General features: G+C 69.8%; 82 protein-coding genes, 1 tRNA gene and 1 pseudogene. 49 read left to right on the forward strand and 35 right to left on the reverse strand.

Features of this window, described 5'->3' with window-relative positions; genetic code table 11:
- The first annotated feature begins 268 nt into the window (after positions 1 to 268).
- Positions 269 to 499, forward strand: coding sequence for an Ada metal-binding domain-containing protein (locus tag DXK32_RS11210; RefSeq protein ID WP_114858579.1), 231 nt, complete (start codon positions 269 to 271; stop codon positions 497 to 499).
- On the opposite strand, the gene DXK32_RS11215 is transcribed toward DXK32_RS11210, so the two are convergent.
- Positions 492 to 1,541: a YeiH family protein gene (locus DXK32_RS11215; RefSeq protein WP_114858580.1), complete on the reverse strand. Its 1,050-nt coding sequence runs from the start codon at positions 1,539 to 1,541 to the stop codon at positions 492 to 494. The genes DXK32_RS11210 and DXK32_RS11215 overlap by 8 nt on opposite strands.
- A gap of 113 nt (positions 1,542 to 1,654) precedes the next feature.
- On the opposite strand from DXK32_RS11215, the gene DXK32_RS11220 reads away from it, so the two are divergent.
- Positions 1,655 to 2,536, forward strand: a complete 882-nt coding sequence (locus DXK32_RS11220) for a LysR substrate-binding domain-containing protein (protein WP_114858581.1) — start codon at positions 1,655 to 1,657, stop codon at positions 2,534 to 2,536.
- A 15-nt stretch (positions 2,537 to 2,551) separates the two neighbouring features.
- On the opposite strand, the gene DXK32_RS11225 is transcribed toward DXK32_RS11220, so the two are convergent.
- Positions 2,552 to 3,514: a replication initiator protein A gene (locus tag DXK32_RS11225; protein ID WP_114858582.1), complete on the reverse strand. Its 963-nt coding sequence runs from the start codon at positions 3,512 to 3,514 to the stop codon at positions 2,552 to 2,554.
- A gap of 1,037 nt (positions 3,515 to 4,551) precedes the next feature.
- Here DXK32_RS11225 and DXK32_RS11235 point away from each other — a divergent pair.
- The 9 genes from DXK32_RS11235 (at position 4,552) to DXK32_RS11280 (ending at position 15,699) form a co-directional block, all read left to right on the forward strand.
- On the forward strand, positions 4,552 to 5,406 hold the full coding sequence (locus tag DXK32_RS11235; protein ID WP_114858584.1) for a hypothetical protein: 855 nt from the start codon (positions 4,552 to 4,554) through the stop codon (positions 5,404 to 5,406).
- A gap of 900 nt (positions 5,407 to 6,306) precedes the next feature.
- Positions 6,307 to 8,949 carry a PAS domain S-box protein gene (locus DXK32_RS11245; protein ID WP_114858586.1) on the forward strand — a complete coding sequence of 881 codons (2,643 nt, stop codon included), beginning with the start codon at positions 6,307 to 6,309 and terminating at the stop codon, positions 8,947 to 8,949.
- Between the two features lie 102 nt (positions 8,950 to 9,051).
- Positions 9,052 to 9,630: a hypothetical protein gene (locus DXK32_RS11250; RefSeq protein WP_114858587.1), complete on the forward strand. Its 579-nt coding sequence runs from the start codon at positions 9,052 to 9,054 to the stop codon at positions 9,628 to 9,630.
- Between the two features lie 281 nt (positions 9,631 to 9,911).
- A complete protein-coding gene (locus tag DXK32_RS11255) occupies positions 9,912 to 11,405 on the forward strand; it encodes an ATPase domain-containing protein (RefSeq protein ID WP_114858588.1) in 1,494 nt (497 codons plus the stop codon).
- Between the two features lie 9 nt (positions 11,406 to 11,414).
- Positions 11,415 to 13,082, forward strand: a complete 1,668-nt coding sequence (locus DXK32_RS11260; protein WP_114858589.1) for a response regulator — start codon at positions 11,415 to 11,417, stop codon at positions 13,080 to 13,082.
- A 157-nt stretch (positions 13,083 to 13,239) separates the two neighbouring features.
- Positions 13,240 to 13,674: a DUF2946 domain-containing protein gene (locus DXK32_RS11265; protein ID WP_247877096.1), complete on the forward strand. Its 435-nt coding sequence runs from the start codon at positions 13,240 to 13,242 to the stop codon at positions 13,672 to 13,674.
- 39 nt (positions 13,675 to 13,713) lie between these two features.
- Complete coding sequence (locus DXK32_RS11270) at positions 13,714 to 14,220, forward strand: copper chaperone PCu(A)C (RefSeq protein WP_205215693.1); 507 nt, start codon at positions 13,714 to 13,716, stop codon at positions 14,218 to 14,220.
- Positions 14,221 to 14,415: 195 nt separating this feature from the next.
- A complete protein-coding gene (locus tag DXK32_RS11275) occupies positions 14,416 to 15,333 on the forward strand; it encodes a DMT family transporter (RefSeq protein ID WP_114858592.1) in 918 nt (305 codons plus the stop codon).
- Positions 15,334 to 15,501: 168 nt separating this feature from the next.
- A complete protein-coding gene (locus tag DXK32_RS11280) occupies positions 15,502 to 15,699 on the forward strand; it encodes a hypothetical protein (RefSeq protein ID WP_114858593.1) in 198 nt (65 codons plus the stop codon).
- Between the two features lie 64 nt (positions 15,700 to 15,763).
- Here DXK32_RS11280 and amaB read toward each other — a convergent pair whose 3' ends face one another.
- The gene (gene amaB, locus DXK32_RS33625; RefSeq protein WP_114858647.1) at positions 15,764 to 17,266 is read right to left on the reverse strand and encodes an L-piperidine-6-carboxylate dehydrogenase; all 1,503 of its coding nucleotides are present in this window, start codon (positions 17,264 to 17,266) and stop codon (positions 15,764 to 15,766) included.
- A gap of 54 nt (positions 17,267 to 17,320) precedes the next feature.
- A pseudogene (locus DXK32_RS33630) lies at positions 17,321 to 18,973 on the reverse strand (thiamine pyrophosphate-binding protein); the annotation flags it as partial.
- A 109-nt stretch (positions 18,974 to 19,082) separates the two neighbouring features.
- On the opposite strand from DXK32_RS33630, the gene gcvA reads away from it, so the two are divergent.
- The 3 genes from gcvA to DXK32_RS11305 all read left to right on the forward strand — a co-directional run bounded on the left by gcvA (position 19,083) and on the right by DXK32_RS11305 (position 22,151).
- Complete coding sequence (gene gcvA / locus DXK32_RS11295) at positions 19,083 to 19,991, forward strand: transcriptional regulator GcvA (RefSeq protein WP_114858594.1); 909 nt, start codon at positions 19,083 to 19,085, stop codon at positions 19,989 to 19,991.
- Between the two features lie 165 nt (positions 19,992 to 20,156).
- Positions 20,157 to 20,804: a DUF47 domain-containing protein gene (locus DXK32_RS11300; protein ID WP_114858595.1), complete on the forward strand. Its 648-nt coding sequence runs from the start codon at positions 20,157 to 20,159 to the stop codon at positions 20,802 to 20,804.
- A 126-nt stretch (positions 20,805 to 20,930) separates the two neighbouring features.
- On the forward strand, positions 20,931 to 22,151 hold the full coding sequence (locus DXK32_RS11305) for a S41 family peptidase (RefSeq protein WP_114858596.1): 1,221 nt from the start codon (positions 20,931 to 20,933) through the stop codon (positions 22,149 to 22,151).
- A 4-nt stretch (positions 22,152 to 22,155) separates the two neighbouring features.
- On the opposite strand, the gene DXK32_RS11310 is transcribed toward DXK32_RS11305, so the two are convergent.
- From DXK32_RS11310 to DXK32_RS11325, 4 genes are all read right to left on the reverse strand, one after another.
- The gene (locus tag DXK32_RS11310; RefSeq protein ID WP_014199667.1) at positions 22,156 to 22,329 is read right to left on the reverse strand and encodes a DUF1328 domain-containing protein; all 174 of its coding nucleotides are present in this window, start codon (positions 22,327 to 22,329) and stop codon (positions 22,156 to 22,158) included.
- Between the two features lie 147 nt (positions 22,330 to 22,476).
- Positions 22,477 to 22,791, reverse strand: a complete 315-nt coding sequence (locus DXK32_RS11315) for a hypothetical protein (RefSeq protein ID WP_114858597.1) — start codon at positions 22,789 to 22,791, stop codon at positions 22,477 to 22,479.
- A 101-nt stretch (positions 22,792 to 22,892) separates the two neighbouring features.
- A complete protein-coding gene (locus DXK32_RS11320) occupies positions 22,893 to 23,318 on the reverse strand; it encodes a PAS domain-containing protein (RefSeq protein ID WP_114858598.1) in 426 nt (141 codons plus the stop codon).
- Positions 23,319 to 23,346: 28 nt separating this feature from the next.
- Complete coding sequence (locus DXK32_RS11325) at positions 23,347 to 24,273, reverse strand: PDR/VanB family oxidoreductase (protein ID WP_114858599.1); 927 nt, start codon at positions 24,271 to 24,273, stop codon at positions 23,347 to 23,349.
- A gap of 510 nt (positions 24,274 to 24,783) precedes the next feature.
- Here DXK32_RS11325 and DXK32_RS11330 point away from each other — a divergent pair.
- Complete coding sequence (locus DXK32_RS11330; protein WP_114858600.1) at positions 24,784 to 26,538, forward strand: thiamine pyrophosphate-dependent enzyme; 1,755 nt, start codon at positions 24,784 to 24,786, stop codon at positions 26,536 to 26,538.
- 30 nt (positions 26,539 to 26,568) lie between these two features.
- Here the strand turns inward: DXK32_RS11330 and DXK32_RS11335 are convergent, their stop codons facing one another.
- Positions 26,569 to 27,696, reverse strand: a complete 1,128-nt coding sequence (locus tag DXK32_RS11335; RefSeq protein WP_114858601.1) for a saccharopine dehydrogenase family protein — start codon at positions 27,694 to 27,696, stop codon at positions 26,569 to 26,571.
- A 131-nt stretch (positions 27,697 to 27,827) separates the two neighbouring features.
- On the opposite strand from DXK32_RS11335, the gene DXK32_RS11340 reads away from it, so the two are divergent.
- Together DXK32_RS11340 and DXK32_RS11345 are read left to right on the forward strand one after the other, a co-directional pair.
- Positions 27,828 to 28,256, forward strand: coding sequence for an Lrp/AsnC family transcriptional regulator (locus DXK32_RS11340; RefSeq protein ID WP_114858602.1), 429 nt, complete (start codon positions 27,828 to 27,830; stop codon positions 28,254 to 28,256).
- Positions 28,257 to 28,423: 167 nt separating this feature from the next.
- Positions 28,424 to 28,807, forward strand: a complete 384-nt coding sequence (locus tag DXK32_RS11345) for a bleomycin resistance protein (RefSeq protein ID WP_114858603.1) — start codon at positions 28,424 to 28,426, stop codon at positions 28,805 to 28,807.
- A gap of 118 nt (positions 28,808 to 28,925) precedes the next feature.
- On the opposite strand, the gene DXK32_RS11350 is transcribed toward DXK32_RS11345, so the two are convergent.
- Together DXK32_RS11350 and DXK32_RS11355 are read right to left on the reverse strand one after the other, a co-directional pair.
- Positions 28,926 to 31,133 carry a xanthine dehydrogenase family protein molybdopterin-binding subunit gene (locus tag DXK32_RS11350; RefSeq protein WP_114858604.1) on the reverse strand — a complete coding sequence of 736 codons (2,208 nt, stop codon included), beginning with the start codon at positions 31,131 to 31,133 and terminating at the stop codon, positions 28,926 to 28,928.
- A gap of 3 nt (positions 31,134 to 31,136) precedes the next feature.
- Positions 31,137 to 31,595: a (2Fe-2S)-binding protein gene (locus DXK32_RS11355; RefSeq protein WP_114858605.1), complete on the reverse strand. Its 459-nt coding sequence runs from the start codon at positions 31,593 to 31,595 to the stop codon at positions 31,137 to 31,139.
- 278 nt (positions 31,596 to 31,873) lie between these two features.
- On the opposite strand from DXK32_RS11355, the gene DXK32_RS11360 reads away from it, so the two are divergent.
- From DXK32_RS11360 to DXK32_RS11380, 5 genes are all read left to right on the forward strand, one after another.
- On the forward strand, positions 31,874 to 32,767 hold the full coding sequence (locus DXK32_RS11360) for a LysR family transcriptional regulator (RefSeq protein WP_114858606.1): 894 nt from the start codon (positions 31,874 to 31,876) through the stop codon (positions 32,765 to 32,767).
- A gap of 127 nt (positions 32,768 to 32,894) precedes the next feature.
- Entirely contained in the window at positions 32,895 to 35,279 is a 2,385-nt protein-coding gene (locus DXK32_RS11365) for a bifunctional diguanylate cyclase/phosphodiesterase (protein WP_114858607.1), read from the forward strand.
- Between the two features lie 78 nt (positions 35,280 to 35,357).
- On the forward strand, positions 35,358 to 36,749 hold the full coding sequence (locus tag DXK32_RS11370) for an ABC transporter substrate-binding protein (RefSeq protein ID WP_114858608.1): 1,392 nt from the start codon (positions 35,358 to 35,360) through the stop codon (positions 36,747 to 36,749).
- Positions 36,746 to 39,172 carry an ATP-binding protein gene (locus tag DXK32_RS11375; RefSeq protein WP_114858609.1) on the forward strand — a complete coding sequence of 809 codons (2,427 nt, stop codon included), beginning with the start codon at positions 36,746 to 36,748 and terminating at the stop codon, positions 39,170 to 39,172. The genes DXK32_RS11370 and DXK32_RS11375 overlap by 4 nt, the downstream gene beginning before the upstream one ends.
- A gap of 10 nt (positions 39,173 to 39,182) precedes the next feature.
- Entirely contained in the window at positions 39,183 to 40,526 is a 1,344-nt protein-coding gene (locus DXK32_RS11380) for a sigma-54-dependent transcriptional regulator (protein WP_114858610.1), read from the forward strand.
- Positions 40,527 to 40,538: 12 nt separating this feature from the next.
- Here DXK32_RS11380 and DXK32_RS11385 read toward each other — a convergent pair whose 3' ends face one another.
- Complete coding sequence (locus DXK32_RS11385; protein ID WP_114858611.1) at positions 40,539 to 42,170, reverse strand: bifunctional aspartate transaminase/aspartate 4-decarboxylase; 1,632 nt, start codon at positions 42,168 to 42,170, stop codon at positions 40,539 to 40,541.
- A 39-nt stretch (positions 42,171 to 42,209) separates the two neighbouring features.
- Positions 42,210 to 43,898, reverse strand: coding sequence for an aspartate-alanine antiporter (aspT, locus tag DXK32_RS11390; protein ID WP_114858612.1), 1,689 nt, complete (start codon positions 43,896 to 43,898; stop codon positions 42,210 to 42,212).
- 528 nt (positions 43,899 to 44,426) lie between these two features.
- Between aspT and DXK32_RS11395 the strand changes: the two genes are divergently transcribed.
- The 5 genes from DXK32_RS11395 (at position 44,427) to DXK32_RS11415 (ending at position 49,963) form a co-directional block, all read left to right on the forward strand.
- Entirely contained in the window at positions 44,427 to 45,773 is a 1,347-nt protein-coding gene (locus tag DXK32_RS11395) for an ABC transporter substrate-binding protein (protein WP_114858613.1), read from the forward strand.
- Positions 45,774 to 45,848: 75 nt separating this feature from the next.
- Entirely contained in the window at positions 45,849 to 47,561 is a 1,713-nt protein-coding gene (locus tag DXK32_RS11400; protein ID WP_114858614.1) for an ABC transporter permease, read from the forward strand.
- 14 nt (positions 47,562 to 47,575) lie between these two features.
- Positions 47,576 to 48,706: an ABC transporter ATP-binding protein gene (locus tag DXK32_RS11405; RefSeq protein WP_247877097.1), complete on the forward strand. Its 1,131-nt coding sequence runs from the start codon at positions 47,576 to 47,578 to the stop codon at positions 48,704 to 48,706.
- Between the two features lie 13 nt (positions 48,707 to 48,719).
- Positions 48,720 to 49,415, forward strand: a complete 696-nt coding sequence (gene gph, locus DXK32_RS11410; RefSeq protein ID WP_114858616.1) for a phosphoglycolate phosphatase — start codon at positions 48,720 to 48,722, stop codon at positions 49,413 to 49,415.
- Positions 49,409 to 49,963: a histidine phosphatase family protein gene (locus DXK32_RS11415; protein ID WP_114858617.1), complete on the forward strand. Its 555-nt coding sequence runs from the start codon at positions 49,409 to 49,411 to the stop codon at positions 49,961 to 49,963. The genes gph and DXK32_RS11415 overlap by 7 nt, the downstream gene beginning before the upstream one ends.
- Here the strand turns inward: DXK32_RS11415 and DXK32_RS32095 are convergent.
- Both DXK32_RS32095 and DXK32_RS11420 read right to left on the reverse strand, forming a co-directional pair.
- On the reverse strand, positions 49,947 to 50,111 hold the full coding sequence (locus tag DXK32_RS32095; RefSeq protein ID WP_014199676.1) for a hypothetical protein: 165 nt from the start codon (positions 50,109 to 50,111) through the stop codon (positions 49,947 to 49,949). The two genes, DXK32_RS11415 and DXK32_RS32095, sit on opposite strands and share 17 nt — an antisense overlap.
- A gap of 196 nt (positions 50,112 to 50,307) precedes the next feature.
- Positions 50,308 to 50,383: transfer RNA gene (locus DXK32_RS11420), tRNA-Phe, on the reverse strand.
- A 340-nt stretch (positions 50,384 to 50,723) separates the two neighbouring features.
- Between DXK32_RS11420 and adhE the strand changes: the two genes are divergently transcribed.
- From adhE to DXK32_RS11435, 3 genes are all read left to right on the forward strand, one after another.
- Entirely contained in the window at positions 50,724 to 53,384 is a 2,661-nt protein-coding gene (adhE, locus tag DXK32_RS11425) for a bifunctional acetaldehyde-CoA/alcohol dehydrogenase (RefSeq protein WP_114858618.1), read from the forward strand.
- 294 nt (positions 53,385 to 53,678) lie between these two features.
- The gene (locus tag DXK32_RS11430; RefSeq protein ID WP_205215694.1) at positions 53,679 to 55,352 is read left to right on the forward strand and encodes an AraC family transcriptional regulator; all 1,674 of its coding nucleotides are present in this window, start codon (positions 53,679 to 53,681) and stop codon (positions 55,350 to 55,352) included.
- 240 nt (positions 55,353 to 55,592) lie between these two features.
- Positions 55,593 to 56,417 carry a hypothetical protein gene (locus tag DXK32_RS11435; RefSeq protein WP_162801141.1) on the forward strand — a complete coding sequence of 275 codons (825 nt, stop codon included), beginning with the start codon at positions 55,593 to 55,595 and terminating at the stop codon, positions 56,415 to 56,417.
- 72 nt (positions 56,418 to 56,489) lie between these two features.
- On the opposite strand, the gene DXK32_RS11440 is transcribed toward DXK32_RS11435, so the two are convergent.
- From DXK32_RS11440 to DXK32_RS32100, 11 genes are all read right to left on the reverse strand, one after another.
- Entirely contained in the window at positions 56,490 to 60,023 is a 3,534-nt protein-coding gene (locus DXK32_RS11440; protein ID WP_162801142.1) for a hypothetical protein, read from the reverse strand.
- Positions 60,024 to 60,160: 137 nt separating this feature from the next.
- The gene (locus DXK32_RS11445; protein WP_247877098.1) at positions 60,161 to 60,577 is read right to left on the reverse strand and encodes a hypothetical protein; all 417 of its coding nucleotides are present in this window, start codon (positions 60,575 to 60,577) and stop codon (positions 60,161 to 60,163) included.
- Between the two features lie 305 nt (positions 60,578 to 60,882).
- On the reverse strand, positions 60,883 to 61,977 hold the full coding sequence (locus tag DXK32_RS11450; RefSeq protein WP_162801143.1) for a hypothetical protein: 1,095 nt from the start codon (positions 61,975 to 61,977) through the stop codon (positions 60,883 to 60,885).
- A 22-nt stretch (positions 61,978 to 61,999) separates the two neighbouring features.
- Positions 62,000 to 62,350, reverse strand: a complete 351-nt coding sequence (locus DXK32_RS11455) for a hypothetical protein (protein ID WP_014200165.1) — start codon at positions 62,348 to 62,350, stop codon at positions 62,000 to 62,002.
- Positions 62,351 to 62,411: 61 nt separating this feature from the next.
- Complete coding sequence (locus DXK32_RS11460) at positions 62,412 to 62,939, reverse strand: RebB family R body protein (RefSeq protein WP_114858622.1); 528 nt, start codon at positions 62,937 to 62,939, stop codon at positions 62,412 to 62,414.
- Complete coding sequence (locus DXK32_RS11465; protein WP_114858623.1) at positions 62,936 to 63,169, reverse strand: RebB family R body protein; 234 nt, start codon at positions 63,167 to 63,169, stop codon at positions 62,936 to 62,938. The genes DXK32_RS11460 and DXK32_RS11465 overlap by 4 nt, the downstream gene beginning before the upstream one ends.
- Before the next feature lie 125 nt (positions 63,170 to 63,294).
- A complete protein-coding gene (locus DXK32_RS11470; protein ID WP_014200162.1) occupies positions 63,295 to 63,567 on the reverse strand; it encodes a RebB family R body protein in 273 nt (90 codons plus the stop codon).
- A 95-nt stretch (positions 63,568 to 63,662) separates the two neighbouring features.
- Positions 63,663 to 63,929, reverse strand: coding sequence for a RebB family R body protein (locus DXK32_RS11475; protein WP_014200161.1), 267 nt, complete (start codon positions 63,927 to 63,929; stop codon positions 63,663 to 63,665).
- Positions 63,930 to 64,020: 91 nt separating this feature from the next.
- Positions 64,021 to 64,290 (reverse strand): RebB family R body protein, encoded by a 270-nt coding sequence (locus DXK32_RS11480; protein ID WP_014200160.1) that lies wholly within the window; start codon positions 64,288 to 64,290, stop codon positions 64,021 to 64,023.
- A gap of 100 nt (positions 64,291 to 64,390) precedes the next feature.
- Positions 64,391 to 64,681, reverse strand: coding sequence for a RebB family R body protein (locus DXK32_RS11485; RefSeq protein WP_014200159.1), 291 nt, complete (start codon positions 64,679 to 64,681; stop codon positions 64,391 to 64,393).
- 407 nt (positions 64,682 to 65,088) lie between these two features.
- The gene (locus tag DXK32_RS32100; RefSeq protein WP_162801140.1) at positions 65,089 to 65,280 is read right to left on the reverse strand and encodes a hypothetical protein; all 192 of its coding nucleotides are present in this window, start codon (positions 65,278 to 65,280) and stop codon (positions 65,089 to 65,091) included.
- On the opposite strand from DXK32_RS32100, the gene DXK32_RS11490 reads away from it, so the two are divergent.
- Together DXK32_RS11490 and DXK32_RS11495 are read left to right on the forward strand one after the other, a co-directional pair.
- Complete coding sequence (locus tag DXK32_RS11490) at positions 65,279 to 65,818, forward strand: YitT family protein (RefSeq protein WP_246654170.1); 540 nt, start codon at positions 65,279 to 65,281, stop codon at positions 65,816 to 65,818. The two genes, DXK32_RS32100 and DXK32_RS11490, sit on opposite strands and share 2 nt — an antisense overlap.
- Positions 65,819 to 66,020: 202 nt before the next feature.
- Positions 66,021 to 67,241, forward strand: a complete 1,221-nt coding sequence (locus tag DXK32_RS11495; protein WP_114858625.1) for an arabinose transporter — start codon at positions 66,021 to 66,023, stop codon at positions 67,239 to 67,241.
- Between the two features lie 5 nt (positions 67,242 to 67,246).
- Here the strand turns inward: DXK32_RS11495 and DXK32_RS11500 are convergent, their stop codons facing one another.
- The 3 genes from DXK32_RS11500 to DXK32_RS11510 form a co-directional block, all read right to left on the reverse strand.
- On the reverse strand, positions 67,247 to 68,197 hold the full coding sequence (locus DXK32_RS11500) for a flagellar motor protein MotB (protein WP_114858626.1): 951 nt from the start codon (positions 68,195 to 68,197) through the stop codon (positions 67,247 to 67,249).
- A gap of 9 nt (positions 68,198 to 68,206) precedes the next feature.
- A complete protein-coding gene (motA, locus tag DXK32_RS11505; RefSeq protein ID WP_114858627.1) occupies positions 68,207 to 69,094 on the reverse strand; it encodes a flagellar motor stator protein MotA in 888 nt (295 codons plus the stop codon).
- 70 nt (positions 69,095 to 69,164) lie between these two features.
- Positions 69,165 to 71,591 carry a hypothetical protein gene (locus DXK32_RS11510; RefSeq protein ID WP_247877099.1) on the reverse strand — a complete coding sequence of 809 codons (2,427 nt, stop codon included), beginning with the start codon at positions 71,589 to 71,591 and terminating at the stop codon, positions 69,165 to 69,167.
- Between the two features lie 143 nt (positions 71,592 to 71,734).
- Here DXK32_RS11510 and flgF point away from each other — a divergent pair, with 143 nt between their 5' ends.
- The 10 genes from flgF (at position 71,735) to DXK32_RS11560 (ending at position 79,911) form a co-directional block, all read left to right on the forward strand.
- Positions 71,735 to 72,463 (forward strand): flagellar basal-body rod protein FlgF, encoded by a 729-nt coding sequence (flgF, locus tag DXK32_RS11515; protein WP_114858628.1) that lies wholly within the window; start codon positions 71,735 to 71,737, stop codon positions 72,461 to 72,463.
- 18 nt (positions 72,464 to 72,481) lie between these two features.
- Positions 72,482 to 73,267 (forward strand): flagellar basal-body rod protein FlgG, encoded by a 786-nt coding sequence (gene flgG, locus DXK32_RS11520; RefSeq protein WP_014200150.1) that lies wholly within the window; start codon positions 72,482 to 72,484, stop codon positions 73,265 to 73,267.
- A gap of 5 nt (positions 73,268 to 73,272) precedes the next feature.
- Positions 73,273 to 73,992 carry a flagellar basal body P-ring formation chaperone FlgA gene (gene flgA / locus DXK32_RS11525; RefSeq protein ID WP_247877101.1) on the forward strand — a complete coding sequence of 240 codons (720 nt, stop codon included), beginning with the start codon at positions 73,273 to 73,275 and terminating at the stop codon, positions 73,990 to 73,992.
- Positions 73,993 to 74,121: 129 nt separating this feature from the next.
- Positions 74,122 to 74,868: a flagellar basal body L-ring protein FlgH gene (gene flgH, locus DXK32_RS11530; protein WP_114858630.1), complete on the forward strand. Its 747-nt coding sequence runs from the start codon at positions 74,122 to 74,124 to the stop codon at positions 74,866 to 74,868.
- A 17-nt stretch (positions 74,869 to 74,885) separates the two neighbouring features.
- On the forward strand, positions 74,886 to 75,380 hold the full coding sequence (locus DXK32_RS11535) for a flagellar basal body-associated FliL family protein (RefSeq protein ID WP_114858631.1): 495 nt from the start codon (positions 74,886 to 74,888) through the stop codon (positions 75,378 to 75,380).
- 387 nt (positions 75,381 to 75,767) lie between these two features.
- Positions 75,768 to 75,944: a periplasmic nitrate reductase, NapE protein gene (locus tag DXK32_RS11540; RefSeq protein WP_114858632.1), complete on the forward strand. Its 177-nt coding sequence runs from the start codon at positions 75,768 to 75,770 to the stop codon at positions 75,942 to 75,944.
- A gap of 7 nt (positions 75,945 to 75,951) precedes the next feature.
- Positions 75,952 to 76,245 (forward strand): chaperone NapD, encoded by a 294-nt coding sequence (locus DXK32_RS11545; protein ID WP_114858633.1) that lies wholly within the window; start codon positions 75,952 to 75,954, stop codon positions 76,243 to 76,245.
- Positions 76,246 to 76,289: 44 nt separating this feature from the next.
- Positions 76,290 to 78,800 carry a nitrate reductase catalytic subunit NapA gene (gene napA / locus DXK32_RS11550; protein ID WP_114858634.1) on the forward strand — a complete coding sequence of 837 codons (2,511 nt, stop codon included), beginning with the start codon at positions 76,290 to 76,292 and terminating at the stop codon, positions 78,798 to 78,800.
- Between the two features lie 11 nt (positions 78,801 to 78,811).
- On the forward strand, positions 78,812 to 79,294 hold the full coding sequence (locus DXK32_RS11555; protein ID WP_114858635.1) for a nitrate reductase cytochrome c-type subunit: 483 nt from the start codon (positions 78,812 to 78,814) through the stop codon (positions 79,292 to 79,294).
- Positions 79,291 to 79,911 carry a NapC/NirT family cytochrome c gene (locus DXK32_RS11560; protein ID WP_114858636.1) on the forward strand — a complete coding sequence of 207 codons (621 nt, stop codon included), beginning with the start codon at positions 79,291 to 79,293 and terminating at the stop codon, positions 79,909 to 79,911. Before DXK32_RS11555 ends, DXK32_RS11560 begins: the two co-directional genes overlap by 4 nt.
- A 74-nt stretch (positions 79,912 to 79,985) precedes the next feature.
- Here the strand turns inward: DXK32_RS11560 and DXK32_RS11565 are convergent, their stop codons facing one another.
- Genes DXK32_RS11565 through DXK32_RS11590 form a run of 6 tightly spaced genes read right to left on the reverse strand, consistent with a single transcriptional unit; the run spans position 79,986 to position 84,952 of the window.
- Positions 79,986 to 80,636, reverse strand: a complete 651-nt coding sequence (locus tag DXK32_RS11565) for a flagellar hook assembly protein FlgD (RefSeq protein ID WP_040138280.1) — start codon at positions 80,634 to 80,636, stop codon at positions 79,986 to 79,988.
- A 15-nt stretch (positions 80,637 to 80,651) separates the two neighbouring features.
- On the reverse strand, positions 80,652 to 81,959 hold the full coding sequence (locus DXK32_RS11570; RefSeq protein WP_114858637.1) for a flagellar hook-length control protein FliK: 1,308 nt from the start codon (positions 81,957 to 81,959) through the stop codon (positions 80,652 to 80,654).
- A gap of 47 nt (positions 81,960 to 82,006) precedes the next feature.
- A complete protein-coding gene (locus tag DXK32_RS32105; protein ID WP_162801144.1) occupies positions 82,007 to 82,729 on the reverse strand; it encodes a MotE family protein in 723 nt (240 codons plus the stop codon).
- 3 nt (positions 82,730 to 82,732) lie between these two features.
- Positions 82,733 to 83,377 (reverse strand): DUF6468 domain-containing protein, encoded by a 645-nt coding sequence (locus DXK32_RS11580; protein WP_114858638.1) that lies wholly within the window; start codon positions 83,375 to 83,377, stop codon positions 82,733 to 82,735.
- Entirely contained in the window at positions 83,358 to 84,485 is a 1,128-nt protein-coding gene (gene fliM, locus DXK32_RS11585) for a flagellar motor switch protein FliM (protein WP_114858639.1), read from the reverse strand. The genes DXK32_RS11580 and fliM overlap by 20 nt, the downstream gene beginning before the upstream one ends.
- A gap of 17 nt (positions 84,486 to 84,502) precedes the next feature.
- A complete protein-coding gene (locus DXK32_RS11590; RefSeq protein WP_247877102.1) occupies positions 84,503 to 84,952 on the reverse strand; it encodes a flagellar basal body-associated FliL family protein in 450 nt (149 codons plus the stop codon).
- 238 nt (positions 84,953 to 85,190) lie between these two features.
- On the opposite strand from DXK32_RS11590, the gene fliF reads away from it, so the two are divergent.
- From fliF to DXK32_RS11625, 7 genes are read left to right on the forward strand one after another with little or no spacing between them, the layout of a single operon-like run.
- Entirely contained in the window at positions 85,191 to 86,888 is a 1,698-nt protein-coding gene (fliF, locus tag DXK32_RS11595) for a flagellar basal-body MS-ring/collar protein FliF (protein ID WP_114858641.1), read from the forward strand.
- On the forward strand, positions 86,888 to 87,619 hold the full coding sequence (locus DXK32_RS11600) for a FliH/SctL family protein (protein ID WP_114858642.1): 732 nt from the start codon (positions 86,888 to 86,890) through the stop codon (positions 87,617 to 87,619). Before fliF ends, DXK32_RS11600 begins: the two co-directional genes overlap by 1 nt.
- On the forward strand, positions 87,607 to 87,948 hold the full coding sequence (gene fliN / locus DXK32_RS11605; RefSeq protein WP_114858643.1) for a flagellar motor switch protein FliN: 342 nt from the start codon (positions 87,607 to 87,609) through the stop codon (positions 87,946 to 87,948). The genes DXK32_RS11600 and fliN overlap by 13 nt, the downstream gene beginning before the upstream one ends.
- Positions 87,949 to 87,980: 32 nt before the next feature.
- Complete coding sequence (gene fliP / locus DXK32_RS11610; protein WP_114858644.1) at positions 87,981 to 88,763, forward strand: flagellar type III secretion system pore protein FliP; 783 nt, start codon at positions 87,981 to 87,983, stop codon at positions 88,761 to 88,763.
- A 4-nt stretch (positions 88,764 to 88,767) separates the two neighbouring features.
- A complete protein-coding gene (locus DXK32_RS11615; protein WP_247877103.1) occupies positions 88,768 to 89,091 on the forward strand; it encodes a hypothetical protein in 324 nt (107 codons plus the stop codon).
- 15 nt (positions 89,092 to 89,106) lie between these two features.
- Positions 89,107 to 90,129 carry a flagellar motor switch protein FliG gene (locus tag DXK32_RS11620; protein ID WP_348981591.1) on the forward strand — a complete coding sequence of 341 codons (1,023 nt, stop codon included), beginning with the start codon at positions 89,107 to 89,109 and terminating at the stop codon, positions 90,127 to 90,129.
- Positions 90,130 to 90,157: 28 nt separating this feature from the next.
- Positions 90,158 to 90,787 carry a hypothetical protein gene (locus DXK32_RS11625; protein ID WP_247877104.1) on the forward strand — a complete coding sequence of 210 codons (630 nt, stop codon included), beginning with the start codon at positions 90,158 to 90,160 and terminating at the stop codon, positions 90,785 to 90,787.
- Positions 90,788 to 90,843: the final 56 nt, after the last annotated feature.

A 90,843-nucleotide genomic window follows, 5' to 3' on the forward strand; every position in this document is an offset into this window, starting at 1 on the left:
GTTCGGCGCGCCGGGCGCCCTGTTCAACCAGAACCTCGGCACCGTCTCCAACCTCGCCGCCGGCATCGGCAACAAGGCGCAGCAGCAGGTCACCGGCATCCAGAAGTAAGGCTCCCCCGCTTCGCATCCCTCCCTCCCCGAACCTCGCGGCCGGCAGACCTCTGCCGGCCGTCTTTTTTGCCGGTCGTCTTTTTGCGCGGCGCAGGAAACGGGTGGCCCCGCTTCGCGGCATCGGCGACGATCCCGGCGGCAGGACCGGGAGGGCATCATGGACGAGGAGGCGATGTGGAGCGCGGTGGCGCACCGGGACCGCGACGGTGACGGGCGCTTCGTCTACGCGGTGCGCACCACCGGCGTCTATTGCCGGCCGTCCTGTCCGTCGCGACGGGCCAAGCGGGAAAACGTCGCGTTCCACCCCGATGCCACGGCGGCGGAGGCGGCGGGCTTCCGCCCCTGCAAGCGCTGCCGCCCCGACGCGCCGCCATCCACGCTTACATGATTCCCAGCAGCCGGATCAGCCCCAGCCCGATGGCGCCGAGCGCCGCCAGCGACAGCACCACCGCCGCGGTGACGCGCAGACCCGCCCGCGACAGCATCCGCACGTCCACCCCGAGCCCCAGGGCGGCCATCGACAACACCGTCAGGACGCCCGCCGCGGTCTGGCTGGCCGCCAGGGCGGCGTCCGGGATCAGCCCCGCCGCCCGCAGCCCGGCCAGCGCCAGGAAACCAAGGATGAACCAGGGCACCAGCCGGCGCAGCGGGAGGCGGGTCTTGGCGCTCCCTTCCCGGGCAGCGTCTTCCGGCTTCGCCATCAAGGCCAGCGCCACCACCACCGGCCCCAGCATCAGCACGCGCAGCAGCTTCACCAGCGTCCCGACCTGGACGCTCAGCGCGCCGACCGGGGCCGTCGCCGCCAGGATCTGCGGCACCGCGTAAACGGTCAGCCCGGCGAACACGCCGTACTGCATGGGGCTGAGGCCGAGCAACGGCACCAGCAGCGGCAGGCCGAGCACCACCAGAACACCCAGCACCGCCGTGAAGGCGATGGCCGCGGCCACGTCGTCGCCGTGCGCTCCGATCACCGGCGCCGTCGCCGCGATGGCCGAGTTGCCGCAGATCGAGTTGCCGCAGGCGACCAGCACCGCCATGCGCGGCGGCAATCCCAACAGGCGCCCAATGCCGTAGCTGACCGCCAGGGCCAGCGCGACCACCCCGGCGATGCCCGCCACCAGCCCCGGCCCGGCGGCCAGGATCGTCTGCGGATCGATGGAAGCGCCCAGCAGCAGCACCGCGACCTCAAGCAGCGTCTTGGCGCTGAAGTCCGTTCCCGCCTTCCAGCGCCGCCCCGGCGCCCAGACGCTGCGCAGGGCCACCCCGATCAGGATCGCCAGGACCAGCGCCTCCAGCCAGGCCTGCCCGAAGACCCGCAGTTCGAGGCTTTGCAAGGCCAGCGCCGCGCCGCTCACGCCGGAGCAGAGCAGAATTCCCGGCAACAGGGTGCGCAGGGTCTGGCGGGGCGATGAAAATGCAGGGGTCGGCATGGTGTCCTCGAATTCCGATGCCGGGAAGCTGCCCCCTCTGGATCGTTCGTTCCAACGGATTATAGTGGATGAATCGTTCGGCTAAATCGAACGATTGCAACGGCGGGAACCGCATGACCCTCGAACAGCTCCGCATCTTCGTGGCGGTCGCGACGCAGCAGCATGTCACGCGGGCCGCCGCTTCCCTGAATCTGACGCAGTCCGCGGTCAGCGCCGCCGTCTCCAGCCTGGAGGCGCGTCACGCCGTCCGCCTGTTCGACCGGGTCGGCCGCCGCATCGAACTGACCGAGGCCGGGAGCCTGTTCCTCGGCGAGGCCGTCGCGGTGCTCGCCCGCGCCGAGGCGGCGGAGCGGATGCTGGCCGACCTGTCGGCGCTGAAGCGCGGCCGCATCGCCATCCACGCCAGCCAGACCATCACCGGCTATTGGCTGCCCGAACGGCTCGTCGCCTTTCACCAGCGCTATCCGGACGTCGACGTCGCGGTGAAGGCCGCCAACACCGCCCGGGTCGCCAAGGCCGTGCTGGACGGCGCCGCCGATCTCGGGCTGGTGGAAGGGGAGGTGGCGGACCCGCTGCTCGACCAGGATCTTCTGCCCGGCGACCGCCTGCTGCTGCTGGTCGGGGACGGCCACCCCTGGCGCGGGCGGAGCGACCTGCCATTGGAGGAGCTGAACCGCTCCCCCTGGGTCCTGCGCGAGGCCGGGTCGGGCACCCGCTCCGAGTTCGAGGAGGCGCTGCGCGGGCGGGGCAGGGCGCCGGAGGAGTTGCCGGTGGCGTTGGAGCTGCCCTCGAACGAGGCGGTGCTGTCGGCGGTGATGGCCGGGGCGGGAGCCACCGCCCTGTCGGACTTGGTGGCGCGCGGCGCGCTGGCAGCCGGGCATCTGCACCGCGTTCCCTTCCCGCTGCCCGAGCGCCCCTTCCGCCTGCTGCGCCACCGCGAGCGCGGGTTGAGCCACGCCGCCCGGACCTTCCGCGACGGGCTGCTGGCGGAGTAGGGCAGGGGAGGGGGGTCAGACCACCTCGTCGAACTCGACCCTGGGAATGTCGATCCAGCTCTCCGGCTCGCCGGCGTCCTTGCGCCAGAAGATCACCGGCAGGTCGGCGTTCAGCACGCGGGCGATCGAGGCGCCGCGCGCCGTCATCAGCTCCTTGTATTCCGCGGCCTCGACGATGCGCACGCCGTAGCCGGGGATGCGGTCGGCCTGGAGCACGGGGCCGAGCGCGTTCTTGAACTTGCGCAGGTCGTTGTCGGAACCGACCCGCTTGCGCAGCGGCTCCAGGGCCATCCAGAAGGCCGTGCCGTGCCCCAGATGGGCGCGGGCGATCTCGTAGAGCCGCTTCTCGATGGGCTTCAGCGCGAAGTAGTCTTCCGAATAGGTCAGCAGGTTGTTGCCCAGCGCCGCCCGCACCACCCAGTTCGACAGGACCAGGGTCAGGCCGCGCACCTGCCGCTCACCGTCCTTCTTGCCGCGGCGGTACAGCAGCTTGTAGTCGGAGATCCAGGAGAAGGCGCCGCTCTCGCCCTCGCCGCCGGCCTCCAGGTTGGTCTTGATCTGGGTGCCCTGAAGCCGCTCCAGCGCTCCTTCGATCTTGTCGTAGGCGCTGCCCCCGGCGGTCTTGCCGACGATGCGCTGGAGATCGCTGGTGGTGAAGTGAAGCTTCCCCACCTCCGGCCCCATCTTGCCCTCGGCCATCTTCTCGCGCAGCAGCGAGACGGCGTAGATCAGCACCGACTTGTCCCAGATCGTCGCGACGCCGACGTCGCGCGGGGCGCGCACCTCGATCTTCACCTTGCCGTCGTCGTAGGTGGGAAGGCTTTCCACCTTGTCCTTCGACAGGCCGAACAGCGAATAGGCCATCAGGGCCCGGTCGTTGTTCACGTCGCCGCGCAGCGGCGAATCCAGCCGCAGCGCCAGCTGGACCGGACGGTCCAGCAGTTCGGCGTTTTCCTTGTCGGTGTTGTGGTCGTCCATGCACCCAGTCTCCCCGGCCGCGCCGCTGGCGGTTACGGTATTGATTCCCGATACGCCCCGCATGTTCCACAGCGCAGGCGCCAACGTCGCCATTCTGCCGAAAGATTCCTCACCGGCTGGAAACGACGCTGTGACCGTGCGGACGAATGTCGCCGTTCTGCCAGTTCCCCCGGACGCCGTGCCCCGCTGGGGCTCCTCCCTGCCGAAAGCGTCCGCGTTCTGACGGTCCGGACTCCCGACAAGCCACAAAAGGGCTCTGAAAGGCTTGGATTCCCTGACTCTTTCCGGACTCCCCCGGGTCCGGAGGCCGCTGTGGGGGGAGCACATTGGCAGAACGGCGACACTCGGTTGCGCGAGTCGGAGTCCGATTCTCGGCCGATTCCCGGAGTCACCGATGGGCCACAGACCAGATTATTCGGCAGAACGGCGACATCCGGCGGACTCCGACGCTCCGGTGTGGCGCGCCGTGCGCTGGAATCTTTCGGCAGAACGGCGACGTTTTCCGTCCGGTTTCTCGGCAGAACGGCGACACCCGGACGTCGCCCGCCACCGCTCCATAAGGCTCAAAGCCTTGATTCCACTGACTCCACACCCCGGCATCGGCGCAACCGGAGCGATTCCGACGCACGCATTTGAATCGTGGACAGCCTGTCGGGGCCACGACAACATCTTGCGTAACGGGCTCACCACAGCCCGAACCGATAGCTTTTGGGCCAGGATTTTCGGACCGGATTGCCGGACCGGGATTTTCAGGCTGGCGGCTTCGAACCGCCGCGACACGCCGAAGGGGGCGACGATGAGGTAAGGGAGGACACGACCTCCGGAAACACAAAGGGCACAGGTTTGGCGACCTGTGCCCTCGTGCACACCGAAGTGTCGAAAACCGATGGAAGACCGGGAGAACCGGACCCCGCATCAGCGGTTTGGCGACTTCATGATGCCAGGGCAGGTCCGGAAAACCAAGTGGAATCGCGGATTCCACTGACGCTCCCGCTTTGTCTTCCGCCGGGATCGAAGCGCTGGATCATGGGAAGACAATGACCCCGTACACGACCTTGTACCGGCGATGGATCGCTGCGCCCGGCGTCGGAGCCGCGGAAATCGCGGTGCTCTCCGGCCTTTACGCGCGTGCGGACGCCGCCGGCGTCTGCGCCGGTCTGGTCCAGGACGAGCTGGCCGCCGAACTCGGCAAGAGCCGTCCCTGGCTGTCCGCCGTGTTGACCAAGCTGCAGGCACCGGACCTGTCCCTGGTGGAAGCCCGCCGCGAACGCGGTTTCCGCGGGATGGTCTATGCCCTGGTGGGCGCGCAGGACACCGACTCTTCCGGTCGGCCAGCCGACACCACCCGTCAGCCGGCTGACGGACTCCTAAGGACTGAGAATCCCCTGAATCCTGATTCTCAAAACTCCTCCTCCTTCCGGGCGGGGGGATCGGTTGGATCATCGGGAAGCCGGGTCCAGCCCGCCAAAGACGCCCTTGCCGAGGACTGGCAGCCGGATGCCGCCGATCTGGCCTGGGCCGTGGAGGCCCGTCCGGAGGTCGATCCAGCCACCGTGACCCGCAAGTTCGTGTCCTGGTGCCGCAAGGCCAACGCCCGCAACGGCTACAGCCCGTCCGACCCGTCCGGCGCCTGGCGGAAATGGGTGGCGCGCGAACTGGTCGCCCCCGCCGCGGCACCGGACGGCGAAAAGCCCGAAGGCACCGTCGTCCCCTTTGAAACCAAGTCCCGCCGCCCCTCCAACCGGAGCGACCAGAATGACCGTCACAGCCCTGATCGCCAGCTCTCCGAGCTTTCCCGCCAGCGCCGCCCCGCCGACGCCGGACATGGCGTGGCTGCCCGCAACGCCGGGGTCCTCTCTGCCCTGCGCGATCGCCTCGCTCGCCCGGCTTGAGCGCGCCGACCTGCGCTTCGAGATCGCGGACCGCGCGCCGGAGGAGATTGGCGCGCTGGCCGAACGGGTCGAGGCCGCCCTTGAAACCGCTTGCCCGGCCATCGGCGTGGAGAATGTGCTGACCGGCATCGAGAAGCTGGCGGCCCGCTTCGGCCTGGAGCTTCCGGACGCCGACATGCTGGAGGCCGACATTCTCGAAATGGCCGGCTGGCCCGCCGAGGACTGGATCGCCGGTTTCCGCGGCGTCTGGTCCTCCTTCCGCTCCGGCTACCGGCGTTTTCCCACGGTGGGCGACTTCCGCGCCGCCGCCGGTCAGGCTTCGGTCTCTGGCGGGACGGCGTCCCTGCGCCGGCTGGCCATGGCCCTGCGCCAGGAGCAGCAGATCCGCGCCCGTGAAATCGCCCATCGCCGCCGCCAGAAGGAGAAGGAGGCGGAAACCGCCCGCCGCCAGCAGGCCGCCGTCCTGGCGGCCCCTCCGGCGACACCGCCGCGTCCGGCAGAGGTTGTTTCCGCTCCGGTCACCGCCACGCCGGACGATCCGCCGGTGGACTTGGCTTCCGTGCAACCTTTGTCACAGACGACATCGGTGCTCCTGAAAAGCTTCACAAGGGATCGCTTGGCCAATTTTGCCCATACCAGGGTATGCGAAGGACAGGGATACGCATTTTTCAGTAAGAAGCCGTGTAAGAAAAGTTCATCCAGAGAACCAGTGCGCTCCATGACTGTTCAGCGGTCCGAGGCAACGGAACGAAGGCTTGGCAGAGCCTTCATTACTCCAACAGGATAACGCCTATATAATCAGGCTCATCCCATCGTTTCAAATTCCGGTGGCGAAGCACGAAAGGGGGGAGCAAGATACGATAATCCGTTCGTGCCTCGAACTTTTCGGATTGTCCATCCATGCCGCTGAAGACGGTGTCCCGTCAGCAACCGATGACTCTGCGCGGGTACCTGCTGAGGCTCGTCCTTGTGACGCTGGTGCCGATGCTCCTGCTCGGCGGCATGCTCATCGGCTGGCTGGTGCAGCAGCAGCGGCAGGCCGTGGACGACAACATGGCCGACACGGCGGAGGCGCTGGCCCTGGTCGTGGACCGGGAGTTGGAGGCGACCATCGAGGCGCTGCGGGCGCTGTCGCGGACGGACGCCCTGGCGGCCGACGATACCGCCGGCTTCTATGAACGGGCGACGCTGGCGCTGACCCAGCACCCGTCCTGGACCAACATCGCTCTGATCGACCCGTCGGGGCGGCAGTTCGTCAACACCGCTGTCCGGCTCGGTGTCCCGCTGCCGGACGTGCCCCAGCGCGACGCGCTGCGCCGGGTGACCGCGACAGGCCAGCCGGCGGTGTCCAATCTGGTGACCGCGACGGCGGCCGAGCGGCCGACGATCGCCGTGATGGTGCCAGTGCTGCGCGACGGCGGCCTCCGCTACGTCCTGTCGGCGGTGGTCGATCCGCAGACCTGGAGCACCCTGCTGGAGGGCTTCGAGACGCGGTCCGGCCTGATCGCCGTGATCATCGACGGCGAGAACCGCATCGCCGCCCGCTCGCGCGAGCATGCGGAGTATCTGGGACGGGCGGTGCCCGACTGGTTCCTGGCGGTGCGCGGCACGGCGGAGACCGGCAACTACCGCGGCGCCACGCTGGACGGGGTTGAGATCATCGGCGCCTTCCACCGCACGCAGCGCGCCGACTGGATCCTCGCGGCCGCGACGCCGACGGAGGCCGTGCTCAACCCGCTGAACCGCACGGTGGTGCTGGCGTTGGGGCTCGGACTGGTCCTGCTGGCGGTGTCTCTGGCGTCGGCGGGGATCTTCGCGCGGCGGCTCGCCCATCCCGTCCGCGAACTGGCGGCCCATGGCGGCAGCCTGATGGAGGGGCGCGCCATCCGCTACGACGGCGGCGTGCCGGTGCGCGAGATCGACGAGCTGCACCGCGTCCTGGCCGAGGCCAGCGCCGCGCTGGTCGGCGCCAGCGAATCGGTGACCCATGCGGAGGCCCGTTACCGCGCCATCGTCGACACGGCGGTCGACGCCATCGTGGTCATCGACCGGGCCGGTGTCCTGCACAGCTTCAACCGCGCCGCCGAACGCATTTTCGGCTACGCCGCGGAGGAGGTGATGGGCCGCAACGTCAGCATGCTGATGCCCGACCCCGACCGCAGCGCCCATGATGGCTATCTGGAGCGCTATCACCGCACCGGGGAACGCCGGATCATCGGCATCGGGCGCGAGGTGACGGGCCAGCGCAAGGACGGGTCGGTGTTCCCGCTGGAGTTGTCGGTCGCCGAATGGAAGGCCGACGGCGACGTGCGCTTCACCGGAATCGTGCGTGACATCACCGCCCGCAAGACGGCGGAGGAGGCGCTGCTCGCCGCCAAGGAGGCGGCGGAGCGGGCGATGGAGCGCGCCCTGACCGCGGCGGACGAGGCCCGGCGGGAGAAGACCCGCGCCGAGAAGGCGGAGCGGGCGAAGACCCAGTTCCTAGCGGCGGCCAGCCACGACCTGCGCCAGCCCGTGCAGTCGCTCTACTTCTTCGCGCAGGTGCTGGGCGACAAGCTGCACGGCCATCCCGGCCACGAGCTGGTGACCAGCATGGGCCATTCGCTGGACGCGCTGAAGCTCCTGCTGGACGGGCTGCTGGACGTGTCGCGGCTCGACGCCGGGGCGGTCGAGCCCAGCGTCACAGAATGCGCGGTCGGACCGCTGTTCGACCGGCTGGCCACGGAATACGGACCGCAGGCGGACGGGCAGGGGCTGCGGCTGCGGGTCGTGCCGACCTCGCTGTGGGCACGTACCGATCCGATGCTGCTGGAGCGCATCCTGCGCAACCTGATCGAGAACGCTCTGCGCTACACCGAGCGGGGCGGCGTCGTGGTCGGTTGCCGGCGCGGCAACGGCGTGCTGCGCATCGAGGTGGCCGACAGCGGCATCGGCGTGCCGGACGAGTTGCAGCAGGCCGTCTTCGAGGAGTTCTTCCAGATCGGCAACCCCGAGCGCGACCGCGCCAAGGGGCTGGGGCTCGGGCTCGCCATCGTCAAGCGGCTGGCCGGGCTGCTCGGCCACACGATCGCCTTGCGCTCGCGGCCCGGGCGGGGCAGCGTCTTCTCGGTGGAGCTTCCCGCCGTGCGCGCCCGCGCGGTTCTGCGCCGCAACGCGCCCGACCGCGCCAACGACGACGGGCAGGGGCTGGTGGTGGTCATCGACGACGAGGCCATCGTGCTGCTCAGCCTGCGCACCCTGCTGGAGCAGTGGGGCTACGAGGTGGTGGCCGCCGTGTCGGCGGAGGAGGCGGTGGACGTCCTGCACGGGCTGGGTCGGCTGCCGGACCTCATCATCGCCGACTACCGCCTGCGCGAGGGACGGACGGGAGTGGAGGCGATCCGCGACATCCACGGTGTTTGCGGCGTGCGCATCCCCGCCGTGGTGCTGACCGGCGACACCGCGCCCGAACGCATCACCGAAATCCGCGGCGCCGGATTCCGCCTCGTTCACAAACCGATCACCCCGCACATCCTGCGCGAACTGCTCAAGCCCGCGGCTTGATCCGGGACGGTTGATCGACCGAAGGCCGGTTTTTGACCCTGGCCGCCCACCGGCCGGGTCTTTAGTTTTTCCGCCTCCTTGGGGGACGACGGGAGACGGGACATGAACTGGAGCAAGGGCCTGTGGCGCGGCTGGCTGGCCGCCGCCCTGCTGTGGGGCGTGGCGGTCGCCGCCTTCGCCGCCGCCGATCTGCACGGACGCCACCCGTTCGCCGGTCTCTACGCCTATTCGGATGCGCGGGACGCCTTCCTGCCCCAGCGTTACGCCGCCGACGAGGCGGTGGTGGAGGACGGGGTGAGGCGGGGCGTCGTGGCGCGGACGGACTTCCCCGACGGCACCAGCCTCGCCGCCCCGCCGGACCTCGGCGACGAGCGCGTGCGGCAGATCGCCGAGCGTTTCTGGGCGGAGCGCTGGGCGCGCCGCGCGGAGGTTCTGTGGCCCTGGGGCCTGCGCGCCGTCGTGCCGCCGCTTCTGCTTCTTCTGTCCGGCGCCTTCGCGCTGTGGATTGCCCGGGGGTTCCGCCCCACGGCGGCTCCGGAAGAGGCGGTCGTGGAGACGGCCGCCGTGGGGGACTCGCCGAAGGCGGCCTTCAACACCCGGTCCGCCGGCGGGCTGCCGCCCTTCATCCGCTCGCTTGGTCCCGACCCCAGGCGGCGCCGCGTGCTGGGGGCGGGCCGCTGAAGGCGGCGCAAGACATGTTTGTGCGTTGTTCCCGCGACCATCACCCAACATCGCGGTAACCCTCTGTGATGCGCAAGCATCACGGACGGTCGAGATCCCGAAGGCGCAAAGGAACAGGAGCCCCGGCATTGGGTTGATGGTGGCGGAGCCGCGTGCATGACGCGCGAATGTTCTCCGAGGCTGCGCGTTTGTCCCGTCCGTCCAGGCGTTCGGGCTGTTCACCATCACGGCGGCGTGTGGCGCAAGGCGCTGCCAACGGGCCGGACCAAGAGGAGACCTGGGTGTCGAAGCCGACCAAGACGGACAAGATCCTGACCGGAATTCCAGAATTCGACATGGTCCTGAGGGGGGGCCTGCCGCGCGCGCGGCTTCATCTTCTGGAAGGTGCGCCGGGAACCGGCAAGACGACCATCGCGCTTCAATTCCTGCTGAAGGGCCTGCGCGACGGCAAGCGCGGCCTGTACGTGACACTGTCGGAAACCGAGACGGAGCTGCGCGCCTCGGCCAAGAGCCACGGCTGGTCGCTCGACGGCATCGGCATCTTCGAACTCGTTCCGCTGGAGGCGCAGCTCGACCGTCAGCAGAGCGTGCTCTACCCGTCCGAGGTGGAGCTGGGCGAAACCATGCGCCTGATCACCGAGCGGATCGAGGCCGAAAAGCCGGACCTCGTGGTGATCGATTCCCTGTCCGAGCTTCGCCTGCTCGCCCAGGACCAGCTCCGCTACCGGCGGCAGATCCTGGCGCTGAAGCAGTTCCTGCAGGGGCGCCAGTGCACCACGCTGGCGCTGGACGACCTGACCAGCCAGACCGGCTCCATGGAACTGCACAGCCTGATGCACGGGGTGGTCAGCCTGGAGCAGATCGAGCGCTCCTACGGCGCGGCGCGACGGCGCCTGCGAATCGCCAAGATGCGCGGCTCCGAGTACCAGAGCGGCTGGCACGATTTCGCCATCACGCCGGGCAACGTGCTGATCTTCCCGAGCCTGATCGCCGACGAACACAAGACGCAGTTCGAGCCGACCGCGGTGTCGAGCGACCTGAACGGTCTCGACGAGCTGATGGGCGGCGGTTTGACGCGCGGCACGACGACGATGCTCGTCGGCCCATCGGGCGTCGGCAAGTCGTCCATCGCCCTGCAATATGTCGCGGCGGCGGTGCGCCGCGGCGAGCACGCCGCCTATTTCTCCTTCGACGAGTCCTTTGAAACCTTGGCGCTGCGCAGCACCGCGCTCGGCATCGACATCGAGGAGGCGGTGCACAAGGGCGAGTTGGGCTGGGAACGCGCGAACCCGTCGCGCCTGTCGCCCGGCCAGTTCGTCTGGCAGGTCCGCCGTCAGGTGGAGGACCACAAGGCGCGCGTCGTGGTGATCGACAGCCTCAATTCGTATCTCAGCACCATGCCGGAGGAAAAGGCGCTCATCCTGCAGATGCATGAGCTGCTGACCTATCTGAACAACCAGGGCGTCGTGACCATCCTCATCCTCGCCCAGCAGGGGATCGTCGGCGACATCCAGAACCCTGTGGACCTGTCCTTCATGAGCGACACGGTGGTTCTGCTGCGCTTCTTCGAGGCGGTGGGACAGGTGCGCAAGGCGATCTCGGTGGTCAAGAAGCGCACCGGCGTCCATGAACTGGCGATCCGCGAGTTCCGTCTGTTCCCCGACGGCATGCAGGTCGGCCCGCAGCTTCTGGAGTTCCAGGGCGTGCTGACCGGCGTGCCCAGCTATGATGGGGTGGCGGACCCGTTGTTGCGCGGACAGAGCGAGACGGGTTGACGGCAGCGCATGGACGCCCCGATCCTCGTGCTCGCCCCGCATGGCCGGGACGCGGAGGTCATCCGCCTCGTGCTGGACGAGATCGGCATGACCACGCGGCTCTGCGCCGATCTGCCCGCCCTGTGCGATGGCCTGACGAGGGATGTCACGGCCCTGATCCTCTCCGAAGGCGCGTTGCCGAGGGCCGGGATGGAGCCCTTGGTCGCCCAACTGGACGCCCAGCCGCCCTGGTCGGACTTGCCCGTTCTGGTGCTGACCGCGCGCGGCAACCGGTCGGCCAGCAAGGCGCGTTGGGCGCAGTTCCAGCGACTCGGCAACGTCACGCTGCTGGACCCGCCCTTGTACGCCGAAGCGCTGCAAAGTGCCGTGCAGTCCGCGGCGCGAACACGTCTGCGCCAATATCGCATGCGGACGCTTCTGGCCGACATCGAGCGGGCCAACGACCAATTGGAAAGTCGGGTGGCGGAACGCACCCGGTCCCTGCAATCCGAAATGCAGGAGCGCCGGAAGGCCGAGGAGGCGTTGCAGCAGGCCCAGAAGATGGAGGCCGTCGGCCAGCTCACCGGCGGGATCGCCCATGACTTCAACAACCTGTTGCAGGTCATGCTCGGCAACCTGCATCTGCTGCGGGGCGCGCTGTCCACCGACGAACCGCTGCTGCGGCACGTCGCCATGGCCATCACGGCGGGCGACCGCGCGGCGGCGCTCACCCGGCATCTTCTGGCCTTCGCCCGGCGCCAGCCGCTGACGCCGCGCAGCCTGGACCTGAACGCTCTGGCCACCGCCATGAGCGGCCTGATCCAGCAATCCGTCGGCGAGTCGATCCGGGTGGAGACGATCCTGGCCGACGGGCTTTGGCGAACCTGGGCCGACGCCAACCAGGTCGAAAGCGCCCTGCTCAACCTCGCCATCAACGCGCGCGACGCCATGCCGGACGGTGGGCTCCTGCGTGTCGCGACGAGCAACACCGTGCTGGACGAGACCGTCTCGGACGCGCAGGGGGACATCCTTCCCGGCCGCTACGTCCTGCTCCGCATCACCGACACCGGAAGCGGTATGCCGCCGGACGTGCTGGAGCGGGCGTTCGAACCCTTCTTCACGACGAAGCCGATCGGCCAGGGCACCGGCCTCGGGCTGAGCCAGCTCTACGGCTTCGCCCGTCAATCGGGCGGGCACGCGGCCATCCGGTCGCAGCCCGGCCAGGGTACCACCGTCAGCCTGTATCTGCCCCAGCATGACGGGGTGGACGGCGCCGACACGTCGCCCACCGCTGCGGAGATGGAGCCGCAAAACCCGTCCCGCAACGATGAAACCATCCTGGTGGTGGAGGACGAGGCCCTCGTCCTCATGCTGTGGGTCGAGGCTCTGGAAGGGCAGGGATACCATGTCCTGCAGGCCGCCGAACCCGAGGCGGCGATCCAAATCCTGAAGTCCGACGCGACGATCGACCTGATGGTCAGCGACGTCGGGCTGCCCGGAATGACCGGCCGCGATCTGGCGACCCTTGCGCGGCGGCTCCGTCCGGGGCTGAAGGTGCTGTTCGTGACCGGCTATGCGCATTACGCCGCCCTCGAAGCGGACAGCCTGGGGGCGGGCACGCGGATGCTCAGCAAGCCGGTCGGCGTGGACACCTTGCAGAACACGGTCCGCATCCTGCTGGACGAGGATTCGGCCTGACATTGCGGTTCTGAGTGAGCGGCGGCAACTCGACAAGCTCCACGCACATCGCCTACAACCGGTCATCCGTCCTGTGGGTGGAATGGGAACCGGTTTGAACGGAGCAACGTCAGCACGGCCATCGGCCTCCTCTCGCCGTTGTGTGGCGGGGGGCAGGGTGAGCGGGCATCGCGAGGAAGGCGCCGCTGCGCCTGCGGTGGTTGCGACCCGCTGGCGGTCCAGATTGGCCGCGGTGATGGCCGCCGTCCTTCTGCTGATCCTGGTGCCGGTGCCGGGGCAGGCGGTCGCCATGCTGTCCGCCGGTCTGGCGCAGTCCTTCTGGGCGGCGTCGATGTGCGGACCGGACGGGGCGTCGGACCGGATGCCCGGCGCCCCCGATCAGCCCAAGCACGATCTGGAGCATTGCCTGGGCTGCCAGCTCGGCTGCGCGCCGCCGGCGATGCTGACCCCGGCGGACGTCGCCGTTCCGCCGCCGCGCCTGTCCGGGGCGCTGGGCGCGTTCCCGCTCCGCACCCGCAAGCTCCGCCGCCGCAGCGTGTTCCGCCCGAACGCCCGTGCCCCGCCAATGACGCGTCCTGTCCCGACCAACTGACCATTCGAGTCACCATTCTCCTTGCAGGACACCGTCATTATGAAGAAGCACGCTCTGGCGCTCGCCGCGCTGATCGCCCTGACCGCCGGCACCGCGCTGGCCCATGGTTTCAAGGCCGGGCCGGTCGACATCGAACACCCCTGGGCGCGCGCCACGGCGCCCTCGGCCCCGAACGGCTCGGCCTACATGGTGCTGAGCACCCACGGTCCGGACAGCGACCGCCTGCTGTCGGCCAGCACGCCCGTCGCCGACAAGGCGGAACTGCACACCCACCTGATGGACAACGGCGTCATGAAGATGCGCCAGGTCGACGCCATCGAGGTGGCGCCCGGCTCGCCGACCGCGCTGCAGCCCGGCGGCCTGCACGTCATGCTGTTCGGCCTGAAGCAGCCGCTTGCTCCGGGCAAGGCGTTCCCGCTGACCCTGACCTTCGAGAAGGCCGGGCCGGTCACCGTCCAGGTGGACGTGCAGAGCGCCGGCTCCGCCGCCCCGTCCCACGGCGGTGCCAGCGGGCCGCAGGCCGGCGGCACGCAGCACAAGCATTGATGGCGTTGCGCCGTGCCGGCCTGTTGTCCAGGGCTGGCGCGGCGCAACCGAGGGGCGGTGCTGGTGGTGGTCGGTACTGATATACCAGCATCGCATTTGACCGTCCGGCCCCTTGGGCGCAGGGTGTGGCGCGCCGGTCCGGCAGAAGGCCGGCGCGCCACAGGAAGGAACCGCCCCGCCCATGAGCCCCGCCCGATGACCGCCACCGAAAAGGCTCTGGCCGCCAGCTCCTCCGGGCGGGCGGGCATCGCCTGGATGCTGCTCACCACGCTTCTGTTCGTGACGCAGGACGCGACCCTGCGCGTCCTCGTGCAGACCTATCCCTTCGCGGAGGTCGCCTGGGCGCGCTTCGCGGTGCATCTGGCCATCGCCTTCGTCGTGGTGGCGGTGAACTCCCCCAGCCACCTGATCGCCAAGCGTCCTGGGATGCAGATCCTCCGCTCCACGCTTCTGGCCGTTCTGACGCTGCTGGCGGCGGTGTCGTACAAGATCCTGCCCTTCGTCGACGTGGCGGCCATCGCCAACGTGGCGCCGGTCCTGGTCGCCGTCCTGTCGGTCCCGCTCCTGAAGGAGAAGGTCGGCTGGCGGCGCTCGCTGGGGGTGCTCGGCGGCTTCATCGGGGCGATGATCATCATCGGCCCGGCCAGCCTCGTCTTCCAGTGGGCGATCCTGCTGCCGCTGGCCGCCGCGCTGTGCAACGCGCTCTACCAGATCGTCACGCGGCTGCTGCGCGGCGGCGATTCCACGCTGACGACCTTCTTCTACACCAGCATGGCCGGGACGGTGCTCTGCGGGCTGCTGCTGCCCTTCGGCTGGACGACGCCGGACCTGACGGGCGCGGCGCTGATGATCATGCTCGGCGCGCTGGGGGCATGCAGCCATTACTGCCTGATCCGCGCCTACTCGGTGGCGGACGCGGCGACGGTGGCGCCCTTCGGCTACACGACGCTGATCTGGGCGGTGCTCTACGGCTTGCTGGTCTTCGGTGAGCCGCCCAGCGTCTCGACCCTCGCCGGTGGTCTGGTGATTGTCGCCGCCGGCATCTACATCTTCCACCGCGAGCAGGTGCGGGCGCGCGAGGCCGCAGCGAAGGAGGCGGTGAAGGGGGGCTGAGCGGTCCCTTTTTTCCGCTAAGTTCCTTATGCCGGAGGCACGTACACAGGACGTTCAGGTACCCGAAATATCACGGGCCGTACGCGTCGAACTGTAACATGCTCCGCGTACCGTACGCCGGTCGGTGAGGGCCGGCGTTTTTTCAACCCACAAGCAACGAGAACAGCAATGAACGGACTGCCCAAGCAGACGTGGCGCTGCCGCGTTGCCGAACTGTTGAGCGATCCCGTGGTCCAGGCCGTGTTGCGCCGGGACCGCCTGACCCACGAGCAGGTTCTGGCACAGCTCACCCCCATTGCCGAGCACCTGCGCCGCAACACCTCCCCCGAACGACCCGCAAGACGGCTTCCGCGCGAAGCCTACTGACCTTTCCAAAGAGAAAAGGCCGCCCGGTGGAACGGGCGGCCTTCTTCTTCTCGTCCAGGCAGGATCAGCCGGCGATCTCGAACTTGATCCCCTGGGCCAGCGGCAGGGAGCGGGAGTAGTTCACCGTGGCCGTCTGGCGGCGCATGTAGGCCTTCCAGGCGTCGGACCCGGACTCGCGCCCGCCGCCCGTCTCCTTCTCGCCGCCGAAGGCGCCGCCGATTTCGGCACCCGACGGGCCGATGTTGACGTTGGCGATGCCGCAGTCGCTGCCCGCCGCCGACAGGAAGCTCTCGGCCTCGCGGATGTCGGTGGTGAAGATGCAGGAGGACAGGCCCTGCGGCACCGCGTTCTGCAGCGCGATGGCCTCCTCCAGCGTCTCGTAGGTCAGGACGTAGAGGATCGGGGCGAAGGTCTCGTGGCGGACGATGTCGGTCTGGCCCGGCATCTCGACGATGGCCGGCTGCACGTACCAGGCGTCGGGGTACTGATCGGCGAGCGCGCGGCCGCCGCCGCTCACGGTGCCGCCGTCGGCCTTGGCCTGCTCCAGCGCGCGCTGCATGCCGTCGAAGGCGCCCTTGTCGTTCAGCGGACCGACCAGCACGCCGGACTCCAGCGGGTTGCCGATGGGAACGGAGGCGTAGGCGGCCTTCAGGCGCGGCAGCAGCGTGTCGCGCACGTCCTTGTGGACGATCAGGCGGCGCAGCGTGGTGCAGCGCTGGCCGCAGGTGCCCACCGCCGAGAAGACGATGGCGCGCACCGCCATGTCGAGGTCGGCCGACGGCGCCACGATCATCGCGTTGTTGCCGCCCAGTTCCAGGATCGGGCGGGCGAAGCGCTCCGCCACCTTCAGCGCGACCTCGCGGCCCATGCGGGTCGAGCCGGTGGCCGACACGATGGGGACCAGCGGGCTGGCGACCAGCGCCTCGCCGACCTCGCGGCCGCCGTTGACGACCTGCAGCAGGTCGGCCGGGGCGTCGCCGAAGCGGGCCACCGCGCGCTCGAAGATGCGCTGGCAGGCGAGTGCGGTCAGCGGCGTCTTCTCCGACGGCTTCCAAATCACCGGGTCGCCGCAGACCAGCGCCAGGGCGGCGTTCCAGGCCCAGACCGCGACCGGGAAGTTGAAGGCGGAGATCACCGCGCAGGGGCCCATCGGGTGCCAGGTCTCGCGCATCGCGTGGCCCGGGCGCTCCGACGCGATGGTCAGGCCGTAGAGCTGGCGGGACAGGCCGACCGCGAAGTCGCAGATGTCGATCATCTCCTGGACCTCGCCCAGGCCCTCCTGGACGATCTTGCCCATCTCCAGCGTGACGAGACGGCCGAGATCCTCCTTGGCGTCGCGCAGCTCCTCGCCCAGCAGGCGGACCAGCTCGCCGCGGCGCGGCGCCGGGACCGAGCGCCACGCCTCGAAGGCGCGCTGGGCGCGGGCGGCCACCTCCGGGATCTCCGACGCCGGGGTGACCGGTGCCACCCCCAGAGCGGCGCCGTCGATGGGCGAGCGGACGGACAGGCCGGCCCCGTCGGCGGGAAGCTCAAGGCCGAGGCGGGAGAGAAGGTCGCGGTGCTGCATGGAAAAGGTCCTCGGTGTAAGGCAACCGGTGGAGGGGTGGCGCTGGCGCCCGGCGGCGCGGATGTCGGACAGGCTGCGGTTCGGCGTCAGGGCCTCGGGGTCGAGCTTGACGTGCAGGATGGCCGGCCGGCCGGCGGCGCGGGCGCGCTCGAAGGCCGGGGCGAACTCCTCCGTCCGCTCCACCGTCTCGCCATGGCCGCCATAGGCGCGGGCAAGGGCGGCGAAGTCCGGGTTGGTCAGGGCGGTGCCGGACACGCGGCCCGGATAATCGCGCTCCTGGTGCATGCGGATGGTGCCGTACATGCCGTTGTCGATGACCAGCACGATAAGGTTGGCGCCCTCCTGCACGGCGGTGCCGAACTCCAGCCCGGTCATCTGGAAGCAGCCGTCGCCGGCGAAGCAGACCACGTCCCGCTCCGGGTGGAGCAGCTTGGCGGCGACGGCGGCGGGCAGGCCGTAGCCCATCGAGCCGCAGACCGGCGCCGCCTGCGTGGCGAAGCGGCGGAAGCGCCAGAAGCGGTGGATCCAGGTGGCGTAGTTGCCGGCGCCGTTGGTCAGGATGGCGTCGTCGGGCAGGGTGTCGCGCAGCCAGGACATGACGGCGCCCATCTGGACGTCGCCGGGGATGGTGGCCGGCGGCTCGCTCCAGGCGGTGTAGGCGGCGTGCGCGGCCTCGGCCCGACCGGCCCAGGCGGGGGAAGACGGCGTCTCCAGCCCGGCCACGGCGTCGAGGAAGCCCTCCGGCGTGGCGTTGATGGCGAGGTCGGGGTTGTAGACGCGGCCCAGCTCCTCCGCCCCCGGATGGACGTGGATCAGCGTCTTGCCGGTCTCCGGGATGCCGAGCAGCCCGTAGCTCTGCGACGGCACCTCCGAGAAGCGGCCGCCGAGCAGCAGGATCACGTCGGCGTCCTTCACCAGGGCGACCAGCTTCGGGTTGATGCCGAGCCCGATGTCGCCCGCGTAGTTCGGATGCGCGTGGTCGAACAGCATCTGGCGGCGGAAGGTGACGGCCACCGGCAGCGCGAAGGTCTCGGCGAAGACGTGCAGCGAGGCCACCGCGTCCTCGGTCCAGCGGGAGCCGCCGGCGATGACCAGCGGGCGCTTCGCCCCGGCGAGCAGCCGCCCGACCTCGGTGACCTGGGCGGGGGTCGGGGCGCTGTCCACCGGCCGGGCCGGGCGGGCGTGGGCGACGTCCGCCGTCTCGACCAGCATGTCTTCCGGAAGCACCAGAACGACCGGGCCGGGGCGGCCGGCGAGCGCGGTGTGGAAGGCGCGGCTGACCATCTCCGGCACGCGGTCGGCGCTGTCGATCTCGGCGACCCACTTGGCCATGCCGCCGAACATGAGCGTGTAGTCGACCTCCTGGAAGGCGTCGCGCCCGCGCATGCCGCGCTCGATCTGGCCGATGAACAGGATCATCGGCGTGGAGTCCTGCTGCGCCACATGGACGCCCGGCGCGGCGTTGGTGGCGCCGGGGCCGCGGGTGACGAAGCAGATGCCCGGCCGGCCGGTCAGCTTGCCCTCGGCTTCCGCCATCATGGCCGCACCGCTCTCGTGGCGGGCGTTGATCGTGCGGATCGGGGAATCGTGCAGCGCGTCCAGCACGGCGAGGTAGCTTTCGCCCGGCACGCAGAACACACGCTCGACGCCCTGCGCCTCCAGCGCATCGACGATCAACTGGCCTCCGGTCTTGCCATTGGTCTGCATGGCGCGCTCGTTCCTCGGCTGGGCGTTCAAATCCTCCTCAATCTGGCGGGAGGCCCCGCCCCGCGCAACCGACTTTCTTTCCCCAGGTCATGAGCTATAGTCATGACCCATGGGTCTGCAACGCCGCCTTCTCCCGTCCATGAGCGCGCTCTCCGCCTTCGAGGCGGCGGCGCGCACCGGCAGCTTCACCGCCGCGGCGCAGGAGCTGGCGCTGACCCAGGGCGCCGTCAGCCGCCAGATCAAGGCGCTGGAGGACCAGCTCGGCGTTCCGCTGTTCGTGCGCCGCGACCAGCGCGTGACCCTGACCCCGGCCGGCGAATCCTACGCGGCGGAGGTGCGCGAGGCGCTGCACCGGGTGGGCGCGGCGACGCTCAGGGTCATGACCGCGCCGCAGGGCGGCGTGCTGAAGCTGGCCGTTCTGCCGACCTTCGGCACGCGCTGGCTGGTGCCGCGCCTGCCGGCCTTCCAGGCGGCGCACCCGCAGGTCATCATCCATTTCATGACGAAGATGGAGCCCTTCGACTTCCGGTCGGAGGATCTGGACGCCGCCATCCATTTCGGTGCCGCCGACTGGCCCGGCGCCGTCTGCGAGCGGCTGATGGAGGAGGAGGTCCTGCCGCTCTGCGCCCCGTCCTTCCTGGCCGCCCACCCGATCCGCGCGGCGGCGGACCTCGTGGCGCTGCCCCTGCTGCACACCACCAGCCGCCCGGAGGCGTGGCGGGACTGGTTCGCCGCCCAGGGCATCGAGCGGCACGAAGGCGCGGGCATGTTCTTCGAGCAGTTCTCCACCACCGCCCAGGCGGCGATCACCGGGCTGGGGGTGGCGCTGCTGCCGACCCTGCTGGTCCAGGCCGAGATGCGGGACGGGTCGCTGGTCCCGGCGTTCGACCGGCCCTACCGCAACCCGGACCGCGCCTATCATCTCGTCCACCCGCCGTCCCGGGCGCATCACCCCCCGCTGGTGGCGTTCCGGGAGTGGTTGCTTGGGCAGTCCGTGAGCGACGCGCGAAGGGCTTGAGAACACGGCGAAAACTCCCCCTCGCAAGGCAGGGGCGGGGGAATGGGCCGGGACGGGGCGGATTCGTCAGGGCAGACAGGCCCGGCCCGTATGACGTTTTTGCTGCAATTTCATGGCGCCCGGCGTTAAGAGGAAACGGCAGAACCGACCGAGAGAACCGTTTCCATGCTGCTGCTGCGCGCCATCCGCTCCATGATGCCCAAGGAAGAGCGGGTCATTGAGCAATTCATCGAGCAGGCCCGCCACATCGTCGACGCCGCGGCCGCTCTGGAAGCCGTCATGCAGGCCGGTCCGGAGGAGCGCGCCGACCGCACCGCGACGCTGAAGCGGATCGAGAAGGACGCCGACCGCGTCGCCAAGGACGCCGGGCGCGGGCTGCACCGCGCCTTCATCACCCCCTTCGACCGGTCGGAGATCCAGGCGCTGATCAACGCGCTGGACGACTGCATCGACCTGATGGACGAGGTACCGGGCCTCGCCGCGCTCTACGGCATCGAGACCTTCGACGACCGGATGATGCGCATGGCGGCGATCGGCCGCAAGCAGGCCGCCCTGCTGTCCGAGGTCATGCCGCTGCTGACCAAGATCTCCGTCCACGCCGACCGCATCCTGCACATCTGCGGCCAGATCTCCGACCTGGAGGACGAGGCCGACGGGATCCTGCGCGACGCCATGAAGTCGCTGATCGCCGAGCGTCCGGAGATGATCGACTTCCTGGGCCGCCGCGAGGTCTACGAACTGCTGGAAGCCGTCACCGACCGCTGCGACGACGTGGGCGATCTCATCGAAGGGATCACCCTGGATCAGGCGTGAGGGGGATCAGGCGTGAGGACGGACCGTGCGGGCGTGTGGACACGCCCCGGTTATGGTTAACGGTACATAAACCAATTCACGGCTAATTTCGAAGCATCGCCGCTCCGATCCCGAGAGATTGCCGCCGTGAAGCTGCGCCTCGTCACCGCCGCCGCCCTTTGCGCCTTCCTCGCGATTCCGGGGGGCATGACCACCGGACGGAGCGCGCAGGCCGCAGGCGACTCCACCCCCTACGGCCACAGCACGGAGGCGGAGGAGGTCGACCGCTTCGTCCGGGCGCTGCGCACCATCCGGGGCCAGTATGTCGAACCGCTGACCGACCACGAGCTGGTCGACATCGCCATCAAGGCCATGGCCGGGCGGGACCGCTACTCCGCCTATCTGGACGACGGTGAATACCGGCAGTTGCAGGCGTCGAACGACGGCGCCTTCGCCGGGCTGGGCATCCGCTACGAGGCCCACGGCACCCGTGTCCGCATCGCCGAGACCGTTCCCGAATCCCCCGCCGAGGCCGCCGGGCTGCGCTCCGGCGACGTCATCCTGGCGGTGGACCAGCAGCCGGTGGGCGGGGCGGAGCTGGCGACCGTCAAGCAGATGCTGAGCGGGCCGGAAGGGGCGGCGGTGTCGCTGACCGTTCTGCGCGCCGGGACGCCCGACCCCTTCGAGGTCAGCGTCGTCCGCGGCAAGCTGCGCATCCCCTCGGTCCGGCTGGCCGCCGTCGGGACGGTGGGGTACATCCGCATCGCCCGCTTCGACCGCCAGACCGCCACCGGGGTCAGCACCGCCATCCGCTCGCTACGCGACCGCATCGGACCGGACATCGGCGGCTTCATCATCGACCTGCGCGACAATCCCGGCGGGCTGGTGCAGGCGAGCGTCCGCGTCGCCGACGCCTTCCTCGACAAGGGAACGATCCTGACCGCCCGCGGCCCCGGGCGCGGGGCGGACAAGACCTACATCGCCACGCCGGGCGACGAGACGGACGGTTTGCCGCTGGTGGTGCTGGTCAACGCGAAGTCGGCCTCGGCCGCGGAGATCCTGACCGGGGCGCTGAAGGACCACCGGCGCGCCACGGTGATCGGCACGACGACCTTCGGCAAGGGGATCATCCAGAGCGTCATCCCCTTCGACAGCGGGGCGCTGAAGCTGACCACGGCGCGTTACTACACGCCGTCGGGCCAGTCGATCCACCAGATCGGCATCCAGCCCGACGAGACCATCGCGGAACCGGCCGCGGCGGAGGGGCAATCCGCCCCGCCGTCCAACGGCATCCCCAACGCGGCCAACGATCAGACCTTTGCCCGCGCACTGTCCATTCTCCGTCCCCAATCAGCGGGGCTCCGCTGACGGATCAGAAGATCACTTCGCCGGCCAGCAGGGCGAGGACCAGGAAGACCAGGAAGATGATCAGCGCGATCCCGAAGAGGATCTTCGCGACTCCCGCGGTGGCCGACGACACGTTGGTGAAGCCGAGCGCGCCGGCGACCAGAGACACCACGAAAAAGATCAACGCCCATTTCAGCATGGACCGCTCCTGCGCGTTCTGAAACTCAGCCGGCGTGACCGGCAGGGTAAGAACCTCGCCGACCGCCGCGGGTTCCAGAACAGGCCGGTCCGCCCCTCCCTATTCGTCAGGTGCCGGAATTCCGCAGGATGGCCGTGCCGTTGCGGGTTACCACCCGGTCCCGGAACGGTTTGGCAGGGATTGGCGCGTCATGCCCTGGTCCATGCCGGACTCGTTGGGCGACCGCGTACGGCTTTGCGGCTCGCTCACACCGGAGCCGCTGTAGGGGCCGGGGCTGGAACTGGTCGCGTTCGGGTTGACGTTGGGCTCGTCCACGCCCTGGCTGCCGGACGTGCCGCCGCCCGTCAGGCCGCTGCCGGGGCCGCCGCTGTTCATCCCACTGCTGCCCGTTCCGCCGCCATCCATGCCCGAACAGGCAGCCAGAAGCATCGCGGCCGACGCCGCGATCATCAGATTGCGCATGACGCACTCCCTACGCTGATGTCTTGAAGGTACAGCCCTTCTCAACGGGCGTCCGTCCGGGAGGGTTCCGATTTTTGGAGGTCCGGGCGGCAACGGGCGTTTCAGCGGCCGGCGGCCTGGCGGCGCAAGGCCTTCAATTCGTCGAACCGGGCGGTGACGTCGCGCATGACCGCCGCCATGCCCAGCATGGTTCCGTCGGCGTCCTTCAGCGGCACGATGGTGAACTCGACCGAGATGCGGGTTCCGTCCTTGCGCGTCGCCGGCACGGACAGCAGGTCGCCGCTGCCGTAGCGGCTCTCCCCCGTCTTCATCACCTGATCGTAGCCGTCCCAATGGCGTTGGCGCTGGCGGTCCGGAATGATGATGTCCAGCGACTGGCCGAGCGCCTCGTCGGCGGTGAAGCCGAACACGCGCTCCGCCCCCGCGTTCCAGAAGCGGATGATGCCCGCGCGGTCGGCATAGGCGATGGCCTCGGCCGGGCTGTTCAGCAGCGCCAGCCCCAGCCGTTGCAGGTCGTTCTCGGTCATGGGTTCCCCTCTCGTCCCTGTGTTGCGGTCAAACGTCCAGAACCAGGCGTGCGCTGCGGGCGCGCGACACGCAGATCATCATCGTCTTGCCGGCGGCGCGTTCGGCGTCGGACAGGACGCTGTCGCGATGGTCGGGCTCCCCCTCCAGCACCGCCGTCTCGCAAGTGCCGCAGATGCCCTGCTCGCACGAGGAGTCGACGGAAACGCCCGCGGCGTCGAGCGCGTTCAGCACGCTCACCCCCTCGGTCACCGCGACGGTCACGCCGGAGCGGGCGCAGACCACCTCGAAGCGATCGTCGGGCGTCGCGTCGCGCCCCGCATCCGCGCGTGGCGTGAACCATTCGAATCGCACGTCCTGCGACGGCCGCGCGGCGCTCGCCACCCCGTCCATCAAGCGCTGAGGGCCGCAGCAGTAGACGAGGGTGTCGTCGGACGTCGCCGCCATCAGGTCGGCCACCGCCAGCCGCCGGCCTTCGTCCGCGGCGTGAACCACCACCGCGCCGTTCCCCAGCGCGCGAAGCTCGGCCAGGAACGGCGCCTCGACCGCGCTGCGCACGCAGTAATGCAGGACCCAGTCGGCTCCCCGGCGCGACGCCGCGCGGATCATCGGCAGCAACGGCGTGATGCCGATGCCCCCGGCGATGAACAGGGTGCGCGGGGCGGCGTCGAAGCGGAAGTTGTTGCGGGGCGGAGCGACGGTGACGGTGGTGCCGAGCCGCAAGTCCCCATGGATGAAGCGCGATCCCCGCCCGCCGGGATGATTCAGGACGGCGATCCGGTAGGCGGAGCGGTCCGCCGGGTCGCCGCACAAGGAGTAGGAGCGCACCGCCCCGTCCGGCAGATGCACGTCGATGTGCGCGCCCGGCTCGTAGGGCGGCAGGTCCTCGCCGTCCAGGTCGCGAAGCTCCACCAGCAACACTTGCGGTGTGACGCGCTCCGTATGATGGACACGCAAGGACCGTGGCGCACTCTCCCTTAGACCGGTTGTCGTCATTCTCTCGTCCGCCCGGGTGGTTATCCGTTCCTGCATCCCGGCCTGCGTCCGGACGGCCGAGCTGTGCGGCGCGTCGCTGGCATGCCAGATACATTGTGATCACTCTAAAACCTCAACTTAACTTTAGGTCAAGGGTTAAGAACGTCCGTCACAGGGCAATCGCATGTTATCTCCATAGCCCTCTCCCCTCCGGGGAGAGGGTGGCTCGGAGGGCCTCTCGCGCTGGCTGAAGGCCAGCGCTGACGGCGGCAGGCGGATGCCACGGGCATCCGCTGAGAGCCGGTGAGGGGGATGCGCTTTTGCCGGACGTTCCGTTGCGCGCAACCCCCTCACCCTAACCCTCTCCCCGGAGGGGAGAAGGAATTTCAAGTGCGATCACCCTGTCCCTGTCTCGGGGAACCGTCCCGGCTCCGCTCGGTTGCCGATGGATTGAGCGACTTCATCACGACCGTTTGCGACGGAGACTCCCGCATGGCGAGCACGGCTTCCGACATCCTGGTGGATGTTCTGGTGGATTGGGGTGTGGACACGATCTTCGGCATGCCCGGCGACGGCATCAACGGCATCGTCGAGGCGTTGCGCCGCCGCCAGGACGAGATCCGCTTCATCCAGGTTCGTCACGAGGAGGCGGCGGCCTTCGCCGCCTGCGGCTACGCCAAGTTCACCGGGCGGCTGGGCGTGTGCATCGCCACCTCCGGCCCCGGCGGGCTGCATCTGCTGAACGGCCTCTACGACGCCAAGCTCGACCACCAGCCGGTGCTGGCGATCACCGGGCTGCAATACCACGACCTCGTCGGCACCTACACCCAGCAGGACGTGGAGCTGGACAAGGTGTTCCAGGACGTCGCGCTCTACAACCAGCGCATCATGGGGGCGGCGCATGTCCGCAACATCGCCAATCTGGCCTGCCGCACCGCGCTCGCCCACCGCGGCGTGTCGCACATCACCATCCCCGTGGATTTGCAGGAGCAGGGCATCGGCGCCGACATGCGGGCGCCGCGCAACGTGAAGGGCCACAACACCGCCCTGTTCGCCCCCCAGCTTCCCGTTCCGTCGGAGGCGCAGACCCGCCGCGCCGTGGAGATTCTCGACGCCGGCAAGCGCGTCGTCATCCTGGCCGGCCAGGGCGCGCTGAAGGCGACCGACCAGCTCGAACGGCTGGCCGACAAGCTGGGGGCGGTGATCGTCAAGGCGCTGCTGGGCAAGGCCGCGGTGCCGGACGACAGCCCCTTCACGACGGGGCAGGTCGGTCTGCTCGGCACCGCCCCCTCGCAGGAGGCGCTGGAGACCTGCGACACGCTGCTGATCGCCGGTTCGACCTTCCCCTACATCGAGTATTACCCGAAGCCGGGGCAGGCCCGCGCCATCCAGATCGACATCGACGCGGCGCGCATCGGCCTGCGCTATCCGGTGGAGGCCGGGCTGGTCGGCGATTGCGGGCTGGCGTTGGACATCCTGACCGAGCGGGTGCGGCGGCACGAGGACCGCTCCTTCCTGAAGACGGCGCAGGCGGGCAAGGCGGAGTGGATGACGCTGATGGAGGAGCGCGGCACCCGCCCCGACCTGCCGATGAAGCCGCAGGTCGTCGCGTGGGAGCTGGGCAAGCGCCTGTCCGACACGGCCATCGTCGCTTGCGACAGCGGCACCATCGCCACCTGGTGGGCGCGGCAGATTCCGGCGCGGCGCGGCCAGATGCACTCCCTATCCGGCAACCTCGCCACCATGGCGCCGGGGCTTCCCTACGCCATCGCCGCGCAGCTCGCCCATCCCGGACGGCAGGTGGTGGCCTATGTCGGGGACGGCGGCTTTTCCATGCTGATGGCCGACTTCGCCACGGCGGTGAAGTACAAGCTGCCGATCAAGGTCATCATCAACAACAACAACTCGCTCGGCCAGATCAAGTGGGAGCAGATCGCCATGCTCGGCAATCCCGAGTATGTCTGCGACCTCCAGCCCATCGACTTCGCCAAGGTGGCCGAGGCGTGCGGCGGCCGGGGCTTCACCATCACCGACCCGAAGGATTGCGGCGCCACGCTGGACGCCGCCCTCGCCCACCCCGGACCGGTGGTGGTCGACTGCCTCGTCGACACCAACGAGCCGCCGATGCCGCCGAAGGTCCAGGCCAAGCAGGCGCTGCACTTCACCGAGGCGCTGGCCCGCGGCACCCCCGACGCCCTGAAGATCGCCGCCACCGTCTTCAAGGGCCGCGCCCGCGAGGTGATCTGAGGCGCGGCCCGGTGGGGGTGAGGCGCCCGCTCAGGCGGCGCGCCCCACGCCCTGCTGCGAGCCCTGCTGGGGCGCCGCGTCGGTCATCGCGTAGTTGCGCCCGAAGCGGTTGGCGATGAAGTCGGCGTAGCGCACCTCCTCCTGCTTCACGAAGCCCCGCTGCGGCAGCGTGCCGTCGGCCAGCAGGTCGAGCACGGCGCACATGCCCGACGCGGTGGTGATCTGGATGCCGTTGTAGAAGGTGCCGCCGATCTCCCGCCCGTAGATCTTGTTGGCGTAGGTCTCCTGGAGCAGCCGCCCCCGCTTCGTCCCGGTCACCGTCACGAAGATCAGCACCACGTCCTGCAGCGTCGCCGGGATCGAGTGTTCCAGGATGTCCTTCAGCAGTTCCCGCCGGCTGCCCAGCCGCAGGTCGTGCAGCAGCGCCTTCATCAGGTCGCGGTGCCCCGGATAGCGGACGGAGCGGTAGTTGAGCGTCCGCACCTTCCCCGCCAGCGTCTCGCACAGCGTGCCCAGGCCGCCCGAGGTGTTGAACGCCTCGTACAGCACGCCGTCGAGGGAGAACTCCTCGCGCTCCTCCAGCGGCGGCACGGAGACGAGGCGGCCTTCGACGATGGCCTCGCAAGGCTCCAGATACTCGTTGATGACGCCCTCGGTGCTCCAGGTCAGGTTGTAGTTCAGGGCGTTGGAGGGGTATTTGGGCAGGGCGCCGACGCGCATCCGCACCGTGTCCAGCGCGTCGAAGCGCGAGGCCACGTCGTTGGCGACGATGGAGATGAAGCCCGGCGCCAGCCCGCATTGCGGGATGAAGGCCGAATGCGCGCCATCCGCCAGCTCCTTGACGCGCCGCGTGCTCGCCACGTCCTCGGTCAGGTCGAGGTAATGGGTGCCGGCGTCCCGCGCCGCCTCCGCCACGCCGACCGTCAGGTGATAAGGCAGCGCGCTCAGCACCGCGAACTTGCCGCGCATCGCCTCGGCGAGGCCGGTGGGGTCGGCGGCGTCCACCACGCGCGTCTCCATGCGCGGGTGGGCGGGCAGCCGCTCCAGCGCGTCGGCCGACCGGTCGGCGACGGTCACCCGGTAATCGCCCGTGGCCTTCAGGAAGTCGCCGATGGTCTCGCCGATCTTGCCGCCGCCCATCAGAAGAATGTCGCGCATCGTCCCGTACTCCCTGCTTTCTGGTTTGCGTCGTTATGACGCAATCTTGACCGGACGGCCTGTCGATGTGCAGGGTGCAGGGTGCCGAAACGCTAAACAATGGTCAGCACAATGACAGAGAGACCGGCGATATGATGGATGAGCTGGATCAGCATCTTCTCGACGCGCTTCAGGACAACGCGCGGGAGCCCACCGCCGCGCTGGCCCGCCGCCTGCGCGTGTCGCGCAGCACGGTGCAGAGCCGCATCCAGCGGCTGGAGGAGCGCGGGGTGATCGCCGGCTACACGGTGCGGCTGTCGGACGAGACGGCGCGCCGGATGATCCGCGCCCACGTCTCCCTCAACCTGTCGCCCAAGCTGACCGCCGCCGTGGTTCAGGCGTTGAAGCGGATTCCGGAGGTGCGGGCGCTCCACGCCATCAGCGGCGCCCACGACCTGATCGCCGTGGTGCGGACCGGAAGCATGGAGGAGATGGACGCGCTGATCGACCGCATCGGCGCCATCGACGGCATCGAGCGGACGACCTCGTCGATCATCATGGCGACGAAGTTCGAGCGGTGAAAAAAGGGCTGTTTGCATTCGTGGTTGGAGAGCAAAAGGACGCGAACACACCGCAAGGCGCGTTCGTCCGGTTCCGAGCCCCGTCGAGGTCGGACCCCTTAGGCTTGTGCTTCCCCGTGCCTCTCCTGCATCGTGGGCTACGGTTGGAGACTGGAGATGAGAGCACGATGGCTGTTCAGTTCGAGCGGGTAACGCCGATTTTGCCGGTCCGGGACGTGCGCGCCGCGCTCGCCCATTACCGGCGTCTTGGCTTCGAGGCGTCCGCCTACGATGATACGGTCGAGGAACCGATTTACGGCTTTCTTGCCTGGGGCGACGTGACCCTTCACGTGGCGCGGGTTCCCGACCTGGAACCGGCACGCTCAACGGCGGCCTGCTATCTCTACGTCAACGACGCTGACGCGTTGTATGCGGCGTGGCAGGCCGCCAAAGTCGATGGTCGTCTGACCGCACCTGCCGACACGCCCTATGGCCTGCGCGAGTTTGCCCACATCGATCCGGACGGCAATCTGCTGCGGATCGGCGCGCCCACAACTCCGAACCCCAGGTAAGGTCGCAGCCGGGGCGCTGCGTCGCTGAGGGTCAGACCAACCGCGACATGCGGATGGCCGAAAAAAGAAAGCCCCTCTCCCTGGACGGGAAGAGGGGCTTTTTCCAACGTGACGACGCTTACACCATGCCCGAGCGTGTGAAGGGCAGGTGGTGCAGGCGCTTGCCGGTGGCGGCGAAGACCGCGTTGGCGACCGCCGGGGCGGCGGTCGGCACGCCGGGCTCGCCGACGCCGGTCGGACGGGCGGCGGAGGGGAGGATGTGCACCTCGACCGGCGGCATCTCCGAATTGCGGAGCGGCTGGTAGGTGTCGAAGTTGCTCTGGTCCACCAGCCCGCCGGTCAGCGTGATCTCGTCGCGCAGTGCGTGACCGATGGCCCAGCCGGTGCCGCCGGAGATCTGCGCCTCGACGATGTTGGGGTTCACCACCTGCCCGCAATCCACCGCGCAGACCACGCGGTCGATGGTGATACGACCCTTGTCGTCCACCGAGACTTCGGCGACGTGGGCGACGAAGCTGCTGAAGCTCTCATGCACGGCGATGCCGCGGCCCTTGCCCTTGGGCAGCGGCTGGCCCCCCCAGCCGGCCTTCTCGGCTGCCAGCTTCAGCACGCCCAGCAGGCGCGGGTGGTCCTTCAGCATCTCCAGCCGGAAGGCCACCGGGTCCTTGCCCGCCGCCGCCGCCAGCTCGTCGATCATCACCTCCTTGGCGTAAGCGGTGTGGGTGTGGCCGACCGAGCGCCACCACAGGGTGGTGACCGGGGACGCCGGCGACTGCAGATCGACGTACAGGTTCGGCACGGCGTAGGCCATGTCCGAGGAGCCTTCGACCGAGGTCGCGTCCACGCCGTTCTTGACCATCACGGCTTCGAACGGGGTGCCGGACATGAAGCTCTGCCCGACGATCTTCTGCCGCCACGCCACCAGTGTGCCGGAAGCGTCGAGGCCGGCCTTCACCTTGTGCAGGAACAGCGGGCGGTAGCGGCCGCCGTGGATGTCGTCCTCGCGCGTCCACACCAGATGGACCGGCGCCTTGCCGCCATAGGCCTTGGCGATGGACACCGCCTCGGCGATGTAGTCGGCGTCGGTCGTGGCGCGGCGGCCGAAGCTGCCGCCCGCCCAGACGGTGTTGATGACCACCTGCTCCGGCTTGCAGCCGAGCATGGCGGCGACGACCTTCTGCTCGACCCCCTGGAACTGCGAGCCGGCCCAGATGGTGCAGCCGCCGTCGGGCGTCAGCTCGACGGTCGCGTTCAGCGGCTCCATCGGGGCGTGGGCGAGGTAGGGGAAGACGAACTCCGCCTCCACCACCTTGGCGGCGCCGGCTAGCGCCTTCTCCGCCTCGCCGGTGTTGGTGGCCACGTTGCCCGGCTGGTCGGCCAGCTTGCGGTAGTCGGCGATCATCTCGTCGGTGCCGCGCATCTCCGCCTTGGCGTCGTCCCACTCCACCGTCAGCGCCTCGCGGCCCTTCATGGCGGCCCAGGTGTTCTTGGCGACGACGGCGACGCCCCTCGGCACGGTCAGCACCTCCAGCACGCCCGGCACCCGCTTCGCTGCGGCGGCGTCCACCGATTTCACCGTGCCGCCGAAGCGGGGGGAGCGGGCCATCACCGCGGTCACCTGGCCGGGGCGGCGGATGTCCATGGCGAAGATCGCCGTGCCGTCGGTCTTGGACACATGGTCCAGTCGGTGCAGCGACGGGTTGCCGATCAGCGTGTAGTCCTTGGCGTCCTTCAGCGCGACGTTCTGCGGGACGGGCAGCTTCGCCGCGTCCTCCGCCAACTCGCCGAAGCGGGCGCTGCGGTTCGAGGCGGCGTGGCGGACGACGCCCTTCTCCACCGTGACGGACGAGGCCGGGACCGACCAGCGCGCCGCGGCGGTGGCGACCAGCATGGCACGGGCGGCGGCGCCGGCCATGCGCAGCTCGTCCCAGCTGTTGGCGACGGCGGTGGAGCCGCCGGTGCCCTGGATACCGAAGAAGTGGTTGGCGTAGAGCGCGCCATCCGCCGGAGCGAAGGCGCCGCGCATCTGCGCCCAGTCGGCGTCAAGCTCCTCCGCGACGATGGTGGTCAGGCCGGTCATGATGCCCTGGCCCTTGTCCAGATGCTTGACCAGCACGGTGACCGTGTCGTCGGCGGCGATGCGGATGAAGGCTTGCGGGCGCGGGTCCGCCGGGCCGACGACCTTGGGGGCGGCGGCCTCGCTGGCGAACCCCGTCCGGGGCAGCATGGCGCCGAGAACCAGCGCGCCGCCGGCCCCCTTGAGGAAGCCGCGGCGCGACGGTGCTGCGACATCCGCCGCCGCCTGCTTGATGAGCTGATTCAGCATGGCTCAGGCCCCCATCGCCTTGGCGGCGTCCTTGATGGCCGCGCGGATGCGCGGGTAGGTGGCGCAGCGGCAGACGTTGCCGTCCATGGCCGCGTCGATGTCGTCGTCGGTGGGGTTGCGGTTGTCGGTCAGCAGCGCCACGGCGCTCATGATCTGGCCGGACTGGCAGTAGCCGCACTGCACCACGTCCAGCTTCTGCCAGGCGGCCTGGACGGCCTCGGCGGCTTTGCCGGACACGCCCTCGATCGTGGTGATCTTGGTGCCGGCGGCGGATTCCGCCGGGGTCTGGCAGGCGCGGACCGGCGTGCCGTCCATATGGACGGTGCAGGCGCCGCACTGGGCGATGCCGCAGCCGAACTTGGTGCCGGTCAGGTTCAGTTCGTCCCGCAGGACCCACAGAAGCGGCATGTCGCCGGGCACGTCGACGTCCCGGTCCTGCCCGTTGATGTTCAAACGAATCATCGGATGATCCCTGTCTCTCGACTCTGCCTGTCGGGTATTATGGTGCGGGCCTTCGGCGGGCATTCCTTTGCGTGAATCCCGGCTGCGGAAAGACCTTGTGCAGTATGGTCGCGTCCGGCGGGTGCGGCGAACAGCCCAGCGTGGGAGTCGGGCTTCTACGGAAGCGCCGGCCCTATCCGTTCGTTCGGCCCGCAAACGTGACCACGATCATCCTAACCGCTTCGCTGCGAGCCGAATAGCCGGTACAATCCGCTTGGGCTTATGAACGTGGTGCATGAATGAACCGGAACGACCTCGGCGATCTGGCGGCCTTCGCCGTCGTGGCGGAGGAGGGGAGCTTCACGCGGGCGGCGGCCCGGCTGGGCATGTCCCAATCCGCGCTCAGCCACGCCATGAAGGCGTTGGAGGATCGGCTGGGCCTGCGGCTGCTCGCCCGCACGACCCGCAGCGTGTCCACGACGGAAGCCGGGCAGCGGCTGCTCCGCACGCTGCGGCCGGCGCTGGACGACATCGCCGCCGGGCTGGCCGCGGTTGGGGAACTGCGCGCGAAGCCCGCCGGCACGCTGCGCATCACCACCGGCAAGCACGCCGCCGTCCGGGTGCTGTGGCCCGTGCTGTCGCGCTTCCTCGCCGACTACCCGGAGGTGCAGGTGGAACTGTCCATCGACAGCAGCCTGACCGACATCGTCGCCAGCCGCTTCGACGCCGGGGTCCGGCTGGGTGAGCAGCTCGAGAAGGACATGATCGCGGTGCGCATCGGCCCCGACATCCGGGCGGCCATCGTCGGGGCGCCCTCCTACTTCGCGCGGCGTCCGGTGCCCTGCGCCCCGCAGGATCTGGCCGGGCACGACTGCATCAACTACCGCTTCACCACCTCCGGCGCCGTCTATGTCTGGGAGTTCGAGGAGGACGGCCATCCGGTGAACGTCCGGGTGTCGGGATCGCTGGTGTCCAACGACATGGACGTCATCATGGCCGCCGTCCTGGACGGGCGGGGGTTGGCCTACATCTTCGAGGACGAGGTGGCGGAGCACGTCGCCGCCGGGCGGCTGGTCCGCGTGCTGGACGACTGGTGCACCCCGTTTCCCGGCTATTACCTCTACTACCCGAGCCGCCGGCAGATCCCCCCGGCGCTGACCGCCCTGGTCGACGCGCTGCGCTACCGACTGTAGCGTCCGTGCAACTTACGCATGCTTATTCCGCGCTCCGGACGGATCCGAAAAAGAATTATTAACGTACCAAAAGATTAAGGTAATCGGATCAAGCGGCGTCGAGCCGCCGGAACGGGATGAACGCCGGATGATGCGTGTGTATGCCTGCATAACCCAGCAGCACGATCTGTGGCTCGTGCTGCTGGCGGGGGCGGTCTGTGGATTCGGTGCCTGGGTGTCCCTGAACCTTGCCCGCCGCGCCGCGGCGGCGGTGGGACGGGCGCGCTGGGGGTGGCTGGCCGGTGCTGCGACGGCGACCGGCGGCGGCGTGTGGGCAACCCACTTCATCGCCATGCTGGCCTTCCAGACAAGCCTGCCCACGGGCTACGACGTCGGGCTGACGGTCCTGTCGAGCCTGCTCGCCATCGGCGGCGCCGCGCTGGGCATCCGCCACGCCATCGGCGGCGGGCGGCTGGCCGCCCCGCTGGGCGGCGCCATCGCCGGGGCGGCGGCGACCGCCATGCATTTCACCGGCATGGCGGCGCTCCAGGTGCCGGCCAACCTGCATTACGACCCGGCCTATGTCGCGGTGGCGCTGGGGCTGGGCGTCCTGCTCGCCGGGGCGGGCTTCACCGCCGCCCTGCGCATCGGATCGCTGAAGGGGCTGGCGGCGGGGGCGGCCCTGCTGGCGCTGGGCATCTGCGGGCTGCATTTCACCGGGATGGCCGGCGTCACGCTGATCCCCGACCCGCTGCACGACATGTCCGACCAGATCATGGAACCGGGCCTGCTGGCGGTCGCCATCGCGGTCACGGCCACGGTGGTGATGGCTCTGGGCCTCGCCGGGGCCATCATGGACCAGCGGCTCGCCGCCAGGACGGCGCACGAGGCGGCCCGGCTGCGCGCCAGCGAGGAGCGGTTCCGCCAGCTCGCCGACGCCACGACGGAAGGCATCGTGATCCACCGCGACGGCGTGGTCCTCGACGTCAACCGCGCCATGGCGGAGCTGCTGGGCAAGCCGCAGGTCGATTTCATCGGTCAGTCCATGCTGCGCTTCGTGGTGCAGAACCGCCGCTCCGACATCGAGCGCAAGCTGACCCATCCGACCTCCGAGCGGGTGGAGCTGGACCTGCTGCACGCCGACGGCACGCTGGTGATGGTCGAGGCGCACGGGCAGGACATCACGCACGAGGGCCGGCCGGCCCGCGTCGTCGCCGTCCGCGACATCCGCGAGCGCAAGCGGGCGGAGGAGCGCATCCGCCACATGGCGCACCACGACCTGCTGACCGGCCTGCCCAACCGCTCCCTGTTCCTCGACCGGCTGAACGGCGCGCTGACCAGCGCCGGGCGGGCGCGCACCGGGGTGGCGGTGCTCTATCTGGACCTCGACCGCTTCAAGGCGGTGAACGACCTGCTGGGCCACCCGGCGGGGGACCGGCTGCTGCAGGAGATGGCGCGCCGGATGCTGGAGGCGGTGCCCAGCCACGACACGGTGGCGCGGCTGAGCGGCGACGAGTTCGCCGTGCTGCACCGCATCGCCCAGCCGGGCGAGGCCCTGGCCCTGGCCGACCGGCTGGTCAAGACGCTGGGCCTGCCCGCTGAGCTGGACGGCCAGCGCATGGTGGTCGGGGCAAGCGTCGGCATCGCCCTGTTCCCGCAGGACGGCACCGGGGCGGAAGCGCTGCTCCAGCACGCCGACACCGCCCTTTACCGTGCCAAATCGGAGGGGCGGAACACCTTCCGCTTCTTCGAGGCGGAAATGGACGAGCGTCTGCAGGCCCGCCGCGGCCTGGAGCGCGACCTCCGGCAGGCGCTGGCCGACGGCGCGCTCAGCGTCCATTACCAGCCGCTGGAGGATTGCCGGACCCACCGCGTCCTGGGGTTCGAGGCGCTGGTGCGCTGGAAGCACCCGGAGCGCGGCATGATCCCGCCGTCGGAGTTCGTGCCGCTGGCCGAGGAGAGCGGGCTGGTCATGCAGCTTGGCGAGTTCGTTCTGCGCACCGCCTGCCGGGACGCCCGGAGCTGGCCCGATCCGGTCAAGGTGGCGGTGAACCTGTCGCCGGTCCAGTTCCGCCATTCCGACCTGCCGGCCACCATCCTCGGCATCCTGGAGGAGGAGGGGATGGCGCCGCACCGGCTGGAGATCGAGGTGACCGAGGGGGTGATGATCGACGACACCGAGCGCGCCCTGGCCGCGCTGACCGCGCTGAAGACCGCCGGGGTGCGCATCGCGCTCGACGATTTCGGCACCGGCTATTCCAGTCTCAGCTATCTCCAGAAATTCACCTTCGACAAGTTGAAGATCGACCGTTCCTTCGTCCAGCTGATGGCGGAGAACCGCGAATCCCTGTCGATCATCCGCACCATCCTGGCGCTCGCCAAGAGCCTGGACATCGCCGTCACCGCGGAGGGGGTGGAGACGGAGGAGCAGCGGACGCTGCTGAAGAACGAGTCCTGCAACCAACTCCAGGGCTATCTGATCGGGCGTCCGGTCCCGGCCTCCGAACTGGCGCGCTTCTACGAGCCGGCGTGAGGCCGGTCCCGCGGCCGGGGCGGGTGTGACGGAACCGTTGGACAAACGGACGAAGGCCGCCGCACAGTGTCCCCCGTCATGACCGGATTGCGTGCCTTCGCCGGGCGTCTCCTCGCCGCTCTTCTCCTGCTCCCGTTCCTGCCGCCGGACAGCGCGGCGGGGCGGGAGGCCCGCAGCGCCGTCACGGTGCTGACCTCCTTCCCATCGGGCTTCTACGAGCCGGTGCGCGAGGCCTTCGAGGCGGCGCATCCCGACTGGCGCCTGCGCATCGTCAACACCAAGACCACCGCCGCGATCAGCCAGCTTCAGGAGCGGTCGGACGATGGCGTGGACGTCTTCTGGGCATCCGCCCCCGACGCCTTCGAGGTTCTGAAGGCGGCCAGGCGCCTGCAACCGCTCGCCCCGCGTCTGACAGGGGCGCCGCCGACGGTCGGGAACCAGCCGATCAACGATCCGGACGGCGCCTATCTCGGCTTCGCGCTGTCGGGCTACGGGCTGCTGTGGAACCAGCGCTATCTGGACCGCCACGGCCTGCCGGCTCCGAAGCGGTGGGAGGACCTGCGCCGCCCCGTCTACGCCCGGCATCTCGGCATCACCGCGCCGTCGCGGTCGGGCACCATGCATCTGATGGTCGAGACCGTTCTGCAGATGCAGGGGTGGGAACGCGGCTGGGCGACGTGGCTGGAGATCGCCGGCAACCTCGCCACCGTGACGGCGCGCAGCTACGGCGTGGTCGACGGCGTCGCCAAGGGGCGCTTCGGCGTCGGGCTGAGCATCGACTTCCTCGGGCAGTCCGCCGGGTCGGGGGAGGAGGACCTGCGCTTCGCCTATCCCGCCGACAGCCTGTTTCTTCCCGCCAGCGTGGCGCTGCTGCGCGGCGCGCCGAACCCCGAGGGGGCGGGGGCCTTCATCGACTTCCTGCTGTCGCCGACCGGTCAGGCGCTGCTGGTGCGCCCGGACATCCAGCGCCTGCCGGTGCGGCCCGACGCCTACGCGGCGGCCCCCGCCGGCTATCCCGATCCCTACCGGACGGAGACCGGCGACGACCGGTTCCTGTTCGACCGCGCCCTGTCCGGCGCCCGCTACGAGCTGGTGAACCTGCTGTTCGACGAGCTGGTGACCTTCCGGGTCAAGACGCTGAACCGGGTCTGGCAGCTGATCCACGAGGGGGAGGCGCGTCTCTCCACCCTCTACGGCGCCGCCGCCCACGAGCCGGTCGCGGCCGATCTGCTGCGCGCTGCGCGGGCGGCCGCCACCGCCGTCCCGGTCTCCGCGGCGGAGGCCGCCGACCCCGCCTTCTCCATGGCGCTGCGCCGTCCGGCGCGCGGGCTTCCCGTGTCCAGCCGGCAGGCGGAGCTGGAAGCCGCGTGGCGGAGCTTCTCCCAAGAACGGCTGGATGAGGCGCTGGCCCTGGCGGAGCGCGCGCTGATCATCCTGCGCGTGGCCAGCGGCGAAGGGGTCTGGCCATGAGCGCGGAGGCTGTCGCCGGGCGCGATCCTGGTCCCGTGCGGTTCGGCATCCGGGCGCGGCTGCTGCTGGCCTTCGTCGCGGTGGCGGCGCTGTCGGTGGTCGCCTGCGGGCTGGGCTGGCTGTCCTACGACCGGCTGGGCGGCACGCTGGACGAGTTCGCCGAGAGCCATCTGCCCGCCCTGGGCCTCGCCGCGCGCCTGGCGGAGGAGGGCGGCAGCATCATCGCCACCGCGCCGATCCTCGCCAACGCCCAGACGGAGCCGGAGCTGGGGGCGATCCGTGACGCGCTGGGCCGCCGGCTCGCCGCGCTGCGCGCGCTGGCGGCGGAGGGGGAGCGCGGCGTCCCCGGGCTGCGCCCGCTGGTGGACGCCCTCGGCCACAACCTGACCGACCTCGACGCCACCGTGCGGCACCGGCTGGCCCTGGCCCGCCGCAACCAGGAGGGCATCGAGCGGCTGCGCTGGCTGCACGCCGACTTCCTCGACGAGATCGAGCCGCTGGTCACCGACGCCCGCTTCAACATCCAGAGCGCGCTTGACCTCGTCGAGGCCGGCACCCGCTCCGCCGAGGCGGTCCGCACCCTGCGCGCGGAAAGCCGGCGCAGCGAGGCGGTGCTGCAGATCGGCGCGAACGGCAACCTCGCGGTCGGGCTGATCGCCCGGGCCGCGACGCTGGCCACCACCGAGGCGCTGGACGACAACGCGGGCTTCCTGGAGGAGACGGCCGACCGGCTGCAGCGCGACCTGGCGACCCTGGACGACTGGGCGGACGGCGTGTCGCTGGCGCAGCTGGTCGCCCGCCTGCTGGAGCTGGCCCGCGGCGACGGCAGCGTCCCGGAGCTGCGCCGCGCGGAGCTGGCCGCGGCCGACCGGGGGCAGGGCCTGCTGGCCGAGAACCGGACGCTGGTGGCCCGGCTGAACGGCCTGATCGCCCAGCAGGTGCAGTCGGTGGAAACCACCTCGCGCGCCGCCGCGGCGCGGTCGGCCCAGGCCATCGCCGAGGGGCGGTCGGCCCTGCTGGCGAGCGCGCTGGTCAGCCTGCTGGTGGCGGTGCTCGTGGCCTGGCTGTACGTCAACCGCAGCATCATCTCCCGCCTGACGCGGCTGGGCAGCGCGGCGCACGAGATCGCCGCCGGCAACCTCCAGGCCGACATCCCGTTGGGCGGCAACGACGAGCTGTCGCAGATGGCCGCGGCGCTTCTGGTCTTCCGCGACACCGCCATCGCGGTGGAGGAGGCCAACGCCCAGGCCATCATCGACAACGCCCAGGCCGGGCTGGCGACCACCGACGCCGACGGGGTGATCGAATTCGTCAACCCGCTGGCCGCCGCCCTGATCGCCGCGCCGGAGGGCTCGGTGGAGGGCGGGGCGGACGGGCGTCTGGCCGACCGGCTGGAGCCCGCCGGCGCGCGACGCGTGGAGGATTTCTTCTGTGCGGCCCGCGCGGCGCCGGACGATGCGGCGCCGTCGCTGTCCATCCTGACCGCCGGGCGGCGGCCGAACGGCCGCCCGGTGCCGGTCCAGGTCGGTATCCGCCCCTTCCGGCGGCGCCAGCAGCAGCGCTTCATCGTCACCCTGACCGACATGACGGAACGGGTGGAGGCGCAGCAGCTCCTGGAGCGCACGGTGGCGGAGCGCACCGCCGACCTGCGCACCACCAACGCGCGGCTGGAGCGGTCCATCGCCGAGCACCAGCGCGCCGAGCGCGAGTTGCGCGACACCCAGGCGGAGCTGGTGCAGGCCGGCAAGCTGGCGGCGCTGGGCCAGCTCGCCGCCGGGGTGGGGCACGAGCTGAACCAGCCGCTGTCGGCCATCCGCTCCTACGCCCACAACGGGCGCAAGCTGATCGCGCTCGGCCGGGTCGCGGAGGCGGAGGGCAACCTCGGCAAGATCGCCGACCTGACCGCCCGCATGGCCAACATCACCAACCATCTGAAGCGCTTCGCCCGCCGTCCCGACACCCGGCTGGGGGCGGTGGAACTGGCGCCGGTGGTGCAGGGCGCGCTCTCCCTGTTCGGCGACCGGCTGCGCGAGGAGGCGGTGGAGCTGGTGGTGGAACTGCCGGAGGACGGCGTGCCGCTGTGCGTCCGCGCCGAGGAGGTGCGGCTGGAGCAGGTGCTGGTCAACCTGCTGAGCAACGCGCTGGACGCCGTGGCCGGCGCGCCCCGGCGCCGGGTCGCCATCGCCGCGGAGGCGGCGGGCGACACCATTCGCATCACGGTGCGCGACAGCGGCCCCGGCATCCCCGACGCGGTGGCCGGGCAGGTCTTCGACCCCTTCTTCACGACCAAGCCGGTGGGCGCCGGGCTGGGCCTCGGCCTCTCGATCTCCTACAACATCGTGCGGGACTTCGGCGGTGCCCTGTCGGTGGCCGAGAGCGGCCCCGGCGGAACCGCCTTCCTGCTGACCCTGACCCGTGCCTGAGCGACACCGCATGACCGTTCTCCTGATCGACGACGACCACGAGGTGCTGGACGCCAGCCGCCAGACGCTGGAGCTGGAAGGCTTCGCGGTGGAGGCGACGACCCGGCCCGAGGACGCCCTGGACCGGCTCGGCCCGTCCTGGCCGGGCGTGGTGGTGACCGACGTGCGCATGCCCGGGATGGACGGCTTCGCCCTGCTGGAGCGGGTGCGCGCCGCCGACCCGGAGGTGCCGGTGGTGCTGGTGACCGGGCACGGCGACATCGCCATGGCGATGCGCGCGGTGCGCGGCGGCGCCTACGACTTCATCGAGAAGCCGGCCGAGCCCGGCCATCTGGTGGAGGTGGTGCGCCGCGCGCTGGAGCACCGGCGGCTGGTGCTGGAGAATCGCAGCCTGCGGGCGCAGCTCGCCGGTGGCGGCTCGCTGGAGGCGCGCATCATCGGCCGCTCCACCGCCATCGAGCGGCTGCGCGCCGCCGTGGCCGGGCTGGCCGACGCGGAGGTGGACGTCCTGCTGTTCGGCGAGACCGGAACCGGCAAGGAGCTGATCGCCCGCAGCCTGCACGACGCCGGGCGGCGGCGCGCCGGCAACTTCGTCGCCCTGAACTGCGGCGCGCTGCCCGACACCATCATCGAGAGCGAGCTGTTCGGCCACGAGCCCGGCGCCTTCACCGGCGCGCAGGGCCGGCGCATCGGCAAGCTGGAGCACGCCGACGCTGGCACGCTGTTCCTCGACGAGATCGAGAGCATGCCGATGCATCTCCAGGTCAAGCTGCTGCGCGTGCTTCAGGAGCGGGTGATCGAGCGGGTCGGCGGCAACCGGCCGATCCCGCTCGACCTGCGCGTGGTCGCCGCGACCAAGGTCGATCTGCTGCGGCTGGCCGGGGAGGGCAAGTTCCGCGAGGATCTCTACTACCGCCTGAACGTGGTCACCGTCCCGCTCCCGCCCCTGCGCGAGCGGCGCGAGGACGTGCCGCTGCTGCTGCGCCATTTCCTCGACGCGGCGGCGGCCCGCTCCCGCCGCCCGGCGCCGCCGGTGGACGCGGCGGCGCTGGCCCGTCTGGCCGCCCATGGTTGGCCGGGCAATGTGCGCGAGCTGCGCAACGTCGCCGAGCGCATGGCCCTGGGCCTGGGCGACGGTCTGGCGGGCGGACCGGTGAGCGGGGCAGGGGGCGGCGGGATCGAACCCCTGGCCGAGCAGATGGACCGCATCGAAAAGCGGCTGGTCGAGGACGCGCTGGCCCGCTGCGGCGGGCGGGTCGGCGAGACGGCGGACAAGCTGGGCATCACCCGCAAGACCCTGTACCTGAAGATGCGCCACCACGGCCTTCAGCGCGGCGACTTCACCGAGGAATGAGAGCGGAGAGCGTCAGTTGGGCTTTGTCCCGCCGTCCGGCGCGTTCCCGCCCTGCCGCTGCCTCGTGAACTCCTCGTGGGACTGGTCGGCCATTCCGCGCAGCGAGCGCCCGATCGCCGCGTATTCGTACTCGTTCAGATTGGCCAGCGAGACGCGGGCGGCCGGTTGCAGGGTGCCGAAGCCCTTGCCGGGCAGCAGGACGATGCCGGTCTCCGCGGCGATGCGGAACAGCAGATCGTTCGGAACGAAGTTCGCCTTCACCCAGGCCGCGTAGTCCGGGCCGTAGAGCTTCAGCGCGATGTCCTCCAGGTCGAGGAGCGTGTAGTAGTCCACCGCGTTCGGGTCGGACAGCGTCGGCAGGCCCAGCTCGCGGTACAGGGCGGCCTCGCGCCGGCGGATGACCTTCTTCAGCTCGGCCTTGTAGCCGTCCTGCTCGTCCATCAGGGCGAACAGGGAGAACAGCACCATCTGCACCTGCTGCGGCGTGGACAGCCCGGCGGTGTGGTTCAGCGCCACGGTGCGGCTGTCGGCGACCAGCCGGTCGATGAACCGCAGGCCGCGCACGTCCGGGACCAGCGAGCCGTAGCGGCGGTCCAGCGCTGCCTTGCGCTCCTCCGGCAGGCCGGCGATCCGCTGATCGCAGACATTCTGCTTATGGGTGGCGATGACGCCCAGCCGCCACCCCGTCGCCCCGAAATACTTCGAGAAGGAATAGACCAGCATGGTGTTCCCGGGGCAGACGGCGAACAGCGACCGGAAATCGTCGGCGAAGGTGCCGTAGACATCGTCCGTCAGGATGATCAGGTCCTTCCGCTCGGTCTTCACGATGGCGGCGATGCGGTCGAGGCTGCGGTCGTCCATCTTGACCGAGGGCGGGTTGCTGGGGTTGACGCAGAAGAACACCTTGACCGCCGGGTCCTTCAGCTTGTCCAGCTCGGCGTCCGGATACTGCCAATGGCTGGCCGGGTCGGCGTTGATGGCGACCTCCGTCAACCCGTACTCGTCGAGTTCCGGGATCTCGATGTAGGGGGTGAAGACCGGCAGGCCGATGGCGACCTTGTCGCCCCGCTCGACCAGCCCGTTCTGCTTCATCGTGTTGAAGATGTAGGTCATCGCCGCGGTGCCGCCCTCGACCGCGAACAGATCGACGCTGCCGGGCGGCAGGAAGCCGCCGACCATCTCCTTCACCAGATAGTGCCGGACCACGTCCTCGCTGATCGCCAGCATGCGCGGCGGCACCGGGTAGTTCGCCCCCAGCACCCCCTCCACCATCTCGTGCAGGAAGCCGGAGCCCGACAGGCCGAGCTGGTCGCGCACGTAGCTCAGCGCGCGGCCGAGAAACACCACCCCCTCCTGGTCGCGGTGTTCCGAGACGTAGCGTTCGAACCGGCCCTCGATGCCCTCGATCCGCGGCAGGCCGCCGACGCCGTTCGGCATGAAGGAGAAGGACAGCTCGGCCTCGGCCACGGCGAACAGGCCCAGCCGGAAGAAGGCCCGGCGCGGCAGGGTCGCCAGGAAGTTCGGGTTGCCGCGCCCCGCGTTCAGCATCAGCCGGTTCTCGCGGCCGGAGGCGAGCTTGATCAATTCGTCCTTCAGCTCGAAGGGACTGAGCTTGGCGTATCGGCTGTAATCGATCGAGTCCATCAGGGGAACTCCTCGTCTGGATTACACGAAGGGTCTGGATTACACGAAGGCCACCACCAGCGGCCCCAGCAGGGTGAGGAAGACGTTCGCCAGCGCGTAGGTGATGGCGAAGGGAACGGTCGGGATCGAGTTGCCCGCCTTGTCGAGCACTTCGCCGAAGGCGGGGTTGGCGCTCCGCGACCCGGCGAGAGCGCCGGCGAAGATGGCCGTGTTGTCGTAGCGCAGCAGATAGCGGCCGACGAACAGGGTGATGATCATCGGCACCAGCGTCACGACCACGCCGACCAGGAAGATGCTCAGCCCGCTCTCGATCACGGTGCTGACCGCCTGCCGGCCCGATTGCAGGCCGACCACGGCGACGAAGCCGGCCAGCCCCAGGTCGCGCAGCAGCGTGGAGGCCGGTGTCGGCATGTTGCCGATGGCGAGGTTGCGGGTGCGGTACCAGCCGAACAGAAGACCGGCCAGCAGGGCGCCGCCGCCGCTGCCCAGCGTCAGCGGAATGTCGCCGATGCGGATGACGGCCAGACCGACGAGCAGGCCCAGCGCCAAGCCCAGCCCGTGGTAGATGAAGTCGGTCTTGTCGCTGGCGATGACCTCCGTCCCCACCGACGCGGCGACGCGCTGCACGTCCTCGGCGGTGCCGTAGAGCGTGACGACGTCGCCCGCCTCGATCACCGTATCGGGGGCGATCGGCAATGGCCGGTCGCTCCGCTTGAGGCCGGTCACATAGACGCCGTGGTACAGGTTGGCCGAGGACAGCTTGCGGATCTCGGCGACGGTGCGGTGCACGAAGGCGGGGTTGGTGATGGCGACGTCGCGCACCAGCATGATGAGGTCCATGCCCTGCGAGGACTGAAGCTCCGGGCCGAGCGTGTCGGCGAGGCCGACCACTCCGGACCGCCGTCCGACCAGCAGCACGACGTCCCCGGCCTCCAGCCGCAGGTCCGGCTGCAATCCGATCAGCGCGTTGTTGCGCTTCACCCGCTCGACGCTGACCGGACCGTCGGCGGAGTCCGCCTCGATCTGCGCCACCGTCCGCCCGGCCGCCCGCTCGATCCGGTACAGACGCCCGACCAGGGGCGGCATGGCGTATTCCTCGCCGCGCGCCAGAAAATGGGCCCCGGCCAGCATCGCGCTTTCCGCCTTGATGGCGTCGTCGCGGATGCCGCGCTTCATGATCCAGGGCAGAAGGTTGACGCAGACCAGGATGGCGCCGAACGATCCGAAGATGTAGGTGACGGCGTAGCCGACCGCGACGTTGCCCTGGAGGCGCTGCACCTCCTCCGCCGGCAGCCCGAGCTTGCCGATGGCCGAGCTGGCCGTGCCGATGATCGCCGACTGGGTCAGCCCGCCGGACGCGATGCCCGCCGCAAGACCTTTGTCGAGGCCGAGCAGGCGCGCCATGATCACGACGGTGGCCAGACCGCTGACCGCCAGGACCACCGCCAGGATGATTTCGCGGATCGACTGCCGGCCGAGCGATTGAAAGAACTTTGGCCCGCTTTCAAAGCCGACCGCGTAAATGAACAGAGCGAAGAGAACGGCTTTGACGCCGTTGTCGACCGACACGCCGATCTGGCTGATCACCACGGCGACCAGCAATGATCCGGCGACGCCGCCAAGCTGAAATTTGCCGAATTGAAATTTACCGATCCAGTAGCCGCCGGCCAGGGAGAGAAATAACGCGATTTCCGGGGATTGGTTGACGATCGAATGGAGCCATGACATGGCGATTCCTTCAAAAGTTCATTTTGCGCGCGCATCGTTGATCGGAAAGTCCGTCAAGTGAAATAGCAATCGTGATCGGCGGTCAAGGTGCGCAAATCTGCTCTATAAACGATAATATTTTTGGGAATACGGTTGTGTTTTAATGTATGAACGAGTTCTATTGTTTTTTATCAGCGGTTTGCCGGATGAGTGCCATTGGTTTTTGTTTTAAATATTCTGTCTCATCACCGATGCGCCGCATAATCCCATTCAAGGAGAGGTTGGATACTTTGAAAGGCGGTAACGCTTTTGGCCGCGCCGTCGCCTTCTTCGTTGCCCGGCTTGCCGCTGTGCGGGGCTGATCTCCGCGCCAAGGTGACGATGCCCCGGGACCGGTCCATCCTGTTCCCGCCGTTACCCATCGCACGCACCCGATGTTACCGGCTTTACCCATCCTCCCGGCGCGAGCCCAGTGAATTCGCCTGCGAACGGTCTGGCACGCGGATTGCTGAAAGATCACGCAGAAAAACACTGGGAGGAACCATACCTATGTCTCGCACGCTGCACGGCGTCGCGGCCGCCCTGGCCGTCCTGCTCGCTTCCAGCACCGCCGCCTTCGCCCAGGACCCGTCGGGCAAGCTGGTCGTCGTCACCTCCTTCCCGAAGGACCTGACCAGCGCCTTCCAGCAGGCCTTCCAGAAGGCCTATCCGAAGGTCACGCTGGAGGTCCTGAACCGCAACACCAACGCGGGCGTGAAGTATCTCCAGGAGACGGCGTCGAACAACGGCACCGACCTGTTCTGGGCCTCCGCCCCCGACGCCTTCGAGGTTCTGAAGGGCGCCAACCTGCTGCAGGCCTACAAGCCGAAGGTCGAGGGCATTCCGGAGAAGGTCGGCGCCTACCCGATCAACGATCCGGAGGGCATGTACGCCGGCTTCGCCGCCTCGGGCTACGGCATCATGTGGAACAGCCGCTACATGAAGGCCAACGAGCTGCCGGCCCCCAAGGAGTGGTCGGACCTCGCCAAGCCGGTCTATTACGACCACGTCGCCATCTCCGCCCCGTCGCGCTCGGGCACCACGCACCTGACCATCGAAACCATCCTCCAGGGCGAGGGCTGGGAGAAGGGCTGGCGGACCAACAAGGAGATCGCCGGCAACTACCGCACCATCACCGAGCGCAGCTTCGGTGTGCCGGACGGCGTGAACTCCGGCAGCTTCGGCATCGGCATCGTGATCGACTTCTTCGCGCTGTCGTCCCAGGCCTCGGGTTTCCCGGTGGAGTTCGTCTATCCGACGGTCACCACCATCGTGCCGGCCAACATCGGCATCGTGAAGAACGCCCCCAACAAGGCCGCCGCCGAGACCTTCGTCGACTTCATCCTGTCGCCGCAGGGCCAGGAGGTGCTGCTGCAGCCGGCCATCCGCCGCCTGCCGGTCAACCCGGCCACCTACGCCAAAGCCCCGGCCGACTACCCGAACCCGTTCAAGGACACCTCGCTGGGCTCGCAGGTGAACTTCGACGTCGAGGTGTCGCAGGCCCGCTACAACGTGGTGGACGCGCTGTTCGACCAGCTCATCACCTTCCAGCTCGACGGGCTGAAGGCGGCGACCCGCGCCATCCATCAGGCCGACGCCGCGCTGGCCAAGAAGCCCAACGACAAGGCCAAGGCGCTGCTGGCCGAGGCGCGCGACCTCGTCGCCGCCATGCCGGTGACCGCCCAGGAGGCCGCCGACCCGCAGCTCGCCGGCGCCTTCACGGTGGAGCGCAAGAGCGCCACCGACGCCGTGCCGGAGCGTCAGGCCCAGGTCGAGCAGAAGTGGGCCGCCTTCGCCAAGGACAACTACGCCGCCGCCCGCAAGAAGGCCGAAGAGGCCCTGGCGCTGGCCCGCTGACCCGAGCGTGACGGGAGGGGCGCCCCGCGCGGGCGTTCCTCCCCGCCTTCTCCCCCGATACCATTGGGCTGAACCATGACGTCTCTTGCGCTCACGCGCGAAAGCATCGCGCGCGTGCGGCCGGGGCCGGCGGTGGCGGCTGTGCTGATCGCGCTGTTCCTGCTGCTGTTCCTCGTCGTGCCGGTCGTCCAGGTCATCTTCGTCGCCTTCCAGGACAAGACGACCGGGGCCTTCACCCTGATCAACTTCGCTGACTTCTTCCAGAACGACCTGTTCATGCGGTCGTTCTGGAACTCCTTCTACGTCTCCGCCATGTCGGTGGTGGTGGCGAGCGCGCTGGCCCTGCCGCTGGCCTACCTGACGACGCGGTTCGAGTTCCGCGGCGCGGTGCTGATCCAGAGCCTGGGCATCATCCCGCTGATCATGCCGCCCTTCATCGGCGCCGTGGCGATGCAGCTCCTGTTCGGGCGCAACGGCACGGTCAACCTGCTGCTGCGCGACCATTTCGGCATCTCCATCCCGTTCATGGAGGGGCTGAACGGCGTCATCTTCGTGCAGAGCATCCACTATTTCCCGTTCATCCTCATCAACCTGTCGGCCAGCCTGAAGAACATCGACCGGGCGATGGAGGAATCGGCGCAGAACCTGGGCTGCCACGGCTTCCGGCTGTTCCGCCGCATCGTCTTCCCGCTGGCCATGCCGGGCTACGTCGCCGGCGCGTCGCTGGTCTTCATCAAGGTGTTCGACGACCTCGGCACGCCGCTGCTGCTCAACGTCAACGACATGCTGGCGCCGCAGGCCTACCTGCGCATCTCCTCCATCGGCATCGCCGACCCGATGGGCTACGTGATCTCGGTGGTGCTGATCGTCTGCTCGCTGCTGGCCCTGTGGGTGTCGGCGCTGGCGATGAAGGGCAAGGACTACGCGACCGTCCAGCGCGGCGGCGGCGGTCTGGCGCGGCGGCGCATGAAGCCGCTGGAGCTGGTGGCGGCCTACGCGGTCGTGCTGCTGATCCTGGTGCTGGTGCTGGCGCCGCACATCGGCCTGACCCTGCTGTCCTTCGCGACGATCTGGTCCTTCAGCCCGTTCCCCGACGCCTTCACGATGAAGCATTACGGGACGGTCTTCCTGGAGAGCGGCCAGTACATCACCAACACGCTGCTCTACGCCTCGCTGGCCGCACTGCTCGATGTGGTGATCGGCACGGCCATCGCCTATCTGGTGCTGCGCAGCAAGCTGCCGGGCCGGCAATGGCTGGACTACATCGCCATGGCGGCGCTGGCCGTGCCGGGCGTGGTGCTGGGCATCGGCTATCTGCGCAGCTTCTACGACGTGCCCATGCCCTTCACCGGGCAGCCGCTGTCCGGCTTCTGGCTGATCCTGGTCTTCGCGCTGGCGATCCGCCGCCTGCCCTACGCGCTGCGCGCCTGCACCGCGGCCCTGCAGCAGGTCAGCAACTCGCTGGAGGAGGCGGCCGAGAATCTGGGCGCCACCAAGCTGCGCACCATCAGCCGCGTGGTCGTGCCGCTGATGTCCGGCGGCATCCTGGCCGGCTTCGTCACCAGCTTCGCCACCGCGGCGGTCGAGCTGTCGGCGACCATCATGCTGGTCCATTCGCAGAGCGACGCGCCGCTGGCCTACGGCCTCTACGTCTACATGCAGTCGGCGGCCGGGCGCGGTCCCGGGGCGGCGCTGGGCGTCTTCGCCGTCGTCATCGTCGGGCTGGGCACCTACCTGTCGCACGTCATCATCGAGCGGGGCCGGCGCGAGCGCGGCCAGGACCATTGAGGGGAACCGCCACCATGAACCATCAATTCTCCCCCACCTCCCTGGCCGCCGGGATGGAGAGCGTCGGCGTCCGCATCGACGGCGTGGACCTGTCCTACGGCAGCCACCGCGTGCTGAAGGACATCCATCTCGACATCAAGCCGGGCGAGTTCTTCGCCTTCCTCGGCCCGTCGGGCTGCGGCAAGACCACGCTGCTGCGGCTGATCGCCGGCTTCAACACGGCGCAGCGCGGGGCAGTGACGATCGGCGGGCGCGACATCTCGGGCCTGCCGGCGCACAAGCGCGACGTCGGCATGGTGTTCCAGAGCTACGCGCTGTGGCCGCACATGACGGTGCGCCGCAACGTCGCCTTCGGGCTGGAGGAGCGGCGCGTGCCGCGCGCGGAGATCGAGCGGCGGGTGGACGCGGCGCTCGACCTCGTCGGGCTGAAGCATCTGGCCGACCGCCGGCCGTCGCAACTGTCCGGCGGCCAGCAGCAGCGCGTCGCGCTCGCCCGCACCATCGTGATCGAGCCGAAGGTGCTTCTGCTGGACGAGCCGTTGTCGAACCTGGACGCCAAGCTGCGCGTGCAGATGCGCCAGGAGCTGCTGAGCCTCCAGCGCAAGCTGGGGCTGACCACCATCTTCGTCACCCACGACCAGGAGGAGGCCAACACCATCTGCGACCGCATCGCGGTGATGGAGGACGGCATCGTCCAGCAGGTCGGCACTCCGCAGGAGCTGTACGACCACCCGGCCAACCTGTTCGTCGCCGGCTTCCTCGGCACCGCCAACGTCCTGGAGGGGCAGGTGCGCGCCGTGGACGGCGGGACGGCCTTCGTCACGGGCGGCGGCGTGGCGATCCCGCTGCCGCGCGGCGTGGAGCCGGGAGCCGAGGGCAAGCTGATGTTCCGGCCGCAGAACCTGTTCATCCACCAGGAGGATGGGCGCCAGGATGGCGGGGCGCCGCGCGCCGGCCATGTCCGGCTGGTGGGCGTGGTGCGGCACCGCGAGTTCCTGGGCGCCTCGATCCGCTACGCGGTGGACATCGGGGGGCAGCAGGTGCAGGTTGACGCCCCGCACCAGGCCGGCGACGCGCTGCTGCCGACCGACACCCCGATCACCCTCGACCTCGCGGCCGACAAGGCCCGCTTCCTGCGCCGATAGGAGTCGCATTCCGGTGACCAGCCTTCCCAACCGCAAGTCCTTGCGTGCCGTCGCCTTCGACCTCGACGGCACGCTGGTGGACAGCGCCGCCGACCTGATGCACGCCTCCAACGCCCTGCTCGCCGAGCTGGGCCGCCCGCCGGTCGATCTGCCGGCGGTGCGCTCCTTCATCGGCGACGGGGTGGCCAAGCTGGTGGAGCGGGTCCTGACCGCCACCGGCGGCCTGCCCGGAGCGGAGGAGACGGCGGCCCACACCCGCCGCTTCCTGGCCATCTACGAGGCCGACCCCAGCGCCCACAGCGCGCTCTATCCCGGCGTGGCGGAGACGCTGACGGCGCTGGCGGCGGCCGGGCTGACACTGGGGGTGTGCACCAACAAGCCGATGGCGGCGACGCGGCGGCTGCTCGCCGACCTCGGCATCGCCGACCGCTTCGCGGCGGTGGTCGGCGGCGACAGCTTCCCCACCCGCAAGCCCTCGCCGGAACCGGTGCTCGGCCTGCTCGCCCTGATGGATGTCCGGCCGGAGGAGACCGTTTTCGTCGGCGACAACGAGCATGACGTGGCCGCCGCCCGCGCCGCCGGGGTGGCGCGGGTGCTGGTGCTGCGCTACGGCTACGCGCGGGTGCCGCTCGACAGCCTTCCCCACGACGGCATCCTGGAGCGCTTCGGCGACCTGACGGGGGCGCTGTCCGCGACCTCCCCATGCTGAACCGTCTCGTCTTCTGCCGGCATGGCGAGACGGAGAGCAACGTCGGCGGCTGGCTGGCCGGGTCGCGCGACGTGTCGTTGACCGAGCGCGGGTGGGCGCAGGCCCACGCCGCCGCCGCGGCGCTGGCCGCCCAGGGGGCTCCGGTCGTCGCCATTCACTCCAGCCCGCAGCGGCGCGCGATGGAGACCGCCGGCGTCATCGGCGCGGCGCTGGGTCTTCCGGTGACCGTCGTTCCCGGTCTGGAGGAGCGGCGCTGGGGCGATCTGGAAGGCGGCGCCGTGCCGGGGGATCTCCTGCGCGAGGAGGTGCCGGGTGGTGAAAGCCTCACCGCTTTCCAGGCCCGCGTCGCCGCGGCCTTGAACGGCTTGCCGGTTCCGGCGGACGGGCGGCCGCCGCTGGTGGTGGCGCACGCCGGCACGTGGCACGCCCTGTGCCGCTGGCTGGGCCTCGCCCCGGACACGCTCTGGCCGCCCAACGCGATGCCTGTCACGCTGGAGCGCGCCGGATTTTTTGAACGCGTCGGAGTGCCGGTCAGCGGATCTCGATGAGGTCCGTCAGCTCGCGCACGACCAGCTCCAGACTGTCGGCCACCGCCTCGCAGGACACCCGTTCCTCCGGGGTGGTGAAGTCGGCGGAGCGCAGCGTGGCGATCTGCTCCTTCAACCGGCCGATGTAGGCGATCAGCTTTTCTTCCATGCCCGGACCCCGTGGCGCGAGAGGCTTCCCGCTACGATAACAGGCGAGCGGGGGCTTTGGCGCCCGGATTCTCCGCCGAAGGGCGGATTTACGGTTGCAGCAACGATGCGGAGAAAGAAAGGTGAACGAGGCGCGGCGGAGCGACGGACGGCTCCCGGCGCTGTGCATCGCTCAGGCTTTTGGAAAGTAGGAAAAATGGTGCCCAGGGACGGAGTCGAACCGCCGACACGGGGATTTTCAGTCCCCTGCTCTACCAACTGAGCTACCTGGGCGCCGCTGCGTGCGGGGGCGTCTTATAGGAAGAACCGGAGCGCTTGTCCAGCGCAATTCGTCACCCGTTCGGAAGAGATTTTTCCAGACCGGTCGGGCGGGTTGGGGGTGGCTCTACCCCGAAAGTGGTCATACCAGTTTTGACATGAGTCATGGTCCGTCACTCGCGGTCGGGGGATAGTCTTCTTGCCGCGCGGACGAGAGAGAAGCGCCGCCCGGCCATGACCGATTTTCCGTGCGTGCCCCGGATGCTGTTCCAGAAGGGCTTCAGCCCGCCCGCATCCGGTTTCCTTGTCCGGCCCGAAAGGGCCGGCGGCGCGCCAACCGCAGAGGCGACACGATATGCCCGTCACCACGCTTGCAGACCTCAACGACCTCGTCCTCCGCGTCCGGGAGGCGCAGAAAGTCTACGCCGGCTTCCCGCAGGAAACCGTGGACCGCATCTTCCGCAGCGCCGCCCTGGCCGCCGCCAACGCGCGCATCCCGCTGGCCAAGCTGGCGGTCGCCGAGACGCGCATGGGCGTGATGGAGGACAAGGTCGTCAAGAACCACTTCGCCTCCGAGTACATCTACAACAAGTACAAGGACGAGAAGACCTGCGGCATCCTGGAGGAGGATCCGGAATACGGCATCATGACGATCGCCGAGCCGGTGGGGCTGATCTGCGCCATCGTGCCGACGACCAACCCGACCTCGACCGCCATCTTCAAGGCGCTGATCAGCCTGAAGACGCGCAACGGCATCGTCTTCTCGCCGCACCCCCGCGCCCGCAAGGCGACCTGCGAGGCCGCGCGGATCGTTCTCCAGGCCGCGGTGGAGGCCGGCGCGCCGCCGGACATCATCGGCTGGATCGACGAGCCCTCGGTGGAGCTGTCGAACGCGGTGATGCACCACCCCGACATCGCCCTGATCCTGGCGACCGGCGGGCCGGGCATGGTCAAGGCCGCCTATTCCTCCGGCAAGCCGGCCATCGGCGTCGGCGCCGGCAACACCCCGGCGGTGATCGACGAGTTCGCCGACATCAAGCGGGCCGTCGCCTCCATCCTGATGTCCAAGACCTTCGACAACGGCGTGGTCTGCGCGTCGGAGCAGTCGGCCATCGTCGTGGAGTCCGTCTATGACGCGGTGCGCGACCGCTTCGCCCATCATGGCGGCCACATCCTGTCGGCGGCGGACGCCGACGCGGTGCGCAAGGTGCTGCTGAAGAACGGCGCGCTGAACGCCGACATCGTCGGCCAGTCGGCCGGCGCCATCGCCGCCATGGCCGGGGTGAGCGTTCCCAATCACACCAAGGTGCTGATCGCCGAGGTCGAGGCGGTGACCGAGGACGAGCCCTTCGCCCACGAGAAGCTGTCGCCGACCCTGGCGCTTTACCGCGCCCGCGACTTCATGGACGCCTGCGAGAAGGCGGCGGCGCTGGTCGCGCTCGGCGGCATCGGCCACACCTCCGCCCTCTACACCGACCAGGACCAGCAGCCGGAGCGCATCCGCCATTTCGGGCAGGCGATGAAGACGGCGCGCATCCTGATCAACACGCCGTCCTCGCAGGGCGGCATCGGCGACCTCTACAATTTCCGGCTGGCGCCATCGCTGACGCTTGGCTGCGGTTCCTGGGGCGGCAACTCGATCTCCGAGAATGTCGGGCCGCAGCACCTCATCAACCGCAAGACCGTGGCGAAGAGGGCCGAGAACATGCTGTGGCACAAGCTGCCGAAATCCATCTACTTCCGCCGCGGCTGCCTGCCCTTCGCGCTGGAGGAGCTGCGCGGGAAGAAGCGCTGCCTGATCGTCACCGACCGCTTCCTGTTCGAGAACGGCCACGTCGACGAGACCGTGCGCATCCTCAAGGGGCTGGGTCTCGCGGTGGAGACCTTCTTCGAGGTCGCCGCCGACCCCACCCTGGCGGTGGTGCGGCGCGGGCTGGCGCTCGCCAACGCCTTCCAGCCGGACGTCATCCTGGCTCTGGGCGGCGGCTCGCCGATGGACGCGGCCAAGATCATGTGGGTGATGTACGAGGCGCCGGACGTCGCCTTCGAGGATCTGGCCCTGCGCTTCATGGACATCCGCAAGCGCATCTACACCTTCCCCAAGCTGGGGGTGAAGGCGCAGTTCGTCGCCGTCCCCACCACCTCGGGCACCGGGTCGGAGGTCACGCCCTTCGCCGTGGTGACCGACGAGCGCACCGGGATCAAGTACCCCATCGCGGACTATGAACTGACGCCCAACATGGCGATCATCGACGCCAATCTGGTGATGGACATGCCGAAGGGCCTGACCGCCGCCGGGGGCATCGACGCGGTGACCCACGCGCTGGAGGCCTACGTCTCCGTCCTGGCGAACGAGTACACCGACGGGCAGGCGCTGCAGGCGCTGAAGCTGCTGAAGGAGCATCTGCCCTCCGCCTACGCCAACGGCGCCAAGGACCCCAAGGCGCGCGAGCAGGTGCACAGCGCCGCCACGCTGGCCGGCATCGCCTTCGCCAACGCCTTCCTCGGCGTCTGCCATTCGATGGCGCACAAGCTGGGGGCTGAGTTCCACCTGCCGCACGGCGTCGCCAACGCCCTGCTGATCGCCAACGTCATCCGCTACAACGCCGCCGACATCCCGACCAAGCAGACCGCCTTCAGCCAGTACGACCGGCCCAAGGGCGTCGCCCGCTACGCCGAGATCGCCCGGCATCTGGGTTTGGGCGGCAGCCGCGACCATGAGCGGGTGGAAAAGCTGGTCGCCTGGGTGGAGGAACTGAAGCGCACGCTGGACATCCCGGCCTCGATCCAGGCCGCCGGGGTGCCGGAGGTGGAGTTCCTGGCCCGGCTGGACGCCATCGCCGAGGCCGCCTTCGACGACCAGTGCACCGGCGCCAACCCGCGCTTCCCGCTGGTCGCGGAGATCCGGCGGCTCCTGCTCGACAGCTATTACGGCCGCGCCTATGCCGAGGACGCGGAGCGGGCGCCAGAGACCGGGGCGGAGCGCAAGCCGGTGGCGCTGGTCCGTTCACGCTGATCCTTGCACGCTGATCCGGGCCTGACAGGGCCGCCCGGCGCCGGGACACCGGATACCGGGCGGCCCATTCTTTTGTCCGGAAAAAAAGCCGGTCTGCCGAAGACTTCACGCCCTGACGCCATGAAACGTCGATTGGCTGTGAACCCATTGTCCGAAACGGCGGCAGGTGATTCCGGTCATGATTCGATCCTATCAATCCGATTACCGTCATCGCGGTCCCGCGATGCATGCATTCGTCTTCAAAGTCCGGCGCTCGCGGATGATGCGGCACGGCTTTACCAAGGAGGCGGTGCGATGAGCTTGCCGGTCTGTGGCACGCTGGACGAGATCCTGCACCCGGCCTCGGCCGATTTCCGCAGCCTGCCGGATCTGATCGGCGGGCTGATGGGCCGGCTGGCCGACCGCGCGCCGCTGCGCGGCGGCGCGCTGTGGCTTCAGGACATGGGCACTCTGGTGCTCGCCCAGGACCGGGCGGATGGCCGCCTCTGCTGGACGGCGGACGGCGACCCCAACGACGCCGCGGCCGACCCGGAGGCCGTGGTGGTGCCCATCACCTACGCCGACGCGCCGGTCGGCGAAATGCGGCTGGTCCTCGACCGCGCACCGGACGGCGCCGCGCCCGAGGCGCCCATGCTGCGGGACGTCGCCCGCCAATGCGGCTATCTGGCCAAGCGCTACGAAGTGCGGCGCTGGGCGGAGCGGCGGTTCGGGCGGCCCCTGATGATGGTCGGCATGAGCCCGGCGCTGCGCGAGCTGGACGCCTTTCTGGAACAGGCCGCCCACAGCGCGCTGCCCGTCCTGCTGACCGGCGAGTTCGGAACGGAGAAGGCCCAGCTCGCCGCGGCGATCCACGGCTGCGGACCGCGGCGCGACGGTCCCTTCATCCAGGTCAACGGCGCGGACCCGGTGGGGGTGCCCGCCGACTGGTTCGCGCGGGCCGCCGGCGGCACGCTGTTCCTCAGCGGCGTGGATGAGATGACGCCGGCCCTTCAGGGGCAGATCGTTCAGCACATGCCGTCCCAGCTCGGCCAATGGCTCGACGCGCCGGACGGTTGGATGATGTCCGGCAACGGGGCGGGCAATGGGATGGCCAGTGGGATGGGGAACCCGCGGGTCATTGCCTCGACCACCACCGACCTGCGCCGGCTGGCCGATGAGGGGCGTTTCTCCCGTCCGCTGCTCGCCGAGCTGGACTTCCTGTGCGCCACCGTGCCGCCGCTGCGCGACCGCCCGGCGGACATCGAGCCGCTGGTCGTCGCCGCCCTGGAGCGTCATGGCGGGCGCGCCGACGAGACACGGACCGACGAGCTGATCGCCCTGTGCAAGGCCCATTCCTGGCCGGAGAACCTGTTCGAGCTGGAGCGGGTGATCGCCCGGCTGGCGGTGATGACCGGGGGCCGACCGATCCGCCACGGCGACGTGCGCCGCCATGCCCCCTGGATGGTCGGCGGCGCCGCGCCGGCGGACGCGGAGTCCGGCATTCATCCCGTGGGCCATCCCGTGGGCCACCCGGTGGATCACCCGAACGGCCATCCGGAGGCCGCGTCCGTTGCTCCGTCGGCGGCATCGGATGCCGATCACTGGGTGCGCTGCGCACTGACCCGCGACCAGGACGCCCTGGCCCTGCTGCACGGCGGCCTGCGCAAGGCGCTGGTGTTCCTGGGGGAGCGCTTCGCCGACCCGATCACGCTGGACGAGCTGTCGCGGCAGGCCCATGTCAGCCCGTCCCACCTCAGCTACCTGTTCCGGACGGAGCTTCGGACCTCCTTCAAGGGTCTGCTCGGCCGCATCCGCATCCACAAGGCGCGCGAGCTGCTGGCCGCCGAGCGGCGGCTGCCGATCACCGAGGTGGCGATGAGCGTCGGCTACGGCGACCTCAGCCATTTCGAGAAGAGCTTCCGCCGCCTCGTCGGGGAAAGCCCGCGCGAGTACCGGCGCAACCTGACCGGAGCCGCCGCTCACCGGTGAACCGCACCACCGGAGGGGCGGCCTTCACGTCCCTCGCCGGTGAAACGTCCGATGCGTACGGGAATGCTCATCGCCGCGCGCCCGCGCCGGAGACCCGGCGCTTTTTGATCCGGCCATGCCGGTTTCAGGCTTCGCAAGGGCGCTGCCAGCTCCATCGATGCGTCAGCGCCCATCGATCGTGGCATGCCCGTGCCTTCTCCCGGTCGGCCTCGGCGCCGGCCTCACACGATGGGTGCGATCATGGAAATGTACAGCGTTGGATTCATTGCCGTCACCAGCCAAAAACTGTCATTGCAGGCCAGCAACAAGGACCTCGATGAATATTTTAAAAACATCCCAGAGAAGGACCCGGAAACAGTACACTTCATGAAATACTGCATGAGGACGCTCGGCTATCAAGCCTGCGGGGTGTACCGCTTCTTTCGCTACATGAAGACAGGACCCTTGGACAACAGCGTGATGCAGGCTTTGGCGTCCATTTACGCCGGCCATTTCGCGATCTTTGCCGAAAAGATCAAGGGCGCGGACATCAACCGCACGGTCGCCGGCTTCAACCCGGCGTCGCTCAGCGCCAGCATGTTCAGCACGACGGCCCTCAAGCAGGGCGGCTCGGTTGAGGGGGAATGGTACGACGACAAGGAAATGTTCGAAGACCCGTCCCGGCGCGTCATCTCCATACCGGTTTCGGAGTCTGTCTACAGAATTTTCCGCGATGAGATCGACGCTCTGAAGAACAAAAGCTCGAAGATCCTGTCGTCCCGGAACCTGAAAGGGGGGCCGCTTTACGGATGGTACGGCCTCGACGAGGCGAAGGGAAAATTCAACTGCGTAACCGCGGGAATCGCCGTCGTTCTGCGGATACTGAGCGACAACAGGCTGGAGAATTCCCGCGAGCATGGGATCGACGATCTGTCCAAGGCGGCGAAGAGGATGAACGCCTTCGTGAAACCGCTGGTCGAAGACGGAAAGGGGACGCTGACGCCGGTGCTGAACGCCATGCAGATCGGGCTTTTCCTGTGCGACAATCCGGGTTCGCTTTTTCGGTCGGCCACTTCGGCGCTGTGAACACCGCCAATGCCGGCGCTGCGCCCGGAAGGAGGAACCTTCCGGGCGCAGCGCTTCGTCATGCTGCCATGTTCAGGCGGCCATATTGACGATCTTGACTTCGCCGGTCCCGCGGCTGAACACCGCGAAACGGGCTGGACCGCTGGACAGGCCGGGGTCGAGCGCGAGAATGTTGGCCCACCGGTCGCCGAGAAGGGTCCACAGGGCGTCGGGCTGCGATCCGTACAGGGGCCGCCCGGCCAGCCACGCCGGGTCCAGGCCGATCCTGAAGGAGGGATCGGACAGCACGGTTTCCACCCGCTGGCGCAGCCTTTCCTGGAACCGTTCCAGCGAATCCGCTGTCACGTCCTTGGCGGAGACCGGGAAGGCATCGAGCAGGGCCTGGTCCGCCGCCGCGAAGTCGTTCCGGGGCAGCGGCGTGCCGCGCAGCGCCTGCAGCACCGTTTCGATGCGGTCCAGCGGCGTGTCCGGGTCCTGCAGGGCATCGCCGATCGGCTTCAGGCAGCGCAGAACCGACACCGCGTCCCGTCCGTCGGGATGGCTGGCGAGATGCTCGTGGATCGCCGCGTTGGACGCGGTCAGGATCTCGTCCAGATGCAGGCGCCCCACCGCGGCCGCGGTCATGGCCGCGACCCGCGAGTCGATGGCGTCGCGGATCGCCTCGGCGTCGCTCCGGTCCAGCGCCGGCCGGACGGCGTCCCACATCCCCCGGTCCATGATCGGCTCCAGACTGTCGTCCAGCGTCATGACCATCCGGCCCTCGCCGGCGCACAGCGGGGCGAACACCTCCAGCATCTGGGCCGAGAAGGGGAAATCCAGAACCACGGTCCGCGCCGTCCACCCGGACGCCTCCAGGGGCGCGACGACGCTGGCGGCCAGGGCCTCCGCCGTCCAGGTGCCGGGGGACAGCAGCGGCTCGCCGTCGGCGTTCCGTCCGCCGCTGCCCTGGTTCACGACGAGCAGATCCAAAGTCCGTCGCGTTTCCGTGCCGGTCGGAGAAGGGCCGAGCCGCCGCGCCGCGTCGACGGGATTGTCGTTCAGGACGATCCGGAAAGCGTCGTCGGGGTAGTAGCTGCGCGGGTACTCGGCGGCGGACCCTTGCGCCAGCTCCGCGCTGCTCAGCATCAGATGGCGGCACCGGCCCTGGCGCAGCGCCGTCACCGACGGGTCGGCGCCCTCCGGCGCTCCGCTGCGCAGACCGAGGGCGGTCAGGGCGTTCAGCGTGGCGGCCAGCCGGCTGCGCACGGCGCCGTCGTCGGTCTGCGCGAGGCTCTCGCGGACCGAGCGGATCGTCTCGGACAGGGCGGTGACGGGCAGTCCCCGGATCAGCGAGGGCGGCGGCCCGCCCGGCGCGGCGCCGGTCACGGTGAGCGTGGCCGCGACCGGGGCATAGCGGAACGGGCCGAGATCCGCCTCGTCACGCCAGACGACGGCCAGTTGCCCACCGTCGCGCACCAGCGTGACGGTGCTGCGGTGGGTGGCCAGCCAGTCCTCGATCTGCGAGGCGGCGGCGGTGAGGACATCGTCCGGCCGGCGCCCGGGCTCGCCGTCCTGGAGCAGGATGGCGACGGGGGCCGCGGCGTGCTCCTGCCCCGGCGAGTTCCCCTCCAAATGCAGCGCCGCGGCCCAGGGACCTTCGATCACCGGCTGGATGCCCGGACCGTTCAGCGCCGCCGCCAGCGAGGGCAGGGTGGTGAGGTGGGTCAGCAGCGCCCCGGAGTCCTCGAAGCCATGGCGCAGAAAGGCCGTGCGCTTCTCCAGATGGCTTTCCATGGCCGCCGACACCCAAAGTCCGAATCCGACAGCGCTTGCGATGGCCGCGTCGCCATCGCTCCAGCCGCCTTTGTCCTTGGCCGTCTTGATGGCCGCGCGGACGGTCGCGGGCAGGGCGCCCAGATCCGCGTAACCGGGAAGCTTGGCGGCGAACCAGCCGTCGAAGGCCGTCGCCAGCGCCTTGTCCGTGGCGAGCCCGTAGCCCTGGCAGAGCTGCTCCAGGATCACGACGAGCAACCGCTGCGCCGCGGTGTCGCCAAGCCCGTCGATGGCCTTCAGGGACAGCGGCGCGACGCCTTCCCGGATGCGGGCGCGGATCGCCGCGATGCCGTCCGCCGTGGCCCGATCCTGATTGGCCAGCAGCCCGTGCAGCCGGGAGATCAGCGCCGGAGCCGCGTTCCGTGGCGGGGGGGCGGAGCGGCACAGGGCATCGACCGACCGCAGGGCCGAGGTGATCCGGTAGGCGATTCCCGGGCGCGGCAGGCCGTCTTCGAGCTGCAGGTCGCCGGTGAAGCGCCGCCATTGCTGCTGGGCGGCCAGGGTGCCGTGGCGCGGGAAGGTCACGTCGACCAGCGTGGCGGCGCAGCCGTTGCGCCCGTCATCCGCCGCTTCCCGGCTTCCACCGCCCGACGCGCCGCTTCCGGCGCCGTCCGCCGCAAAGCCGTCCCTCGCCGTGCCGTCCGTCGCCGTGCCGTCCGCGGGCGCCGCGCCGGCCAGCCGGTGAAGCATCCCGTACAGTTCCAGCTTGAGCGTGAACAGAGCCATGACCAGGAGGTTGTGCAGACGCTGGAACAGCGCGAACCAGGCCGGCGCCGGCAGGGCGGGGTTGACGAGAATCCGGACCACCCACCCGCGGGCGCCCGCGCTCCCGTCCTCCAGGACGATGAAACGGCTGTTTCCGGACGGATCGGTCTCGGCCGCCCGCTGCGCCAGCGCCCGCATGCGGTTGCGCAGCCAGCCCGCCAGTTGCGGATAGCCGCCGTTGACGAGGCGCGTCAGCGCGCGGTCGGCGTCGGCCAGACGGTCCGCGGGAAGCGGCCCGTCGGACGCGACCTTGAAGCGGATGGCGAGCCGGAGGCGGCAGGCGGCCTCGGCGCTGTAGGACAGATGGACTCCGCCGGCGGCCTGCGCCGCGTCGTCCAGCCCGTCGATGATCCGGTCGAGACCCGCCATGATGGCTTCCACGGCGTCCCAGCTCTGCGCCGCCGCCATGTCCTGGTCGAGACCGCGAAGCTGGCGCCGTTCCTCCAGGAAGGGGGCGGTGCCGCCCGCCTCCGCCGGTCCGGCAAACGCCTCGATCAGCGGCAGCAGCATGTTGCGGACGCCGCGCAGCCGGCGCGAGATGGCGTCGGATCCGATGGGCTGGCCGGCCTTCGCCTCGCCGACGACGCCCGACGCCTGTTTCAGCAGGCGCCGGGCGCCGCTCAGCCGGTCGTCGGGAAGGGGAAAGCGCTCGCCCTCATAGACCGCCCCGGGCGGCACGCCCAGCAGGGCCGGCGTTCCTTCGCCCGCCACGAACAGCCGCTCCATGGCGGCGGTCTGGATTGCGGCGGTCTCGATGGCGGCCCGCGCGCCGGGTGTTCCGATTCCGACGGAGGCCCCGCGCACCATCCGCAGCCAGTCGGTCTGCGACGGCTGGAGCGGGTGGACGGCCACCGCGGTCCAGCCGCGCAGGGCGTCGCGCTGCGAGGACGGCACCACCGGCATGCCCAGCGCCAGCGCCGCGGCCGCCGCCACCGCGTCCATGCTCGCCTCCACCGGAGAGGAGGGCGGAGGGGACGGCGGGGTTTCGGGCGCGACAACGATCACTTTCCGGCGCGTGCGGGACGGCATGCGGAATGTCCTTCAGCTCGGTTGGGGGTCCGGATTTGTGTCCAGGGTCGGAAACGGGCGCAAACGCCCCCGACCTGCGCGCACCCGAAAACCGCGCGACGTCGTGGTCACTCCGGGGCGGCAGGTCGATGGCGGTGTCAGAGGGCCGGGTCGCCCTTGCTGTTCATCGCCCGGGCGATCTGCGCGCTTGCCGCGGCCATGGCCTGCTGCGCCGCCTCGTTGGCCGCGGTGACGGCCTTCTGCTGCTGCTCGCTGGCCTGCTGCATCGCCTGACCGCCGGCGCCGGCCCCACTGGCGGCCTGGAGCGCCTGCGACATCGCCTCGTTCGCCTGGGACATCGCGCTCTGCTCGTCGGTGTTGCCGCCGGGATGCGCGGTCAGGCCGGGGATGGCCTCCACCGCGTGGCCGGCGAGCTGGATGGCCTGTTCGACGGCGGCCAGCGCCTGCTCGGCGGCGGCGTTCACGCTCTTCACCGCGTGGTCGAGCAGCGCGCTGGCGATTTCGGCGGGCGTCTTGGTGCCCGCCTCGAACGGCGCCGTGTCGGGTGCCGCCACCGGTTCCGGCGCCGGTGACGGAGCATTCACCGCGGGCGCCGCAGGCGGCGTCGGAGCCGGCGTGTCCGGCGTTGCCGGAGCGGGCGCCGCGTCAGGTTTCGGGCTGCTGGGAGGCTGGGAAACGCCCATCCTTCGATCTCCTTCGTCCGGTTCGGTTTTGCGGCGTGCCCGCCGCCGGTGCCGCCGCCGCGCTCGGCGTGGATGGCGCAGCGGATGGCGCAGTGGGCGGCGCATTGGGCGGCGCAGAAGGCGGTGCACAGGGCGGTGCAGAAGGGGCCGCCCCGGTCACCGCCCGTTGCGGCGGTTCAGGCGGCGGCGGTGGTGACGGCGGTGGCGGTGGCGGTGGTGGTGACGGTGGCGGGGGGATCGGGGCGAAAGCAGCGCAGCGAGATCACCCCCCCGGACCCCATCTGGATTTCTGCCTGGTTGCCCTTGCCGAAGATGGGGAACAGGCAGGACGCGCCGTCCTGGCCCATGATGCCGCGCTGCGGCGGCGTCGCCGACAGCAGGGCCTGCGCCCCGGCCAGATAGGCGGCCACCAGCACGCGCACCGCGTCGCCGGTCTCGTCCCGGAAGGCGGTGTCGCGGACGATCTGCAGCGCCCCGTCCGACAGGCGGGCGAAGCCGATCGGCCGGCCGCGCTTCTGCCAGTCGGAGACGGCCCGCGCCACCTCCGCCGGGGCGGCCAGCGGGGCGACCTGCGGGCATTCCAGGAAGCCGAAAAGCTGCGGCAGGATGGTGTCCAGCGCGCTGCCGGCCCGTTTCTTCCGGTCGTCGGGCGTCGCGGTCAGCGAGCCCAGCCGGTTCACGTAGATCAGATAGAACTGATAATAGTCGGCGAACTCCTGCACGGTGCGCGCCTGGTCCACCGCGAAGGCGGCCGCCTCCTTCTGAAGCTCGGGATTCGCCGTCCCCTGGCTTTCCTTGCGGTAGAGCAGTTCCTGCACCGCCAACTGCTCGTCGAAGCCCATGAACTGGAAGACCGGAGCCCCGGAGACTCCCAGGCCCGAGAGGAAGGACGCGCTGGCGGCGAAATCGTCCTGGGTCAGAAGATTGTGGTCGGCGAGGATGCGCTTGACCTGGGCCGACACGGTGGCGCTGGAGTCGCCGGATTCGGCATCGGCCAGCGTGCGCAGGCTGTCCACCCCCAGCGTCATCAGCTTCACCGGGCTGACCATCAGCTTCAGATTGGGCAGCAGGGCCAGCCGCGTCGCGTGAAGACCCTGCTGGACCTGCTCCACGAGCGTGCTCTCGTCCGGGAAACCGTAGCGCGGACCGGCGTTGCTGATGGCCCAGTCGAGCCACTCCGACCCGCCATCGATGAAGGCGAGCGCAAGCCGCCCCAGGTCGGTGAGCCCGGCGCGGTTCTGGATCATCTTGTTGGCGACAGAGACGGTCATGGTGGGGACACCTGCGTAAGGGTCAGCTCGACGGGAAGCTATTCAGGACCGTGGAGGCCGCGGTACCGATGCTGGTGAAGTCGTTGGCGGCGCTCGTCATCATTCCCTGGGCCTGGGTCAGGGCGGTGACGTATTTCGGGTCGCCCGTCGCCAGAAGCTGCGCCATCGCCACGCCGATCGCCGTGGTGGCGATGGTCGAGACGTTGCGCAGCGTGTCCGTCGCGTCCTGCACGGCCATCGCCGTGGACTGGGCGACCGCCTGATAGGCCTTTCCCGCACCGCTGGTGGTGACGACCTGCTGGCTCATGGTCGCCGTCTGCGTCTGGTTTATGACGTCAATGATCTGGGCATTGACCTTCGTGGGCTCCGACATGAAGGCTCCTCGCTCGTTGTGGCCTGGGAGACCGGCCGCTGGGAAATGGGCGCGGGATCAATCACGATCCGCCGGTGACGGTGCTGTTTCCGGTTCCGCCTGTGACGGTTCCGTTCCCGGCTCCGCCCGTGACGGTGCTGTTTCCGGTGCCGCCGGTGACCGTGCTGTTCCCGGTTCCGCCGGCGACCGTGCTGTTTCCGGTTCCGCCAGCGACGGTGCCGTTCCCGGTGCCTCCGGTGACCGTGGAGGGCAGCGTGGTGAGCGAGGTCGTCAGCAGCGGGGTCAGCGGCTGCAGGGGGGACGCGTTGCCGCCGGAGGTGGACGAGCCCGAGGGAGAGGGCGGCGGCGGTGGCGTGGTGGGGAAGGGCACGGACAGCATCTTGGCGCAGGCGGCGGTGACCGCGGCGGAATTGACCATGCCGGCGTTCTGCTGGCGGTGCACGGCGTTGTGCATCGCCATGCCGAGCGTCTCGACCATCACGGCGTCGAGCATGGCGAACGACTGCGCGGGGGACTGTCCCGTCAGAAGCGTGACGATGTCCGACGTCGCGTCGATCACCTGGGTGTTCACGGTGCCTTCGTCGCTCATGATTTTGCGGTTCCCTTGGTGATGATCAGCGTGAGGACCTGGGCGAGCGCGGCCTCGGTGATGACCTGGGCGCGCTGCTGGTTGGCGACGGCGTTCTGCATGGCCAGGCCGAGGCTGTCGGCCATGGCGACGTAGGTCATGTCCATCGCCAGGGATGGGGTCAGGCCAAGCGGTATCGCCGTGTTCGCCGCGACCGATCCGTCAAGGCTGGCGGAGCTTCCGTCCGGCATTCACGCACTCCTGCCTTCAGGCTCCTGCCACTGGCTTCTGCGGACACGGGCTTATGCGCGACCGGGCGCCTCAACCTGCGGCGGAGGCCGCCCCCGGTGTCCCGGGGGCGGCCCGCCGGCTCTCCTTAGGAGAGGCCCAGGATCTGGGTGGTGACGACGCCGGTCGAGGCCGTGTCGACGGAGTACAGGGTCGACAGGCCCTGCGTGGTCGCCGCCTGCATCACCACGTAGGACTGCTGCTGGTTGTTCGTGGCGTTGTGGGCCGCGTTCGACAGCGCCTGGCTGGTGGCGACGAACAGGTTGCCCATCGCGACGGCCGGGGCGTCGCCCAGGACCTTGGTGTTGACCTGGGAGACCGAGTCCGTGATCTGGTTGTTCAGGGCGGTCGGGAAAGCCATCGTGTTTGCTCCTTACATCAGATGTTGCGTTGGTTCGAGGCCAAAGCGCCGGCGTCGGGCGGCGGACGGCGGCGGATGCCGCGTCCGCCGTCCGATCAGCCGAGGAGCTTCGACGTGGCGGCGCCGGTGGTCGCGGTGTCGATGGAGTAGAGCATCGCGACGCCCGTCGTCGTGGCGGCCTGCGCCGTGACGTACATCTGCTGCTGCGCCAGGGTCGCGTTGTGGGCCGCGTTGGCCAGCGCCTGGGCGGTGGCCTGGTACAGGTTGCCCATGGCGATCGCCGGCGAGCTGCCAACGACCTGGACGTTGCTCTGGGCTACGGAATCGGTGATCTGGCTGTTGACTGCCGTCGGGAAAGCCATCTGACGTTATTCCTTGGCGAATGGTTCGGGATGGATGGCCGGCGGCCTGTTCCGGAGGCCCGCAGGCGCCCGGACCTGGCCGGTCGGCTCATCAGCTCCCCAGGATCGACTTGGTGGCGACGCCGGTGGAGGCGGTGTCGATCGAGTAGAGCGTCGCAACGCCCATGGTCGTGGCGGCCTGCATGGTCACGTAGGACTGCTGCTGGTTGTTGGTGGCGTTGTGCGCCGCGTTGGCCAGCGCCTGGGCCGTGGCCTGGAACAGGTTGCCCATGGCGATCGCCGGGGCGTCGCCCAGGACCTTGGTGTTGGCCTGCGTGACGGAATCGGTGATCTGGTCGTTCACGGCGGTCGGGAAAGCCATTTGTTGGTCCTCTTCGGTTGTCTGCCGCCCGCCCGCGATCCCTCATGGAAGGCGGGGTGGAGCAGGTGGTTTGAAACGTCGACGGCGGCGTGGGGCCGGCTTACGAGCCGAGGCCCTTGACGCCGGTGCTGAGGATGCTCTTCGTCGCCACGCCGGTGGAGGCGGTGTCGATCGAGTAGAGCGTGGCCACGCCCTGGGTGGTGGCGGCCTGAGCGGTCACGTAGGACTGCTGCTGGGCGTTGGTGGCGTTGTGGGCCGCGTTGGCCAGCGCCTGAGCCGTGGCCTGGAACAGGTTGCCCATGGCGATCGCCGGCGCGTCGCCCAGGACCTTGGTGTTGGCCTGGGTGACGGAATCGGTGATCTGGTCGTTCACGGCGGTCGGAAATGCCATTGTCTTTCCTCACTGGTGGGGCCGGTTTCAAAGGCGGCCGCTGGTGGCGTCGATCATTCGCGCAGCCCCATGCGACCATGGGATGCGTGAACAGCGGACGGTGCGACTGTAGCGATGTGGGATGCCGTCCGATTGGTCTATTCGGCGAAAGAATCCGCTGGACCGCGCGAACTTTGTGCGTCTGGGTTGCGCTTTGACGATCGATGCGGGGAAAGCGTGTGGTGTCGGCGCGACCGATTCTTGCGCGGCGGGCGCAACGATGGCCGCAAGGCCACGCAATTCCGCGTCCCGCCGTCCGCACGCCCGCGCGGAAAGCCGGCGCCATCCGGAGGAATCGATGGCGAGGGCAGGGGCGACGGGAACGCGAAGCGGCGTCGCACTACGGATTGCGGGGACGGCGAACGAACTTACGCCGCTCTATTCTTGGTCTGGTCTTTGATGATACTGTCAATATGGAATGAAGTCTGGAAGGTGCCGAGCGTGCTCAAGAAAAATGCAGTATCCGTGGCCGCAAACACTGCCCTTGCAACAAATGAAACCAAACGGGCGGCGCACAGCGCGTTTGATAATGCGCAGGGGCAGTTGTTCGGCATCATCATGACCGCGTTCGGGATTTCCATACTGCATGCCGCCGGATTGATCACCGGGCAGGCGGCGGGGCTGTCCTTCGTCATCGCCTACGCCACGGGGCTGGATTTCGGCCCGGTGTTCTTCGTGGTGAACCTGCCCTTCTACGCGCTGGCGCTGGCGCGCATCGGCTGGCGCTTCACTGCGAAGTCGCTTCTGGCGGTCACCAGCATCTCGGTGCTGACCACGCTGGCGCCGCAAGCAATCCGCTACGACGCTCTCCACCCCTATGTGGCGGCGGTTCTGGCGGGCTTCTGCATCGGCATCGGGGTGATCGGCCTGTTCCGCCACGGCTCCAGCGGCGGCGGGGTGGGCATTCTCGCCTTCTACATCCAGGAGAAGACGGGCTTCCGCGCCGGCTGGCTCCAGGCCATGTTCGACGTGGTGATCTTCTCAATGGCGGTCTTCGTGATCGACGGGAAGGCGGTGCTGGCCTCGATGCTGGGGGCGGCGGTGCTGAACGCCTTCGTCGCCTTCAACCACCGGACGGACTGGTACGTGGCCCGCTGAGCCCCTTCGTCCGGCACCATCCCGTCGCGACCGACGCGGCCTGTTGCATTTCTCCGCGGGCTTGGTACCCTGTCTCGCATCGCCAGCCACGCTGGCCGTAAGCGTTCAACGTCAACCAACGCACTCAACGATCCTCGCCGATCGGAGTGCGTTCGCGTGTTCGGACGGACGGCCATCGGCGGGGACCAGTGTGGAGCACACCATGGGTCCCCAAACACGGCCGGATCAAAGGCCGGCGGTGTCGCGCGATCCGGCGCAGGGCCGCCTGATCGTCCTGACCGCCGTCCTCTTCATCTCCTACCTCTGTGTCGCCCTGTCCCTTCCCGTCGTGCCGCTGTTCGTGGCCGGGGATCTCGGGATGGGCAATGTCTGGGCCGGGCTGGGCGTGGGAAGCGCCTTCCTCGCCACCATCCTCAGCCGCGGCTTCGCCGGCGCCGTCTCCGACCGCCAGGGCGCCAAGCGCGCGGTCGGGCGGGGGCTGGCCTTCTATGTGGCCGGCGGGCTGGTTTCGATGGCCGCCGGCCCTCTGTCGTTCTCGCCCTGGTCGGCCTTTTCCGTGCTGGTGGCGGGCCGCCTGCTCCTCGGCGTCGGTGAAAGCCTCGTCGGGGTCGGGGTGGTCGCCTGGGGGGTCGGCATCGTCGGCCCGCAGCGCTCGGGCCGCGTGCTGGCGCTGATCGGGGCGGCGCTCTACGGCGCCTTCGCGGCGGGCGGACCGCTGGGGCTGGCGCTGCTCGACCGCTTCGGTTTCTCCGGCGTCATGGCGGTCAGCGCGCTGCTGCCCGCCCTTGGGCTTCTGGCGATCCGGCGCATGGAGGGAACCCCGGCCCATCCCGACGCCGAGCGCCCGCCCTTCCGCCGCGTGCTGGGGCGGATCTGGCGGCAGGGCGCCGTCGTCAGCCTCCAGGGCATCGGTTTCGCCGCCATCGGCGCCTTCTTCTCGCTGCACTTCGTCCACGAGGGCTGGTCCCACGCCGGGCTCGGCCTGACCGCCTTCGGCCTCGGCTTCGTGCTCGTCCGCTTCGCGCTGGGCCATCTGCCCGATCGCTTCGGTGGGCTGCGCGTGGCGATGGGGTCGCTGGCGGTGGAGGCGGTCGGGCAGGCCCTGCTGTGGAGCGCGGGCGACCCGGTCACGGCGCTGGCCGGCGCCTTCCTGACGGGGCTCGGCTGCTCGCTGGTCTTCCCCGCCATGGGGCGGGAGGTCGTCCATCTCGTCGAGCCGCATCTCCGCGGCACCGCGCTCGGCGCCTTCGCGGCCTTCCAGGACGTCGCCTACGGCCTGACCGGGCCGCTGGCCGGGCTGCTCGCCGACCGGGTCGGCTACGGCGGCGTCTTCCTGCTGGGAAGCGCCGCCGCCGTGCTGGGGTTCCTGACCACCGTCCAGCTGCTCCGCGCGCGGCCGATGGTGAGGACCAGCCCGACCTGAAGGCGCTATTCCCCGGCCGCGGCCTTCAGGAGGATGATGCTGATCCGCCGGTTCTGCGGGGCCAGCGGGTTGGCGGCGTCGAGATGGTCGAGGTCGGCGCGGCCCTCCACCCGGACGATCCGCCGGGCCGGCACGCCGGCGGCGATCAGCTCGCGGCGGGCGGCGTTGGCGCGGTCGCTGGACAGTTCCCAGTTGCCGTACTTCGCCCCGTCCGCATAGCCCAGCGCGTCGGTGTGGCCGGTGATGCTGAGGCGGTTGGGCGATGACGCGACGGCGCCGGCGACCAGCCGCATCAGGCGGCGCCCCTGCTCGTTCATCTGGGCGGAGCCGACGTTGTACATCGACACCTTCGCCTGATCGGTGAGCTGCACGCGCAGGCCGACGGAGGTCTGCTCGATGACCACGCTGCCGGCGAGCGCCCCCAGCTCCGGCATCGTCTCCAGCGCCGTGCGCAGGTCGCGCTCGGCCTTCTCCAACCCCTGCTGTTCGCTCAGCGCCGCGGTCTGGCGGTCGAGCAGCGCCTCCAGCTCCGCCCGCGCGTCGCGGTCCGTCTGGCTCCGGCCGCCGGGCGGGTGGGGCATGGGGTCCTTGCGGCCGGCGGGCTCGCGGTCGCTCTCGCCCAGCGAGGCGACCACCGGCGGAGCGGCGACCGGCACGCTGTGCTCCCCCGGCGCGTTGGGCGTGGACAATGCCCCCGTCTTGTCCACCGCCCGCCCGGCGAGCATGCCGTCGGCGCCCGAGTTGGACTGGGACAGGGCCACCGGGTTGAAATAGTCGGCGATGCCTTTGCGCTGCTCCACCGTGGTGATGTTCATCAGCCACATGATCAGGAAGAAGGTCATCATCGCCGTCACGAAGTCGGCGTAGGCCAGCTTCCAGGCGCTGTTGTGCTCCTCCTCCTCCTCGCCGTAGCGGCGCTTGATGATGATCGTCGGCTCGATGCGCTTGCGGGCCATGGCGGGGCCTCAGGCGGGCTGGCTCGCCTCGCGGGCCTTCGCCTGCGAGGAGAGGGTGGTGGCGACCTCGACCTCGGCGAGGCTCGGCTGCGTGTCGGCGAACAGCACCTTGCGGGCGAACTCCGCGCAGACCTGCGGGGGGCTGCCGCGCAGATAGGCGCCCAGCCCCGCGCGCACGCAGATGAACAACGTCAGCTCCGCCTCGCGGCGGTGGCGGGCGGCGGCGGCGATCGGGCCGACCAGCCCGTAGGACAGCAGCACGCCCAGGAAGGTGCCGGTCAGCGCCCCGCCGATCATGTGGCCCAGCACCTCCGGCGGCTCGCTGATCGCGCTCATGGCGTTGATGACGCCCAGCACGGCGGCGACGATGCCCAGCGCCGGCAGGGCGTCGGCCAGGTTCTGCAGCGCCTTCGGCACCTGGTTCAGCTCGCGCCCGATGGTCTCGATCTCCTCGTTCATCAGGGCTTCCAGGTCGTGCGGGTTGTCCTGGCCCAGCGCGATCAGGCGCATGTAGTCGCACAGGAAGGTGACGCAGCGCGGCTGGCGGAAGACCGAGGGGTACTGGGCGAAGATCGGGCTGTCGTCCGGCTTGTCGATGTCGCTCTCGATGTTCGACACGCCCTTGGATTTCGCCTGCCGCAGCAGGGCGTAGAGCAGGGAGATCAGGTCGAGATACTCGTCCTTGCTGGTGTGCCGCCCGCGCGCCACCGCGCCGATGGTGCGCACGGTGGCGCGCAACACCGCCATGGAGTTGGCGATGACGTAGCCGCCGATGCCGGCGCCCACGATGATGACGATCTCCACGGGCTGCCACAGCACGCCCATCCGCCCGCCCATGGCGGCGAAGCCGCCGAGCACGCTCAGGAAGACCGTGACGATTCCGAACAGCAAACGCATGATGTGTGTCCTCCGGCTCGGCCGAAAAGAGGGATCGGGCTCAGGGAGCCGTCGTGTGGGGCGGGGGCCGTCAGGGTGCTTTCCACCGGCGCAGCACGCCGGCCAGAGCGTCGGCGGCGGCGAGCTGGCCGCCGACCGTGGCGCTGGACAGTGGCTTGCCCGCCGGGTCGGGCGGGACGGCCAGGGCGTCGAGCAGACCGGCCCAGCGGGTTCCCGTCAGCGCCTTGCCGTGGCGTTCCGCGGCGGCGGTGACCGCCGCGTCGTCGCCCGCCCGGAAGGCGGCCAGCGCGTGGAAGGCGATGTCGTCCGGCAGGGGCGTATCCTGCCCGCCCAGCAGCTCGGCGTAGGCGGCGCGGGCCGCCGGCCATTCGCCGGCCCGGAACAGGCTGTCCGCCCGGATGCGCGCCGCCTCGGGTCCGGTCAGGCCGCGCAGCGCGTCGAAGGCGCGCATCGCCTCGCCCTCGGTGGCGAAGGCCTCGGCGCGCAGCAGGGCGCGGCGCTTGGCGGTTTGAGGGTCGGCGGCCTGGGCGTCCGGCGCGGGGCCGGCGGTGTGGTCCAGCACGGCCAGCGCCTCCGCTCCACGGCCGGCGTCGAGCAGCACGCGGGCCAGCTCCAGCCCGACCGCCGCGCGCTCGGCGCCGCGCGCGGTCTCGGCGACGGTGTGGAGCAGGCGCGCGGCCTCCAGCGTGAAGCCGCCGCGGGCCAGCAGCCGGGCGAGCCGGCGCTGCCGCGTTCCGGCATCGTCATCGGTCAGCGCCACCGTGCGGCCGTAGCGCAGCTGGAGGGACAGCGCGTCGAGCGCGCTGCCCGGAGTCGTCTCCAGATGGCCGATGACCGCGTCGAGAAGCCCGCGCCCGGTGGTCAGCGCCGCGCGCCCGCGCGCCGTCGCGCCGAAGCGGCGGCCGAGCAGGCCGAAGATGTCGAGTGCGGCGTCGATCCGCCCGGCGCGGGTGTAGGCGGCGCCCAGCGCGGCCAGCGCGTCCGTCTCCACATCGCCGCCGCGCCAGGCGTAGCGCAGGCTTTCCAGCTCCGCGATGGCGCCGGGATCGTCCAAAGCGCCGCTGGCCAGCCGCAGCTCGATGGAGCGCACCTGCGCGCGATGGCCGTAGAGGTTGGGCAGGGCGGCGGCCCGCTTGTAATGGGCCAGCGCCTCCGCCGTCTCGTTGTGCAGCTCCGCCAGACGGCCGCGGAAGAAGTCGAGCCGCCCGTCGGCGGAGCCGATGCCGTCCAGCGTGATCATCTCCAGCACGATCAGGTTCAGCGCCGCACCGTCCGCCGCCTCGCCCGCCGATTCGGCGAGCAGGGTGAGCAGACGGCCGCGCAGGTCGGCGGGGTAGGACAGCAGGCGCTTGAGCGCGATCGGCAGGCTCGATTTCGCCGCGGTCCAGCGGCCGGGAGCCAGGGTGGCGCTGCGCCAGACGTGGTGGTCGGCGGCGGCGGTGGTGGGCTGGGCGCGGACGAACTGGCTGTCGTCGGGGTCGGCGGTGCCGTCCAGCGCGCGGAAGGCGTCGCGCAGCAGGCGCAGCTCGTAGCGCTGGTCCGGCCCCGGCGTCAGGCTCTCCGCGGCGTCCAGCGCGGCGCGGCCCTCCTCCGGCAAGGCGCGGGCCAGCGTGAAGCGGGCCATGGCGAGCAGCGCGTCCACCCGCGCGCGGCCCTGGCTCTCGGCGATGCGCTGCTCCAGATGCTGCTTGCGAGCGGGGTAATCGTCGCCGGCCCAGGCGTCCAGGTCGAAGGCGCGGATCGGTGGGTCGGCCTGAACGGTGGGGTCCGGGGCCACGGCCGGCGGCACGGCTGTTGGCGGCACGGCGGCCACCGTCTTGGCCGGTTCCGGCTTCGGTGGGGCGGGGGGCGGGGCCTTGGCGGCCGGTTGCGGCTGACCCGGTGGTGGTGACTGCACCGCGGGCGGCGCCTGCACGACCGGCTGCGCCTGGGCGCTGGCGACCGGGTTCAGCCGCTCGGTGAGGCTGATGGGCGCCGCTTGGACGGGCGCTGTTGGAACAGGCGCCGGTGCGGGAACCGGCGGCGCGATCACAGGGAACACCGACGCGCCGGGCGCCTCGGCCAGCAGAACGCCCTCGGACGCCGGGACCGGGGCGCCGGGCTTGCGCGCCGGGCGCGGCGGGTCGGCCACGTCGATGAAGGTGATCCGCCGCTCCCGGCGCACGGAGACGCGGGCGCCGCAGGGCCACTCCATCGTCAGGCTGCGCCCGTCCTCCGCCGTCTGGAAGCCGGTCAGCCGCCGCGAATAGGTGCCGTTCAGCGCCGCCAGGGGCCAGGGGACCGGTTGCGAAAAGGCGATGCGTCCGCCGCAGCTCCCCACATCGACGGCCGGAGCGCCCTGCGCGTTGACCAGCGCCAGGCGCGAGAAGTCGGCGTGGTCCCCCGTCTGCACGGTGATGGGGGCGGGGATGGAGTCCGCGGCGCTCGCGGGCGCGGTGAGGGCGGTGGTGACCGACAGCAGGGCCAGGGAGATGGACAGGGTCCGGCAGGGATGCATCGCGACTGCCCCAAATTTTATCTAAATCGGAATCAAATCCCCCAAGACACCGGTCAGTTTCCGTCGCGGCGCCTCAGGTTGAAACCCGGCTTTAAACTGCATCACCTAGGTTAAGGCGGCGTTCAAACCGAAGGTGTCCGGCGATGGAGAATCCCCTTTACATTGGATTGTCGCGGCAAGTGGCCTTGCGTCGGCAGCTCGATGTCGTGGCGAACAACATCGCCAACATGAACACTGCGGGATTCCGCGGGGAACGCATGCTGTTCGAAGCGGCGATGGAGCGCGGCGGGATGAAGCCGTCGGACAAGATCGCCTTCACCATCGACCGCGCCACCTACACCGACTTCACCCCGGGCAGCCTGAAGCCGACCGACAACCCCTACGACGTGGCGCTGGACGGCGACGGCTGGCTCCAGGTGCAGACTCCGGACGGCCCGCGCTACACCCGCGACGGGCGGATGCGGCGCGACGTGGACGGGCAGCTCGTGAACGCCGGCGGCTTCCCCTATCTGGACGACAACCAGCAACCCATCGTCATCCCGGCCGACCGCGGCCGGATGGAGATCGGCACCGACGGGCTGGTTTCCGCCGACAACGAGATGATCGCCCGTCTGCGCGTCGTCCGCTTCGAGAGCCCGCAGGCGCTGGCCCAGACCGGTGACGTGCTGTTCGACGCCGTGGACGCCCAGCCGTTGCCGGCCCCCGACACCCGGATCGTCCAGGGCAAGGTCGAGCAATCCAACGTCCAGTCCATCGCCGAGATGTCGCGGATGATGGAGCTGACGCGCGACTACCAGTCGGTCACCCGCATGATGGACGACGGGCAGGACCTGCTGCGCTCCGCCATCAACCGCCTCGGCAAATCCGCTTAAAACCAGGAGATTGCGTCCATGCGCGTGCTCAGCATCGCTTCGACCGGCATGATGGCCCAGCAGTTGAACGTCGAGGTCATCTCCAACAACATCGCCAACATCAACACCACGGCCTTCAAGCGCGGGCGCGCCGAGTTCCAGGACCTGATGTACCAGTCGGAACGGCGCCAGGGCAGCCAGTCCACCGACGCCGGCACCATCATCCCGACCGGCATCGAGGTCGGCCTCGGCGTGCGTCCGGGGGCGGTCAACCGCATCAACACGACCGGCAACCTGACCTCGACCGGGAACGAACTGGACCTCGCCATCGAAGGGCGCGGCTACTTCAACATCCGTATGCCGGCGGGCGAGACCGCCTACACCCGCGCCGGCGGCTTCAAGCTGTCGCCGGAGGGCACCATCGTGACCAGCGACGGCCACCCGGTGCTGCCGGAGGTCACCGTGCCGCAGGGCACGCGGGAAATCGCGGTGAACAGCTCCGGCGAGGTGCAGGCCTTCGTCGACGGGCAGACCCGCCCGCGCGTGCTGGGCCAGCTCGTGATGACCGTGTTCGTCAACGAATCCGGGCTGGAGGCGATGGGCGACAACCTCTTCCGCGCCACCCCCGCCTCGGGCGAGCCGCAGGACGGCACCGGCGGGCAGGCGGGCTTCGGCACCATCCGGCAGAAGTATCTGGAATCCTCCAACGTCAACGTCGTCCAGGAGATCACCGAACTCATCTCCGCCCAGCGCGCCTACGAGATGAACGCGAAGGTGGTCGAGGCCGGCGACCAGATGGCCTCCACCCTCTCCAACATGCGGTGACCGCCATGCGGCGTTCCGTTCGTCATCTGGCCGGGCTCGCGGTCGTCCTGCATCTGCTCGGCGCGCCCGTCCAGGCGGCGTATCTCTCCGACGGCGAGGGAGCGGTGGAGGCGCTGCTGGCGCAGGAGCTGGCGGCCTCGCTCGGCCCGGCGGTGCCGCCGGACGCGCGGGTCTCGCTGGTGCTGACCGTGCCCTTCTCCGGTCCGGTGGAGGCGGTGCGCGATCTGTCCTACGACCCGCGCGGCGGGCTGGTCCGCGCGCTGGTGAGCAGCAACGGACGAATCGTCGAGGTCAAGGCCAAGGCCGACATCATGGTCGAGGTGCCGGTGCCGACGCGCCGCATCCTGACCGGCGAGGTGATCGCCGACAGCGACCTGACCACCATCCCGATGCCGCTGGAGCGGCTGAACGGCGCCGTCGTCACCTCCCGCGACAGCCTCGCCGGGCTGGCCAGCCGCCGCCAGCTCTCCGCCGGGCGGCTGATCCAGACCTCGGCGGTCGGCGCCCCGCTGGTGGTCCAGCGCAACAAGCCGGTCAGCCTCGTCTACGAGGACGGGCCGCTGCAGCTGATGGCGCGCGGCCGCGCTTTGCAGGACGGCGGGGTGGGGGAACTGGTGCGGGTGATGAACGTCGCCAGCAACATCGTCGTCACCGGCACCATCACCGGCCCGCAGACCGTCACCGTCGCCGGCGCGCCGGCTTTGGAAAGCCAGCCCCCTCCCTAACCCTCCCCCTCTGCGAGGTGGAGGGGACGGACCCCGCTTCGCGGAAGGCACCCTCTCCCTCGCAGAGGGGGAGGGCTGGGGAGGGGGCTCGCCTCTGCGCCCGTAAGGCTCCAATCAAGGACACCACCCATGCGCACCCAGCCGCCCCACCGCATCCTGCTTCCCTTCCTCGCCCTGACGGTGGCGCTCGCCGGTTGCGGGCGGCTGGCCGACGTGGGGCAGGCGCCGCGTCTGTCGGAAATCTCCAACCCCGCCATGGCGCCGGAGGCGCGGGTCATCTCCATGCCGATGCCGCGACCCAACACCAACGAGCAGGTGCCGAGTTCGCTGTGGCGCACCGGGTCCCGCGACTTCTTCCGCGACCCGCGGGCCAAGCAGGTGGGCGACCTGCTGACCGTCATCATCAACATCGCCGATCAGGCGCAGTTGCAGAACCAGACGCAGCGCCAGCGCTCCAACGCCGAATCGGCGGGCGTGCCGAACTTCTTCGGGCTGGAGTCGCGGCTGCCCGCCGTGCTGCCCGACGCGGTGAACCCGTCCAGCCTCGTCGACATGGACAGCTCCTCCTCCTCCTCCGGCACCGGGACGATCCAGCGCAACGAGCGCATCGCCATGCGCGCCGCGGCGGTGGTGACCGAGGTGCTGCCCAACGGCAACTTCGTGATCGCCGGCCGGCAGGAGGTGCGGGTGAACTACGAACTGCGCGAGATGCGCATCGCCGGGGTCATCCGGCCCGAGGACATCACCAACGTGAACACCATCGACTACGACAAGATCGCCGAGGCGCGGATCACCTACGGCGGGCGCGGCCAGATCACCGACGTCCAGCAGCCGCGCTACGGCCAGCAGGTCTTCGACATCATCATGCCCTTCTGAGTGGGGGAGACGCGACCATGCCGCAACGCCCCGGACCCAGCCGATACTCGGTCTTCGTGCTCTGCGCCGCCCTGGCGGCGGCGGTCGGCTACGGCATCGGGCGCCTGCAACTGACGCTCGGCGCCGAGGAGAAGGCCGTGGAGCAGACGGCCGGCGCCGGGCCCGACTTGCCCAGCGACGGTCCCGGCCCCTTCTATGTGGAGGTCGGGCAATTGATGGTGCCGGTGCTGGTGGAAGGCCGGACCAACGCCTTCATCCTGACCCAGATCACCCTGCAGACGGGCAGCGTCGAGCAATCCAACCTGCTGCGCCGCCATCTGCCCCACGCGCGCAACGCCCTGTTGCAGGCCCTGTTCGGCATGGCGGGGGCGGGCGCCTTCGACGGCCCGTCGGTCGATCCCGCCGCCGTCGCCAAATCCCTGAAGCAGGCCGCCGCCGAACAGCTCGGCCCCGACCTCGTGCGGGGCGTGCTGATCGACCGTCTGATGCGCCAGGAAAACACCCGGCTGTAATCCGCCCGATCCCGGTTCGCTCCGTCAGCCCCTCCCCCGTGCCCAGCGGGGGAGGGGTTTTGCGTTGGTGTGCGGCAAAACGTCCAAAACGACAAAAGTACCGGTACTTAGGGATTGGTTCGGTGCCGGCACTTGACCTCGGTCAAGCCACTCATGATGCGAAAGGATGAAGCTCCGCCGTGACGCCGCAGGGTGATCGTGTTTGCCCTTCATAGCCCTCTCCCCCCTGGGGAGAGGGTGGCCCAAAGGGCCGGTGAGGGGGTTGCGCTTGTGCCGGACGTGGCGCCACGCACACCCCCCTCACCCTAACCCTCTCCCCGGAGGGGAGAGGGGATCTCAAGTGCGAAAGCCGTGCGCGATACCGTTCGATCAATCCATGGGACCGCCATGACCGCGCCGCCCGCCCGCACCGCCGACACCGCCGCCCCGACCCGCCGCTTCGAGGGGCTGGTCTTTTTCGTCCTGTCCATCCTGATCTGGCCGTTCCTGGCGATCGGGCTGGTCGGGGCCTACGGCTTCTCCGTCTGGATGTACCAGATCCTGTCCCACTCCGGCGGGATGTGAGGCGGCCATGCCCGAACTGCACATTTCCAGCCTCGTCATCCAGCACGCGCCCGACCGCACCGCCGCCCTGAAGGAGCTGGTCGCCGTGCTCGACGGCGCCGACTGGCACGCGTCGGAGAACGGCAAGGCCATCGTCACGCTGGAAACCGCGACGGAGGCCGAGGTCCTGGACCGCATCGCCGACATCAACGCCATGGCGGGCGTCCACACCACCACGCTGGTCTACCACCACTACGAGGACGCCGAGCGCTGCGCGGAGCCGATGCCCGCCGACACCGCCCTCGTCCCCCACGCCCATTGACGTCCGTCCAAGACAAGACGACCCGCCCCAGGAGGCACCCCCCTATGTCCCTGACCCGCCGTGATTATCTGAAGGTCCAAGCCGCCGTGACCGCGGCGGCGGCGGCCGGTGTGAGCCTGCCGGCCGCCCTCCAGACCGCCGAGGCCGGCACCCTGACGGCCGGCGCCGACGCCAAGCTCACCTGGTCGAAGGCCCCCTGCCGCTTCTGCGGCACCGGCTGCGGCGTCATGGTCGGCGTGAAGGAGGGGCGCATCGTCGCCACCCACGGCGACGTGAAGGCCGAGGTCAACCGCGGCCTGAACTGCGTGAAGGGCTATTTCCTGTCCAAGATCATGTACGGCGAGGACCGGCTGACCCAGCCGCTGCTGCGCATGAAGGACGGCCAGTTCCACAAGGAAGGCGAGTTCACCCCGATCAGCTGGGACCAGGCCTTCGACATCATGGCCACCAAGTGGAAGGAGACCCTGAAGAAGAAGGGTCCGACCGCGGTGGGCATGTTCGGCTCCGGCCAGTGGACGATCATGGAAGGCTACGCCGCCTCCAAGTTCATGAAGGCGGGCCTGCGCTCCAACAACCTCGACCCCAACGCCCGCCACTGCATGGCGTCGGCGGTGGTCGGCTTCATGCGCACCTTCGGCATGGACGAGCCGATGGGCTGCTACGACGACATGGAGCAGGCCGACGCCTTCGTGCTGTGGGGCTCCAACATGGCGGAGATGCACCCCATCCTGTGGACCCGCGTCACCGACCGCCGGCTGACCCATGAGGGCTGCAAGGTCGCCGTCCTGTCCACCTACGAGCACCGCAGCTTCGACCTCGCCGACATCGGCCTGGTCTTCACGCCGCAGTCCGATCTGGCAATCCTCAACTACATCGCCAACCACATCATCAAGACGGGCCGGGTGAACCAGGAGTTCATCGCCAAGCACGTCAACTTCAAGCGCGGCCGCGACGACATCGGCTACGGCCTGCGGCCCGAGCATCCGCTGGAGCAGAAGGCGAAGAACGTCGCCAAGGCCAACGAGTCCGACCCGATCTCCTTCGAGGAGTTTGCCAAGTTCGTCGAGCCCTACACGCTGGAGAAGGCGCACGAGCTGTCGGGTGTGCCGAAGAACCGGCTGGAGGCGCTGGCCGAGCTGTACGCCGACCCGAAGGTGAAGGTCATGTCCTTCTGGACCATGGGCTTCAACCAGCACACCCGCGGCGTCTGGGCCAACAACCTCGTCTACAACATCCATCTGCTGACCGGGAAGATCAGCCAGCCGGGCTGCGGCCCCTTCTCGCTGACCGGCCAGCCCTCGGCCTGCGGCACGGCGCGCGAGGTCGGCACCTTCTCGCACCGGCTGCCCGCCGACATGGTGGTCACCAACCCGGAACACCGCAAGCACGCCGAGGAGATCTGGAAGCTGCCGGAAGGCACGATCCCGGACAAGGTCGGCTACCACGCCGTCCAGCAGGACCGCATGCTGAAGGACGGCAAGCTCAACGCCTACTGGGTCCAGTGCAACAACAACATGCAGACGGCGCCGAACACGGCGAACGAGACGTACCAGGGCTATCGGAACCCGGAGAACTTCATCGTCGTGTCGGACGCCTATCCGACGGTGACGGCGCTGGCCGCCGACCTGATCCTGCCGACCGCCATGTGGGTGGAGAAGGAAGGCGGCTACGGCAACGCCGAACGCCGCACCCAGGTGTGGCACCAGCTCGTCGGCGCGCCCGGCGAGGCGCGCTCCGACCTCTGGCAGATCATCGAGTTCTCCAAGCGCTTCAAGATCGAGGAGGTGTGGCCGGAGGAGCTGATCGCCAAGAAGCCGGAGGTCCGCGGCAAGACGCTCTACGACGTGCTGTACTGCAACGGTCAGGTCAACGCCTTCCCGCTGTCGGACTGCGACCCGGCCTATGAGAACCGCGAATCGCAGGCCTTCGGCTTCTACGTCCACAAGGGCCTGTTCGAGGAATACGCCACCTTCGGGCGCGGCCACGGCCACGACCTCGCCCCCTACGACATGTACCACCAGGAGCGCGGCCTGCGTTGGCCGGTGGTGAACGGCAAGGAGACGAAGTGGCGCTACCGCGAGGGCTTCGACCCCTACGTTCCGGCGGGCGAGGGCGTGCGCTTCTACGGCAACAAGGACGGCAAGGCGAACATCTTCGCGCTGCCCTATGAACCGGCGGCGGAATCGCCGGACAAGGATTATCCGTTCTGGCTCTGCACCGGCCGCGTGGTCGAGCATTGGCACTCCGGCTCCATGACGCTGCGCGTTCCGGAGCTGCGCAAGGCCTTCCCCAGCGCCGTCGTCTTCATCCATCCCGACGACGCCAAGGACCTGAACCTGCGGCGCGGGCAGGAGGTGCGCATCGCCTCCCGCCGTGGCGAGGTGCGGGTGCGGGTCGAGACGCGGGGCCGCAACAAGCCGCCGCGGGGTCTCGTCTTCGTGCCCTTCTTCGACCACACGGTGCTCATCAACAAGGTGACGCTGGACGCCACCGACCCGCTGAGCAAGCAGACCGACTTCAAGAAATGCGCGGTCAAGATCATCCCCGTCGCGTGAGGAGCCCGTCCATGAAGACCCGCATCACCTTTGCCGCCCTCGCGCTGGCCGCGGCCATGCCGCTCCTGGTGTCCGGCGTGTTCGCCGCGGACGGGGCCGCCCCCGCGAAGGTTCCCTCCGGCCCGCACCCGATCACCCAGGAGATCCCCGCCGACCCGATGGCGAAGGAGATCACCGACGATCACAAGCGGGCGCGGAACTACGCCGACCAGCCGCCGCTGATCCCGCACGCGATCCGCGACTACCAGATCGACCTGAACATCAACAAGTGCATGACCTGCCATGACCGCAAGAACACCGAGGGCTCGCAGGCCCCGATGATCTCGGTCACCCACTTCCAGGACCGCGACGGCCAGACGCTGGGCGCGGTCAGCCCGCGGCGCTACTTCTGCACCCAGTGCCACGTGCCGCAGACCGACGCCCAGCCGATCGTCGGCAACCGCTTCCGCGACATCGACAGCATCCTGGCCGGCGGAAAGGAAGGCGCCAAATGAAGGGCCTTCTGAGCCTCGCCGGGCGCTTCTGGCGCGTCTTCTCGCGGCCCAGCGTTCATTTCAGCCTGGGTTTCCTGACGCTGGGCGGTTTCCTGGCCGGCGTGATGTTCTGGGGCGGCTTCAACACCGCCCTGGAGGTCACCAACAAGGAGGCCTTCTGCATCTCCTGCCACGAGATGAAGAACAACCCTTACGAGGAGCTGAAGCAGACCATCCACTTCACCAACCGCTCCGGCGTGCGCGCCACCTGCCCGGACTGCCACGTCCCGCACGACTGGACGCACAAGATCGGCCGCAAGATGCAGGCGTCGAAGGAGGTTTGGGGCAAGATCTTCGGCACCATCGACACCCGCGAGAAGTTCCTCGACAAGCGGCTGGAGCTGGCCACCCACGAATGGGAACGGCTGAAATCCAACAACTCCCTGGAATGCCGCAACTGCCACAGCGCGGAATCCATGGACATCACCCGCCAGAACCCGCGGGCGGCGAAGATGCACGAGACCTACCTGTTCACGGGTGAGCGGACCTGCATCGACTGCCACAAGGGCATCGCCCACCGGCTTCCCGACATGAAGGGCGTCGAGCCCGGCTGGAACGGCACCGTCTCGGCCAAGTGACGCGACGCCTCGCAACGAAAAACCCCTTCTCCCGGTCTCGGGAGAAGGGGTTTTTCGTTTGTTGAGGACGGAGTTTACGACGCGGACAGGATGTCCGTGCCCTTCACGACGGCGCCGCCCTTCAGGACGAATTCCGTCTCGCCGTTGACGCTGCGCACCTCCTTCACCGTGTCGGTCGTCACGGTGGCGGTGGTCAGCGACGTGCCCGCCTTGTCCTTCGCCGTCACGCGCACGAGGTAGGTGCCGTCCGCGGCGGTGGCGCCATCGCTGCGCTTGCCGTCCCAGGTGAAGGTCTGGCGGCCGGTCTTCGGGCTGCCGGGCGCGCTGTAGATCACCTGCCCGGCGTCGTTCACCACCTCGATCTTCACCGACGCGGCGGCCCCGTCGATGGCGTAGGCCATCTCCGCCTTGCCCTCCGACAGGCTGATGCGGTCGGACGCGGCCTCCACCTTGCGGCCCAGATAGGCCATGTCCAGCCGCATGCCGCTGTTCTTCAGCGTGTCCAGCACCTGCCCCAGCGTTTCGTTCGTCCGCACGCCCTGCTCCACGGTGGAGAGCTGGGCGAGCTGCGTCATGAACTGGGTGGCGTCCATCGGCGACAACGGGTCCTGGTTGCGCAGCTGCGCGGTCAGCAGCTTCAGGAACGCCTCGTAATCCACCGTCTGCTTCTTCGCGGCGGCGGAGGGGGGTGTGGTGGCCGTGTTGGTGGCCGCGGTCGTGGTCATGGCGGGTCCTTGCGGCTAGACGGAGATGTCGACGAGGCCGTCGATGGGGCGGGCGGCGCGTTCGGGCGGCAGGGCGCCGATGGGATCGGCTGGGCGGAAGGTCCGTCCGGGGCCGTCCTGGCGTCCGCCCGTCCCGTCGCCCTGGCCGGAGGAGGCGAAGCCGCGCGGCTCGCCGTCGCCGCGCAACGAGAAGTTCAGGGTGCCGCCGTCCAACTCGAACCCCGCGTCGGACAGGGCGCGCTCCAGGTGATGGATGTCCCGGCGCAGCAGGGCCAGCGTCTCCGGGCTTTCGGCCTGGACATGCAGGGCGACGCGGGCGCCGCTCAGCTCGGCGACGACGCGGACGGGGCCAAGCTCCTCCGGCTTCAGGTCGATGTGGAACTCGCCGCCGCCCGCCTCGACGACGCGCACCAGCTGGCCGGCCACCTGGGCGGCGGGCAGCCGCGCCGCGGCGCTCTCGCCAGGGTGCGCCGCGTAGTGGGCCGCCGCGTGGGCCGCCGGCGGGGCGAGGGTGGAGGGGAACGGCGCCGCGCCGACGGGGTCCGCCGTGGAGGAGAGCGCCGACAAGGCTTCCGGTCCGGCCGGGCTGCCGCGGCCTTGCCCCTGGCCCGGATTCTGGCCCGGATTCTGGCTGGTGCCGCCGTTGGACGCGGCGTTGCCGCCCGCCTGGGCCATCGTCGGCTGAATCTGGGGGGAGGGAGCCTGCGTCGCGTCGCCCTTGGCGGGCGTCGCGGAGTCCTTGGCCTGGAACAGCGGGGCCGAGTCCGGTTTGGCGCCGGAGGCCGGCGGGGGAACGGTCGGGGTGGCGGATGCCGAGGCGTCAGTCGTGGCCTGCGGCGTCCCGTCCGGTCTGGCGTCCAGGGCTGCCGCGGCGGTGGGCACCATGGGCAGCGGCGCGGCTGGTTGCGGCGAACCGGGTTGGGCCGGAGCCGGTGGCTGGGGGGCTGCGGCGTTTTCCGCAGCGGGGGCCGTGACGGGCGGCGCCAGGGGCAAGGTGCCGGTCGATGGCACAGACTCCGCCACGGCCCCGGCCGCCGCGATGCCGGGCGCCGTCGCCGGCGGCGGTGCGGTCAGCAGCGGCAGGAGCGCTACCAGGGCGGCGTCGGCCCCGGCCGGCGCGCCGCCGGTCTGGTTGGAGGAATCCGCTTGCTCTCCGTCCGCCTCGGCGCCGCCGCGTTCCGCCGCGTCGTCCAGCAGGTCGGCGAAGGGCGTGCCGGACGCCTCGTGCTCGCCCGGTGCGCCGGAGGACGGCGCCGCCGTCGCCTCCGCGGAACGGGCGGGGCGGGGCGGCGGGGCGGCGATGACGTCGGGAAGACTGGGCATGATGCCTCTTTTTGGGAGAACCGCGTGTCTGGCAGCCGGGGCCGGGTTCAGTTCGTCGGCGTCTGCGTCAGGCGGACGGGCAGCGGGGCAGGCGGCGGCGGGCGGTCGCCGGGCAGGGCGCGCCGTTGCAGGACGAGGCGGGTGACCTCGCGCGCCTTGCCGTCCTCCAGTTCCGCGATGATCGGGGCGGAGCGGCGCTCGGCCATGCGGTCCAGCACATCGATGATGATGTCGGTTTCCAGGTCGTTGAAGATGCGCGCGGCGTCGCGCGGCTTCATCGTCTCGTAGATCGTCACCATGCGCTTCAGATCTTCCGCCTGAAGGTTGGAGCGCTGCTGCATCAGCGCCTCCACGTCGCGCTTGATGGCGCTCAGCTTCTGGATCTGGGCGGTGGCGCGGGTCTCGGTGGCGGTCAGCACGGCTTCCGCCTCGCCGAGATGGCGGGTGCGGGCGGTCACGTCGGCCTTCTGCTCCGCGATGGCGGCGCGCAGGGCCGGGTCGGTGCAGCTCGCCGCCGGCAGGGCGGCGTCCACGGGCGGGGCCGCCGGGGTCGCCGGCAAGGCCGCCATGGCGGAGCCCGCCGGCTCGGGCGTGGTGTCCGAAGACGCCTCGGCGCCGCCCTTCAGGTCCTTGGCCCAGGGGCGCTCATGCTTGCCGAACTCGCGGTCGAACTGCTGGGCGACGACCGGCAGCCCTTCCATCAGCGAGCCGAGCTTGAGCGGCAGCACCATCAGGAGCGCCACCAGAGTGATGGGAAGCACGCGCAGCATGGGTCAGCGCTCCGGTCCGATGGCCCGCAGCCGGGCGTAGAAGGCGTTGGCGGCCTGCTGCCGCGCGCCGCCGGTGTCCACGGTGGATTCGGCGGTCTCGATGGCGGCCTCCGGGACGGGCGGCGGCTCCTCCGCCGGGCGGGCGGCGGCCCCGGCCAGCGCGGCGACGCGCATCGGGCGGAAGCCGTCCTCGTCCTCCGTCGCGTCGCTGTCCGGCGCCGAGGCGGCGTTCGCCGGGGCAGGCACCGGTTCCATAACGGAGGCGGGCGGCGGCACCGGTCGGGGCCGCGGGCGCGGCGCCGGGCCGTCCTCCAGCCGGCGGACCAGGGCGCGGGCCTCCTGCACGGACGCCTCGATGCGCTTGGACGCCCGCTCGCAGGAGCCGAGGACCAGCGCCGCCTCCTCGGTCACGCCCTTGGCGCGGTCGAGCCCGTCGGACAGCTTGGCGGACGCCTCCGTCGCGGCGGCGACCAGCCGCTGCACCGAGGCCTCCGTCTCGTCGATGGTCTTGGAGAAGGTGCCGATCAGCGCGCCGATCTCGGCTTGGCTGGACCGCATCACCTTCAGCCGCTTGTTGACGATCACCAGGAACACCGTGGCGGTGACGAGCATGACCGCCAGGACGGCGTCAATGAGGAATGAGACCATCGATCAGCTCCTGCTTGGTCTCCAGGTCGGTGTCGATCTTGACGGAGATGTTGCCGTTGCGCTGGCCCATGTGGCCGGCGAAGAGGGGGGTGGTCTTGCTTTGCAGCACCACCGGCGCGTCGGGGTCGATGCGCAGCTTCAGCGAGGTGCCCTTTTCCCAGTTCAGCACCTCGCCCAGCGACACCTGCGTCTGCTGCAGCACCGCGACGAGGTCCAGCTTGGCGCGCATCAGCTCGGCCTTCAGGTGGCTTTCCCACACCGTGTCGTGGCCGAACTTCTCGCCCATGAAGGTCTGCACCAGCTTGCCGCGCACCGGCTCCAGCGTGGCGTAGGGGATGACCACCTCGGCGTGGCCGACGCGGCGCTCCACCTCCACCGCGATGCGCACGCGGATCACCGCGTTGGTGGCGCGGGTGATGGTGGCGAATTGCGGGTTCGTCTCCAGCCGGTCGAAGGTGAAGTCGATGGGCGTGATCGGGTCGAAGGACTGGCTGAGGTCCTGGAGGATGACCTTGATCAGCCGCTCGGTGATCTTGCGCTCGATCGAGGTGTAGGTGCGCCCGTCGATGCGCCGGGCGCGGCTGCGCCGCCCGCCCAGCAGCACGTCCATCATGCAGTAGATCAGCGCGCTGTCGACCGACACGACGATGTGGTTGTCCCACTGCTCCGCCCGCGCGACGCCGACCAGGGCCGGAAGTTCGATGGTGTCGAGGAACTCGTTGTAGCGCAGCCAGTCGATGCGCAGCAGGCTGGCCTCCACGCTGGTCGAGGAGAACTGGCGCAGCGACGTGTTCAGCAGCCGGACCATGCGGTCGAAGACCACGTCCAGCATCGGCAGCCGGTCCTTGTTGACCGTCGTCGTGCTGATCAGCCGCTCGATGGCGCGGGTCTGCCCGGCGGATTCCGTCTGCGGCCCGACGGCGAAGTTCAGCAGGCGGTCGATCTCCTCCTGGCTCAGCTCCTTGGTGTCGGCCATCAGGGCGGCGGCCTCGGACTCACCGGAGCCGGCGTCCAGGCCCCAGTCGAGGTCGTCCCCGGAACCGTCCCCGGAACCGTTCCCGGAACCGCCGCTTTCGCCGCCGTCGTCCGTGTCGATGGGAGTGCTCATCCGTTCCTCTGGGTCGGCTATTGGGTGAGAAGGCTGCGCAGCAGGACGTCGGACACCGTGTCCGGGCCGAGGATCAGGTTGAAGCGGCGGCGCAGCTCGTCGCGCAGTCGCAGCAGGCCGGCGGAACCGCGCAGGTCGTGCTGGTCGAGGTTGCGCAGGAACTCCTGCTGGGCGTTGACGAGGTGGGGCATCGCCTGCTCCACCCGGCCGCGGTCCTTGGGCGCCAGCGCCAGCGTCACCCCGATCTTCATGAAGCGCGACGGCGTGTCGGGGCGCAGGTTCACCAGCAGCTCCGGCATGTCGAGCGTTGCCTGGGCCGGCTCGGCGATGGGCGTGCCCTCGAACAGCCGCGCCACCCCGTCCGGCCCGACGGCCATCCAGTAGCCGCCGAAGCCCGCCGCGGCGACGCCGCACAGGGCCGCCGCGCCCAGCGCCAGCCGGGCCAGCGGCAGCACGATGACGTACATCCGCTGCCGGCCCGGCGTTCCCGTCCTTGCCTTTCCAGCATCTGTATTCATCGCGGCCGGCGCCTCCAAAATACCGAAAATTTGAGAGACTGTTTTAAACGATCAAGTTTTAGCGACTTCCTCCCGGTCGATCTTCGCGGCTTTTACTCCGCTTAAAAGTCATCCCGGTAGGTTGTGAAGGCTCACGGGGTGAACATTACGGTCCCCGCTTTTCGGAAACTTTAAAGGTGCGGGTGTCGTGACGGGACTGATCGACAATCTGCGGACGCTTGGGCGCACGCGCCTTCTGGTGCTGGCCGGCACGGGCGTCGGCATCGTCCTGGCGGTCGCCACCATGGCGGTGCTGCTGTCGCGGCCGCACATGACGCCGCTCTACACCGGGCTGGAACCGGCGGAGGCCGGGCGCATCGTCAAGGCGGTGGAGGCCATGGGCGTGCCGGTGTCCGCCGCCTTCGACGGCACCGCCGTCCAGGTGCCGGAGGCCGAGGTGCCGCGGCTGCGCATGCTGCTGGCCGAGAAGGGCCTGCCGTCGCGCGGCGGCATCGGCTACGAGCTGTTCGACACCGACAAGCCGCTGGGCATCACCAGCTTCATGCAGCGGATGAACCGGCTGCGCGCCATGGAAGGCGAACTGGCCCGCACCATCGAGACGCTGTCCGGCATCGAGGCGGCGCGCGTCCACATCGTGCTTCCCGACCGCGAGGAGTTCTCGCGCGCCGCCCCCACGCCCACCGCCTCCATCGTGGTGCGCATGCGCGGCCGGGCGCCGCTGGAGCGGCGGCAGGCGCTGTCGATCCGCCACCTCGTCTCCGCCGCCGTGCCCAACCTGAAGCCGAGCGCCGTCACCGTGCTCGACGCCTCCGGCGAGGTGCTGCTGACCGAGGAGGACGGCGACGCCCGCTCCTCCGCGAAGGTCGACGGGCTGCGCGCCGGGCACGAGACGCGCATCTCCCGCGCCATCGAGCAGATGCTGGTGGCGCGGCTCGGGCAGGGCAATGTTCGCGTTCAGGTTGCTGTCGACGTCGAAACCAAGCGCGAGGTCGTGCGCAGCCAGAGCTTCGACCCGAACAGCCAGGTTGTCCGCTCCACCCAGACGGTGCAGGAGCAGGACCGCAGCCTGGACAGCACGGGCGAGCCGCCGGTCACCGCCGAGCAGAACCTGCCGCAGCGCGAGGTCCGCGCCCAGTCCCAGAACAACCGCTCCTCCTCCGACTCCAAGCGCCAGGAGGAGACGGTCAATTACGAGATTTCCAACGTCGCCCGCGAAACGGTGATCGAGCCGGGCGACATCCGCCGGGTCAGCGTCGCCGTGCTGGTCAACGGCACCTGGGCGACGGCGCAGGACGGCACCCGCAGCTACGAGGCGCGCTCGCCCGAGGAGTTGCAGCGCATCACCGAGCTGGTGCGCTCCGCCATGGGCTTCAGCGAGGCGCGCGGCGACCGGGTCACGGTGGACAACCTGGAGTTCGTCAACCTCGCCCCCGAGCTGGGTGCCCGCGAGCCGATGGCCGAGATCGTCGACACGCTCAGCCGCAACGTGATGACGCTGATCCAGTGGGTGATCCTGCTGGTGCTCTGCGGCCTGCTGATCGTGCTGGGGCTGCGCCCGCTGATCCGCCGCGTCTTCCCGGCGCCGGAGCCGGTGGCGGCCGAAACCGCCGCCCCGGCGCTGGCCGCGGGAGCGGCGATGCCGCAGCTCACCGGTCCGGCCATGGGCGGCGATCCCGTCCTGCAGGCGGCCCAGCTCACCGACGCGGGCGAGCCGGCGGCGGCCCTGCCGGGCATCGAGGAGACGATGGACCAGCTCATCGAACTGCGCACGGTGGAGGGCCGGGTGCGCGCCTCCTCCATCCGCCGGCTGGGTGACATCGTGGACCAGTACCCGGACGAGGCGATCGACATCCTGCGCTCCTGGCTCTACGAGGAGGCGGTCTGATGGGCTACCCGCGCTACCGCTTCGACCTGCGCTTTGACAGCACGGCCCAGGCCGCAGCGCAGGCGGCGGCGGAGTTCGGCGCCGTTCCCGAACCGGACCCCATCGACCCGCTCGATGAAATCGTCCATTCCGAACGCCACCTCCAGGCCGCCGTCTACGACGCCGAGGTCCGCGCCTTCGCCGAAGGGATCGAGCAGGGCCGGCGCGAGGGGGCGGCGGAGGCCGCGGCCCGCACCGACGCCGCTCTGGCGCAGGCGCTCTCCCACCTCGACGAGCAACTGGCCGCGCTGGACGACCGCTTCGCCGACGCCCTGCGCGGGGTGGAGGCGCAGGGGGCGGCGGTGATGCTGGCGCTTGTCCGCCGCCTCGCCCCGGCGCTGCTGGAACGGATCGGGGCGGCCGAGACCGAACGGCTCGCTTCGGACGCCCTGCGGCTGGCCGGCGGATCGCCACGGCTGCGGCTGCGCGTCCACCCCGCTCTGGCGGAACCCGTCCGCGCCCGGCTGGCCGACCCGGAGTCGCTTGGCTTCAAGGGCGCGCTGGAGGTCGTCGCCGACCCGTCCCTGCCGCCCGGCGGGCTGGACGCCGCCTGGGAGGCCGGGGGCCTGCGCTACGACCCCGCCGCGGTGGAGCGCGCCGTCGACGGCCTGTGCGACCGCGCGCTGGCCGCCCTGTCCACCGAACATGACCTCTTCACCGACACGGAAAGCACCGCATCATGGCCCCACTGAACCTCGACGTTCTGGAAGACGACGCCAAGCCCGCCGAGAAGGACGCCATCGGCATCCCCGCTGCGGCGGTCGCCGGTGGATCGATGAACGCCATCTACAACGTCCCGGTGGACGTGCAGGTGGTGCTCGGCCGCACCAGCATGCTGGTGGCGCAGCTCCTGAAGCTCGGCCGTGGCGCCGTGGTGGAGCTGGAGCGCAAGGTGGACGAGCCGGTGGAGGTTCTGGTGAACCACCGTCTGGTCGCCCGCGGCGAGGTGGTGATTGTCGAGGACCAGCGGCTGGGCGTCACGCTGACCGAGATCGTGCGCACCGATCTGGCGATCGATTGACCCCCCTTGCGCCGCATCCACGGGGTCCCGCCATGATCCGACGCCTGCTTCCGCCCGCCCTGGCCGTCGCCTTCGCCGCGCTGCTTCCCGCGGCGGCCTGGGCGCAGGGCGGCGGGCTGGACCTGTCCTCCATCGGCAGCGCGCTCGGCAGCGCCACGGGGGAGAGCGGATCGCTGTCCGGACGCGTCATCCAGGGCATCGTCCTGCTGACGGTGCTCAGCGTGGCGCCGGGCCTGCTGGTCATGGCGACCTCCTTCACCCGGATCATCGTCGTGCTGTCGCTGCTGCGCTCCGCGCTCGGGCTTCAGCAGTCGCCGCCGAACATGGTGCTGATCAGCCTCGCCATGTTCCTGACCTTCCACATCATGGGGCCGGTCTTCGACGCGGCGTGGCAGGACGGGCTGCGCCCCATGCTGAACGAGCAGGTGACCCAGGAGCAGGGGCTGGAGCGGATGGTCGAGCCCTTCCGCAACTTCATGGCCTCCCAGGTGCGGGACAAGGACCTGTCGGCCTTCGCCGGCTTCACCGGCAAACCGGAATCCGAGCAGCCGAAGACGGCGGCCACCGCCGACCTGCGCGTGCTGGTTCCGGCCTTCCTGCTGTCGGAACTGCGCCGCGCCTTCGAGATCGGCTTCCTGATCTTCCTGCCCTTTCTGGTGATCGACATGGTGGTGGCGGCGGTGCTGATGGCGATGGGCATGATGATGCTGCCGCCGGTGATGATCGCGCTGCCCTTCAAGATCATCTTCTTCGTGCTGACCGACGGCTGGTTCCTGATCGCCAACAGCCTGATCCGCTCCTATGGGGGAACCTGACGCGATGACCGAGCCCCGGCTGCTGCCCGCCGTTCCCTCCGCCGGCCTGTCGGCGCCGCCCGCCGCACCCTCCGCCGGGGCGTCGGGGATGGCCGACAGCGTGACCGCCTTCGCCCGGCGGCGGGGCGTCACGGTGGACGACGAGACGGCCGTCGTCACCCTCCTGAACGCGCTCGATCCCAACCCGCTGGTGCCGCACCGCATGGTGCTGGTCGCCGGCAGCGTCCTGGCGAACGCCTTCCGTCACGACCGCCTGCAGGGCGACCGCCCGGTGGAGCGCGATGACGACTCCGACCATTCCACCCTGACCGCCGACCGCTTCTTCTGAGGTGCCAGCATGGGCATGCCGATCAAGATCCGAGACAATTTCAAGAGCCTGAGCGGGTCGGAGAGGACCGCGGTGATCTTCCTGGCGCTGGGCGAGGAGCGCGGCTCCCGCCTGATGGAGAAGCTGGACGACGACGAGATCCGCATGGTCAGCCGCGCCATGGCCAGCCTGGGCAACGTCACCTCCAACCTCGTCGAGGCGCTGCTGCGCAGCTTCACGGAGCGCTTCGCCAACACCGGCTCCGTGGTCGGCTCCTACGACAGCACGGAGCGAATGCTCTCCCGTTTCCTGCCCGACGACCGCGTGTCGGAGATCATGGGCGAGATCCGCGGCCCGGCCGGCCGCACCATGTGGGAGAAGATGTCCAACGTGAACGAGGGCGTGCTCGCCACCTATCTGGCCGGCGAGTATCCCCAGACGGCGGCGGTCATCCTGTCGCGCATGCGCAGCGACCACGCCGCCAAGGTGCTGCCGCTGCTGGCCCCGGCGCTGCGGCTGGAGGTGATCGAGCGGATGATCCAGATCGAATCCGTGCAGCGCGAGGTGCTGCTGGACATCGAATCCATCCTGCACAACGAGTTCATGGCGAACTACGCGCGCACCCACGGCGCCGACACGCACGAGCGGATGGCCGACATCTTCAACCGCATCGACCGCGACACCATGGCGGACATCTTCACCGACCTGGACGCGGTGATGCCGGATTCGACCCACCGCATCCGCCAGCTCATGTTCACCTTCGAGGACCTGCTGCGGCTCGACCGCGTGTCGCTCCAGGCGGTGATCCGGCGCTGCGACACCGGCCAGCTCGCCATCGCGCTCAAGGGGGCGGAGGCGCTGCAGCGCGACCATTTCCTGTCCGTCCTGTCCGAGCGCGCCCGCATGATCCTGCAGGACGAGATCGAGAACATGGGGCCGGTGCGCATGCGCGACGTCAACGAGGCGCAGGCGGAGATCGTGCAGGTCGCCAAGGCGATGGCGGACGACGGGGCGATCGTCCTTCCGCAATCGGACGAATCGGACGCCGTCGTCTACTGATGCCCGTTGTCCACTGATGGGTGTGCTCATGCCGGACGCGGTCGCCGAGGTTGGCCATCTGCTGGCGGTGGTCGAGGCGCTGGACCCGCGGGCGGCGCAGGAGCTGCGCGGCGGGCTGCCGCGCTGCGATTCCACCTTCGGTCTCGGGTTGGCCTTCTTCCTGGCGGCGACCGCCAACGGCGCGCGGGCGTGGCTGGGGCCGAAGCGCTGCCGGCTGCTGGAGCAGCTCGACGGCGGCGCCCTGCTGGACGATCTCGACCTGGCGCTGGCGCCGCGCCACCGCCGCACCGCCGACGGGCGGGAGTGGCGGGTGATGAGCATCCCGGTGATGGACGGCACGGCGGCGGGCGGCTGCCGTGGCCTGCTCTGCGCCATTTCCGACGGGGCGGACCTTCAGACGGGAAGCGCGCTGGTCCTGCAGATGCGGCTGCCGGCTCTGGGGGCGGTGCAGCTCGTTGCGGCGGGTGAGGGGCGGCGGTTCGACGTGACCCTGCAGACCGGCGGCGGCCTGTCCTCCGCCGCGCTGGCCGACATGCAGGACGGCTTCGCCGGAGCGATGGGCGACGCGGGCCTGGGCGGCGACCTGACGGTTGGGCCGCTGGCCGGGGCGTGGCTGGATCTGGAGGAGGAAGCGCTCAGCGCGGACTGGTCGTGGTAGGGGGAGGTGGTCGCACTGGGCCCCCACCCTTCCCACGGCTCGCGCCGTGGGAAGGG

The sequence above is a fragment of the Azospirillum brasilense genome (assembly GCF_003349955.1).
Taxonomy (GTDB): domain Bacteria; phylum Pseudomonadota; class Alphaproteobacteria; order Azospirillales; family Azospirillaceae; genus Azospirillum; species Azospirillum brasilense_B.

Bases quoted from the DNA above. Each gene is read 5' to 3' on its own strand.
- DXK32_RS11210 (WP_114858579.1), top strand. From the start codon at position 269: ATGGACGAGGAGGCGATGTGGAGCGCGGTGGCGCACCGGGACCGCGAC.
- DXK32_RS11215 (WP_114858580.1), bottom strand. From the start codon at position 1,541: ATGCCGACCCCTGCATTTTCATCGCCCCGCCAGACCCTGCGCACCCTG.
- DXK32_RS11220 (WP_114858581.1), top strand. From the start codon at position 1,655: ATGACCCTCGAACAGCTCCGCATCTTCGTGGCGGTCGCGACGCAGCAG.
- DXK32_RS11225 (WP_114858582.1), bottom strand. From the start codon at position 3,514: ATGGACGACCACAACACCGACAAGGAAAACGCCGAACTGCTGGACCGT.
- DXK32_RS11235 (WP_114858584.1), top strand. From the start codon at position 4,552: ATGACCCCGTACACGACCTTGTACCGGCGATGGATCGCTGCGCCCGGC.
- DXK32_RS11245 (WP_114858586.1), top strand. From the start codon at position 6,307: ATGCCGCTGAAGACGGTGTCCCGTCAGCAACCGATGACTCTGCGCGGG.
- DXK32_RS11250 (WP_114858587.1), top strand. From the start codon at position 9,052: ATGAACTGGAGCAAGGGCCTGTGGCGCGGCTGGCTGGCCGCCGCCCTG.
- DXK32_RS11260 (WP_114858589.1), top strand. From the start codon at position 11,415: ATGGACGCCCCGATCCTCGTGCTCGCCCCGCATGGCCGGGACGCGGAG.
- DXK32_RS11270 (WP_205215693.1), top strand. From the start codon at position 13,714: ATGAAGAAGCACGCTCTGGCGCTCGCCGCGCTGATCGCCCTGACCGCC.
- DXK32_RS11275 (WP_114858592.1), top strand. From the start codon at position 14,416: ATGACCGCCACCGAAAAGGCTCTGGCCGCCAGCTCCTCCGGGCGGGCG.
- DXK32_RS11280 (WP_114858593.1), top strand. From the start codon at position 15,502: ATGAACGGACTGCCCAAGCAGACGTGGCGCTGCCGCGTTGCCGAACTG.
- amaB (WP_114858647.1), bottom strand. From the start codon at position 17,266: ATGCAGCACCGCGACCTTCTCTCCCGCCTCGGCCTTGAGCTTCCCGCC.
- gcvA (WP_114858594.1), top strand. From the start codon at position 19,083: ATGGGTCTGCAACGCCGCCTTCTCCCGTCCATGAGCGCGCTCTCCGCC.
- DXK32_RS11300 (WP_114858595.1), top strand. From the start codon at position 20,157: ATGCTGCTGCTGCGCGCCATCCGCTCCATGATGCCCAAGGAAGAGCGG.
- DXK32_RS11310 (WP_014199667.1), bottom strand. From the start codon at position 22,329: ATGCTGAAATGGGCGTTGATCTTTTTCGTGGTGTCTCTGGTCGCCGGC.
- DXK32_RS11315 (WP_114858597.1), bottom strand. From the start codon at position 22,791: ATGCGCAATCTGATGATCGCGGCGTCGGCCGCGATGCTTCTGGCTGCC.
- DXK32_RS11320 (WP_114858598.1), bottom strand. From the start codon at position 23,318: ATGACCGAGAACGACCTGCAACGGCTGGGGCTGGCGCTGCTGAACAGC.
- DXK32_RS11330 (WP_114858600.1), top strand. From the start codon at position 24,784: ATGGCGAGCACGGCTTCCGACATCCTGGTGGATGTTCTGGTGGATTGG.
- DXK32_RS11335 (WP_114858601.1), bottom strand. From the start codon at position 27,696: ATGCGCGACATTCTTCTGATGGGCGGCGGCAAGATCGGCGAGACCATC.
- DXK32_RS11340 (WP_114858602.1), top strand. From the start codon at position 27,828: ATGATGGATGAGCTGGATCAGCATCTTCTCGACGCGCTTCAGGACAAC.
- DXK32_RS11345 (WP_114858603.1), top strand. From the start codon at position 28,424: ATGGCTGTTCAGTTCGAGCGGGTAACGCCGATTTTGCCGGTCCGGGAC.
- DXK32_RS11350 (WP_114858604.1), bottom strand. From the start codon at position 31,133: ATGCTGAATCAGCTCATCAAGCAGGCGGCGGCGGATGTCGCAGCACCG.
- DXK32_RS11355 (WP_114858605.1), bottom strand. From the start codon at position 31,595: ATGATTCGTTTGAACATCAACGGGCAGGACCGGGACGTCGACGTGCCC.
- DXK32_RS11360 (WP_114858606.1), top strand. From the start codon at position 31,874: ATGAACCGGAACGACCTCGGCGATCTGGCGGCCTTCGCCGTCGTGGCG.
- DXK32_RS11365 (WP_114858607.1), top strand. From the start codon at position 32,895: ATGATGCGTGTGTATGCCTGCATAACCCAGCAGCACGATCTGTGGCTC.
- DXK32_RS11370 (WP_114858608.1), top strand. From the start codon at position 35,358: ATGACCGGATTGCGTGCCTTCGCCGGGCGTCTCCTCGCCGCTCTTCTC.
- DXK32_RS11375 (WP_114858609.1), top strand. From the start codon at position 36,746: ATGAGCGCGGAGGCTGTCGCCGGGCGCGATCCTGGTCCCGTGCGGTTC.
- DXK32_RS11380 (WP_114858610.1), top strand. From the start codon at position 39,183: ATGACCGTTCTCCTGATCGACGACGACCACGAGGTGCTGGACGCCAGC.
- DXK32_RS11385 (WP_114858611.1), bottom strand. From the start codon at position 42,170: ATGGACTCGATCGATTACAGCCGATACGCCAAGCTCAGTCCCTTCGAG.
- aspT (WP_114858612.1), bottom strand. From the start codon at position 43,898: ATGTCATGGCTCCATTCGATCGTCAACCAATCCCCGGAAATCGCGTTA.
- DXK32_RS11395 (WP_114858613.1), top strand. From the start codon at position 44,427: ATGTCTCGCACGCTGCACGGCGTCGCGGCCGCCCTGGCCGTCCTGCTC.
- DXK32_RS11400 (WP_114858614.1), top strand. From the start codon at position 45,849: ATGACGTCTCTTGCGCTCACGCGCGAAAGCATCGCGCGCGTGCGGCCG.
- DXK32_RS11405 (WP_247877097.1), top strand. From the start codon at position 47,576: ATGAACCATCAATTCTCCCCCACCTCCCTGGCCGCCGGGATGGAGAGC.
- DXK32_RS11415 (WP_114858617.1), top strand. From the start codon at position 49,409: ATGCTGAACCGTCTCGTCTTCTGCCGGCATGGCGAGACGGAGAGCAAC.
- DXK32_RS32095 (WP_014199676.1), bottom strand. From the start codon at position 50,111: ATGGAAGAAAAGCTGATCGCCTACATCGGCCGGTTGAAGGAGCAGATC.
- adhE (WP_114858618.1), top strand. From the start codon at position 50,724: ATGCCCGTCACCACGCTTGCAGACCTCAACGACCTCGTCCTCCGCGTC.
- DXK32_RS11430 (WP_205215694.1), top strand. From the start codon at position 53,679: ATGAGCTTGCCGGTCTGTGGCACGCTGGACGAGATCCTGCACCCGGCC.
- DXK32_RS11435 (WP_162801141.1), top strand. From the start codon at position 55,593: ATGGAAATGTACAGCGTTGGATTCATTGCCGTCACCAGCCAAAAACTG.
- DXK32_RS11440 (WP_162801142.1), bottom strand. From the start codon at position 60,023: ATGCCGTCCCGCACGCGCCGGAAAGTGATCGTTGTCGCGCCCGAAACC.
- DXK32_RS11450 (WP_162801143.1), bottom strand. From the start codon at position 61,977: ATGACCGTCTCTGTCGCCAACAAGATGATCCAGAACCGCGCCGGGCTC.
- DXK32_RS11455 (WP_014200165.1), bottom strand. From the start codon at position 62,350: ATGTCGGAGCCCACGAAGGTCAATGCCCAGATCATTGACGTCATAAAC.
- DXK32_RS11460 (WP_114858622.1), bottom strand. From the start codon at position 62,939: ATGAGCGACGAAGGCACCGTGAACACCCAGGTGATCGACGCGACGTCG.
- DXK32_RS11465 (WP_114858623.1), bottom strand. From the start codon at position 63,169: ATGCCGGACGGAAGCTCCGCCAGCCTTGACGGATCGGTCGCGGCGAAC.
- DXK32_RS11470 (WP_014200162.1), bottom strand. From the start codon at position 63,567: ATGGCTTTCCCGACCGCCCTGAACAACCAGATCACGGACTCGGTCTCC.
- DXK32_RS11475 (WP_014200161.1), bottom strand. From the start codon at position 63,929: ATGGCTTTCCCGACGGCAGTCAACAGCCAGATCACCGATTCCGTAGCC.
- DXK32_RS11480 (WP_014200160.1), bottom strand. From the start codon at position 64,290: ATGGCTTTCCCGACCGCCGTGAACGACCAGATCACCGATTCCGTCACG.
- DXK32_RS11485 (WP_014200159.1), bottom strand. From the start codon at position 64,681: ATGGCATTTCCGACCGCCGTGAACGACCAGATCACCGATTCCGTCACC.
- DXK32_RS11490 (WP_246654170.1), top strand. From the start codon at position 65,279: ATGACCGCGTTCGGGATTTCCATACTGCATGCCGCCGGATTGATCACC.
- DXK32_RS32100 (WP_162801140.1), bottom strand. From the start codon at position 65,280: ATGATGATGCCGAACAACTGCCCCTGCGCATTATCAAACGCGCTGTGC.
- DXK32_RS11495 (WP_114858625.1), top strand. From the start codon at position 66,021: ATGGGTCCCCAAACACGGCCGGATCAAAGGCCGGCGGTGTCGCGCGAT.
- DXK32_RS11500 (WP_114858626.1), bottom strand. From the start codon at position 68,197: ATGGCCCGCAAGCGCATCGAGCCGACGATCATCATCAAGCGCCGCTAC.
- motA (WP_114858627.1), bottom strand. From the start codon at position 69,094: ATGCGTTTGCTGTTCGGAATCGTCACGGTCTTCCTGAGCGTGCTCGGC.
- DXK32_RS11510 (WP_247877099.1), bottom strand. From the start codon at position 71,591: ATGCATCCCTGCCGGACCCTGTCCATCTCCCTGGCCCTGCTGTCGGTC.
- flgF (WP_114858628.1), top strand. From the start codon at position 71,735: ATGGAGAATCCCCTTTACATTGGATTGTCGCGGCAAGTGGCCTTGCGT.
- flgG (WP_014200150.1), top strand. From the start codon at position 72,482: ATGCGCGTGCTCAGCATCGCTTCGACCGGCATGATGGCCCAGCAGTTG.
- flgA (WP_247877101.1), top strand. From the start codon at position 73,273: ATGCGGCGTTCCGTTCGTCATCTGGCCGGGCTCGCGGTCGTCCTGCAT.
- flgH (WP_114858630.1), top strand. From the start codon at position 74,122: ATGCGCACCCAGCCGCCCCACCGCATCCTGCTTCCCTTCCTCGCCCTG.
- DXK32_RS11535 (WP_114858631.1), top strand. From the start codon at position 74,886: ATGCCGCAACGCCCCGGACCCAGCCGATACTCGGTCTTCGTGCTCTGC.
- DXK32_RS11540 (WP_114858632.1), top strand. From the start codon at position 75,768: ATGACCGCGCCGCCCGCCCGCACCGCCGACACCGCCGCCCCGACCCGC.
- DXK32_RS11545 (WP_114858633.1), top strand. From the start codon at position 75,952: ATGCCCGAACTGCACATTTCCAGCCTCGTCATCCAGCACGCGCCCGAC.
- napA (WP_114858634.1), top strand. From the start codon at position 76,290: ATGTCCCTGACCCGCCGTGATTATCTGAAGGTCCAAGCCGCCGTGACC.
- DXK32_RS11555 (WP_114858635.1), top strand. From the start codon at position 78,812: ATGAAGACCCGCATCACCTTTGCCGCCCTCGCGCTGGCCGCGGCCATG.
- DXK32_RS11560 (WP_114858636.1), top strand. From the start codon at position 79,291: ATGAAGGGCCTTCTGAGCCTCGCCGGGCGCTTCTGGCGCGTCTTCTCG.
- DXK32_RS11565 (WP_040138280.1), bottom strand. From the start codon at position 80,636: ATGACCACGACCGCGGCCACCAACACGGCCACCACACCCCCCTCCGCC.
- DXK32_RS11570 (WP_114858637.1), bottom strand. From the start codon at position 81,959: ATGCCCAGTCTTCCCGACGTCATCGCCGCCCCGCCGCCCCGCCCCGCC.
- DXK32_RS32105 (WP_162801144.1), bottom strand. From the start codon at position 82,729: ATGCTGCGCGTGCTTCCCATCACTCTGGTGGCGCTCCTGATGGTGCTG.
- DXK32_RS11580 (WP_114858638.1), bottom strand. From the start codon at position 83,377: ATGGTCTCATTCCTCATTGACGCCGTCCTGGCGGTCATGCTCGTCACC.
- fliM (WP_114858639.1), bottom strand. From the start codon at position 84,485: ATGAGCACTCCCATCGACACGGACGACGGCGGCGAAAGCGGCGGTTCC.
- DXK32_RS11590 (WP_247877102.1), bottom strand. From the start codon at position 84,952: ATGTACGTCATCGTGCTGCCGCTGGCCCGGCTGGCGCTGGGCGCGGCG.
- DXK32_RS11600 (WP_114858642.1), top strand. From the start codon at position 86,888: ATGGGCTACCCGCGCTACCGCTTCGACCTGCGCTTTGACAGCACGGCC.
- fliN (WP_114858643.1), top strand. From the start codon at position 87,607: ATGGCCCCACTGAACCTCGACGTTCTGGAAGACGACGCCAAGCCCGCC.
- fliP (WP_114858644.1), top strand. From the start codon at position 87,981: ATGATCCGACGCCTGCTTCCGCCCGCCCTGGCCGTCGCCTTCGCCGCG.
- DXK32_RS11615 (WP_247877103.1), top strand. From the start codon at position 88,768: ATGACCGAGCCCCGGCTGCTGCCCGCCGTTCCCTCCGCCGGCCTGTCG.
- DXK32_RS11620 (WP_348981591.1), top strand. From the start codon at position 89,107: ATGCCGATCAAGATCCGAGACAATTTCAAGAGCCTGAGCGGGTCGGAG.
- DXK32_RS11625 (WP_247877104.1), top strand. From the start codon at position 90,158: ATGCCGGACGCGGTCGCCGAGGTTGGCCATCTGCTGGCGGTGGTCGAG.